Raw genomic sequence first — 102,893 nt, forward strand, 5'->3', positions numbered from 1 at the left:
GCCCTTGTTGTAGCTGGCCAGCAGGCCGCCCTCGTAGCTGGCGCCGGCCACCGCCGAGCCGGCCGGGGCGTCCTTGCTGGACTTCAGCACGTAGCCGCCGGGCAGGGTCGGCGGGGCGGCCAGCTTGTACTTGCCGGCCGAGCTCTTGCCGGAGCTGCCGGAGCTGCCCGAGCTGCCGCCCGAGGACCCGCCCGTGGAGGAGGAGGTCGTGGTGTCGTCCTGGGTGGCCTTCCAGGCCGCGTAGCCGCCACCGCCGAGCACCAGCGCGCCGACCAGCACGCCGATCACGATGGCGGGGGCGTTGTTCTTCGGCGGGGCCGGCACCGGCTGGCCGAACTGCGGCTGCCCGTAGCCGGGCTGGCCGTAGGGCTGGGGCTGCTGCGGTGCCTGCGGGTAGCCGTACCCCTGGGGCTGCGGCTGGGGCTGGCCGTACGGGGGCTGCGGTGCGCCGAACTGCGGTGCGGGAGGCTGCTGTTGGGGCGCCTGCGGGTAGCCGTAGCCGGGCGGCGGAGGCGGTGCGGGCTGGCCGTACGGGGGCTGCGGCTGTGCCTGCGGCTGGCCGTAGGGGGGCTGCGGTGCGCCGAACTGCGGAGGCTGGCCGTACGGTTGCTGCGGCTGGTCCTGCGGTGGTCCGTACATCAGTACTCCCCCTATCGCCGCCCCCGGCGGCGTTCCAACGGTGAGTAGGGCACGGTACCGCATGGGTGTTCGGCGCCCCCCGTCCGGGTGCCGGGCGGAAAGGCGGTCGTGAGCGGTCTCCCGGTTTACGTAAACTGTGCGTCGTGACCGACACCACGAACCAGCGCCCCGGCACCTTCGACGGGGACAACGCAGCCACCCTCCCGACGACCTACGCCCCGGCGGAGGTAGAGGGCGAGCTGTACGAGCGCTGGGTGGAGCGCGGTTACTTCACCGCCGACGCGAAGAGCGACAAGCCCGCCTACACCATCGTCATCCCGCCGCCGAACGTCACCGGTGCGCTGCACCTGGGCCACGCCTTCCAGCACACCCTGATGGACGCCCTGACCCGCCGCAAGCGCATGCAGGGCTACGAGTCGCTCTGGCTGCCGGGCATGGACCACGCCGGCATCGCCACCCAGAACAAGGTCGAGCAGCAGCTCGCCGAGTCCGGCCTCTCCCGCCACGACCTGGGCCGTGAGGCCTTCGTCGAGAAGGTCTGGGAGTGGAAGGAGAACTACGGCGGCAAGATCCTCGGCCAGATGCGCCGCCTCGGCGACGGCGTGGACTGGTCCCGCGAGCGCTTCACCATGGACGAGGGCCTCTCCAAGGCCGTCCAGACCATCTTCAAGAAGCTCTTCGACGACGGCCTGATCTACCGCGCCGAGCGCATCATCAACTGGTGCCCGCGCTGCCTCACCGCGCTCTCCGACATCGAGGTGGAGCACGAGGACGTCCCGGGCGAGCTGGTCTCGATCCGCTACGGCGACGGGGACGACTCCATCGTGGTCGCCACCACCCGGGCCGAGACGATGCTCGGCGACACGGCGGTGGCCGTTCACCCGGAGGACGAGCGCTATGCCCACCTGGTCGGCCGTACCATCAAGCTGCCGCTGACGGACCGTGAGATCCCGGTCGTCGCGGACGAGCACGTCGACCCGGAGTTCGGCACCGGCGCCGTCAAGGTGACCCCGGCGCACGACCCGAACGACTTCGCCATCGGCCAGCGCCACGGCCTGCCGAACCTGACCGTGATGGACGAGCACGGTGCGATCACCGTGCACGGTCCGTTCCTCGGCCTGGACCGGCTGGAGGCCCGCTCGGCCGTGGTCGGCGCGCTGCGCGAGCAGGGCCGGATCGTCGCCGAGAAGCGGCCGTACGACCACTCGGTCGGCCACTGCTCCCGCTGCCACACCATCGTCGAGCCGCGCCTGTCCCTCCAGTGGTGGGTCAAGGTGGAGCCGCTGGCGCAGGCCGCCGGCGAGGCCGTCCGCGACGGCCGGGTGGAGATCCACCCGAAGGAGCTGGAGCGCCGGTACTTCGACTGGGTCGACAACATGTACGACTGGTGCATCTCGCGCCAGCTCTGGTGGGGTCACCGCATCCCGGTCTGGTACGGCCCGGACGGCGAGGTCATCTGCGTCGGCCCGGACGAGCAGCCGCCGACCGCCGAGGGCTGGCACCAGGACCCGGACGTCCTGGACACCTGGTTCTCCTCCGGCCTGTGGCCGTTCTCCACGCTGGGCTGGCCGGAGCAGACCCCGGACCTGGAGAAGTTCTATCCGACCGACGTCCTTCTGACCGGACACGACATCATCTTCTTCTGGGTCGCCCGGATGATGATGTTCGGCCTGTACGCGATGGACGGTCAGGCACCGTTCAAGACCATCGCGCTGACCGGTCTGGTCCGCGACGAGTTCGGCAAGAAGATGTCGAAGTCCTCGGGCACCGCCGTCGACCCGCTGGACTGGATGGACGCCTACGGTGCCGACGCGGTCCGCTTCACCCTGGCCCGCGGCGCCAACCCGGGCGCGGACGTGCCGATCGGCGAGGACTGGGTCAAGGGCTCCCGGAACTTCTGCAACAAGGTCTGGAACGCCACCCGCTTCGCGCTGATGAACGGCGCCACCGTCGAAGGCCCGCTGCCCGCGCCGGAGGAGCTGACCGCCGCGGACCGCTGGATCCTGTCCCGGCTGAACGCCACCGTGACCGAGGTGGACGCGCTCTACGACGACTACGAGTTCGCCAAGGTCTCGGACGCCCTGTTCCACTTCGCCTGGGACGAGGTCTTCGACTGGTACGTCGAGCTCACCAAGAGCACGCTGGCCAAGGGCGGAGCGCCGGCCGAAGCCACCCGCCGGGTGCTCGGCGAGGTGCTGGACGTGACGCTGCGTCTGCTGCACCCGGTCGTCCCGTTCGTCACCGAGGCCCTGTGGACCACGCTGACCGGTGCCGAGTCGGTGGTGGTCGCCGAGTGGCCGAAGGACTCCGGCTACCGTGACGCCGACGCCGAGTCGGAGATCGCACTGCTCCAGCAGGTGGTCACCGAGGTCCGCCGGTTCCGCAACGACCAGGGCCTGAAGGACACCCAGAAGGTCCCGGCGCAGCTGGACCTGGTCGGCACCCGGCTGGCCGTGCACGAGACGGCCATCCGCTCGCTGGCCCGCCTGACCGCTCCGGAGGAGGGCTTCTCGGCCACCGCCTCGCTGCCGGTGGCCGGAGCCACCGTGGCGCTCGACCTCTCCGGCACCATCGACGTGGCGGCCGAGCGCAAGCGCCTCGCCAAGGACCTGGCCGCCGCCGAGAAGGAGAAGGCGCAGTGCGCCGCCAAGCTCGGCAACGAGGGCTTCCTCGCCAAGGCGCCGGACGACGTGGTGGCCAAGATCAAGGGTCGTCAGGAGGCCGCCGAGGCCGACATCGTCCGGATCACCGCTCAGCTGGCCTCGCTGCCCGCGAGCTGACGCCGTACCACCCGAGGGCCGCACCCCCGCTTCCGGCGGAGGTGCGGCCCTCGGGCGTTTCCGGGCTCCGCCTTTTCCCGCAGGGGAACTGATTGCCCGTCGGATTGCGTCCCCCCGGGCAACCCGTTCGGCCGAATTCCCTCACGTACGCTGGTCGGCGGCGGACGTGCACGAAGAGTTCGGAATGCGGGAAGGCGGCGGCCAATGACGGGTACCCGGCAGGGGCGTGGGCAGGACATCGGGATCGACCTCGGAACGGCCAACACCCTGGTCTACCTCCGCGGCAAGGGAATCGTGCTGAACGAGCCCTCGGTGATCGCGGTGGACCGGAAGACCGGGGAGGTGCTCAGCGTCGGAGCCGAGGCCAAGCGGACCCTCGGCCGCACCCCGGAGGACGTGGTCGCCTCCCGGCCCCTCCAGGACGGCGTGATAGCCGACTTCGAGGGCACCCGGCACCTGCTGCGCCACCTGATGGCCAAGGCCACCGGGTCCGGCGGCCGCTGGTTCCGGGCCAGGCCCCGGGTGGTGGTCTGCGTCCCCAGCGGCATCACCGGGGTGGAGCGGCGCGCCGTGATCGAGGCGGTCGGCAGTGCCGGGGCCCGCTCGGTGCACCTGATCCAGGAGCCGATGGCGGCCGCGATCGGGGCCGGGCTGCCGGTGCAGGAGCCCACCGGCTCGATGGTGGTGGACATCGGCGGCGGCACCACCGAGGTGGCCGTGGTCTCGATGGGCGGCATGGTGGCGGCCGGCTCCATCCGTGTGGCCGGGGACCGGATGGACGAGGTGATCGTCAAGCAGGTGAAGAAGGACCACGGCCTGCTGATCGGCGAGCGCACCGCCGAGGAGGTCAAGCTGGCGATCGGCTCGGCCGAGGAGGACGAGGTCTTCGAGGGCCCGTCCGAGCTGGAGGTGCGCGGCCGGGACACGGTGCTCGGGCTGCCCCGCACCGCCCTGGTGACGGCGGCTCAGGTCCGCGGGGCGGTGGAGGAGCCGGTGGCCGAGATCGTCGCCGAGGTGAAGCGCACCCTGGACCGCTGCCCGCCGGAGCTGGCCGGGGACGTGATGGGCCAGGGCATCGTGCTCACCGGCGGCGGCGCGCTGCTGCGCGGGCTGGACCGGCGGATCGCCCGGGAGACCGGCCTGCCGGTGCGGGTCGCGGAGAATCCGCTGGACTGCGTCGTGGTCGGTTCCGGCAAGTGCGTCGAGGAGATCGAGGAGCTGCGCCGCACCTTCGCGGTGAGTGCTTGAGTGAATTCCTTAAATGGCGTAGGCCGATCGGGTCTGCTTGTTTTGCGCGCGGGTTAAGCGGTGTTTGCAGTTCGACTGTGTACGGTAAGTGGGTGTTCCGAGGCGAGGTAGTCGACTGACGGGAGGGCACGGCGTGGTGGTGACCAGGGAGTTGGCCGACGAACTGCCGACGGAGCAGGTGACCGAGGCGAAAGCCAGGGCGGCCACCCTCCTGCTCGCGTTCCGGCACGGCAACCAACTCGCCTTCGACCACGAGCTGGAGCTGCTGCTCGCGGAGAACGCCGAGGGCGAGGTGACCACCCTGCTGGCGTGGATCGCCGCCGAGGCGGTCCGCAAGGCGTACGCCCCGCAGGTGGCCGACCGGGTGCTCCGCGCGCTCGCCCGTCGGGCCCCCGAGGACACCTCCGAGGTCGACACCGAGGAGGAACTCGTCGGTGTGGCCGAGCTGTTGGAGGCGGTGGACGCCGGGGACGTGGTCACCGTCCGGGCCCTGGTGGCCGCCACTCCCGACACCACCTTCCTGCTCGGCGGGCTGCTCCAGGCGGTCGCGATGATGCTCCCCTTCCTGCCGGAGGGGGAGCTCACCGAGATCGTCACCGAGCTGCGGCACCGGCACGGGGCCCGGACGGGCATCCCGCGCCAGGGCTGACGCCGCCCCGGTTACGGCATCGCGTGCAGGTGGCCGCCGACGGTGGTGGCGATGCCGCCGCCCGCCTTGGCGTCCCAGTTGGTCGACCAGGTCATCGCGCCGCCGATGCCGGGCCACTTGGTGTCGGGCTTGAAGGTGCCGCAGTTGGTGCCGGCGGCCAGGCAGTCCAGCGCTGCGTTGACCACGCTCGGGCTCACGTAGCCGCCGCCCGCCGCGCTGGTCGAGGCCGGCACGCCGAGGCCCACCTGACGCGGCGCCAGGCCGCCCTTGAGCTGGATGCAGGCCAGCGCGGTGAGGAAGTTGACGGTGCCCTGCGAGTACACCTGGCCGTCGCAGCCGAGCATCGCGCCGGAGTTGTAGTACTGCATGTTGACGATGGTGAGGATGTCCTTCACGTTCAGCGCCAGCTTGAAGTACTCCGCGCCGGTGGACTGCATGTCGATGGTCTGCGGGGCCATGGTCAGCACGAAGCCGCTGCCGACCTTGCCGGCCAGCGAGTGCAGCGCCTGGCCCATGTAGGTGGCGCTCACCCCGTTCTCCAGGTCGATGTCGATCCCGTCGAAGCCGTACTCCTGGATCACCGCGGCGGCGGTGTTGGCGAAGGTGGTCGCGGAGGACGAACTGTTCACCGCCACCGTGCCGTTCTGGCCGCCGACCGAGACGATCACCTTCTTGCCGGCCGCCCGCTTGGCGGCGACGTCGGCCTTGAACTGCGCGGCGGTGTACCCGCCGAGCTTGCTCGACAGCGCCGGGTCGAGGGTGAAGGAGATGCCGCCCGGCGTGCCGGTGGCGTCGGCGAAGGAGACCGCGATGATGTCGTACGCGGCCGGCACGTCGCTGATCCGCTGGACGGTGGCGCCGTTGTCGAAGTTCTGCCAGTAGCCGGTCAGCAGGTGCTTGTTGGGCGGCTGCGAACCGCTGGGCGAGGGGCTGGGGCTGGGGCTGGCCGAGGTGCTGGGGCTCGCCGAGGTGCTCGGACTCGGGCTGGGGCTCTGGCTGACCGAGGTGGACGGGCTGGGCGAGGGGGTGCCCGGACCGACCAGTGAGATGTCGTCGGCGAGGTAGGCGCCCTGGCCGTACCAGCCGTGCAGGTAGACGGTGACCGAGGTGGTCGAGGCACCGGTGGTGAAGGTGGTGCTGAGCTTGGTCCAACTGGTCGAGTTGGTCCAGGTGCTGGGGTCGGTGGAGCCGGTGCCGGTGGCGCCGAGGTAGACGTACGGCCCGTTCACCCACGCGGTCAGCACGTAGGTGGAGGAGGGCTTGACCGTCACCCGTTGGGTGCACTGGGCGTTGTCGCCCGCCGAGGGGGTGGCCTTCAGGGCGTAACTGCCGCTGTGCGTCTGGCCGGTCGCACCCTGCCCCGCGGAGCAGCTCCACGGGGCGAGGTGGTCGCCGCTCTCCAGCCCGCCGTTGACGATCAGGTCCACGTCCGCCGCCCGGGCGCCCGGGGAGCTCAGCAGCAGGCCGATCACCGCGAGCGCCGTGGCGACCAGGGCGGTGAGGAGGATGTTCACCGTGCTTCTTGCGCGCATGCCATCTCCGTGTGGGGGAGTGAGGATGGTGCGGAGCAGTGCAGGGAGTGGTCACCGGTCTGGACCAGTGACGTGGGACACACGGTGGAGTAGACCACTCAGGCTGTCAAGGGCCCGGCGAGCGCCAGGGTGAGCCGGGCGATCCGCTCGCTGGCCAGGCCGTCGCCGTACGGGCTCGGGGTTGAGGCCAGCCGGGCCAGCCGGTCGGGGGTGTCGGCCAGCCAGGCGGCGGCCAGGGTGCCGAGCTCCGGGCCGGGCGGCACCAGGGCGGCGAAGCCCGCGTCCACCGCCTCCGGGCGCTCGGTGGAGCGGCGGACCACCAGCAGCGGCCGCTTGAGCACGGTGCACTCCTCCTGCACCCCGCCCGAGTCGGAGACCAGCAGCGCGGCGTGCCGGGCCAGGCCGAGGAAGTCCCCGTACCCGACCGGCTCGGTGACGGTCAGTCGGGCCAGCAGTGCCGCGAGGCCGAAGCGCTCCACGGCGGACCGGGTGCGCGGGTGCATCGGGAGGAGCACGGCGGTGCCGGCGGCGGCGATCCGGTCCAGCTCAGAGAGGACGGCGCCGAGCGCCTCTGCGGTGTCGGTGTTCTCCGGCCGGTGCACGGTGGCCAGCACGTAGGCGTCCTCGGTCAGGCCGTACCGGGCCAGCAGTGCGGCCCGCGCCGCGGCGTCCGGGAGCTGACGCTCCACCACCTCGACCACGGTGTTGCCGGTCAGCTCGATCGCCTCGCCGGTGACCGACTCGGCGCGCAGGTTGGCGGCGTTCTCCTCGGTGGCCGCGCAGAGCAGGTCGGCGATGTGGTCGACCATCACCCGGTTGTGCTCCTCCGGCATCGCGCGGTCGCGGCTGCGCAGCCCGGCCTCCACGTGCACCAGCGGGATGCCCAGCGCGTTGGCGGCCAGCGCCCCGGCCAGGGTGGCGTTGGTGTCGCCCTGCACCACCACGGCGCCCGGGCGCTCGGCGGTGAACGCGGTCTCCAGCTGGGCCAGCGCGGCGGCCACCTGGCCGGCCCGCGGGCGGCCGCCCACGCCGGAGAGCAACTCGGGCTCGGGCAGGTCGAGTTCGCGCAGGAACTGGCCGGACATGGCCTCGTCCCAGTGCTGCCCGGTGTGCACCAGGCGGGCCGTCGGTCCGAGCTCGTGGATCAGCGGGGCGAGCTTGACCAGCTCGGGGCGGGTGCCGAGGACGACGGCGATCCGGGCGGGGGAGGGAGAGCAGGTGGTCACGGTGGGGGTCCGTTCGGGATGGAGCCGGTCAGGCTTCGAGTGCGGTGGGGGCGCCGGCGGCGGTGCGTTCGGCGTTGCGCCGGGTCTTGGCCCAGCCGTTGCGGCCGAGCAGCAGCCGGACGGCGGCCCGGGTGGCCACCAGGAAGACGTGGTACGTGTACAGCCAGAGGCCGATGCCCCAGAGCAGCCCGGTCAGCCGGCTGCGGTCGGGGTACGCGGTGCGGCGGTAGGACAGGCCCCAGAGCACCAGCGGCAGGGCGGCGACCAGGAAGGCCAGCGCCATCCACGGGCCGAACCGCTCCTCGAAGGCCAGCGCGTCCGCCGGGTAGAAGACCCGGGTGGCCAGCGAGATGCCCAGCGAGACCGGGAAGAGCAGCACCAGCAGCACGGCGACCACCGGCTGCAGGAAGGTGTAGAGCACCTCGGCCTTGCCGGCGGGCCCGTAGTGCCGCGACCTGAGGACCCGCCAGGTGTAGCGCAGGCACTGCATGTTGCCCTGCGCCCAGCGGGTCCGCTGGGTGAGGAAGCGCCGGCCGGAGACCAGGCCCTCCTGGGAGACCCGGGTCTCGTGGACGTGCGTCAGCCGGTAGCCGGCCAGCCGCAGTTCGAGGCCGGACTCGTAGTCCTCCAGCAGTGCCCGCTCGGGCCACGGCGCCCGCTCGTCCCCGGCCAGCGCGTCCAGCGCGGAGAGCCGGACGAACTGGCCGTTCCCGCCGAGGCCGACGCTGCCGGTGCGGCGGCGCAGCAGCTGCATCCCGGCGTTGCTGGCCTGGAACTCGACGTCCTGCATCCGCACCAGGTAGCGGGCGAAGCCGTTGGCGATCCGGCCGCGGCCGGGCAGCGGGCGCTCGTCGTCGGCGTTGCGCATCCGGACACCGATCTGCACCGCGCCGGTGTCCTGACGGCCCATCGCCTTGTCGGTGGCGACCATCGCCAGCGCCCCGTGCTCCAGCTCGCCGTCCGCGTCCACCACGCCGAGCACCACCCGCTCGTGGTCGGTGCCCTCCGGCAGCCAGGCGGTGATCTGCCGGTAGGCCGCGTTCAGCGCGGCGCCCTTGCCGATCCGGGCGTCCGGCCGGCGGCGCTGCACCAGGTGGATCCGCGGGTCCTGCCCGGCGGCCTCCAGCACCAGCTCCCGGGTGCGGTCCTCGCTGTCGTCGTCGACCACCCACAGGTGCGCCTCGGGCGCGCTGCGGCGCAGCCCGTCCAGGGTCTGCCGGACCACGGCCTCCTCGTCCCGGCAGGGGATCACCAGGTGCCACGCGAACGCCCCCGGGTCGCCCGGCTCGTCCGGGCGGTTGCGCCGGAAGGCGTGCGCGGAGCCGGCCCAGTAGAGCAGGAACCGGCCGAAGACCAGGACCATGTAGGCCAGCAGCACCAGGGAGAGGAGGTGGGCGGTCCACAGCACCTGGGCCTCGTGGGCGAGGAAGAAGGAGCGCAGGACGTCCAAAGGTGGGCTCCAAACGGATGATCGACTATGAATCCATGGTGATCATCATTGGCCGCCATAGTTTTCCACTGTAACCATCAACTTTGCTAAATGTTTGCAAGGTGACCGGCCTCACCCGCTCCGAGCTCCGTGTGGGCTCCGTACACTGTCCGCGTGAGCGACAAGGCCCCGCAGAACCCGTACACGATCCGCCCCGGCAACCCGGACGCCGCCGACCACCACGGCGAGCTGCGCGAGATCGAGACCGCCCTCTCCAAGCGCTGGCCGGAGAACAAGATCGAGCCCTCGCTCGACCGGATGCGGGCGCTGATGGACATCCTCGGGCAGCCCCAGCGGGCCTATCCGGCGATCCACATCACCGGGACCAACGGCAAGACCTCCACCGCCCGGATGATCGAGCAGCTGCTCAACACCTTCGAGCTGCGCACCGGCCGCTACACCAGCCCGCACGTCGAGTCGGTGACCGAGCGGATCAGCCTGGACGGCGCGCCGATCAGCGTCGACAAGTTCATCGAGACCTACCGGGACATCGAGCCCTACGTCGAGATGGTCGACCAGCAGCAGCCCATCGCGATGTCCTTCTTCGAGGTGCTCACCGGCATGGCCTACGCGGCCTTCGCGGACGCCCCGATCGACGTCGCGGTGGTCGAGGTCGGCATGGGCGGCACCTGGGACGCCACCAACGTCATCGACGCCGCCGTCTCCGTCATCACCCCCATCGGCCTGGACCACACCGACCGCCTCGGCAACACCACCGGCGAGATCGGCACCCAGAAGGCCGGCATCATCAAGACCGGCGGCCTGGCCGTGGTCTCCCAGCAGCCGCTGGACGCCGCCGAGGCGATCCTGCGCCGCGCCGTCGAGGTGGACGCCACCGTGGCCCGCGAGGGCATGGAGTTCGGCGTGATCCGCCGTGAGGTGGCCGTCGGCGGGCAGATGGTGACGATCCGTGGGATCGGCGGCGCCGAGTACGAGGACATCTTCATTCCGCTGCACGGCGCCTACCAGGCCCACAACGCGGCGCTCGCGCTCTGCGCGGTCGAGGCCTTCTTCGGCGTCGGCGGCAAGTCCGGCGGCGACCGGCTCGACATCGACAAGGTCCGCCAGGGCTTCTCCGGCGTCTCCTCGCCCGGCCGCCTGGAGGTCATCCGGCGCAGCCCCACCGTCATCCTGGACGCCGCGCACAACCCGCACGGCGCGCAGGCCAGCGTCGAGGCGATCCGCGAGTCCTTCGGCTTCTCCAAGCTGGTCGGCGTCATCGCCACCAGCGGTGACAAGGACGCCTCCGGCTTCCTGGAGGCCTTCGAGCCGATCCTGGCCGAGGTGGTCATCACCGAGAACTCCACCCACCGCGCCACCCCCCGTCGACCAGCTCGCCGCGATCGCGGTGGAGATCTTCGGCGAGGACCGGGTCCGGGTCGAGCCCCGGCTCGACGACGCGATCGAGGCGGCGATCACGGCGGCCGAGGAGGAGGACCTCGGCGGCGCCGGCGTCATCGTCACCGGCTCGGTGATCACCATCGGCGAGGCCCGCATCCTGCTCGGGAGGAAGTGACGTGCGGACCCTCTGCTCCTCCACCCTGATCGGCGAGGCACTGCTGATCATGTTCGCGGCGCTGGTCGCGATGCAGCTCTCCGACGTCGGGACGGGCACCGTCTGGGCGGTGAGCGGGGTCGCGATGCTGCTCTGCGTGCTGCTCTGCGGAGCGATCACCCGCCCCGGCGCGGTGGCGGTCGGCTGGGCCCTGCAGATCGGACTGATCCTCAGCGGCTTCATCCTCCCCACCATGTTCGGCCTCGGCGTCGTCTTCGCCGGCCTCTGGTGGTGCTCGGTCCACTACGGCCGCAAGATCGACGAGATCAAGGCGGCCCGCGCCGCTGCCGCGTAGCTTGCCGGTGGGCGGGGAACGCACGTGGTGATGCCGGGGGCGCGAGGAACTGCGCGGGTCGGAAGGCGGCACACCTGCAACTGACTCACCGTCAGCCAGTTGCAGGTGCTGCTGTTCCCCTGCGCGCAGTTCCCCGCGCCCCCGGCGCGCCGTTCACGCAAGGTAGTGTTCCCGGTGACCGACGCCTAGTCCCCAGGAGCCGTACCGTGTCCCAGCGCACTCTCGTCCTGCTCAAGCCCGACGCCGTCAAGCGCGGCCTGGCCGGCGAGATCATCAGCCGGATCGAGCGCAAGGCCGGCTGGCGGCTCGCCGCCGTCGAGCTGCGGACCTTCGACCGCGCGACGCTGGAGGAGCACTACGCCGAGCACGTCGGCCGCCCCTTCTACGAGCCGCTGCTGGAGTTCATGACCTCGGGCCCGTCCATCGCCCTGATCGTCCAGGGCGAGAACGTGATCCCGGGCGTCCGGGCCCTCGCCGGCGCGACCGACCCGCTGCAGGCCGGCCCCGGCACCATCCGCGGTGACTTCGCCACCATCACCCGCGAGAACCTGATCCACGCCTCCGACTCCGAGGCCTCGGCCGAGCGCGAGATCAAGATCTTCTTCCCGTCCCACGCCTGACGGACGGTCATCACCCGACCGGTCCCGGCCCCCTCGGGACCGGTCGGGTGAATATCGGCGTTTGATCCTCATATACGGAACTCGGAGCCCCGACACGGCGTCCCAATCCTCGGAGATGCCGTCGGGCCGCCGGAGAATGGGCGGCATCCCGTACCTCGCAGTCCGAGCAGTCCGTGACGACCGGCGTGGCTACGATGGAGCACAATTCGCGGGCCCGGTACGGCCGTCGGCCGTCACCCACCCCCATCTCCCCGCCATCTGCATCCGAGCTCGGGAAGGCACCACACACCCCATGGGCAACAACCTGTCGTTCATCGGCCGTGACATGGCGATCGACCTCGGCACGGCCAACACGCTGGTTTACGTCCGGGGCAAGGGAATCGTGCTCAACGAGCCCTCGGTGGTCGCGGTGAACACCAACACCGGCGGCATCCTCGCGGTGGGCTCCGAGGCGAAGAAGATGATCGGCCGCACGCCGGGCAACATCGTCGCCATCCGCCCGCTGAAGGACGGCGTGATCGCCGACTTCGAGATCACCGAGCGGATGCTGCGGTACTTCATCCTGAAGATCCACCGCCGCCGCTACCTGGCCCGCCCGCGCGTCGTGGTCTGCGTGCCCTCGGGCATCACCGGAGTGGAGCGCCGCGCCGTGATCGAGGCCAGCGCCCAGGCCGGCGCGCGCCAGGTGCACATCATCGAGGAGCCGATGGCGGCCGCGATCGGCGCCGGGCTCCCGGTGCACGAGGCCACCGGCAACATGGTGGTGGACATCGGCGGCGGCACCACCGAGGTCGCGGTGATCTCGCTGGGCGGGATCGTCACCGCGCAGTCCATCCGGGTGGCCGGGGACGAGCTGGACAACGCGATCGTCCAGCACATCAAGAAGGAGTACAGCCTCCTGCTGGGCGAGCGCTCCGCCGAGCAGATCAAGATGAGCATCGGGTCCGCCTTCGCCCTCGAAGGGGAGAAGGACGAGCACGCCGAGATCCGCGGCCGCGACCTGGTCAGCGGGCTGCCGAAGACCGTGGTGATCTCCGCGGCCGAGGTGCGCGAGGCGATCGACGAGCCGGTCAACTCCATCATCGACGCGGTGAAGACCACCCTGGACCAGTGCCCGCCGGAGCTGGCGGGCGACGTGATGGACCGCGGCATCGTGCTCACCGGCGGCGGTGCCCTGCTGCGCGGCATGGACGAGCGGCTGCGCCGGGAGACCGGCATGCCGATCCACATCGCCGAGAACCCGCTGGACTCGGTCGCGCTCGGCTCCGGCAAGTGCGTCGAGGAGTTCGAGGCGCTCCAGCAGGTACTCGACGCCCAGCCCCGTCGTTAAGCATCCGAACAGACAAGTCAACTGAGGGGCCCTCAGCCGTCCACAGCGGCCGGGGGCCCGGCACCGAAGGGCAGCTCCCGCACCGTGAGGGACACACGAGAGAGCCGACTACTGCTCGTCCTGCTGGTGGCGGTCGCGTTCGCGCTGATCACCGTGGACATCAAGGGCGGCGAGGGCTCTCCGCTCAGCGGTGCCCGGCGGTTCGCGGCGAGCGCGCTCGGCCCGGTCGAGCGGGCGGCCGCCGGTGCCGTCGACCCGGTCGCGGGCACCGTCCGCGCCGTCCGGGACGCCGGTACCCACCAGGCCCGGCTGGACCAGATCACCCGGGAGAACACCGAGCTGCGCCAGCGGGTCGCCTCCTCGGACACCGCCTCGGGCCGTACCAAGCAGCTGGACGAGCTGCTGCGCACCGCGGGCAACGGCGGATACACCGTCAAGGCCGCCCAGGTGATCGCGATCGGCGCGGCCCAGGCCTTCTCCTGGACCATCACCATCGACGCCGGCAGCGACGACGGCCTCACCCGGGACATGACCGTGATCAACGGCCAGGGCCTGGTCGGCCGGATCACCACCATCGCGCCGACCACCGCCACCGTGCTGCTCGCCTCGGACCCCGGCTTCAGCGCCGGCACCCGGCTGGAGGGCAGCGGCGAGATCGGCTTCGCCAACGGCCAGGGCACCGGCCCGATGAAGGTCTCGCTGCTCAACGGCAAGGCCCAGGTCAAGCCGGGGGACCGGCTGGTCACCTTCGGCTCGCAGAGCGGCCGCCCGTTCGTGCCCGGCGTCCCGGTCGGCAAGGTGGTCGAGGTCGAGGCCACCCCCGGCCAGCTCACCAAGACCGTGCTGGTCGAGCCGTACGTGCAGTTCACCCGCCTCGACCTGGTCGGCGTGGTGGTCGTCCCGCCGCGCACCGACCCGCGCGACGCCGTGCTGCCGCCGGCCCAGCCCGCCAACCCGACCGCAGGGGGGAACTGACCATGCGGATCAACCGGATCGTGCTTCCCGCCGTCCTGCTGATGCTGGCCCTGGTGGTCCAGGTCAGCGTGCTCGGACGGCTCCAACTGCCCGGTGCCACACCGGACCTGATGCTCCTGGTGGTGGTCGGCCTCGCCCTGGTCTACGGCCCGACCAGCGGCAGCGTGATCGGCTTCGCGGCCGGTCTGCTGGCCGACCTGGCCCCGCCGTCCGACCACGCCGTCGGCCGCTACGCCCTGGTGCTCTGCCTGCTCGGCTACGCGGCCGGGCTGCTCCGCCCCGAGGGCAGCCGCCAGCGCTCGGCGCTCAGCGCGCTGCTGGTGGTCGCGGTCGCCGCGGTCGCCTCCACCCTGCTGTACGCGATGGTCGGCGCCCTTGTCGGCGACACCGCCGCCCGGCACGTCGGCCTGACCGGCCTGGTGTTCAGCGCGCTGCTCTACGACGTGCTGCTGGCCCCCTTCGTGGTGCCCGCCGTGATGGCCTTGGCCCGCCGCTTCGACGGCGCCCCGGTGATCACCGAGTCCGAGGACGGCAACAGCTCGGGCCTGGGCACCCTCTCCCGCTACAAGACCACCCGGGAGGTCTCCGCACTGCCGGGCTACGGCAAGAAGCGGCGGATCCCCGGCCTCGCCAAGCGCCCGTGAGGAGCGACCACCCGTGACCAACATCCCGGAGACCGGCCGCACCCCGCGGGTGACGATCCGTCTGATCGTGCTCCAGGTCCTGGTGCTGTCCCTGCTCGCCACCCTCGGCGGGCGGCTCTGGTACCTCCAGATCCGCACCGGCAAGGAGTACACCGAGAAGGCGGCCGGCAACCACATCCGCGAGGTGGTCGAGCCGACCGTCCGCGGCGAGATCCTGGACGCCTCCGGCCGCATCCTGGCCGGCAACGAGGCCAAGCTGGTGGTCTCGGTCAGCCGTACCGAGCTGCTCCAGCAGAAGGACCGCGGCAAGGCCGTGCTGGCCCGGCTCGCGGACGTGCTCGGCATGCCCGCCAAGGACGTCCAGGACAAGGTCCGGCTCTGCGACGCCAAGACGCCGCAGCCGTGCTGGAACGGCTCGCCGTACCAGCCGATCCCGGTCACCAAGGCGGCCACCACCCAGCAGGCGATGCAGATAATGGAACGCCGCGAGGACTTCCCCGGCGTCACCGCCCAGCCCACCTCGCTGCGCCGCTACACCGGCGCCGAGGGCGCCAACCTGGCCCAGGTGCTCGGCTACCTCTCGCCCGTCACCGACGACGAGGTGCAGAAGACCAAGGACAAGCCCGGCCGGGAGCGCCGCCTGCCCGTCGACCAGATCGGCCGGGCCGGCCTGGAGTCCGTCTACGACAACGACCTGCGCGGCACCACCGGCATCGACCGGCTGGAGGTGGACAACCTCGGCCGGGTGATCGGCAGCGCCGGCAAGACCCCGGCCCAGCCCGGCAACAACCTGGTGACCTCGATCGACGCCCGGGTGCAGAAGGCCGTCGAGGACAACCTCGCCCAGGCCATGGTCGACGCCCGCAAGGTGGTCGACAAGGACACCCACCGCAACTACGAGGCCGACTCGGGTGCGGCCGTGGTGATGGACGTGCACACGGGCCGGATCGTCGCCATGGCCAGTGCCCCGACCTACGACCCCAACCTCTGGGTCGGCGGCATCGCCGGCAAGGACTACCAGGCCCTCACCAGCAAGGAGTCCAACTACCCGCTGCTGAACCGGGCCATACAGGGTCAGTCCGCCCCCGGCTCCACCTTCAAGGTGGTCTCCACCGCGGCAGCCGCCCAGGCCGGCTACTCGCTCAGCGGCAACTACGCCTGCCCCAGCTCGCTGACCTTCGGCGGCCGCGAGTTCAAGAACTTCGAGAGCAAGGGCTACGGCTCGATCAGCCTGGCCCGCGCCCTGGAGGTCTCCTGCGACACGGTCTTCTACGGCCTGGCCTACGACCAGTGGATGGCCGACGGCGGGATCAAGCCGAAGAAGGACGCCAAGGACTGGTTCTACAAGACCGCCAAGCAGTTCGGCCTCGGCGCCAAGACCGGCATCGACCTGCCCAGCGAGGCGGCCGGCCGGATCCCGGACCGCCAGTGGAAGCAGGAGTACTACGACGCCAACAAGGACGCCTGGTGCAAGCAGGCGCAGTCCGGCGGCAACGACTACGGCACCCTGGTGGCCAAGGAGAACTGCGCCGACGGCTACCAGATGCGCGCCGGTGACGCGGTCAACTACTCCATCGGCCAGGGCGACACCCTGGTGACGCCGCTCCAGATGGCCCGGATCTACGCCGCGCTGTCCAACGGCGGCACGCTCTACCGGCCGACCGTGGCCAAGGCCGTGGTCGCCCCGGACGGCACCCTGGTCCGGGAGATCGCCCCGCACGAGGACGGGAAGATCCCCACCGACGCCCGCACCCTGCAGTACATCGACGAGGCCACCAAGGGCGTCGTCGAGCAGGGCTCCGCCGCCTGGAAGTTCACCGGCGCGGGCTGGCCGCAGGGCAAGATCGAGCTGCACGCCAAGACCGGCACCGCCGAGGTCTTCGGCAAGCAGACCACCTCCTACCTGACCACCTACAGCCGCGACTACGCGGTGGTCATGACGATGAGTCAGGCCGGCACCGGCTCCGGCGCCTCCGGTGACGCCGTCCGCCGCATCTACCAGGCCATCTACGGCGTGGACGACAAGGGCAACATCGACACCGGCAAGGCCCTGCTCACCAAGCCGCAGGGCGAGCTGCCCAAGTTCAACCCGGACGGCACCGCCATGAAGCCGGTCTCCTTCGAGCCCGGTGCGACCTTCCTCGACCCGGCGCCGAAGACCCCGCCGACGGTGCCCCTGATGCTCGCCCTCCCCGCACTGGAGCCGACCGTCCGGAGGACCCGCTGATGACCTCCTACAGCTCCTACGGGTTCCCGCCGCGGCGCGGCGCGGTCGGCAAGGCGCTGGCCAAGGACTCCCCGCTGCGGCGGCTGGACTGGCTGATGATCCTGGCCGCGCTGGTGCTCTCGCTGGGTTCCTCGCTGCTGATCTGGTCGGCGACCCGGGGCCGCGACTCGCTGACCCACGGGGACCCGCAGTACTTCCTCTACCGCCACCTCACCAACCTGGCGATCGGTCTCGGCCTGTTCGTGGTGGTGGTGTTGATAGGGAGTCGGCGCCTGCGCACCGCCGTGCCCTTCGTCTACGTGATCACCCTGCTGATGCTGATGGCCGTGCTCACCCCGCTCGGCTCCACCATCAACGGCGCCAAGGCCTGGATCCAGTTCGGCGGCGGCTTCTCCATCCAGCCCGCCGAGTTCGCCAAGCTGGCGATCGTGCTGGTGATGGCCCTGGTGCTGTCCGCCCAGGTCGACGCGGGGGAGCGGGCCTTCCCCTCGGACCGCTCGGTGCTGATGGCGCTCGGCCTGGCGGCCGTCCCGATGGCGGTCGTCATGCTGATGCCGGACCTCGGCTCGGTGATGGTGATGGGCGTCGCGATCATGGGCATCCTGCTGGCCTCCGGCGCCGCCAACAAGTGGGTCTTCGGACTGATCACCGCCGGCGTCGGCGGGGCGGTGGCGATCTGGCAGCTCGGCGTGCTGAGCAAGTACCAGATCGACCGCTTCGCCGCCTTCGCCAACCCCGCGCTCGACCCGGCCGGGGTGGGCTACAACACCGCCCAGGCCCGGATCGCGATCGGCTCCGGCGGTCTGACCGGGATGGGCCTGTTCAAGGGCACCCAGACCACCGGCCAGTTCGTCCCCGAGCAGCAGACCGACTTCGTCTTCACGGTGGCCGGCGAGGAGCTCGGCTTCGTCGGCGCGCTCGGGCTGATCCTGCTGCTCGGCGTGGTGCTCTGGCGGGCCTGCAAGATCGCCCGGCAGGCCACCGACCTGTTCGGCACGATCGTGTCGGCCGGCGTGATCACCTGGCTGGCCTTCCAGGCCTTCGAGAACATCGGGATGAACCTCGGCATCATGCCGGTGGCGGGCATCCCGCTGCCGTTCGTCTCCTACGGCGGCTCCTCGATGTTCGCGGTCTGGATCGGCGTCGGCCTGCTCCAGTGCGTCCGCACCCAGCGGCCGATAGGGATCTGACCGACTCCGTGCGCGGAACTTGACGCATCCGGGTTCGGCTACCCTGAAGGGTCACCCCGTTCCGCGTCGCAAAGGGCTCACCGCATGTCAGTCGAATCGGTCTTCCCACGCCTGGAGGCCCTCCTCCCGCACGTCCAGAAGCCGATCCAGTACGTCGGCGGCGAGCTCAACTCGACCGTCAAGGACTGGGATTCGGCGGACGTCCGCTGGGCCCTGATGTACCCGGACGCCTACGAGGTCGGCCTGCCCAACCAGGGCGTCATGATCCTGTACGAGGTGCTCAACGAGCGCGAGGGCGTGCTCGCCGAGCGCACCTACAGCGTCTGGCCGGACCTCGAGAAGCTGATGCGCGAGCACGGCGTCCCGCAGTTCACGGTCGACGCCCACCGCCCGGTGCGCGCCTTCGACGTGTTCGGCCTGTCGTTCTCCACCGAGCTCGGCTACACCAACATGCTGACCGCGCTCGACCTGGCCGGGATCCCGATGCTCGCGGCCGACCGCGGCCTGGACGACCCGATCGTCCTGGCCGGCGGCCACGCGGCGTTCAACCCGGAGCCGATCGCGGACTTCATCGACGTCGCGGTGGTCGGCGACGGCGAGCAGGCCGTGCTCGACATGAACGAGATCATCCGGGCCTGGAAGGCCGAGGGCCGCCCCGGCGGCCGCGACGAGGTGCTGCTCCGGCTGGCCCGCACCGGCGCCTTCTACGTGCCGCGGTTCTACGACGTGGAGTACCTGGAGGACGGCCGGATCGCCCGCGTGGTGGCCAACCGCGAGGGCGTGCCGTGGCGCGTCTCCAAGCACACCGTCATGGACCTGGACGAGTGGCCGTACCCGAAGCAGCCGCTGGTCCCGCTCGCCGAGACGGTGCACGAGCGGATGTCCGTCGAGATCTTCCGCGGCTGCACCCGCGGCTGCCGCTTCTGCCAGGCCGGCATGATCACGCGCCCCGTGCGGGAGCGAAGCATCACCGGCATCGGCGAGATGGTGGAGCGCGGCCTCAAGGCCACCGGCTTCGAGGAGGTCGGCCTGCTGTCGCTCTCCTCCGCCGACCACACCGAGATCGGCGAGATCGCCAAGGGCCTGGCCGACCGCTACACCGAGGACAAGATCGGCCTCTCGCTGCCCTCCACCCGGGTCGACGCCTTCAACATCGACCTGGCCAACGAGCTGACCCGCAACGGCCGCCGCTCCGGCCTCACCTTCGCCCCCGAGGGCGGCTCCGAGCGCATCCGCAAGGTCATCAACAAGATGGTCTCGGAGGAGGACCTGATCCGTACGGTCTCCACCGCGTACGGCAACGGCTGGCGCCAGGTGAAGCTGTACTTCATGTGCGGCCTGCCCACCGAGACCGACGAGGACGTCCTCCAGATCGGCGTGATGGCCAAGAACGTGATCCAGAAGGGCCGCGAGGTCACCGGCCAGAACGACATCCGCTGCACCGTCTCCATCGGCGGCTTCGTGCCCAAGCCGCACACCCCGTTCCAGTGGGCCCCGCAGCTCTCCGCCGAGGCCACCGACGCCCGCCTGGCCAAGCTGCGCGACTCGATCCGCGGCGACCGCAAGTACGGCAAGAACATCGGCTTCCGCTACCACGACGGCAAGCCCGGCATCATCGAGGGCCTGCTCTCCCGCGGCGACCGCCGCATCGGCGCCGTGATCCGCGCCGTCTACGAGGACGGCGGCCGCTTCGACGGCTGGCGCGAGCACTTCTCCTTCGACCGCTGGATGGCGGCCGCCGAGAAGGGCCTGGCCGGCACCGGCGTCGACGTCGACTGGTACACCACCCGCGAGCGCACCTACGAGGAGGTGCTGCCCTGGGACCACCTGGACAGCGGCCTCGACAAGGACTGGCTCTGGGAGGACTGGCAGGACGCGCTGGAGGAGGTCGAGGTCGACGACTGCCGCTGGACCCCGTGCTTCGACTGCGGCGTCTGCCCCCAGATGGACACCCACATCCAGATCGGCCCCACCGGCAAGAAGCTGCTGCCGCTCACGGTCGTCAACTCGTAACACAGGTACGGAACCCGGCGGTCCCTCCCGTGCGTGCTGCACGGGAGGGACCGTCAGGTCGTTTCGCGGGGGGAGCCCGTTCATGGACGAGCACGACAGACCGGCCGGGGGCTGCCTGGTCGCGGCGGTGCGGATACCCGCCAGGATCCTCGCGTTCGCGGTGGTGGTGCCGGTCCGCTTCGTCTGGGAGCTGCTGGTGCTGGCCTGGCGCGCCACCGCGCGCGCACTGGCCCTGGCCGGCCGGGCGGTCCACAGCTACCTGATCGCTCCGGTCGGGCGCGCCCTCGGCTGGACCGGCAAGGCGCTGTACGCGTACCTGCTGACACCGGTCGGGCGTGCCGTGATGGCCGTGCTGCGGGTGCTGTGGCGCGGGCTGGTGGCCGTGGGACGCGCCGTGGCGTGGACCGTCCGGCAGCTGGACGCGTACGTGCTGCGCCCGTTCGCGCGGGGCGTGGCGTGGTGCCTGACGGCGGCGGGCCGGGCGATCGGCTGGCTGGTCGGGACGCTGCTGCTGCGCCCGCTGCTGTGGTTCGGCACCCGGGTGCTGGCCCCGGTCGGGCGGGCGCTGCTGGCCGCTCTGGTGGCGACCGGCCACGGGCTGGTCCGGGGTGGGCGGGCCCTGGCGGCCGCGGCGCGGTGGCTCGGGGCGACCCTGCTGGTCCGGCCGGGCGGCTGGGTCGGCCGCCGGGTGCTCCGTCCGTCCGGGCGCGGCCTGGTGGTCGCGCTGTTCGCGCTCGGCGCGGCGCTGGTCGCCGGTGGCCGGGGGCTGCTCTGGCTCGGCCGGAACGGTGTGCTGCTGCCGCTGGCCTGGCTGCTGTACTGGGGGCTCCTGGTCCCGCTGGAGTGGTTCGGGAAGTCGGTGCTGGCCCCGCTCGGCCGGGCCCTGTGGGCCGGGCTGGTGCTGTCCGCCCGGGGCATCCGGGCCGGGTTGGTCCTGCTCGGCCGCGCGGTGGCCTGGACCGGGCGGACCTTGGTGGCGGCCCCGCTCCGCTGGCTCCTGCGCTCGGTGCTCACCCCGATCTGGCACGGGCTGGTGGAGGTGCTGGCCGCCTGCCTGCGCGGACTGGTCCGGCTGCTGCGCGGTCTGCTCACGGTCCTGAACGTCCTCGCCCGGGCCCTCGGCGTGCTGCTGCGGTACCTGCTGGTGATTCCGCTGGGCCGGCTCTGGCGGGTGCTGCTGTCCCCGGTGCTCCGGACGGTCGGTCAACTGCTGGGCCAGGCCTGGAGGTTGGCGGGGCGGCTGTGGCGGTTCGCGGTGCTGCGGCCCTGCCGCTGGGTGCGCCAGGAGGTCTGGTGGCCCGTCAAGGACGAGCTGCGCCGGGCCTGGTCCTCCGTCCGGGAGGCGGCCCGGGAGGCCAGGCGGGCGCTGGTGGGCGGCACAGGCCGTACCCTTGACGCTGACAGAAGTCCGGCCGGAGCCCATCACGCGAGCGGCCGGCCCGACCCACTGACTAAGGACTGAGCGCCCTGGCACGCCGCACGCCCGACGGTCCGCCGCCCGCGCCGACGGTGCAGCGCATCCGTCTCCGCTACACCAAGCGCGGCCGTCTGCGCTTCACCAGCCACCGTGACTTCCAGCGGGCGTTCGAGCGCGCGCTCCGCCGTTCGGCGGTCCCGATGGCCTATTCGGCGGGTTTTACCCCGCACCCCAAGGTCTCGTACGCCAACGCCGCCCCGACCGGGGTGGCCAGCGAGGCGGAGTACCTGGAGATCGGCCTCGCCGAGGCCCGCGACCCGGAGGCGCTGCGCGCGCAGCTCGACGAGTCGCTGCCGCCCGGCCTGGACGTGATCGACGCCGTCGAGGTGCGCACGCCGCACTTCGTGGAGCGCCTGGAGGCCTCCGAGTGGAAGGTCCGGCTGGACCGGGTCACCGACGAGGAGGCGGCCCGCGCGATCGCCCTGTTCCTGGCCGAGGAGCGGGTCGAGGTCGAACGCCAGACGAAGAACGGCATCCGGGTCTTCGACGCGCGCGGCGCGGTGGCCGCGCTGGAGCTCCTTGCGCCGCAGGTGGGCGACGGTAACAACACCGGTACGGACGGTACGCGCGATGTTCGTAGCGCCGGACCCTGTGCGATACTGCGGCTGGTAGTACGACACGCCACACCCGCCGTACGACCCGACGACGTTCTGTCCGGTCTCCGTGCGACGGCCGACCTGGCGCCGCCGGTCCCCGCTGAGGTGACCAGGCTGGCGCAGGGGCCGCTCGACGCAGAGAACGGCACGGTGACCGACCCGCTGGCGCTCGACCGCGCCGCGGCCCCGGCCGGCTAGAGGCCGCCGGGCCGCGCGCACCTGCGTCCGCCTGGCGGGAGGAGGGCAGGCCCGGCTTCCGGGCCTTGCCGCTCCGGGCCGCCACGGCTCCCCAGGGGAGCGGGCGTCGACGCAGGCCAGCCCCTTGTGGCCCGCCACCCCGGATGGGTGGTGGGCCCGAGGACCCCTCCGGCAGCCATCCGGGACGGGGCAACGGCGCAGGCCGGACAACCACAGAAGACTGGTCGGTACCAGAAGACTTTCGACACCCCGCACCGTGCGGGGCGCCGAGCGAGACTACGAGCCCCTGTGCGGCCTCGCGTCCGCACGGCGACGCCCAGGCGGTCGGGCCCGCGAACCCGCGGCCCGGCCGGCCCGGCGGCGTCGCGACGTGCCCGGATGCGGAGCCCGGGGGCCTGACGGGAGATCCACCCGCATGCTCGATAACGAGAACAGCGAACAGCAGAACGCGCCCGAGGCCGACGCCGCCCCGCCGCGTCGTCGCCGCCGCGCCGTGTCCCGCCCGGCGGGCACCCCGCAGGGCGCCGCCGCCGAGGCCGCCGAGACGGTGCTGCCGGCCGAGACGCACGAGGCCCCCGCGGTCGAGCAGGCCGAGCCTGTCGCCGAGGCGAAGCCGGTCCGGGCCCGCCGCACCCGCAAGCGCGCCGAGTCCCCGGCCGGTGCGCCGGAGGCCACCCCGGTGGTCACCACCGAGCCCGCCGCGGTCGAGGCCCCGGCCGAGGCCCCCGCCGCCGAGCCGGTGGCCGAGGAGAAGCCCAAGGCCCGCCGCACCCGCAAGCGCGCCGAGGCCAAGCCGGCCGCCGAGCCGCTGACCGCCGAGGCCGTCGTGGCCGCCGTGCCCGCCGCCGTCGAGGCTCCGGCCGAGGCCGCCGCCGAGGCGGTGGCCGAGGAGCCCGCCGCCCCGGCCCGCCGCACCCGCCGCCGCCGCGTGGTCGAGGCCGCCCCGGTGGTCGAGGAGACCGTCGTGGAGCCGGCCGCCGAGGTGGCCCCGGAGGAGGAGCCGGAGGCGGTCGAGGAGACCGTCGCCGAGGCCCCGGTCGTCGAGCCCGAGCCGCAGCCGGTGGTCGAGGACGCCGCCCCGCCGCGCGCCCGCCGCCGTGCGGTCCGCCCGTCCACCGCGATCTTCCAGGCCCCGGTCTTCCAGGAGCCCGCTCCCTACGTCGCCCCGGAGAAGCCCGCGGCCGCCGCCGTGGTGGCCCCGGCCGCGCAGGCTGCGCAGGCCGAGCCGGTCGCCGCCCCCGCGTCCGAGGAGGACGAGTACGAGTACAGCGGCGTCGGCCGCCGCCGTCGCGACCGCCGCGCGGTCCGGGTGCAGACCCAGCCGCGCCGCGAGCAGGCCCGCCCCGAGCCGGTCCGTCAGGAGCCGGTGCGGCAGGAGACGGCCCGTCAGGAGCCGGTCCGGGCCGAGGCCCCGGCCGAGGAGGAGCCCGCCGAGCTGACGGCGCCCCAGGAGCAGCAGGACGAGTGGGAGGACGACCGTCCGTCCCGCCGTCGCCGTCGCGGTGGCCGTCGCCGCCGCCGCGGTGAGGCCGAGGAGCCGGAGGCCACCGAGCTGACCGCCGAGGAGCCGGCCGCCGAGGAGGAGGCCGACGCCGACGCCGAGGGCGACGAGGACGACGACCTGGCCGGTGGCCTGGCCTCCTCGCGCCGCCGTCGCCGCCGTCGCCGCCGCAGCGGTGAGGCGGGCGCCGAGCCGGCCGCCGAGACCACCGAGGACGGCGTCCGCACCGTGGTCAAGGTGCGCGAGCCGCGCCGCCGCTCCGCCGAGCCGTCGTTCGACCCGGACGAGGTGCAGTCCATCAAGGGCTCCACGCGCCTGGAGGCCAAGAAGCAGCGCCGCCGCGAGGGCCGCGAGCTTGGCCGCCGCCGGGTGCCGATCATCACCGAGGCCGAGTTCCTGGCCCGCCGCGAGTCGGTCGAGCGGGTCATGGTGGTCCGTCAGAACGGCCAGCGCACCCAGATCGGCGTGCTCGAGGACAACGTGCTGGTCGAGCACTACGTCAACAAGGAGCAGGCCACCTCGTACGTCGGCAACGTCTACCTGGGCAAGGTCCAGAACGTGCTGCCGTCGATGGAGGCCGCCTTCGTCGACATCGGCAAGGGCCGCAACGCGGTGCTCTACGCCGGTGAGGTCAACTTCGGCGCCATGGGCCACGGCGGCCCGCGCCGGATCGAGTCGGTGCTCAAGTCCGGCCAGTCCGTCCTGGTGCAGGTCTCCAAGGACCCGATCGGCCACAAGGGCGCCCGCCTGACCAGCCAGATCTCGCTGCCCGGCCGCTACCTGGTCTACGTGCCCGAGGGCTCGATGACCGGCATCTCCCGCAAGCTGCCGGAGAACGAGCGGGCCCGTCTCAAGCAGATCCTCAAGAAGATCGTCCCGGACGACGCGGGCGTGATCGTGCGCACCGCCGCCGAGGGCGCCAGCGAGGACGAGCTGACCCGTGACGTGCAGCGCCTGCAGGCGCAGTGGGAGGAGATCCAGAAGAAGGCCGCCTCCGGCAACGCCCCGGCGCTGCTCTACGGCGAGCCGGACATGACCGTCCGGGTCGTCCGCGACATCTTCAACGAGGACTTCTCCAAGGTCATCGTCTCCGGCGCCGAGGCCTGGAGCACCATCCACGAGTACGTCTCCAACGTGGCGCCCGACCTGACGGAGCGTCTGCAGCGGTGGACCTCCGACGTGGACGTGTTCGCCACCTACCGGATCGACGAGCAGCTGATGAAGGCGCTGGACCGCAAGGTCTGGCTGCCCAGCGGCGGTTCGCTGGTGATCGACCGGACCGAGGCGATGGTCGTGGTCGACGTCAACACCGGCAAGTTCGTCGGCCAGGGCGGCAACCTCGAGGAGACCGTCACCCGGAACAACATCGAGGCGGCCGAGGAGATCGTCCGTCAGCTCCGGCTGCGCGACCTCGGCGGCATCATCGTGATCGACTTCATCGACATGGTGCTGGAGTCCAACCGCGACCTGGTGCTGCGCCGCCTGCTGGAGTGCCTCGGCCGGGACCGGACCAAGCACCAGGTGGCCGAGGTCACCTCGCTGGGCCTGGTGCAGATGACCCGCAAGCGGGTCGGCCAGGGCCTGCTGGAGTCCTTCTCCGAGCCCTGCGTGCACTGCAACGGGCGCGGCGTCATCGTGCACATGGAGCAGCCCACCTCCCAGGGCGGCGGCGGTGGCCCGGTCGGCACGGCCGGTGAGGCCGCCGCGGGCGGCTCCAAGCGCCGTCGCCGGGGCAAGGGCGGCGCCGCGGCCGAGGAGCCGCAGGCGGTCGAGACCCACGAGCACGAGCACGACGACCTCGAAATCGTCTCGGGCGGCGAGCAGTTGGAGATCGCGGTCGAGGAGGAGCCGGTGATCGTGACGCTCCGCGAGGAGCCGCTGGTCACCCTCCGCGAGGAGCCCCTGGTGACCCTCCGCGAGGAGGAGCCGGTGGCCGTGGCCGCTCCGGCGGTCGACCTGGTGGAGATCCCGGCCGCTCCGGCCGCTCCGGCCGGGCGCACCCGCCGCCGGGCCGTCCGGAAGGCGACCGCTCCGGCGGGCACCCCCGGCGGTGCGGAGATCGTGGTGCTGCAGGCCCGCGCCGAGGCCGCCATGGAGGCCGCGCTGTCGGCCGCCGGGGCGCCCGCCGCCGAGGCCCCGGCAGTCGAGGTGGCCGAGCCGGTCGCCGAGACCGTCGAGGTCGTCGCCGAGCCGGTGGCCACCGAGCCGGTCGCCGAGGCGCCGGTCGAGGAGGCCCCCGTCGCGGAGGCCGCCGAGCCCGAGGCCCCGGCCGAGGAGGAGGCGCCGGCGCCCAAGAAGCGCGCGGCCCGCAAGACCGCCGCGAAGAAGACCACGGCAGCGAAGAAGACCACCGCCGCCGCGGCCAAGAAGACCACCGCCCGCAAGACCGCCACCAAGCGGACCAGCGCGGCGGCCAAGAAGGCCGCGGCCGCCGAGGGTGATTCGGCGGCCGAGTAAGCCCTGGTGCCGGGGCGGTCGTTCACGACCGCCCCGGCCCGGTAGGGGCCGGTTTGCCCAAGTGGTGGACCGTCCGTATTCTTGACCTTCGGCGTGTCTACGCCACGCTCCCGAGCACATCACCTCCCGGGCTCCGGTCCGGGGGAGGCGCCTGTGTCCGTACCCAGGCGCTGGCATCGAGAGTTTCCGACCGAGTTAGAAATGGGGTACCGCATGTACGCGATCGTTCGCGCAGGCGGCCGCCAGCACAAGGTCGCCGTCGGCGACGTGCTGGAGATTGACCGTGTTGACGCCAAGCCGGGTGACTCGGTGGAGCTCTCGACCATCCTGGTCGTCGACGGTGACGCCGTCACCTCCGACCCGTGGGTGCTCGCCGGCGTGAAGGCTCACGCCGAGGTGGTCGACCAGACCAAGGGCGAGAAGATCGTCATCCTGCGCTACAAGAACAAGACCGGTTACCGTCGCCGCCAGGGCCACCGCCAGCAGCACACCGCTGTGCGGATCACCAGCATCGACTCCGTCAGCAAGTAAGGGGATAGCGAGATGGCACACAAGAAGGGCGCAAGCTCTACCCGCAACGGCCGTGACTCGAACGCCCAGCGCCTCGGCGTCAAGCGCTTCGGCGGCCAGGTCGTCAGCGCCGGCGAGATCCTCGTCCGCCAGCGCGGCACCCACTTCCACCCGGGTGCGGGCGTCGGTCGCGGTGGCGACGACACCCTGTTCGCGCTGACCGCCGGTGCGGTCCAGTTCGGCAACCGTCGCGGCCGCAAGGTCGTCAACATCGTGGCCGTCGAGGCCTGAATCTGACATCTCGTCGGATTCCGTGGAGGGTGGACCGGAATTATCCGGTCCACCCTCCATGCTTTGAAGCAGACAACTGTTTTTCCCCATAGCTGGAGGCACACCTCATGACCACCTTCGTGGACCGCGTCGAACTGCACGTCGCCGCGGGTAACGGAGGCCACGGCTGCGCCTCCGTGCACCGGGAGAAGTTCAAGCCCCTCGGCGGACCCGACGGCGGGAACGGCGGTGAGGGCGGCAGCGTCATCCTGACCGTCGACGCCCAGGTCACCACCCTGCTCGAGTACCACCACTCGCCCAAGCGCAAGGCCGCCAACGGCAAGCCCGGCGCGGGCGGCCACCGCAGCGGCGCCACCGGCGGCGACCTCGAGCTGCTGGTGCCGGACGGCACCGTGGTGATGGACAAGAAGGGCAACGTGCTCGCCGACCTGGTCGGCCACGGCACCAGCTTCGTCGCCGCGGCCGGCGGCCGCGGCGGCTTGGGGAACGCGGCGCTCGCCTCGTCCCGCCGCAAGGCGCCCGGCTTCGCGCTGCTCGGCGAGCCCGGTGACGCCCGCGACATCGTGATGGAGCTCAAGTCCGTCGCCGACGTCGCCCTGGTCGGCTACCCGAGCGCCGGCAAGTCCTCGCTGATCGCGGTGCTCTCGGCGGCCCGCCCGAAGATCGCGGACTACCCCTTCACCACCCTGGTCCCCAACCTCGGCGTGGTCACCGCCGGCGAGACGGTCTACACCGTCGCCGACGTCCCCGGCCTGATCCCCGGCGCCAGCCAGGGCCGCGGCCTGGGCCTGGAGTTCCTCCGCCACGTGGAGCGCTGCTCGGTCCTGGTGCACGTGCTGGACTGCGCCACCCTGGAGCCCGGCCGGGACCCGCTCACCGACCTGGAGACCATCGAGGAGGAGCTGGCCCAGTACGGCGGCCTGGAGGACCGGCCGCGGCTGGTCGCCCTCAACAAGACCGACGTGCCGGACGGCCAGGACATCGCCGACCTCACCCGGGCCTCCCTGGAGGAGCGCGGCTACCGCGTCTTCGAGGTCTCCGCGGCCTCCCGCAAGGGCCTGCGCGAGCTGAGCTTCGCGATGGCCCAGATCGTCGCCGAGGCCCGTGCGGCCAAGCCGGTCGAGGAGCCCACCCGGATCGTCATCCGCCCGACCGCGGTGGACGACGCCGGCTTCACCGTCGAGGAGGAGGACGGCGCCTACCGCGTGCGCGGCTCCAAGCCCGAGCGCTGGGTCCGCCAGACCGACTTCACCAACGACGAGGCCGTCGGCTACCTGGCCGACCGCCTGGCCCGCCTCGGCGTCGAGGACCGGCTCTGGAAGGTCGGCGCCCAGGAGGGCGACACCGTCATCATCGGGCCCGACGAGAACGCCGTGGTCTTCGACTGGGAGCCCACCATGGCCGCCGGCGCCGAGATGCTCGGCCGCCGCGGCGAGGACCACCGGATGGAGACCCAGCGTCCGGCCGTGGACCGCCGCCGGGCCAAGCTGAAGGGCCGGGACGCGGCGGAGGAGGAGTACCTCGCCTTCGAGGCGCTCTCCAGCAAGCGCCCGGAGCTGGACTCCGACGAGGACTGACGTCCCGTCAGGGCCCCCGCACGCGCGTCCCACAGGGTGACATCGCGTGCGGGGGCCCCGTCGTGATCGCGTAGATTACGCTCCGTCGAACCACGTGCGGAGGGCAGCCAGATGACGGACCGGACACTGCGTCAGGAAGTGCTCACCGCACGCAGGATCGTCGTCAAGGTCGGCTCCTCCTCGCTCACCACGGCGGCCGGCGGCCTGGACGCCGACCGGGTGGACGCCCTGGTGGACGCCCTCGCCAAGGTCCGCACCCGCCCCGACGCCCCCGAGATCGTGCTGGTCTCCTCCGGCGCCATCGCGGCCGGCCTGGCACCGCTCGGCCTGGAGAAGCGCCCCAAGGACCTGGCCCGCCAGCAGGCCGCCGCCAGCGTCGGCCAGGGCCTCCTGGTGGCCCGCTACACCGCCTCCTTCGCCCGCTACGGCCTGCGGGTCGGCCAGGTGCTGCTGACCGCCGAGGACGCCAGCCGCCGGGCCCACTACCGCAACGCCTACCGCACCCTCGACCAGCTGCTGGCGATGGGCGCGATGCCGATCGTCAACGAGAACGACACCGTCGCCACCGCCGAGATCAAGTTCGGCGACAACGACCGCCTCGCCGCCCTGGTCGCCCACCTGGTCCGGGCCGACCTGCTGGTCCTGCTCTCCGACGTGGACGGCCTCTACGACGGCGACCCCAGCAAGCCCGGCACCAGCCGGATCGAGCAGGTGGCCGGCCCCGGGGACCTGGCCGGCATCGAGATCGGCAGCGCCGGCAAGGCCGGCGTCGGCACCGGCGGCATGGTCACCAAGGTCGAGGCCGCCCGGATCGCCACCGGCGCCGGGATCCCGGTCGTCCTCACCGCCGCCCGGCACGCCGCCGACGCCCTGGCGGGCCGTCAGACCGGCACCCTCTTCCTGCGCACCGGCAGCCGCTCCGCCGACCGCCTGCTCTGGCTGGAGCACGCCTCCACCCCGCGCGGCGCCCTCCAGCTCGACCCCGGTGCCGTCGAGGCCGTGGTCTCGGGCGGCAAGTCCCTGTTGCCCGCCGGGGTCACCCGGGTGGACGGGGAGTTCTCCGCGGGTGATCCGGTGGACCTTCTTGGCGAAAACGGCCACATCGTCGCCCGTGGACTGGTCAACTTTGATGCGAGGGAGTTGCCCCGTCTGCTCGGCCGGTCCACCAAGGAGCTGGCCCAGGAGCTCGGTGCCGCGTACGAACGCGAGGTCGTCCACCGGGACGACCTGGTCATCCTGCGTGGCTGACGGGCCGGGCCCGGGGGCCGCAGCGGCGGCCGTGACACGACGTCGCCGAACAGGAGGCCGCCGGTGGGACGGAGACTGACCAGCATCGACGGCGGGGCAGGGGAGAGCGGCAGCGACGAGGCCGCCGCACGGGTGGCCGAGCAGCGTTCGCCCGTACGACGCCTGCGGCCCGGTGCGGCCGAGCGCACCGAGGAGCCGGAGCCGCCCGAGGCCCGCCTCTGGCACATCGTGCTCAGCGTCGCCGGGCGGGTCACCCCGCTCGCCGAGCTCCGCGCCGGGCTGGAGAAGCTGGCGCACGACCACTCCTTCTTCCTGACGGCCCGTTACGCGGCGGACCACGCGGAGATCCGCTACTGGGAGCAGGCCCGCGACCTGCACGACGCGGCGGCCATCGCCCTGCGCCTGTGGGGCGAGCACAAGAGCACCGCCAACCTCCCGCCCTGGGAGATCGTCGGCCTCGAGGTCATCGACCGCCCCACCTACCACAAACGCATCGCCGAGGGCTTCGGCGGACCCCCGCCGAATTTGGGCGGAGTACACCCTTGGTAGTGGCTACCCCGGGGGCGCGGGGAACTGCGCGAGTACGGAAGGCGGACCACCGCTAGATCGGGGCACGTCAGCCAGTTGCACGTGCTGCCGTTCCCCCGCGCGCAGTTCCTCGCGCCCCTGCGGGGCGCAACCCGCGCGCCCGGTCGCGTCCGTCTCACCGCTCGAAAGGCGGGCGGGCCCGGCGGCGGCAGTCGCTACCCTTGCGCCATGACCAGCGACCAGACCACCAGCCCCGTCCTCGCCGTCGCGCGCCGTGCACGCGAGGCGGCCGCCGTCCTCGCCCCACTGCCGCGCCGTGCGAAGGACGCCGCGCTGCTGGCGATCGCCGACGCCCTGACCGCGCGCAGCGCGGAGATCACCGCGGCCAACGCCGAGGACGTCGCCCGCGCCCGTGAGGCCGGCACCGCCGAGTCGGTGATCGACCGCCTGACCCTCACCGACGAGCGGATCGCCGCCATCGCCGCCGACGTGCGCAGCGTGGTGGGCCTGCCCGACCCGGTCGGCGAGGTGGTCCGCGGGTACACGCTCCCGAACGGTCTGGACGTCCGTCAGGTCCGCGTCCCGCTCGGCGTGGTGGGCATCATCTACGAGGCCCGCCCGAACGTCACGGTGGACGCCGCCGCCCTCTGCCTGAAGTCCGGCAACGCCGTCCTGCTCCGCGGCTCGGCCTCCGCGTACCGTTCCAACACCGCCCTCACCGAGGTCCTGCGCGACGCGGTCGAGAGCACCGGCCTGCCCGCCGACGTGATCCAGCTCGTCCCGGGCGAGAGCCGCGACTCCGTCCAGGAGCTGATGCGGGCCCGCGGTCTGGTGGACGTGCTGATCCCGCGCGGCGGCGCCTCGCTGATCCGCACCGTGGTGGAGGGATCCACCGTCCCGGTGATCGAGACCGGCACCGGCAACTGCCACGTGTACGTGGACGCCGAGACCGACCTGGCGATGGCGGTCGGCATCCTGCTCAACTCCAAGGCCCAGCGCGTCAGCGTCTGCAACTCCGCCGAGACCCTGCTGGTCCACCGCGACGTGGCGGACGCCTTCCTCCCGCTCGCCCTCGCCGCCCTGGCCGAGGCGGGCGTCACCGTGCACGGCGACGACGCGGTGCTGAAGGCGGCCGAGGGCACCGCGGTGACGGCGGTGCCGGCCACCGAGGAGGACTGGGAGGCGGAGTACCTCTCCTACGACATCGCGGCCGCCGTGGTGGACTCGCTGGACGCGGCGGTGGCGCACATCCGGCGCTGGTCCTCCGGCCACACCGAGGCGATCGTGACCACCTCGCAGGCGGCGGCGCGCCGGTTCACCCAGCTGGTGGACTCCACCACGGTGGCGGTCAACGCGTCGACGCGGTTCACCGACGGGGGTGAGTTCGGTTTCGGCGCCGAGATCGGCATCTCGACCCAGAAGCTGCACGCGCGCGGCCCGATGGGGCTGCCGGAGCTGACCTCGACCAAGTACGTCGTCACCGGTGACGGGCACGTGCGGGGCGAGGCTACTCCGACCGTGGGCGGTGCCAACGGCTGACGTCTCGTCACGGACGGCCGCAGCCGTGGCCGTCCGTGACGCCCGAACTGCGAATAGCCACAGACAAATCCCCCGGCCGGTAATACATTGAAGCCATGGCCGAGAACCAGGGGGGCTCGCCGTTCCCGGACGGCGCCGACCACGGCGGAGCGGACGAGGAGTTCGCCACCGTGGTCCTTGACGAGGCATTCATCCGGTCCGCCGCCGTGCACGAGCCGAGTGCCGAGGAGCGGCGACTGGCCGCCGCCGAGGCCAGGTTCGAGCCCGAGACGCTGACCCTGGGGCGCGGCCCTGAGCTGCCGGAGGCCGGCGGGCTCCCGCTGGAGCTCCGTCCGCATCCGGCCGGCCTGGACGACGACCGGCGCTACTGGGACCCGTGGGCTCCCCCCGCGCGCCCCGCCCGCCGTTCCCGCTGGCGGTCCGACGGCTTCGACCCGGGCCGGGCCGGGGCCGCCCGTTCGGTGGCCCAGCAGCGCTGGCACCGGCCGATCGCCTGGGTGCTCGCGGTGGTGATGGGCGTCAGCGTGGTGGCCGTCGCGGTGGCCGCGATCTACCGGGGCACCGGTGGCGTGGAGGCCCCGGCGGGGCGCCCGGAGACGGGCACCAGCAGCCCCTCGGACATCCCCGTACCGGCTCCGCCGAGGGCGGTCTCGCTGACCGGCTGATCCCGTCCGGCCCCGTCCTCGCCGTCCGGCGCGAAGAAGTTGCGCACGGACCCTCGTGGCGCGCGAACGCCCGCTCTACCCTTGAATCATGGGTGACCCGCTCGAACCTCCGGAGGGTGTGCCCGACGGTGGTTCAGGTAACGAGGACGAGTACCGGTCCGTCGTCTTCGACGAATCGTTCGTCCGGGCTGCCCGGATCCAGGAGCTCTCGGCCCGGGAGCGGATGGGCGGCGGGTACGGGCGGTCGGCGGTCCGCCGGCGCGGGCTGGTGGGGAGCCTGCCCCGCCAGGCGCTGGCCCTGATGCTGGTGATCGTGGTGGCCTTCGCGGCCGCGGTGTACTTCGGGCTCTCCACCCCGCAGCCCCGGGCGACCCAGCCGACCGGGAACCAACTGACCGTCAGTCTGGTGGCCCTGGTGCCGAGTTCGGCCGTCACCCCGGTGGCGGACCGGCAGGCCCCGTTCGCCGGGCTGTCCGCCGACTACCGGGACGGCGCGGCCGGGCTGGCCGCGCCCGGGGGTTCGGCCACCGCCCACTTCACCAAGGCCGAGGTATCCCGGGCGCTGGCCGTGGTCGAGAAGTACCTGACCGTCTCGGCCCTCGACCCGGCGGTGCTGACGGGCCGGGGCGGCACCGAGGCGGTCCGCCGGCTGCTCACCGCGGGGGAGCAGGACCAGTTCGACCAGAGCCTGGCCACCCCCAGCGACGACCAGCACCACGCCGCGACCGGCTGGCTGGTCCGCTTCGACCCGGCCGAGGTGGCGCTGGCCACCGAGACGGTCAAGGCCGTCGGCGCGATGCGGGTGGACGAGGCGGACGCCGGGACGCTGGAGATCGGCACCGACCACACCTTCGTCTACGCGCTGCGCGCGGCGGACGAGCCCTCCGGCCCGGTCACCCTGCACACCGTCCGCCGGGCGCTCCGCTTCGAGCTGGACCGGGCGGACCTGGCCGCCTCCCGGGTCCGGGTGGTGGACTCGGTGCTCCAGGCCGGGCCGACCGCCTGCGGCACCCGGCTGGCGGCCCACCTCCAGCCGCTGCTCGGCGGCTCCGCCCCGCCCCCGGCGACCGATCCGGGCGACCACGCCCAGCCGGCCTGGACGCTCTGCGCCCCGCTCAAGCGGTGACGGGCCCGGGGGCGGACGGCCCCCGGGCCCGGGCGTTCACTCGCCGTCGGAGCGCTCCGCGCCGCTGGCGGCGGTGGGCTTGCCGGTGAAGGTGTCCCGGAGCTTGCCGCCCACCGTGCCGACCCCGCCGGCCACGTCCCGCAGCAGGCCCATCAGCGGGTCCTTGCTCTCCTTGACCGACTTGGAGTACGACTCCGCGGCGGCCTTCCACTGCTCGCCGACCGAGGTGTCCGGGTCGTCGGCCCGGCGCGGGTAGGCCCCGGCCAGGATCGAGCGGTACTCCTCGCTCTCCGACCACTTCTTCAGCTGGGCCGCCCGCACCACCGCGAAGGGGTGGGTCTGCGGCAGCACCTGGAGCAGCTTGATGACGCCGTCCCGCAGGTCGCCCGCCTTCTCGTACTCCTCGGCCTGCTCCAGGAAGGCGTCCACGTTCATCTCGGCCAGGTGGTGGCCGCCGGCCAGCTTCATCAGCCCGCGCATCGAGGCCTGCAGGTCCTGACCGGCCAGCAGACCGGCCCGGTCGCAGGAGAGTTCGGCCTTGCGGAACCACTCCTTGAGCGCGGTGATCACGGCGGTGATGGCCAGGTTCCCGAGCGGGATCCAGGCGATCCGGGTGGCCACGTTGGTGAGGATCAGCAGCATGGTCCGGTAGACCGCGTGGCCGGACATCGCGTGCCCGACCTCGTGGCCGATCACGGCCCGCAGCTCCTCGGCGTCCAGCAGCTCGACCAGCCCGGTGGTGAGCACGATGATCGGGGTGTCCATCCCGATGCACATCGCGTTCACGGTCGGGTCCTGGGTGACGTACAGGTCCGGGACCTTGTCCAGGTCCAGCACGTAGGCCGCGTCCCGCACCATCGCGTGCAGCTCGGGGAACTGGCGCTCCGAGGTCTTCACCGCGGTGGCCAGGAACATCAGCCGGACGCTGCGCTCGGAGACCAGTCCGGCCAGCTTCTTCAGCACGTCGTCGAAGCCGGTGAGCTTGCGGAGCGCGACCAGGGCGGACCGGTCGGCCGGGTGCTCCCAGGCCCGGGTGGAGATCCCGGGGAAGCGCTGGCGGCGGCGGTCCGGCGTGCTGTCCTTGGTCATGTCGGTCATCTGCTGAGTACCTCCTGGGTCGTCGCCGGCACCGGCTCTCGCCCGGCCCCCGCTTGCTGTCGGTCCAACGTCCGTCTGCGTGTACTCGTCCCCGTCGGCCACCCTACGCCGGGGCCGCCGTCCGTCCGGCGCCGTAAGCGGGTCTACCCTGAGGGTCGAGCCGCCCGGACCGAGGAGAGACCCCCCGATGAACCCCGCCACCCTTGCCCAGCTGGCCGCGCCGATCTCCAACGAGTCGGGCCCGGGCCTGTTCCTGCGCATCATCCTGGTGGTCAGCGTGGTCGGCGTCGGCCTGATCGGCTGGGCGATCGCCCGGGCCAACCGGAACAACTGACCTCCCGTCCGCCCGGCCGGAGACCTCCTGCCGAGGCGTCAGACGCGGTGGGGCGGCGCGCGGTTGCGCGTAGGGGCCCCGTACGATGAGCCGGTGGGCCGCCCCCGGCCCGCGCACTGGCCCCCTCACCGACTCGAGAAGGTCCTGCCGACCATGAGCCACATCGCACTGCCCCTCCTGACCCAGCTGGCCGAAGGCGGCAGCGAGGGCGGCAACCACGAGAGCCTGAGCCCGTACCTGACCGGCGGCGCGGGCCTGTTCATCCTGCTCCTCCTCCTCTACATCACCACCCGCTTCAACCGCGACCGCTGAGCTGCGGCAGCGCGCTCCGCGCGGCCGGGCGGGCTTGCCCGGCCGCGACGGGCTTCGCGTAAGGTGTGGCGGCATGGGACAGCAGGCCAAGGCCGCCGGTGAGCGGGCACGCAAGCGCCTCGGCGTGATGGGCGGCACCTTCGACCCGATCCACCACGGGCACCTGGTCGCCGCGAGCGAGGTGGCGAGCGCGTTCCACCTGGACGAGGTGGTCTTCGTGCCGACCGGGCAGCCGTGGCAGAAGAGCGACCGGCACGTCACCCCGGCCGAGGACCGCTACCTGATGACGGTCATCGCCACCGCCGAGAACCCGCAGTTCTCGGTCAGCCGGATCGACATCGACCGCGAGGGCCCCACCTACACCGTGGACACCCTGCGCGACCTGCGGGCCCAGCACCCCGACGCGGACCTGTTCTTCATCACCGGAGCCGACGCGCTGGCCCAGATCATCTCCTGGCGCTCCTCCGACGAGCTGTTCGAGCTCGCCCACTTCATCGGCTGCACCCGGCCCGGCCACATACTCTCCGACGCCGGCCTGCCGGCCGGCGGCGTCTCCCTGGTCGAGGTGCCCGCACTGGCCATCTCCTCCACCGACTGCCGGGTCCGGGTCGCCAAGGGCGCACCGGTCTGGTACCTCGTCCCGGACGGTGTCGTCCGGTACATCCACAAGCGGGAGCTGTACGCGCGAGGGGGTACGGCGTGACGGGTGAGCAGCAGGGCGGCGGGCAGCAGGAGTGGTACCCGCAGGACCCGTACCAGCAGCAGCCGCAGGTCTACTACGACGCCTACGGCCAGCCGCAGTACGTCCAGCCGGAGCAGCAGCAGGCGTACGTCCAGGACCCGTACCAGCAGCAGCAGCAGCAGTACTACCAGCAGCCCCAGCAGCCGCAGCAGCCCCAGTACTACGACGGGTACGGGCAGCAGCAGGCGTACGTCCAGGACCCGTACCAGCAGCAGCAGTACTACCAGCAGCCCCAGCAGCCGCCGGCCCCCGTCCAGCCGGTGGCCCCGCCGCCGCCCGTGGTGCCGCAGCAGCCCGAGCCCGTGCCCGCGCCGCCGCCCGTCGCGCCCCGGCCCGTCGCGCCCCGGCCCGCCGCCGCCCGGCCCGCCGCGCCGCAGCCCGCGACGTCCAAGCCCGGCGCGCCCAAGGCCGACCGGGACTACCCGACGGGTGAGTTCACCTTCGTGGACGAGGAGGTGGACCAGGCCGAGGACGTCATCGACTGGCTGAAGTTCGCCGAGTCCCGCACCGAGCGCCGGGACGAGCGCCGCCGCAAGCTGCGCACCCGGGCGATCGGCGCCCTGCTGGTGCTGGCCCTGGCCGGCGGCGGCACGGCGGGCTACCTGTGGTGGAAGGGCGACCTGGGCGGCTCCAGCGCCGCGGCCAAGGCGGCCGGCGGCCGGACCGTCAACGTGCTCCACCTGAAGGACCGTCAGGGCAAGGTCTCCACCGCGCTGCTGGTCAACGACCAGTCCGGCCAGAAGGCCAGCGTGCTGCTGCTGCCGGACGTCCTCAAGCTGCCCAGCACCGGTGACTCCGCCACCGAGCCGCTCGGCAAGTCGATGGACGTGCTCGGCGCGGCCGCCACCCGGGAGGGCCTGGCCACCGTGCTCGGCGCCCCGGTCGCCGGGACGTGGCGCCTCGACACCCCGTACCTGGACCGGATGGTGGCCCAGCTCGGCTCCATCAAGGTGGACACCAACGCCGTGGTGAAGGACGCCAACGGCAAGGAGCTGGCCCCGGCCGGGAAGAACGTCACGCTGAGCGGCCCGGCCGCCGTCGCGTACGCCACCTACCAGGCGCCCGGCGAGGCCACCGAGGCCCAGCTGGCCCGCTTCGGCCAGGTCATGGACGCGGTGCTGAAGGTGATGCCGACCGAGCTGAAGGACGCTCAGGACACCGTCCGCCGGGTCGGTTCGGTGCTCGATCCCTCGCTGCCCGAGGCCGCCCTGGGCGGGGTGCTGGCCCAGCTGGCCAAGCTCGACCAGAGCGGCAAGCTGACCGTCTCCACCCTCAAGGTGCAGCCCGACGGCACCCTGGACGAGGCCATCGCCGGCGCCCAGGTGAAGGAGGTGCTGGGCGGCACGGTGAGCAAGGCCAAGGCGGCCGACGCCACCACCCGGGTCAGCATCCTCAACGCCAGCGGCAGCGACGACGCCGCCGCCACCGCCGCGATCCAGGTCACCAACGGCGGCCTGGAGGTGCTGCCGACCGGGGCCAAGGCACCGGTCCAGCCGGCCAGTGAGGTCCGCTACACCGACGACGCCAAGCAGGCCGCCGCCAAGTCGCTCGCCACCGCGCTGGGCTTCAAGGAGGACGCGGTGAAGAAGGTCACCGGCACCCAGAACGCCGACGTGGTGGTCGTGCTGGGCAAGGACTTCACGGCCCCCAAGCAGTAGCGGTCCGCCGCCGCCCCCGGTTATCCCACGGGGGCGGCGGCGGTTCGTGAGATCCTGGAAGGCGAATCCCAGACAGCCGACCGGAAGTACAACGTGACTGCCACCGAGCACAGCCAGAACCTGATCAACGTCGCCGCCCAGGCGGCCGCCGACAAGCTGGCCCACGACATCATCGCCTTCGACGTCAGCGAGGTGCTGTCGATCACCGACGCCTTCCTGATCGCCTCGGCCGCCAACGACCGCCAGGTGAAGTCCATCGCCGAGGAGATCGAGGACCAGCTGCGCGAGCAGCTGGACATCAAGCCGGTCCGCCGCGAGGGCGAGCGCGAGGGCCGCTGGATCCTGCTGGACTACCTGGACATCGTGGTGCACGTCCAGCACTCCGAGGAGCGCTCCTTCTACTCGCTGGACCGCCTCTGGAAGGACTGCCCCGAGCTGCCCATCCCGGAGGACGCGCTGGCCACCCGCAACCGGCCCGAGAGCGTGCTGACCGACCTGGCCGGCAACGCCACCGGTGACGCCGAGGCCGCCGAGGTCACCGAGGACCAGAGCTGAGCGGCAAGGCGCGGGGCCCGCGCATCGTCTTCTGGCGGCACGGCCAGACCTCCTGGAACCTCGAGAACCGCTTCCAGGGCAGTACCGACATCGAGCTGACCGACCAGGGCGTCTTCCAGGCGCAGCGGGCGGCCAAGCTGCTGGCCGGGCTCAAGCCCGACCTGCTGATCTCCTCCGACCTGAAGCGGGCCCGGCGCACCGCCGCCGAGCTCTCCAAGGTCACCGGCCTGACGGTGGACCACCACGAGGGCCTGCGGGAGACCTACGCGGGCCAGTGGCAGGGCCTGACGAACAGTGAGATCCAGGCGCGCTTCCCCGAGGAGTACCAGGCCTGGGCGATGGGCGAGCCGGTCCGCCGCGGCGGCGGCGAGCTGAGCACCGAGGTGGCCGACCGGTCCGTCCCGGTGGTGCTGGCGGCGGTGGAGAAGCTGCCCGAGGACGGCACCCTGGTGGTGGTCAGCCACGGCGGCACCATCCGCACCATGCTCGGGCGGCTGCTCGAGCTGGAGCCGGCCCAGTGGGAGCGGTTCGGCGGGCTCTCCAACTGCTGTTGGTCGGTGCTCGGCCCGGGCGTGCGCGGTTGGCGCCTGCTGGAGCACAACGCGGGCACGCTGCCGCAGCCGGTCATCGGCGACGAGACCTGAGGCAGGGGCCCCGGACCGGGCCGGATTTCGCAGTTCCGGCCCTGACCAGCTAGAGTCTTCCTCGTTCGCAGGAAAGAACGCCGACCGGAAGGAAGGCGGGAAGTCCTCCGGGTGCGGGGCTGTAGCTCAGTTGGTAGAGCGCTTGCATGGCATGCAAGAGGTCCGGGGTTCAATTCCCCGTAGCTCCACTCCGCATCGAACGGGCCGTCAGGTCCGTGCGGCACGCGGGGCTGTAGCTCAGTTGGTAGAGCGCTTGCATGGCATGCAAGAGGTCCGGAGTTCAATTCTCCGTAGCTCCACAACGACACGAAGGCCGTCTCCCTCCGGGAGGCGGCCTTCTGCGTACTCCGGTGGCCCCGGCAAAGCGTTTTGGGGCTGGGCCGAAGAGCGTGTAAAGTTACGGGTGTCGCCGGGGGAAACGCCGGAAAGACGCGGGGCTGTAGCTCAGTTGGTAGAGCGCTTGCATGGCATGCAAGAGGTCCGGAGTTCAATTCTCCGTAGCTCCACAGAAGGAAGAGGGCCCCTCCCGGGATCGGGAGGGGCCCTCTTCCGTTTACCCGATCGCGGCGCGACCTCCACACCGGCCCGGTACCGTCTGGGCCATGGCCGACCTGGAGCGCAGACGCAACGAGGAGCTGGCGCGCATCCTGCACCAGCTCGGCTGGAACCCGGAGCGGCTGGCCCGCGAGGTCAGCGCGGTGCTCCCGGCCGGCCTGGCGATCAGCTCCACCGCGCCCTACAAGTGGCGGGACCGCGGCATGGTGCCGCGCAGCCCGCACGACCAGACGGTCTGCGAGGTGCTCGGCGGGGCGCTCGGCATCGCGGTCACCTACGAACAGCTCTGGGGCCGGATGGGCAGCGGCCGGGGAGCCAAGACGCTCTCGCCCCGCCTGCTCACCGACCCGTGGACGGCCGACACCGCGCAGACCGCGCTCCGCGAGGCCGGGGCCGAATCCGGCCCGGTCCGGCTGACCGACCTGTTCCGCGGCGACGAGCTCCTCCAGGCCGCCAAGGACTGGGCCTCGCCGCCGCCCGAACTGACCGGCGGGGAGGGCGCGCTGAGGATAGCCGCCGAGCAGCTGGCCGACCTGCGGCTGGGCTACGAGAGCCAGCAGCGCCTGGAGCGGGCGTACGGCGGCGGCCTGATCCTCACCCTGGCCAGGGCCGAACTGGACGTGATCGGCAAGCTGCTGGAGCTGGGCGCGTACGACGAGGCGCTCGGCCGGGAGCTGTACGGGGCGGCCAGCCGCACCGCCCGGCTGGTCGGCTGGGCCAGCTACGACCTGGGCAACGACGCGGCCGCCCAGCGGGCCTTCGTCGCCGCGCTGCGCGCCGCGCACGTCAGCGGGGACCCGCGGCTCGGGGTCAGCGTGGTCGGCTGCCTGGCGGTGCAGGCCACCTACGCGTCCGGCGGGCGGGGCCTGGACCCGGTCGCCATGCTCTCCACCGCGCTGCGCGCCGCCGACGAGGTGCTGACGCCCCGTGAGCGGGCGCTCCAGCTCGGCCGGATCGCCCGCGCGCACGGCCGCAAGGGCGAGCAGATCAGCGCCGAGGCGGTGGCCGAGCGGGCCTTCCGGGCGCTGGAGGAGGAGCCGGGGCAGGTCCAGGAGCGGGCCGACCTGGAGGGGATGGTCGGCGAGGCGCACCTCTTCCTCGGCGACCACGAGCAGGCGCAGCGGCTGCTGGCCGGGGCGGTGGCGGTGCTGGCGCCCGAACGGGCCCGGGCGAAGGCGCTGCTGATGGTCCGTCTGGCCGGGTCCTACCGCCGGACCGGGGACCACGAGGAGGCGGCCCGCACCGCCGACGGTGCCCGGCGGCTGGCGGCCGGCATGCAGTCGGACCGGGTGGCGCGGGCGCTGCGGGAGTTCGACCAGCGGTCCTGAGGCGTCTCCCGGCGATCCTGAGGGGTCTCCTGGTGGGCCTGAGGGGTCTCCCGGCGGGCCTGAGGGTTCCGGCCGTGGGTCCGGGAGGTTCTCACCGCGGGGCCGGGGGTCCTCAGGGGCGCCCCCGAATACCTTGACAGCCGTCCTTGGGCGGTGCGGTACCCTGTTGGCCATGCGAACCGTGCGCCTGCTTCTTAGCCGGCCGCGCTGACCAGAGCCGGCCCGAGGGCCGGAGTCGGCGTGGCGTCCCCTCCTGCGAGGGGCTTTTTTGTTTTCCGAAGCCGCTGTTCGCGCACTGAGACCCAGATGGAGCCTGAAGGACCATGAGCGAGACGACCCCCGCCGCGGCCGAGGCCGCCGCCACCGAGCCTTACCGCTACGGCGCCGCGCTGGCCGCCGAGATCGAGTCCCGCTGGCAGGACGTCTGGGAGAAGGAGGGGACGTTCGACGCCCCCAACCCGGCCGGCACCCTGGCCGACCCGTCGGCCGGTGACGTGGTCGCCAAGCCGCACAGCTTCATCATGGACATGTTCCCGTACCCCTCGGGCGCGGGCCTGCACGTGGGCCACCCGCTGGGCTACATCGCCACCGACGTGTTCGCCCGCTACCAGCGGATGACCGGCCACAACGTGCTGCACACCCTGGGCTACGACGCCTTCGGCCTGCCCGCCGAGCAGCACGCCGTCGCCACCGGCCAGCACCCCCGGATCACCACCGAGGCGGCCATGGACAACATGCGCCGCCAGCTGCGCCGCCTGGGTCTGGGCCACGACTCCCGCCGCTCGATCGCGACGATCGACCCGGAGTACTACCGCTGGACCCAGTGGATCTTCCTGCAGATCTTCGACTCGTGGTACGACGAGGCGGCCGCGAAGGCCCGTCCGATCGCCGAGCTGGTCGCGCAGTTCGAGTCCGGCGAGCGCGAGGTCCCGGGTGGCCGTGCCTGGGCGTCGCTGTCCGGCACGGAGCGGGACGAGCTGCTGGGCGAGTACCGGCTGGCGTACTCCAAGGAGGTGCCGGTCAACTGGTGCCCCGGCCTGGGCACCGTGCTGGCCAACGAGGAGGTCACCGCCGACGGCAAGTCCGAGCGCGGCAACTTCCCGGTCTTCAAGTCCAACCTGCGCCAGTGGATGATGCGGATCACCGCGTACTCCGACCGCCTGATCGCCGACCTGGACCTGCTGGACTGGCCCGAGGCGATCAAGCTGCAGCAGCGCAACTGGATCGGCCGCTCGGAGGGCGCCCGGGTCGAGTTCGGCATCGACGGCGACAAGATCACCGTCTTCACCACCCGCCCCGACACGCTGTTCGGCGCCACCTACATGGTGCTGGCGCCCGAGCACGAGCTGGTCGACGGCATCGTCCCGGACGCCTGGCCGGCCGGCACCCACGAGGACTGGAAGGGCGGCGCTGCCACCCCCGCCGAGGCCGTCGCCAAGTACCGGGCCGAGGCCGCCGCCAAGTCCGACGTCGAGCGCCAGGTCGACGCCAAGGTGAAGACCGGCGTCTTCACCGGTGCCTACGCGACCAACCCGGTCAGCGGCGCGCTGGTCCCGGTGTTCATCGCCGACTACGTGCTGATGGGCTACGGCACCGGCGCGATCATGGCCGTCCCGGCGCACGACTCCCGCGACTTCGCCTTCGCCCGCGCCTTCGACCTGCCGATGCGCTGCGTGGTGCGCCCCACCGACGGCCGTTCCGAGGACCCGGCCGAGTGGGACGAGTCCTTCGACAGCTACGACTCGGTGATCGTCAACTCCGCCCACGGCGACCTGTCGCTGGACGGCCTGTCGGTGGTCGAGGCCAAGGCCGCCGTCACCGCCTGGCTGACCGAGCGCGGCATCGGCGAGGGCACCGTCAACTACCGCCTGCGCGACTGGCTGTTCAGCCGCCAGCGGTACTGGGGCGAGCCCTTCCCGATCGTCTACGACGAGGACGGCGTGATGCACGCGCTGCCCGAGTCGATGCTGCCGGTCGAGGTCCCCGAGGTGGAGGACTACTCGCCGCACACCTACGACCCGTACGACTCGACCTCCTCGCCGAAGACCCCGCTGTCGCGGAACGAGGAGTGGGTCAACGTCGAGCTGGACCTGGGCGACGGCCCGAAGAAGTACCGCCGCGAGACCAACACCATGCCTAACTGGGCCGGTTCCTGCTGGTACGAGCTGCGCTACATCGACCCGTCCAACGGCGAGAAGGTCGTCGACCCGGCCAACGAGCAGTACTGGCTGGGCCCGACCGAGCAGAAGCCGGGCGGCGGCGCCGACCTGTACGTCGGCGGTGCCGAGCACGCGGTGCTGCACCTGCTGTACGCGCGCTTCTGGCACAAGGTGCTGCACGACCTGGGCCACGTCTCCTCGGTCGAGCCGTTCCACAAGCTGTTCAACCAGGGCATGATCACCGCCGACGTCTACCGCGACGCCCGGGACTTCCCGGTGCCGGCGGCCGAGGTCGAGGAGATCGACGGCGAGTTCTTCTGGGAGGGCGAGAAGGTCCGCCGCGAGGCGGGCAAGATGGGCAAGTCCCTGAAGAACGCCATCGCGCCGGACGACTTCGCCGACGAGTACGGCGCGGACACCCTGCGCCTGTACGAGATGTCGATGGGCCCGCTGGACGTCTCCCGCCCGTGGGACACCCGCGCGGTGATCGGCTCGTACCGCTTCCTGCAGCGCCTGTGGCGCAACATCGTCTCGGAGACCACCGGCGAGCTGGTGGTCACCGAGGAGGAGGCCGACGAGGCCACCCTGCGGGTGCTGCACAAGACCATCGACGGCATCCGCGGCGACATGGCGGGCCTGCGGTTCAACACCGCGGTGGCCAAGGCCATCGAGCTGAACAACCACCTGGTCAAGCGCGGCTCGACGCCGCGTCAGGTGGCCGAGCAGCAGGTGCTGATGATCGCCCCGCTGGCCCCGCACATCGCCGAGGAGCTGTGGCGCCGCCTGGGCCACGAGGGCTCGCTGGCGTACGTCGACTACCCGGTGGCCGACCCGGCCTACGTGGTGGACGAGACCGTCACCTGCGTGGTCCAGATCAAGGGCAAGGTCCGGGCCCGGCTGGAGGTGGCCCCGGCCATCACCGACGCCGAGCTGGAGGCGCTGGCGCTGGCCGACCCGGCCGTGGTCGCGGCGATCGGGGACGCCCCGGTGCGCAAGGTGATCGCGCGGGCGCCGAAGCTGGTCAACATCGTCACCGGCTGACGCTGACGATCCGTCGGGGCCGGTCCTCGGGGTTTCCCTGAGCTGTCCCTGATCTCTCCTCACGGACCCCTACGACGAGGGCTCCACGGCAACCCGTGCGGTTACTGTGGAGCCCTCGGTCGGTCTCCCGGAAGGTGGCTCGTGATGGACGCGCTCGGCGTGGTGGTCGGCCTCGGTGTGCTCTTCGTGGTCGCGCTGCTGATCATGATCACGGTCGGTGCGGTGAAGGCCGGCAAGGCCGCCGCCCGGAAGCTCTCCCAGCAGGAGGCCAACGCCCGGCGGGCCATCGAGAACGCGACCTTGAAGGCCAAGACCTTCGCCAAGCCCGGGGCGCCTGGCCAGATCTCGGCCGTCCGGCTCGCGCTGCGCACCGCCCTCGACTCCACCCGCAAGGTGCTCGCGGCCGGCCTCGCCGAGGACTCCCAACTCGCCGATTCCCTGCAGCTGTTGACCAGGTTGGACGCCCACGCGGCCGAGCTCGACGGCGAGTTGAAGGCGCTGGAGCTGGAGCCCGACGCCGGGCGGGTGGCCGACAAGCTGCCCGCGCTGCGGGAGCGGGCCGAGCGGATCACGCACGCCGCCGAGTCGATGCGGTGGGCGGCCCAGGACCGGATGCAGCGCTTCGCCGACGACGAGCTGGCGCGGCTCGCGGACGAGTGCGAGACCGAGGCGGGTGCGCTGCGGCACTGGGACGCGGCCGGGCCGTCCTCGGGTGCCTCGGGGGCCTCGGGATCCTCCACCTCGTCGGCTTCTTCGGCCAAGGCGGCCAAGGCGGCCGGGACGGAGCGGAAGGCGATCAGCAACGACCGGCCGGCCACCGCCGAGCAGTTGCTCGGGCTGGCGGTCGACCTGACACAGCGTCTGCGGAAGTCCTGACCTCCGCGGCGGCCCTCTCCAGGGGTTCGGACGTCCCCCGGGTGTCCGTGGCGGGGAGGGGGGAGTAACCTCCGCCTCATGTCCCGCCGCATCGCCCTCCTGACCGACTCCACGGCCTACCTCCCCGAGGAGGCGGTCGACCGGCACCGGATCGCGGTGGTCCCGCTGAGCGTGGTGGTCGGGGACGAGGTGCTCGCGGACGGCGTGGAGATCTCCCCGAAGGACGTCGCCGAGGCCCTGCGGGCCAAGCAGCGCGTCACCACCTCCCGGCCCAGCCCCGAGACCTTCGCCGAGGCCTACCGGGCGGCGGCCGAGGCGGGCTTCGAGGCCGTCGTCTCCGTGCACATCTCCGCCGAGCTCTCCGGCACCGTCGAGGCGGCCCGGCTGGCGGCCGCCGAGGCTCCGCTGCCGGTGGAGGTGGTGGACAGCCGACTGGTCGGGATGGCACTCGGGCACGTGGTGCTGGCGGCGGCGGAGGCGATCGCGGCGCTCGGGACCGGGGCGTCCGGGGCGGCGGGCGAGGCCGGGGTGGCCGGCGTGGCCGGGGCGTCCGGGAATGTGGCCGCCGACCTCGCGGCGGTGGTCGCGGCGGCCTCCGGGCGGGCCGCGCGGACCAGCGGATTCTTCTACGTGGACACCCTGGAGTACCTGCGTCGGGGCGGCCGGATCGGTGCGGCGCAGGCCCTGCTCGGCTCCGCGCTCTCCGTCAAGCCGCTGCTGCACCTGTCGGGCGGCCGGATCGAGCCCTTGGAGAAGGTCCGCACGGCCTCGCGGGCGATCGCGCGGCTGGAGGAGATCGCTGTGGAGCGCGCGGGTGCGGACGAGGTGGACATCACCGTGCACCACCTCGCCGCAGCCGACCGGGCCGAGCCCCTGGCGGAGCGGCTCCGGGCCCGGGTGCCCGGGCTGCGCGAGCTGACGGTGCTGGAGGTGGGGGCGGTGATCGGTGCCCACGTCGGGCCCGGGCTGCTCGCAGTGGTGGTCGCGCCGCGCTGAAACTCCCTCGATCGAGGGAACTCGGCTGTCCACAACCCCGGGTTTTCCACAGGCTGGTGACGCTCTCTCAACGGGGGCGGCGGCCGCGCCTACGGTCCTGGCCATGAGAACGATGACGCCGGGCGCGGCCCGCCGACGCGAGACCACCGAGACCGTCCGTGGCCGGGTGGCCCACCTCTTCCTGCCCCCGGGGCCGCATCCCGAGGGGGAGCGGGCGGACTCTCCGACGGCGGTGTGGTCCGAAGCCTGGGACACGCCCCTGCCGTCCAGGCCGGCGGCGTCCGTGCGCGGTGGGCCGCCAGGGGAGGGCGAGGCAGCCGGGGGCGGCAGGGTGGTGGGGGAGGGCGGTCTCGTCGGGGAAGGCGGGGCGACGGGGCGTCAGGGGCGGCCGCGTGCCGGGCCGGAGGGTGCCGTGCCCGGGGCCGCCGGTGTGGTCGGGGCCGCCGGTGTGGTCGGGCGTCGGCTCCCGGGGGTCCTGTTGTTCGACCGGCGGGCGGTGGCCGGGCTGACCGTGCTGCTCCTGCTGGCCGTCGGCTACGCCGTGCAGCACTTCTGGCTCGGCCGTCCCGGCCGGGTCGCCGTCCCTGCGGTGGCAGCGGTCGTCGCCGCCTCCGCACCGTCCTCGGTCCGGCCGGGCGCGGGGTCGGGTGCGGGGTCGGGCGCGGGGGCGCCTACTCCGCCGACGGGCCCGACCGTCGTGGTCGACGTCGCCGGCAAGGTCCGCCAGCCCGGCCTCCGTACGCTGCCCAGCGGGGCCCGGGTGGCGGACGCCCTCACCTCGGCCGGCGGCCCGCTGCCGGACACCGTGACCGACGGGCTCAACCTGGCACGGGTGCTCACCGACGGCGAGCAGATCCTGGTCGGCGGCGCCCCGGCCGGCGCCGGTCTTCCGGCCGGGGGAGCCACCCCCGCCGTCGGCCCGCTCAGCATCAACCAGGCCACCCGTGAGCAGCTGGACGCCCTGCCCGGGGTCGGCCCGACCCTGGCCCAGCGGATCCTGCAGCACCGCCAGGAGCACGGCCCGTTCCGCTCCCTCGACCAGCTGCGCGAGGTCAGCGGGATCGGCGAGCGGAAGTTCGCCGACCTCCGCGCCCTGCTCACGCTCTGAGCCCGCCCGCGTGCGGCCGGCCGGCCACCCCCACAACCCGCCGAGCCCAGCTGACCGACCGTCACCGGCCGAGGAGGTGAACCGATGCCCACCACCACAACCGCCGCCCTCACCCGCAGCACCGCCACGGAGTCCGCCGCACCGCCGCCCGATCTGCGCCTGCTGCTCCCCACCGCGGTGGTCTGGGCGGTCACCGCCACCGTGCTGGGCCTCGGTCCGGACCACCGGCCGTACCTGCTCGGGGGAGCACTCCTCCTGGCCGGAGCCGCGGTCCTCGCGCTGCGCAGCCCGCGCCGGGCCGGTGCCCTGCTCGCCGCCGTCCTGCTGGCCGCCGGGGCCGCGGCCGCCGTCACCACCCTGCACACGGCCGACCTCCAGCGCGGCCCGATCCCCGCCCTGGCCGCCAGGGCGGCCGGGCCCGCCGCGACGGACGCCCCGTCAGCTCCCGCCGACCCGGGCCACGTCCCTTCCGCCGCCGTCCCGCCCGTCCTGACCGCGGTCGAGCTCACGGTGACGGGCGACCCCGAGCCCCGCTCCTCACACGCCCGGGGCACCACGCCCGGCCAGGCCCTGGTGGTCGTCGAGGCCACCGTCGACCGGGCCGACGGCACCCGCACCCGAACTCCCGTCACCCTGATCGTCCGCGCCCAGGACGCCGGGGGCTGGCAGCAGGTGGTCCCGTCCACCCGGCTGCGCACCCAGGCCAGGGTGCTGCCCGCCGCCGAGGGGTACCGCAGCACGGCGGCCGCCCTGGTGGTGCAGGGCCGGCCGCAGCTGCTGGAGGGGCCCGGCACCGCCCAGCGGGTGGCGGCCCGGTTGCGGGCCGGACTCCGGGACGCCAGCGACCATCTGCCCACCGACGCCCGGGGACTGCTCCCGGGCCTGGTGGTCGGCGACACCACCCGGCTGCCGCCGGAGCTCGCGGAGGCGTTCCGGGCCACCGACCTCGGCCATCTGACCGCCGTTTCGGGAGCGAACCTGGCCATCGTGCTGGCCGTCCTGACCGGGGCCTCGGCCGCCGCGAGCACCTCCGGCCGGGGCGGGCTGGCCGGGCTCGTCGGCCTCCCGCTGCGCACCACCGCCCTGCTCGGAGCCGTCCTGACGCTGGCCTTCGTGACGGTCTGCCGACCCGAGCCGAGCGTCCTGCGGGCCGCCGCCACCGGTCTGGTCGGCCTGCTCGCCCTGGCCACCGGCCGCCCCCGGCAGGCGCTGCCCGCGCTCGCCTCCGCCGTTCTGGTCCTGCTGCTGGTCGACCCGTACCTGGCGCGCTCCTTCGGCTTCCTGTTCTCCGTGCTCGCCACCCTCGGCCTGCTCACCCTCGGCCCGCGCTGGACGGCCGCGCTCCGGGCCCGGGGCTGGCCCGAGTGGCTGGCCGGGGCCGTCGGCGCCACCGCCGCGGCGCAGGCGCTCTGCGCCCCCGCCACCATCCTGCTGGCGCCCCGGATCAGCCTGGTCGCGATCCCGTGCAACCTGCTGGCCGAGGCGGCGGTGGCCCCGGCCACCCTGCTCGGCTTCGCGACCCTCGTCCTCGCACCGCTGGCCCCGGCGCCGGCCCGGTTCCTGGCCGACCTCGCCGCGGTGCCGACCGGCTGGCTGGCCGCCGTGGCCCGGCGGGGCGCCGCCCTCCCGGGAGCCCAACTCGACTGGCCCGGTGGCCTGTTCGGGTCCCTGTTGCTGGCGGTGGCGACACTGGCCCTGGTCTGGGCGGCCCGCCCGTTCGGCCACCGCAGCCGCCCCCGCACCCTGCTCGCGGCGGTGCTCCTGCCCGCTCTGCTGCTCGCCCTGCTCCGGCCGCCGTCCCTCGTGCGGATGGCCACCGGCTGGCCCCCGGAGGGCTGGCGCTTCGTCATGTGCGACGTGGGACAAGGCGACATGACCGTCTTGCCGGTGCCGGGACAGCCCGGCAGCGCGGTGGTGGTGGACGCCGGGCCCGATCCCACGGCCGCCGACCGGTGCCTCCGCCAACTCGGCGTCACGGCCGTCCCGTTGCTGATCCTCAGTCACTACCACGCGGATCACGCCGAGGGGCTCCCGGGCGTGCTGCGCGGTCGCTCGGTCGGTGCCCTCCAGGTCACCACCCTGGACTCGCCGCCGGGCGAGCGGGCCCGGGTGCTGGCCTGGGCCGCCGCCGCGCAGGTGCCCGTGCTGACCGCACGGCAGGACGAGCGGCGCACCGCCGCTCCCGGCCTCTCCTGGCAGCTGCTCTGGCCCGTCGAGCCGTTGACCCCGGCCACGCCGGGGGCGAACAACGCCAGCATCGCCCTGCTCGCCACCGTCGGCGAACCGCCCGAGGCCCTGCGGATCGCCCTGCTCGGCGATCTCGAACCGCCCGCCCAGGCCGCCCTGCGAGCCCGGGCCGAGCTGCCCCGGGTGGACGTCCTCAAGGTGGCGCACCACGGATCAGCCCATCAGGACTGGGAGTTGGCCGCCGCCCTGCACCCCCGCCTGGCCCTGATCTCCTGCGGCGAAGGCAACCCGTACGGCCACCCGTCGGCCCGGACCGTGGCCCAGCTCGCCGCACTGGGGGCCACCGTCCTACGCACCGACCGGGCCGGAGCCGTCGCGGTCCTCGGCACCCGCGACACCCTGCACGCCGTCACCCGGGGATCCGGCGCCCCCGCCCGTGGTGCCCCTGTGCACGGCACTCCCGACAGTGGCACCCCCGCTCACGGTGCCCGTGCTGACGGCACCCCCGCCCCCGCTCACGGGGCCGACGGTGACGGTAGCGGCGTGCAGGGTGCCGCAGGGTCACCCGGCGGGGCTGAACCGCTCCGTCCCCACCACCCGCAGCAGCTCCAGGTGGTTGATGTCCGCGGTTCCGGGCGGCGGCGTGAAGATCAGCAGTCGCTGGTCCTCGCCGGGTGTGAGCAGTGTCTGGCAGTCGAGGTTGATCGGCCCGATGGCCGGGTGGTCGACCCGCATCCGGCTGGTGCGCCGGACGGCCACCTCGTGCAGCTCCCAGAGCTCGCGGAACTCCTCGCTGGCCTCGGAGAGCCGCTGCACCAGCGCGGTCGAGGCCGCGTCCCCGGCCCGGCGGGCCACCGCCGCCCGCAGGTCGGCGACGTGCACCCGGCCGAGCCGGTCGTGCTCGTCGGCCGGGTAGGCGGCCCGGACGGTGGGGTCGGTGAACCAGCGCCAGACCACGTTCCGCTGGTCCTCCCGGATCGAGCAGACGGTGCCGAAGAGGGCGCTGGCCATGTCGTTCTGGGCCAGCACGTCACCCAGGTCGCTGAGCAGTTGGGCCGGGGTCTCCTTGAGCTGGTCGAGCAGGTAGAGCAGCCCGGGCTGGATGAAGGTGCCGTACTGGCGCCCGGCCGGCGGCCGCTGGCCGGCCAGCAGGTAGAGGTGGTCGCGCTCGTCCTCGCTCAGCCGCAGCGCCCGGGCCAGCGAGGCGAGGATCTGCGGCGAGGGCTGCGGGCTGCGGGCCTGTTCCAGCCGGATGTAGTAGTCGGCGGACATCCCGGCGAGCTGGACGACCTCCTCGCGCCGCAGCCCGGGGGTGCGGCGCCGGGAGCCGGCCGGCAGGCCGACGTCCTGCGGGTTGATCCGCTCACGGCAGCGGCGGAGGAAGTCGGCGAGTTCGCGGCGGTCCATGTCCATGCGGTCCATGATCGCGGCTCGGCTGACGGGGTGCCAGGGATTCCCGGTCCCACCCTGGTTGGGCCGGCGACGGCCGGGTCGGAGCCCTGGTCGGCGCTCCGGCGGGCGCTTCGGCGCGTGGCCTCCCCGGCGGCCCCCGCCGAGGGGCGGGGGCCCGACCGGGTGGGGCCGGAGCGACGGGTGCCGGTGCGACGGGGGCCGGTGCGGTGGGGAGTGCCGAGGCTCAGGCCTCCTCCCGCCAGCCCTCCTGGTCGGTGGCCAGCTCGTCCAGGGCGCGCAGCTGAGCCGGGGTCCAGCCGTCCTCGGGGGCCTCCACGGCCACGACCCACTGGGCGTCCTCGGCGTCGTCCTCGCCGGCCAGGGCGTCCCGGGCCACCTCGATCTCGCCCAGGTCGGGCCAGCGGGCGGAGAGTTCCTCGGCGACCTCGTCGGCGGCGTCGCGGTCGGGGAACACAAGCAACTGTCGGGTGTCGTTCATGGTCACGGGGACCATTGTGCACAGCCGTCGGGATGCTGTCGGCAGCGCATGCGATCCTGGTAGGCGATGGCCAGGAAGAGTGCACCCGATGACCTGCTCGCCCCGCTGACCCTCGCGGTCGGCCAGGAGGAGCTGCTGCTCGACCGCGCGGTCGCGGCGGTGGTGGCCGCGGCCAAGGAGGCCGATCCGGACACGGACGTGCGGGACCTCCCTCCGGGTGGTCTCCAGCCCGGTGGCCTGGCCGAGTTGACCACCCCCTCGCTCTTCGCGGAGCGGAAGGTGATCGTGGTCCGCGCCGCCCAGGACCTCTCCGCCGACTCGGTCAAGGAGGTCAAGGCGTACCTGGAGGCCCCCGCCGAGGAGGTCATCATGGTGCTGGTGCACGCTGGCGGGGCCAAGGGCAAGGGTCTGCTGGACGCGGGGCGGAAGGCCGGCGGCCGCGAGGTGGCCTGCGCCAAGCTCACCAAGGCGGGCGAGAAGCTGGCCTTCGTCAAGAACGAGTTCCGCACCCTGGGCCGGTCGGCCACCCCGGAGGCCTGCCAGGCGCTGCTCGACTCACTCGGCAGCGACCTGCGTGAACTGGCCGCCGCCTGCAGCCAGTTGACCTCCGACGTCGAGGGGGCGATCGACGAGACGGTGGTCGCCAAGTACTACAGCGGCCGGGCCGAGGCCACCGGCTTCGAGGTGGCCGACCTGGCCGTCACCGGCCGGGCCGCCGAGGCCCTGGAGCGGCTGCGCTGGGCCCTGGCGGTAGGCCAGCCGCCCACCGGCATCACCTACGCACTGGCCTCCGGCGTCCGCTCCATCGGCCGCCTCGCCACCGCCGGGCGGAACATGCGCCCGGCCGACCTGGCCCGCGAGCTCGGCATGCCGCCCTGGAAGGTGGACCGGGTCCGCCAGCAGATGCGCGGCTGGACGGGCGACGGCGTGGCCGCCGCCCTGACCGCCGTCGCCCAGGCGGACGCGGCCGTCAAGGGCGGCTCCGACGACCCGGCCTACGCCCTGGAGCGCGCCGTGGTCGCCGTGGCCCGCGCCGCCCGCGCGGGCGCCCGCCCGTACTGACGGGCCCACCACCGACCGCCGCTGACGGTCCGTCGGCGCGGCGCGCCGCGCCGCCAGCCGCCCCCACATCCCGGCTCCCGGCCCCTCCCAACCCCCCGCTCCGGCCTCCCGTTCACCGTCACGGCACCTCCTCGAAAAGCAGGTGCGGCCCGCCCGGCCGTCCCGCACACTGACGCGGAATCCCCAACCCTCCCGAGGAGTCCCCGCGTTGCAGGCCGCCGTCACCGTGTCGCCGTCCCAGGTCCCCGAGCTGCTGCTCGGGCTGGCCACCGTCCGGCCGGTCTTCCTCTGGGGCGCGCCTGGCATCGGGAAGTCCTCGCTGGTGCGGGAGTTCGCCGAGTCGCTCGGGCTGGAGTGCGTCAGCCTGATCGGCACCCAACTGGCGCCCGAGGACCTGATCGGGGTCCCGCAGATCACCGAGGACGGGCGCTCCCGGTTCTGCCCGCCGGAGTCGATCGCCCGCACCGAGCCCTACTGCCTCTTCCTGGACGAGCTCAACGCGGCCACCCCGGACGTGCAGAAGGCCTTCTACTCGCTCATCCTGGACCGCCGGATCGGCTCCTACGAGCTCCCGCCCGGCTCGATCGTGATCGGCGCGGGGAACCGCGCCACCGACGGCGCCCTGGCCCGGCCGATGGCCTCCGCCCTGGTGAACCGCCTGGTCCACGTCCACCTCCGGGCGAGCTCCACTGACTGGCTGGCCTGGGCCGCCGCCAACGGCGTCCACCCCTGGGTGCTGGACTACCTGACGGACCGTCCGGACCACCTCTGGTCCGCCCCGCCCAAGACCGAGGAGCCCTTCTCCACCCCGCGCGCCTGGCACATGCTCTCGGACGCCCTGCACTCCTTCGGCCCGACCCTGGAGGAGCCGACCCTCAAGGTCCTGGCGCACGGTCTGCTCACCCCGCAGCACGCGGTGGCCTTCGGGGGCTACGTCAAGATCGTCCGCAACTCCTACGGCCTGGACGCGATCCTCAAGGGCGATGCCCGGTGGCCGCACCGCCTGGAGGACCGCGACCTGCTCTACTACCTGGCCGACGCCTTCCGCGGCCGGCTGGTCAAGGAGCTCCCGGCCCGCAAGGAGCAGGTCTCCGACTCCCTGCGGCAGACCGCCTACCGGGCCAAGTCGCTGCTGGTCCAGCTGGCCGAGATCTCCGTCGAGGTGGCCCAGACGGTGATCGCCGACGGCCAGGACGGCAATCCGGTGCTGCCCTCCTGGTTCCTCATCGAGGCGGCCCGCGACATGCCCCGTCTGGTCGAGGCCCGCCGTTGAGCCGGGCCAAGGCCACCACCGAGAAGGGCACCCAGCCGCGCGACCCGGCGTGGGAGGCCTTCCAGGAGGGCTGGCGGACCGTCCGGGGTAACCACGCCCTGGCCGCCATCCCGGTGGACCTCTGCGAGGCCGAGGACTGCCCGGACGAGCCGGAGGACGGCTGGCTGGTGGTCGACTCCGACGGGACCCTGCACCCCAACCTCAGCCACCCCCGGATGCGCCGGGCCGATCTGGCCGAGTGGGCCTGGGTGCTGGCGCACTGCCTGCTCCACCTCGGCTTCGGCCACCTGCCCGCCGAGCGCGGCCGGCGCACCCAGCCCGACGCCCACCGACTGGCCGCCAACTGCGCGGTGGTGCACCGCTTCCAGGCCACCTTCCCGGTCGGCCGCGCCCCGTTCGAGCTGCCGTCCCGGATCCCGCCCGGCGACGAGGAGCAGCTGGCCGTCCGCTGGCGCGAGGAGGGCCTGCCCCGGATCCCCGGTGCCGCGGGCACCCGGCCCGACCAGCTGCTGGTCCCCTGGCCCGGCCACCAGCCCCCGGAGGACTGGCCGTCCGTCTTCGCCGCCGCGCTGACCCGCACCATGTCCGCCGCGATGGACGTGGCCGGCGGCCGCCGCGACGAGCTGACCGGCGCGCGCCTCCCCGAGCGGCCGTGGACCAGGGCGCTCAACTGGTTCGTCTCCAGCTACCCGCTGCTCGGCGGCCTGGCCGCCGGGATCACCCTGGTCGCCGACGCCGAACTGGCCCGCGCCCAGGGCATCTCCATCGCGGCCGTGAACGCCGAGGCGGGCGAGATCTACCTCAACCCGCTGCGCCACCACACCGAAGAGGAGTGGCGCTTCGTCCTGGCCCACGAGATGCTGCACGCCGCCCTCAAGCACGGCGACCGCTGCGGAGCGCGGGACCCGTTCCTGTTCAACGTCGCCGCCGACTACGTGATCAACGGCTGGCTGCTGGAGATGGGCGTCGGCCAGATGCCCGAAGGGCTGCTCCACGACCCGCAGTTGCAGGGCCTGTCGGCCGAGGAGGTCTACGACCGGATTGTCCGGGACCAGCGCCGGATCCGCCGCTTGGCCACCCTGGCGGGGAAGGGCCGGGGCGACGTCCTGGGCGAGCCGCTGGGCCGCCCGCGCGACTACGTCGACCTCGACGACTTCTACCGGCGCGGCCTCCAACAGGGCTTCGAGCTGCACCGGCGCGGCCGCGGGTACCTGCCGGCCGGTCTGGTCGAGGAGATCCGTGCGCTCTCCCAGCCACCGCTGCCCTGGGACGCGCAACTGGCACGCTGGTTCGACGAGTTCGTGCCCTCCCCGCAGCCGGTGCGCAGCTACGCCCGCCCGTCCCGGCGCCAGGCCTCCACCCCCGACATCCCGCGTGCGGGGAGCCACCACCCGCCCGAGGAGCTGGCCCGCTGCACCTTCGGCGTGGTGCTGGACACCTCCGGGTCGATGAGCCGTCAGCTGCTCGGCAAGGCGCTGGGCGCCATCGCCTCCTACGCGGCGGCCCGGGAGGTGCCCGCCGCCCGGGTGGTGTTCTGCGACGCGGCCGCGCACGACGCCGGCTTCCTGCCCACCGACGAGATCGCCGGCCGGGTCCGGGTGCGCGGCCGGGGCGGCACCGTGCTGCAGCCGGGCATCGACCTGCTGGAGCGCGCCGAGGACTTCCCGCCCGCCGCCCCGGTGCTGGTGATCACCGACGGGGAGTGCGACGTGCTGCGGGTGCGCCGCGAGCACGCCTACTTGGTCCCGCAGGGCGCCGGCCTGCCCTTCACCCCGCGCGGCCCGGTCTTCCGCCTCCGCTGAGGGGCAGTCAGAGGGCCGAGGAGCCGACGGATCAGGCGCTCGCCTGCCCCAGGGCGCGCAGCAGGTCCCGGCTGTCCATCAGCAGCGCCTGCCGGATGGTCTCCCGGTCCGGTTCGACGCCCTTGCCCTCCTGGTAGGAGCCGGACCAGCTGAGGTAGTAGGTCAGCGCCCCGTCGCGGACGTAGAGCACCTGGGTGAGGTAGTGCCAGCTCCGGTCCGAGCTGCTGCGGTCGTCCAGGAAGCCGACGTAGGCCTGCTCGCCCAGCTCCGGCACCTCGGTGATCTGGTAGTGGCGCTGCCGCAGCCCGGACTGCTGGGCCTCGAACTCGGCCCGCGGGTCGACCCGCCGGTGCAGCTGGGCCTGCATGTAGAGGGAGGAGTACTCCGTCTCGCCGGCGCTCTTCTTCAGGTACTTGCTGCAGTACATGTCGTCCAGCGCCGCGTGCCGGGTCGAGTAGTGGTACGGCGTGCCGGACTGCGCGGGGTACAGCTGGGAGAAGCGGTTGAGCTTCGCGGTGGTGCACAGGTCGTCGACCACCCGGTAGGCCTTGAGGTCCGGCGCGAGCCCGTCCGGCAGGGCGACCAGGCCTGGCACGGTGAGCACGGCGGCGGCCCAGATCGCCGAGGCCAGTGCGGCGCCGGCGGCGCCCCAGACCAGGTGCCGGCGACTGCGGCGCGGCGGGCGCCGGTAGGGCGGCGGTGGTCCGTACGACCGGTCGCCGTCCGTCCGGGTCGGTACCTGATGCGTCATCTGATGAGCCCCCAAACCGGGATCCGCACGGAGCGCGTCGCACGAACCATATCGGTGACCAGGGCATGGCAGAACGTGAGGGAGCATCAGGTCCGCCCCCGGAAGGGCCCCGGGAACGCCGACAGGCGCCGCGGCCGGAGCCGCGACGCCTGTCGCTGTACCGCACCCGCGTGGCGAACGCAGGCCGCGTGCGGTACGGAGTCACTACGCCTCACGTGTTCCGGGTAGAGGGCCGGAAGTTGACGCGAGGGGAGTTGGGCGGCGGAGGCGGGTAGAGGGCCGCCGGTCACGCCACCCGGGGGTGCCGTCAGATCAGGCCGCGACGAGCTTGGTGATCGCGGACTTCTTGTTGGCGGCCTGGTTCTTGTGGATGATGCCCTTGCTGGCGGCCTTGTCGAGCGCCTTGGAGGCGACCTTGGCCAGCTCGGCGGCCTTCTCGGTCTCGCCGGCGACAGCGGCCTCACGGGCCTTGCGCAGGGCGGTCTTGAGGGAGGACTTGACGGCCTTGTTGCGCAGGCGCGCCTTCTCGTTGGTCTTGTTGCGCTTGATCTGGGACTTGATGTTCGCCACGAAAGTGCCTCAGCTTTTGTCTGGAAGTTGAACGGGTCGCACCCGGCGGGCAGCTGAGAGGGCATACCTGTGCCGAGTGCAGCGGCCAACGCTACCAAAGCCCCCGCGCGCCCCCCAAACCGGCCGGGCCGTGACCGCGTCCGCGGCTACGCCGTGAGCAGCGCCTCGCCGTAGTGCTCGACCTCGGGGAACGGCTCGTAGAAGTGGTGCAGCAGCCGGCGCCACTCCTGGTACTCGGCCGAGCCGCGGAAGCCCTCGGTGTGGTCCTCCAGGGTCTCCCACTCCACCTGGAGCAGGAAGCGGGAGCCGCGCCCCTGGTCCAGGCAGCGCCGCAGTTCCAGCGAGCGGAAGCCGTGCTGCACGGCGATCAGCGGGCGGGCCTCGGCGAAGGCGGCCAGGAAGGCCTCCTCCTGGCCGGGGCGGACGTCGAGCAGGGCACTCTCCAAGATCATGGCCCCTGATCCTGCCCCAGCGGGAGGAGTTGCGGAAGAGCTGAACGGCGGGCCGCACCGCGGCCGTGGGAGGATGGACGGAATCACATCGACCGCCCCGAGGACCAAGGTGCCCGCGATCCCGAGCAACGTGCCAGAGCCCAGCCGTACCGACCCGGCGCTGATCCGCAACTTCTGCATCATCGCCCACATCGACCACGGCAAGTCGACGCTCGCCGACCGGATGCTGCAGATCACCGGCGTGGTCGACCCCCGGCAGATGCGCGCCCAGTACCTCGACCGGATGGACATCGAGCGCGAGCGCGGCATCACCATCAAGTCCCAGGCGGTCCGTCTGCCGTGGGCGCCGAAGACCGGTGACCAGACCGGTCAGACGCACATCCTGAACATGATCGACACCCCGGGCCACGTGGACTTCACCTACGAGGTGTCCCGCTCGCTCGCCGCGTGCGAGGGCACCATCCTCGTGGTGGACGCCGCCCAGGGCATCGAGGCGCAGACCCTCGCCAACCTGTACCTGGCGCTGGAGAACGACCTCACGATCATCCCGGTGCTGAACAAGATCGACCTCCCGGCCGCCCAGCCGGAGAAGTACGCCGCCGAGATCGCGCACATCATCGGCTGCGAGCCGGAGGACGTGCTCAAGGTCTCGGCCAAGACCGGCCTCGGCGTCGAGGAGCTGCTCGACCACATCGTCGAGAAGATCCCGGCCCCGGTCGGCGTCAAGGACGCCCCGGCCCGCGCGATGATCTTCGACTCGGTCTACGACTCCTACCGCGGCGTGGTCACCTACGTCCGAGTGGTCGACGGTCAGCTCACCAAGCGCGAGCGGATCGCCATGATGTCGACCGGTGCCACCCACGAGCTGCTGGAGATCGGTGTCATCTCGCCCGAGCCGAAGGTCGCCGACGGCCTCGGCGTCGGTGAGGTGGGCTACATCATCACCGGTGTGAAGGACGTCCGGCAGTCCAAGGTCGGTGACACGATCACCTCGATGCACAAGGGCGCCACCGAGCCGCTGGGCGGCTACAAGGACCCGCGTCCGATGGTGTTCTCCGGCCTCTACCCGCTGGACGGCTCGGACTATCCGCTGCTGCGCGACGCGCTGGACAAGCTGCGCCTCAACGACGCCGCCCTGGTCTACGAGCCGGAGACCTCGGTCGCGCTCGGCTTCGGCTACCGCTGCGGCTTCCTCGGCCTGCTCCACCTGGAGATCATCCGGGAGCGCCTGGAGCGCGAGTTCAACCTCGACCTGATCTCCACCGCGCCGAACGTGATCTACCGCGTGGTGATGGAGGACGGCACCGAGCACACCGTCACCAACCCGAGCGAGTTCCCCACCGGCAAGCTGGCCGAGGTGTACGAGCCGGTGGTGCGCGGCACCATCCTGGCGCCGAACGACTTCGTCGGCGCGATCATGGAGCTCTGCCAGGCCCGTCGCGGCAACCTCCAGGGCATGGACTACCTCTCCGAGGACCGGGTCGAGCTGCGCTACACCCTGCCGCTGGCCGAGATCGTCTTCGACTTCTTCGACCAGCTGAAGTCCAAGACCCGCGGCTACGGCTCCTTCGACTACGAGCCGATCGGCGAGCAGAGCGCCAACCTGGTGAAGGTCGACATCCTGCTGCACGGCGACGCGGTGGACGCGTTCTCCGCCATCGTGCACAAGGACAAGGCCTACAACTACGGCGTCATGATGGCCGGCAAGCTCCAGAAGCTGATCCCGCGTCAGCAGTTCGAGGTGCCGATCCAGGCCGCCATCGGCTCCCGGGTGATCGCCCGCGAGACGGTCCGCGCCATCCGCAAGGACGTCCTCGCCAAGTGCTACGGCGGTGACATCTCCCGCAAGCGCAAGCTGCTCGAGAAGCAGAAGGAGGGCAAGAAGCGCATGAAGATGGTCGGCCGGGTGGAGGTCCCGCAGGAAGCCTTCATCGCCGCGCTCTCCACGGACGCGGACGCCCCCAAGGGCGAGAAGAAGTAGTCCCGCGGTCAGCGCGAAGGGCCCCCTCCCGGCGGGAGGGGGCCCTTCGGCGTCTCAGCGCAGGCCCTTGATGATCACCTTGAGGATCAGGCTCTTGGTCCAGCGGCCGAGCGCGCCGGTCAGCACGGTGTCGCGCATCGAGTCGTCCGGGTGGACCAGCTGCACCAGCCCGTCCCGGCGGCCCAGGCTGATGCACTGGAGCTGGTACTTGAAGGCGAAGGGCTTGGCGGTCCGCCCGGCCAGCAGGTCACCCAGGTAGCCGCCCTGCGGCAGGGCCGAGACGCAGCCCATCCGCAGTTCGCCGACGCCCTCCACCCTGACCTGGGCGGCGTCGCCGACCACGTGCACGTCCGGGTGCGAGACCGAGCGCAGGTACTCGTCCACCACCGCCCGGCCGTCGGGGGTGACCGCCAGCCCGGCCTCGGCGGCCAGCTCGCGGGGCTCGAAGGCGGCGGCCCAGGCGACCAGGTCGGCGTCGATCGCGCCCTCGTCGGTGCGCACCCCGGCGGCGGTCACGGCGGTCACCGCGCGGCCCTCGTGCGCCTCGACGCCGAGCCGCTCGAAGACCCGCCGCACGTGGGCCCGGCCCTTGGCCGAGAGGTGGTGGCCGACCGGGGTGGCCGAGACGACGCGGACCTTCCAGGCGGGGTGGGCCTCGGCCAGCTCGGTGGCCAGCTCGATGCCGGTGAGGCCGCCGCCGACCACCGCGACGGTGCCGGGCTTCGCGGCCGCCCTCATCCGGGCGGCCAGCTCGGCGGCCCGCTCGGCCGGGTAGGCGTGCTCGGCGGCGCCGGGGACGCCGTGCCAGGCGGTGCGGCTGCCGAGCGCGTAGACCAGGGTGTCGTACGAGAGCACCTCGCCCGAGTCCAGGAAGACCTTGCGGCCGTTCAGGTCCAGCTCGGTGGCGAGGGCCTGCTTGTGGGTCACCTGACGGTCCGCCAGCACCTCGGCCAGCGCGGGGCGGTGCTCCGGGTGGCCGGCGAAGGTCTCGTGCTGCCGGACCCGGTTGAGGAAGCGGGCCTCGGGGGCGACCAGGGTGACCCGGTGCTTCTTGCCGGCCCGGGTCGCCGCCGACAGGCCCGCGTAGCCGGCGCCGATCACGACGACGTGCTGCTGCTGGGTGGGCTGCTGCTGGGTGGTCATCCCGTCCTCCTGCGGAGCGCTTCTGGTTGCGTACGGCAGGAGGACGGGACAGCCGCTCAAGGTGTGACGGTGATCCGGGTCACATGGGTGAGCTTCTCCGGGTTGACCACGACGTGGGCCTCGGTGATCCGGCCGTCGGCCAGCTCGAAGACGACCACGCCGAAGACGGTGCCCGCCGCGTCGTGCCAGGCCATGCCGGGGACCCCGTTGACTAGGACGGTGGTCCAGCCGACCCCGGGCTCCGGGACCACGTACTTGGCGAACAGGCCCGTGACCAGCCGGGAGACCTTGTCCGCGCCGGTGATCGGGCGCACGCCCGCCGAGACGATGCCGCCGCCGTCGGAGTGCCAGACCACGTCCGGGTCGAGCAGCGCGACCAACCCCTGGATGTCGCCCTGGGTGGCCGCCGAGGCGAAGGCGGAGACCACCTCGCGGTGCGCGGCGCGGTCCACCGTGCCGCGCCGGCCGCCGTTCTTCATCCGGCGCCGGGCCCGGGAGGCGAGCTGGCGGGTGGCGTCGGGGGTGCGGTCCAGCGAGCCGGCGATCTCGTCGAAGCCGATCGAGAACACGTCGTGCAGCACGAAGGCGGTGCGCTCGGCGGGGGTGAGCTGCTCCAGCACGGTGAGCAGGGCCATCGAGACCTCCTCGCCCAGCTCGGCCAGGTGCGCGGGGGAGGCGTCCTCGGAGACCACCGGCTCGGGCAGCCACTCGCCGTAGTACGACTCGCGGCGGGACCGGGCCGAGCCCAGCTGGTCGTAGCAGAGCCGGGTGACCACCGTGGTCAGGAAGGCACGCGGCTCCTGGACCTTGCTCCGGTCGGTGGCCCGCCACCGCAGCCAGGCCTCCTGGAGGATGTCCTCGGCGTCGCTCACCGATCCCAGCAGCCGGTACGCCACCGAGCCCAGGTAGCGCCGCAGCGCCTCGAACTCGTCCACCCCTGACGTGTCATCAATCACCCGGCCACCGTACCCAATCAGCCGCCGGCCGAGACCAGCAGGCGGCGCAGCAGGTCGTTGAGGGTGGCGGTCTCCTCGGGGGTGAGCACCGCGATGGTGCGCTGGTAGACCTCGACGCCGGGGCCGACGGCGCGCTCGACCATGCCCAGGCCCTCCTCGGTGAGGGTGATCCGCAGGCCGCGGCGGTCGTTCGGGTCGGGGGAGCGGGTGATCAGGGCGGCCCGCTCCAGCTTGTCCAGCCGGCCCGTCATGCCGCCGGTGGTGACCATCAGGGTGGCGGTCAGCTCGCGGGGCGAGAGGGTGTACGGCGCGCCGGAGCGGCGCAGGGTGGCGAGCACGTCGAACTCGCCCCGGCCGATGCCGTGGTTGGCGTGCACCTGGGTGACCGAGTCGGTGACGGCGCGGGAGATCCGGCCCATCCGGCCGAAGACTTCCATGCCCTCGGTGGAGAGGTCGGGGCGGACCGCGTTCCACTGGGCGGCGATGGCGTCCACGGCGTCGGGCGCGGGGGGAGGGGGCTGCTCGTTCATGCGGAAATTCTGCCACAGGAAAGTGACTTGACGGCAAGTAGCTTGATGGTAAGTTACTTTCATGCTTCCGAACTCGCGCACCCTGGCCCTCACCGCACTGGCCCCGCTCGCCTGGGGCTCCACCTACCTGGTCACCACCGAGTACCTGCCGCCGGACCGTCCGCTGCTCACCGCCACCCTGCGCGCCCTGCCCGCCGGACTGCTGCTGCTGGCCTTCGCCCGGCGGCTGCCCAAGGGCGCCTGGTGGTGGAAGGCGGCCCTGCTGGGCGCGCTGAACATCACCGTCTTCATGGCCCTGCTGTTCGTCGCCGCCTACCGCCTGCCCGGGGGAGTGGCCGGCGTCCTGGGCGCGATCCAGCCGCTGGTGGCGGCCGGGCTGGCCGTCCCGCTGCTCGGCGAGCGTCCCGGCGGCCGGGCCGTGCTGGCCGGGGTGGCCGGGGTCTTCGGGGTGGCGCTGGTGGTGCTCCGGGCCACCGCACAGCTGGACACCGTCGGGGTGCTGGCCGGGCTCGCGGGGGCCGGGGTGATGGCGCTGGGCACCGTGCTGACCAAGCGTTGGGGCCGTCCCGAGGGCGTCGGACCGCTGGCCGTGACCGGCTGGCAGCTCACCGCCGGCGGCCTGCTGCTGGTGCCGATCGCGCTGCTGGCGGAGGGCGCTCCGCCCGCGCTGACCGGCACCAACCTGCTCGGCTACCTCTACCTCGCGGTGCCCAACACCGCGGTCGCCTACTGGGTGTTCTTCCGCGGCGTCGGCAAGCTGCCCGCCTCCTCGGTGGCCTTCCTCGGCCTGCTCAGCCCGGTCTCGGCCACCGTGCTCGGCTGGGTCTTCCTGCACCAGTCGCTGACCACCGTTCAGATGCTGGGCATGGCGCTGGCGCTGGGCAGCACCGTGGCGGGCGCGCTGTTCGCCGCCAAGCGCGGCGCGGCCGGCCGGGTGGTGGCGCAGGCGAAGCCCGCTCCGGTGGCCGCAAAGGTCCGGGCCCGCCTCGGAAGCTGAGACGGGCCCGGTACGCAGGGGGCGGTGAGGAGGCCGGGGTCAGTCGACCTCGGCCACCGCCTGGCTGAACTGGGCCTGGTAGAGGCGGGCGTAGGCCCCCTCGGCCGCGATCAGTCCGTCGTGGGTGCCCTGCTCCACGATCGAGCCGTCCTCCATCACCAGGATCACGTCGGCGTCCCGGATGGTGGAGAGCCGGTGCGCGATCACGAAGCTGGTCCGGCCGCTGCGCAGCCGGGCCATCGCGCGCTGGATGAGCACCTCGGTGCGGGTGTCGACGGAGGAGGTGGCCTCGTCGAGCACCAGGATGGACGGCTGGGCCAGGAAGGCCCGGGCGATGGTGATCAGCTGCTTCTCGCCCGCGCTGACGCCGGTGCCCTCGTCGTCGATGACGGTGTCGTAGCCGTCCGGGAGCGTCCGGACGAAGCGGTCCACGTGGGCCGCCTTCGCGGCCTCCACCACGGCCTCCCGTGATGCTCCGTCAGCCCCGTACGCGATGTTCTCCGCGATGGTGCCGCCGAACAGCCAGGTGTCCTGGAGCACCATGCCGATCCCGGACCGGAGCTCCTCCCGGGACATCGCGGTGATGTCCACGCCGTCCAGGGTGATCCGGCCGGAGGTCGGGTCGTAGAACCGCATCAGCAGGTTGACCAGGGTGGTCTTGCCCGCCCCGGTCGGGCCGACGATGGCCACCGTGTGGCCGGGCTCCACCTTGAGCGAGAGCCCGTCGATCAGCGGCTTGGCCGGGTCGTAGCGGAACGAGACGTCCTCGAAGGCGACCAGCCCGCGCAGCTCCTCGGGGCGCTCGGGGCGGACCGGCTCGGCGGACTGCTCGGGGGCGTCGAGGAGTTCGAAGACCCGCTCGGCCGAGGCCACGCCGGACTGCACCAGGTTGGCCATCGAGGCCACCTGGGTGAGCGGCTGGCTGAACTGCCGGGAGTACTGGATGAAGGCCTGCACGTCACCGATGGAGAGCGCGCCGGAGGCCACCCGCAGACCGCCGACCACGGCGACGAGCACGTAGTTGAGGTTGCCGATCAGCATCATCGCGGGCTGGATGATCCCGGAGATGAACTGGGCCTTGAAGCTGGCCTGGTAGAGCGCCTCGTTCTCCTGGCGGAAGGTCTCGGCCGCCTCCTTCTGCCGCCCGAAGACCTTGACCAGGGCGTGCCCGGTGTACATCTCCTCGATGTGGGCGTTGAGCGTGCCGGTGCTCTTCCACTGGGCGATGAACTGCGGCTGCGCGCGCTTGCCGACCTTGGTGGCGACCACCACCGAGACCGGGACCGAGATCAGCGCGATCAGCGCCAGCAGTGGAGAGATCCAGAACATCATCGCCAGCACGCCGACGATGGTGAGCAGCGAGTTCACCACCTGGCCCATGGTCTGCTGCATGGACTGGCCGATGTTGTCGATGTCGTTGGTGGCCCGGCTGAGCACCTCGCCGCGCGGCTGCTTGTCGAAGTAGCTGAGCGGCAGCCGGGCGAGCTTGCCCTCGACCTCCTCGCGCAGCCGGTACACCGCCCGGTTGATGGCGGTGGCGGCCAGCCGGCCCTGCACGATGCCGAACACCGCCGACAGCAGGTAGATCAGCAGCGTCCAGCCGAGCACGGTGCCGATCGCGCCGAAGTCCATGCCCTGGCCGGGGACGAAGTCCACCGCGCCGAGCAGGTCGGCCACCCCGCCCTGGCCGCTCGCCCGCAGGCCGTCCAGCACCTGGGCCTTGTCCACCCCGGGCGGGGTCTGCCGGCCGACCACCCCGGCGAAGATCAGGTCGGTGGCGTGGCCGAGCACCTTGGGGCCGGTCACGGCCAGCCCGATGCTCAGCACACCGAGCGTCAGCACCCCGGTCAGCAGGGCCCGTTCGGGCCGGAGCATGCCCAACAGGCGCTTGGAGGAGCCCTTGAAGTCCATCGACTTCTCGGTGCCCTGGCCGCCCATGAAGCGGCCCGGCCCGGCTGGCCCGCGGCGGGCGGCGGCGGTCTGCGATTCGGAGCCGCCCGCCCCGTCCTTGCTCAGGTCCGGCTTCCCGCCCGGCTTCTGAGGACCCGTCGGCCCCTTCCCGGTAGTCACGCCGCCTCCTGCTCGGTGAGCTGGGAGAGCACGATCTCCCGGTACGTCGGGTTGTCGGCCATCAGCTCGTGGTGGGTGCCGGTGCCGACCACGGCACCCTCGTCCAGCACCACGATCCGGTCGGCGTCGCGGATGGTGGAGACCCGCTGCGCCACGATCAGCACCGCCGCCTCGGCGGTCTCCCGGGCCAGCGCGGCCCGCAGCCGGGCGTCGGTGGTGTAGTCGAGGGCGGAGAAGGAGTCGTCGAAGAGGTACACCTTCGGACGGCTGACCAGCGCGCGGGCGATGGCCAGGCGCTGGCGCTGACCGCCGGAGACGTTCGAGCCGCCCTGGGCGATCGGGGCGTCCAGCCCCTCGGGGAGGCGCTCGACGAAGTCCTTGGCCTGGGCCGTCTCCAGCGCCCGCCAGAGCTCCTCGTCGGTGGCGTCGGGCTTGCCGTAGCGGAGGTTGGAGGCCACCGTGCCGGAGAACAGGTACGGCTTCTGCGGCACCAGGCCGACCGTCCCGGCGATCACCGCCGGGTCGAGCTCGCGGACGTCCACGCCGCCGAGCAGCACCTGGCCGCCGGTGGCGTCGAACAGCCGCGGCACCAGGCCGAGCAGGGTGGACTTGCCGCTGCCGGTGGAGCCGATCACCGCGGTGGTCTGCCCGGGACGGGCCACCAGGTCGACGCCGCGCAGCACCGGGGCCTCGGCGCCCGGGTAGCGGAACTCCACGTCGCGCAGCTCCAGCTGACCGCTGGTCGGCAGTTCGGTGACCGGGGCGGCGGGCGGGGCCACGCTGCTCTCGGTGCCGAGGACCTCCTCGATGCGCTCGGCGCAGACCTCGGCGCGCGGCACCATCATGAACATGAAGGTGGCCATCATGACGCTCATCAGGATCTGCATCAGGTAGGAGATGAAGGCGGTCAGCGCGCCGATCTCCATGCCGCCGGAGTCGATCCGGTGGGCACCGAACCAGATCACCGCGACGCTGGAGACGTTCACCACCAGCATCACGCTGGGGAACATGAAGGCCATCAGCCGGCCGACCCGGACCGAGACGTCCGTCAGGTCGGCGTTGGCACCGCCGAAACGATCCTGTTCGTGACGGTCCTTCACGAAGGCCCGGATGACCCGGATGCCGGTGATCTGCTCGCGCAGGATGCGGTTGACCGAGTCGATCCGGGTCTGCATCGAGCGGAACAGCGGCCGGACCCGCCTGATCAGCAGCAGCACCACGGCACCCAGCACCGGCACCACGACCAGCAGCAGCGCGGAGAGCGGCACGTCCTGGTTGAGCGCCATCAGGATGCCGCCGAAGCACATGATGGGTGCGGCCACCATCAGGGTGAAGCCCAGCAGCACCACCATCTGGACCTGCTGCACGTCGTTGGTGGTCCGGGTGATCAGCGAGGGGGCGCCGAAGGAGTTCAGCTCCCGGGCGGAGAAGCTCTGCACCCGGTCGAAGACCTCGGCCCGCAGGTCCCGCCCGACCGCCATCGCGGTGCGGGCGCCGTAGTAGACGCCGCCGACGGAGCAGAGCGCCTGGACGAGCGTGACGGCGATCATCACGCCGCCGAGCGAGAGGATCCGTCCGGTGTCCCCCTTCACCACCCCGGAGTCGATGATGTCGGCGTTCAGGGTGGGTAGGTAGAGGGCGGCCAGGGTGGCGACCAGCTGGAGCAGCACCAGCCAGCCGATCGGTCGGCGGTAGGTGCCCAACCGGGTCCGTAGGAGTTTGATCAGCACTGTGACACTTTCGTTGTCGGCCGAGGGAGTCGCAGCCCATTTTCGGCCTTCCGGCGGGGCGTCGGGGGGTTTACCGTGTGCCGACCAAGGGGTTTTGTACTGTCTTTGCACGGCGCGGAGAGCCGGGTGCCAGGTCCGTGTACCCCCTTACGGATCGGCGTCCGAGCCCCTAGGCTGCTGGAACCCAGCTTGTTACTCGCTGGTTAACCAGTCGGCCCGGTCGGCAGGCCCCCACGCCACCGAGCCCCACCCTCGGCCACCCGCCACCCCGGAGGTCCTCGTTGAGTTCCGCGCAGTCCACGATCGACCGGCGGCCGCCGTCGGTGGCCCACATCTTCCTGAACCGCGTCGAGGCCACTCCGAACGGTGAGGCGTACCGCTTCCCCGTCCCGGTGGACGAGCACGCGGCGGACGGTGCCCCCGGTGCCGAGCAGTGGCGCTCGCTGACCTGGAAGCAGACCGCCGAGCGGGTGTACGCGGTCACGGCCGGCCTGATGACCCTGGGCATCGGCCCGGAGGACCGGGTCGCGCTCTCCTCCTCCACCCGGATCGAGTGGATCGTCGCGGACCTCGGCAACATGTGCGCGGGTGCCGCGACCACCACCGTCTACCCGAGCACCAACGCGGAGGAGACGGCCTTCATCCTGGCCAACTCCGGCAGCAAGGCGATGTTCGCCGAGAACGCCGCCCAGCTGGCCAAGGCGGTCGAGCGCAAGGCCGAGCTGCCCGAGCTGCGCACCGTGATCCTGTTCGACGCCCCCGGCGGCGAGCTGGAGACCGGCGGCCTGGAGGTGCTCACCCTCGACGAGCTGGAGCAGCGCGGCAAGGCCCACCTGGCCGAGCACCCGGACGCGGTGACCAAGGCCGTCGACGGGTTGGACCGCGAGCAGCTGGCCACCTTGATATACACCTCGGGCACCACCGGGCGCCCCAAGGGCGTCCGCCTGGTGCACGACTGCTGGGCCTACGAGGGCGTGGCCCAGGAGGAGAGCGGCCTGCTCCGCTCCGACGACGTGCAGTTCATGTGGCTGCCGTTGTCGCACGTCTTCGGCAAGACCCTGATCTCGGGTCAGATCCGCACCGGCCACGTGATGGCGGTGGACGGCCGGGTGGACCGGATCATCCACAACCTCCCGGCGATCCGGCCGACCCTGATGGCCAGCGCGCCGCGGATCTTCGAGAAGGTCTACAACGGCATCGCCGGCAAGGCCCGGGCCGAGGGCGGCGCCAAGTACAAGATCTTCCTGTGGGCCGCCAAGGTCGCCCGCGACCACGCCCGGACCAGCCAGGCCAACCGGATCGCCACCGGCCGCGACAGCGTGCCGTTCGCGCTGGGCCTGCAGCACACGATCGCCGACAAGCTGGTCTACGCCAAGATCCGGGCGGCCTTCGGCGGCCGGCTGCGCGGCGCTGTCTCCGGCAGCGCGGCGCTGGCCCCCGAGATCGGCTACTTCTTCAAGGGCGCCGGCGTCCCGGTCCTGGAGGGCTACGGCCTCACCGAGACCAGCGCGGGCTCCACGGTCAACCGGGCCGAGGACTTCCGGGTCGGCACCGTCGGCGTCCCGCTGCCGGGCACCGAGGTCCGGATCGCCGAGGACGGCGAGATCCTGCTCAAGGGCCCGGGCATCATGCGCGGCTACCACGACCTCCCGGAGCAGACCGCCGAGGTGCTGGAGGCCGACGGCTGGTTCCACACCGGCGACATCGGCGAGATCGAGAACGGCTACCTGCGGATCACCGACCGCAAGAAGGACATGTTCAAGACCTCGGGCGGCAAGTACGTCGCGCCCAGCGAGGTGGAGGGCAAGTTCAAGGCGGTCTGCCCGTTCGTCAGCAACATCCTGGTGATCGGCAACGGCCGCAACTTCTGCACCGCGCTGATCGGCCTGGACGAGACGGTGATCATGCCGTGGGCGGCCGAGCACGGCCTGGCCGGCAAGTCCTACGCCGAGGTGGTGGCCAGCCCCGAGGTGCACGCGCTGATCGACGGCTTCGTGCAGCGGCTCAACGGCGAGCTCCAGCGCTGGCAGACCGTCAAGAAGTTCACCCTGCTCCCGCGCGACCTGGACATCGAGCACGGCGAGCTGACCCCCAGCCTCAAGATCAAGCGCCCGGTGGTCGAGAAGACCTACGCCGACGCGGTCACCGCGATGTACGCGGGGGCCAACGAGGCCTGATCCCCCCGGGCCGGTCCCGGCGGTCCGGCGTTCGTCCGCCGTACCGGACAATGGGGTCATGCCCTCCGCACTTCCCGACGGCGAACCGCTGCCGTCCGACGGCTCGCTGCCCGACTCCGCGCTCGCGGAGCTCGGGCGGCGGCCGTTCGGCTTCTACCTGCACGTGCCGTACTGCGCCAGCCGCTGCGGCTACTGCGACTTCAACACCTACACCGCCACCGAGCTGCGCTCCTCCGGCGCCGTGGCCTCCCAGGACACCTACGCGGACAACCTGGTGAGCGAGATCCGGCTGGCCCGCAAGGTGCTCGGCGCGGCTGAGCTCCCGGTCGAGACGGTCTTCGTGGGCGGCGGCACGCCGACCCTGCTGCCCGCCGCCGACCTGGTGAAGGCGCTGGCCGCGATCCGCGAGGAGTTCGGCCTGGCCCCCGGCGCCGAGGTCACCACCGAGGCCAACCCCGAGTCGGTCGACCCGGCCTACCTGGCCGAGCTCCGCGAGGGCGGCTACACCCGGATCTCCTTCGGCATGCAGAGCGCCCGGCCGCACGTGCTCCAGCTGCTGGACCGTCACCACACGCCGGGGCGTCCCGAGGCCTGCGTGGCCGAGGCCAGGGCGGCGGGGTTCGAGCACGTCAACCTGGACCTGATCTACGGCACCCCCGGTGAGTCCGACGACGACTGGCGGGCCTCGCTGGACGCCGCCGTCGGCGCCGGTCCCGACCACGTCTCCGCCTACTCGCTGATCGTCGAGGACGGCACCAAGCTGGCCGCCCGGGTCAAGCGCGGCGAGCTGCCGATGATCGACGACGACGTGCACGCCGACCGCTACCTGATCGCCGAGGAGGCGCTCTCCGCCGCCGGGTACTCCTGGTACGAGGTCTCCAACTGGGCCACCACCGAGGCCGGACGCTGCCGCCACAACGAGCTCTACTGGACCGGCGCCGACTGGTGGGGGGCGGGCCCCGGCGCCCACAGCCACGTCGGCGGGGTCCGCTGGTGGAACGTCAAGCACCCGGCCGCGTACGCGCAGGCACTCGCGGAGGGCCGCACCCCCGGGCAGGGGCGCGAACTGCTCGCCGCCGAGGACCGCCGGGTCGAGCGCATCCTGCTGGAGCTCCGGCTCCGGGACGGCTGCCCGCTCGCGCTGCTGACGGCCGACGGGCTGGCCGCCGCCGCCCGGGCACTCGCCGAAGGACTGCTGGACGCGGCCGCGTACGCCGACGGCCGGGCCGCCCTGACGCTGCGCGGGCGGCTGCTGGCGGACGGGGTGGTCCGGGACCTGGTGGACTGAGCCTCCGACCGTCGACCTCCGCCTGCCGGTCCTCCCCTTCCGGCCCCCTTCCCGCCCCCTGCCCAGCGGTCCCCGCCGCCACGGGTGAAACGCTTTCAGGGGCCGGAGCCAAGTACGGGGTGAGGAGGCCGTCGGGGCCTCCACGAGGGGAGGACGGCGTGGTCGACGCTCCGCCCGATCTCACGACCCCGGAGGGCTTCGGTGCCTTCTACCGGGAGCACGTTCATACCGTCCTGGGATTCGTCACCCGCCGCGTGACGGATCCGCACCTGGCGGCGGACCTGACGGCCGACATCTTCGTGGCCGCCCTGGAGGCCGCCTCCGGCTACCGCGCGGACCGGGGCACTCCCGTCGCCTGGCTCTACGGCATCGCGCGGAACGTGGTCGCGTCCCACGCCCGCGGCAGTGGCCGCGAGCGCGGCGCCCTGGCCAGACTCCAGGGCCGCCGCCTGCTCGACGACCAGGACGTGGCGGCCCTGGAGGAGCGGATCGACGCCCAGCGGGCCGTCCGCGCGCTGGCGGACCGTCATGCCGGCCTCTCCGAGCCGCTCCGCGCCGTCCTCGACCTGATGGTCCTGGACGGCCTCACCCCGGCTGAGACGGCCCAGGTCCTCGGCTTGAGCCAGGCCACCGTCCGGGTCCGCCTGCACCGAGCCCGCCGCATCCTGCGGGCCACCCCCGCCGCCCAACTGATCGAGGTAGCCCTGTGAACAGCACCGGGGCCGGCACCGGCCACCACACCGACCACTTCGAACAGCGCCTCTTCGAGGAGTTGACCGCCCTCGCGTCCGAGCCCCGACCAGCCAGCCCCGCCCCGCGCCGGGTGCTGCCCCGGGTCCGCCCGGTGCCCGCCATCGCGGTGGGGCTGGCCGCCACGGTCGCGGCCGTCGCGCTGCCCGCCGTCCTGGCCGGGGAGTCCGGCGGGGCCGGAGCGGCCTACGCCGTGAGCCGGGGGGACGACGGCTCCATCGCCGTGGAGGTCCACGACCTCTCCGCGATCGACGCCGTCGCTGCGGAGCTCCGCCGCCTGGGCGTGCCCGCAGCCGCGGTGCGGGCCTCGGCCGACTGCCCCCTGCCGTTCCCCGAGGGGCCGGCCGCACGGTCGGTCCGGGCGTTCCCTCAGGACACCTCGGCCACGGTGCGGATCGACCCGAGTCAGGTCCCGTCCGGCAGCACCCTGCTGGTGATCGGTCAGCGGGAGGAGCCCGGGGCCGGAGCAGAGGTGGTCTCGGTCACGACCCGGGTGACGGGTTCGGTGCCCGGCTGCGTCCCCGTGCACGGTGGTGTGCGGCCGGTGGAGCCGGTCCGTTGACGGCGGGTCAGCGTCGGTCCGAGCGGCTCCACGGAGCCAGTGCTTCGTCCAGGAAGGATTCCAACTGGACCCGTTAGCCTTGGCCGGATGAGCGTGTTCTCCCCGCGGCCGGTCGGCCGCGTTCCGGTGCGCCCGACGGCCGGCCGGTGGTCGTCCTGGTGCCTGCCGCTGCTCCTGGTGAGCGCGGTCGCGGCGCTGGCGGTCGGGCTCTCCTCGCCGCCCGGGACGGCCCAGCGGTGGTGGGGCGTGATCGCCGGGCCCGGCTACGGGGTGGCCGCGCTGGTGGCGCTCGGTACCCGGGCGCGCTGGGGGCGGGCCGCGGCGGTGGTCGCGGTCCTCGGCTCACTGGTGGTGCCGCTGGTCTGGCTCACCGTGCTCGGGCGGGCCCAGATGGAGGTGGGGGTGATCGAGCGGGGTGCCCGCCTGCTGCTCGACACCGGTACTCCGTACCTGCACGCGCCGCAGGCGGTGAAGGAGTTCAACCCGTACCTGCCGGGGATGTCGCTCTTCGGGCTCCCGGCCGCGCTGTTCGGCGGCGGGGCGCTGACCGGAGCCAGGCTCTGGTTGGTGCTGGGCACCCTGGCGGCGCTGGTGTGGTCGGTACGGCTGGTCGCCACCGGGCCGTCAGCTGACGGCGCATCAGTGGGGCCGGACCGTCTCACCCGGCTGCTCTGGGTCGTGGCCTGCCCGGTGGTCGCGCTGCCGCTGGCGATCGGCGGGGTGGACCCGCCGGTGATCGCGCTGCTCTGCCTGGCCCTGGCCTTCGCGCAGCGCGGCGAGGCCGGCCGGGCCGGGGTGGTCGCCGGTCTGGCGGCGGCGTTGAAGTGGACGGCCTGGCCGGCCGTGCCGGTGCTGCTGGTGCTCCTCGCGGTCCGGTCCGGGCGCCGCGCGGCGCTGCGGTTCACCGCGGCCGCCGGGGCGGTAGCGCTGGTCGCGGTGGTACCGGTGCTGCTGGTCGATCCGGAGGCCTTCCGGCAGAGCGTGCTGCTCTACCCGTTCGGCCTGAGCGGCACCACCTCCACCGCCGCCAGCCCACTGCTCGGGCAGCTACTGGTCACGCTGCTGCCCGAGCACGGCAAGGCGGTCGCGGTGGTGCTGATCGGGTTGAGCGCAGTGGCCGTCGGGGTCTCCCTGGTGGTCCGGCCGCCGCGCGACGTGACGGCGGCGGCCGGTCGGCTGGCGCTCGGGCTGCTGCTGGCGATCCTGCTCTCGCCGGCGACCAGGATCGGCTACGCGGTCTACCCGGTGGTGCTGTACCTCTGGCCCCGGCTGTTCGTCACCGACCGCACCGTTGCTGCCGACCGCGCCGACCGCGCCTTCCGCGCCGACCGCACCGACCGCGGCCTCGTGGGGACTCGTGCCGACAGCCGGGCGGCTCAGCCCTCCTGACCCGCCGTCACGAAGTCGATCAGCTCCTCGACCCGGCCCAGCAGCGCCGGGTCGAGGTCGCGGAACGAGTTCACCGAGGCCAGGATCCGCTTCCAGGCCGCCGGGGTGTCCTCCGGCCAGCCCAGCCGACGGCAGACCCCGAGCTTCCACTCCTCCCCGCGCGGCACCTCCGGCCAGCCGGGGATGCCCACGCTGGACGGCTTCACCGCCGCCCAGACGTCGATGTACGGGTGGCCGACCACCAGGACGTCGGCCCCGGTCACCTGCTGAGCGATCCGGTGCTCCTTGGTCCCCGGCAGCAGGTGGTCGACCAGCACCCCGAGCCGCCGCCCGGGCCCCGGGCCGAACTCCGCGACGATGGCCGGGAGGTCGTCGACGCCCTCCAGGTACTCCACCACCACGCCCTCGATCCGCAGGTCGTCGCCCCAGACCCGCTCGACCAGTTCGGCGTCGTGCCGCCCCTCCACGTAGATCCGCGACTCCCGGGCCACCCGGGCCCGAGCCCCCGGCACCGCCACCGAGCCCGAGGCGGTCCGTCCCGGCCCCTGCGGCGGCCCGGTCCTGGCCGCCACCGGCCGGACCAGGGTGACCACCCGGCCCTCCAGCAGGAAGCCGCGCGGCACCATCGGGAAGACCCGCTGCTTCCCGAACCGGTCCTCCAGCGTGACGGTGAACCCCTCCGCGGTCTTCTCGCACCGCACCACCGCCCCGCAGTACCCGGTGGCCGCCTCCTCCACCACCAGGTCGCGCTCCGCCGCCACCTCGGGCGCCGGCTGCTGCCGCTTCCACGGCGGGGTCAGATCGGGTCCGTACTCCTTGCTCCGCATTCCCCGGAGTCTACGAGCCGCCCCCGCCCGTCACCCCGCATACGGTGCCGCGATCCTCAACACGCCGGCCACCGCCTCCCGCACCGCCGCCCGGTGACGGAGCATCAGCGGCTCCCCCTGGCGCCCGCGCGGCCGCACCCCGCGGTCCGCCAGCAGGTAGACCACCCGGAGGGTGCGGAGGGTGTTCGACGCGAACGGCGGCATCGGCCCGGGCTCTCCCCGGCCGAACTCCTCGGCCACCAGGTCCAGCCACCCCACCGACTCACGCTCCGTCAGCTCCGCCCGGGTCAGCACCACCCCGAGCGCACAGCCGATCCGGTCGTCCTCCATGGAGTCGAAGACCTGCCCCGTCGGAGCCAGCAGCCGCCGCGCCCCCAGCTCCAGCAGCGGCGCGGGCTCCACCGCCGGGTGCCGACCGAAGGCGGCCAGCAGGTCCGCCCCGTGCGCGGCGGCGTGCAGCCAGCCGAGCCCGGCGTCGTACCCGCGCAGGTCGGGCTCCGCGGGGTACCAGCGCGCGAACTCCTCCACCCACTCCGCCCGGTGGGCACCGGCCTCCACCAGCCGGGCCAGCACCAGCGCGGCGAAGCTCCGCACGTGCACCTCGGGATCGCCGAACCACCCGGCCAGCTCGTCCCCGAGCCGGGACCGCTCGGCCTCCTCCAGGCCGGGTACCAGCTCCGCCAGCCGGACGTAGGCGTGGTCGTCCCGGACGGCCGGATCGGGGGAGCGGAGGGCGCGCAGCAGGCCGGGAAGGTCGGATCTCATGGGCCGTCAGGGTACGGCGCGGTGTTCGGACGGGTGCGGTAGGGTCCGGGCCGTCGTGCACCGGATCGGGGGGCCGGCGATGACCGGGAGTTGGGCGCTGCGTCGTTGGGGCCGAAGTCGCGGCGGCGGTCACCGACCTGGCGCACCGTCACTTCGGCCTCGCCACCGTCCGGGCCGGGACCGCCGTCACCAACCGGGCCGGCCTCCGGACGCTGGAGGCCGCCGGGTTCGTCCCGGCCGAGGGCCCGGCCCGGCACGTCCTTCCGAACGGCCGGGAGGTCGCCGCCGCCTGGTACCGGCACGGGGCGGACCACGTCCGCAGGTGCCGGGCGCTGGGCTGACCGGACCCCTCCCGCTCGGTGCCATTGCACTGTTACTGTCCGGGCATGTCTTCGACCGACGCAGCCTCGACCGACGCAGCCTCGAACGGCGCGGCCCCCGGCGACGGGGCCAAGCGCGAGATCGACGCCCTGACCGCCGAGTTCTTCGGCGCCTTCGACAACCGGGACGGCAAGCCCGCCGACGTCGGGCGGATCCGCCGGTTGATGGTGCCGGGCGGGGTGATCGTGGTGACCGGGCCGAGGTACACCGTCTACTCCGTCGAGGAGTTCGTCGCTCCCCGCGAGGAGTTGCTCGCGAACGGCCGCCTGACCGAGTTCCACGAGTGGGAGACCAGCGAGCGCACCGACATCGCCGGCGACATCGCCTGTCGCTTCGGCGAGTACGCCAAGTCGGGCTTCCTCGACGGCGCCGTGTACGAGGGCACGGGCACCAAGACGATGCAGTTCGTCCGCACGCCCCGGGACGGTTGGAGGATCACCGCCTTCTCCTGGTACGACCGTCCCTGAGCCGACGCCCCGTCACAGCCCGGGCGCTCCCCAGACGGGGAACCAGCGGTTGAGCTCCGGCTCCACCTTGAGGTCGTCGGCGAGCAGCGCCTTCACCTGGAGCTCCAGTGCGTTGTCGCGCCGTTCGACGCCGCCCGCCAGCGGGGCGAAGGGGTAGAAGGTGCCGCGCTTGTAGAGGTAGACCAGCCCGAGCGGCCGCTCGGCGCCGTCGCGGAACGAGACGATGGAGCACAGCAGTTGGGGCCCGAAGCCGTTGGCCTCCAGCTCGCCGTTGACCGCGTGCAGGTCGTTGACCAGTTCGGGGAGCTCCTCGGGGGCGTGCCGGGCCAGCAGCCAGGAGTAGCCGTAGGAGTCCCGGGAGGCCTCGACCGGGGTGCCGCCGCGGCCGGTGTCGGCGTCGAGCAGGGCGGTGACCTGGCGGGTCACCTCACCGAAGGCGCCGCCTTCGACGGCGGCGAAGCAGACCGAGCCGAGGCCGGTCGGGCGGAAGCCGGCGCCCGCCTCCAGGGTGAGGGCGGCGGAGGGGACGGCGAACAGCTGGTCCAGGTCCGGGCGGACGGGCTTGCTGCGGCCGAAGAGCGAGTCGAGGAATCCCATGGCGCGTGCGGCTCCCCTCAGCGGCCGAGTTCGGCGGAGATCCGCCCGAGCTGGTCGAGCCGCTGCTCCAGCGACGGGTGGGTGGACATCAGCTGACTCGCCGTCTCCCGGGCGCTCAGCGCAGGCGCGAAGTAGAAGGCGTTGTACGGCTGCGCCCGGCGCAGGTCCTCGGTGGGGATGGCGGAGATCTGGCCGGTGACCTTGGTGAGGGCGGAGGCCAGTGCGCTGGGGCGGCCGGTGAGCTGGGCGGCGGCGCGGTCGGCGGCCAGCTCGCGGTAGCGGGAGAGCAGGCGGGTGAGCAGGAAGCTGGCCGCGTAGACCAGCATGCTGACCAGCGGGACCAGGATCATCGCGACGGCCGCGTTGCTGTCCCGGCTGCCGCGTCCGTTCAGGAAGCCGCCGTAGAGGGCGATCCGGGTGATCACCCCGGCCAGCACGCCGAGGAAGCCGGCGATGGTCATCACCGCGACGTCCCGGTGGGCGACGTGCGAGAGCTCGTGGGCGAGCACGCCCTCCAGCTCCTCGGGCTCCAGCCGCCGCAGCAGGCCGGTGGTGACGCAGACCACCGCGTTCTGCGGGTTGCGGCCGGTGGCGAAGGCGTTGGGCATGTCGGTGTCGGTGACCGCCACCCGGGGCTTGGGCATGTCGGCCAGGGCGCAGAGCCGGTCCACCGTGCCGTGAAGCTGCGGGTACTCCTCGGGGGTGACCTCGCGGGCGCCCATGGCGCGCTGGGTGATCCGGTCGCTGAACCAGAACTGCGCCACGAAGAGCCCGCCGGAGATCAGCACCACCAGCGGCCAGGCCCCGCGGAGCAGCACGATCAGCACCCCGGTGAAGCCCACGTACAGCAGCCCGATGACGAACATGGTGGTGACCATCCGGCCCGTCAGACCTCGGTCCGGGGCGAAGCGGGTGCGCCGTCCTGATGACATGTCTGCTCCTTGTATCCCGGTATGTCCGCTTTCGATGCTGCCACTACCGGACCGCCCCCGGGGCGAGGCCCAACTGACGGAGCAACGAGGATCACCTGAGCGCCCCGTTCCTGCCGTCACCCATGGGCCTTACACTGGCTGGTACTGCCCTGGCACTCTGCCCGTCTGAGTGCCAGCGGGCCTGGCCGAGAGGGAGGTGGGTGCCATGTACGGCGAGCGGCCGTTGGACGACCGCAAGCTCGCGGTGCTGCGCGCCATCGTCCAGGACTACGTCGGGACGGAGGAGCCGGTCGGCTCCAAGGCCCTGGTCGAGCGGCACAACCTCGGCGTCTCCCCGGCCACCGTGCGCAACGACATGGCGGCCCTGGAGGAGGACGGCTACATCCACCAGCCGCACACCAGTGCGGGCCGGATCCCCACTGACAAGGGGTACCGGCTGTTCGTGGACCGGCTGGCCGAGGTCAAGCCGATGAGCTCCCCGGAGCGCCGGGCCATCCGGCACTTCCTGGACGGCGCGGTGGACCTGGACGACACGGTGGCCCGCACGGTCCGGCTGCTGGCGCAGCTGACCAGGCAGGTCGCGGTGGTCCAGTACCCCTCGCTGAGCCGTTCGACGGTCCGTCACGTCGAGCTGGTGGCACTGGCCCCGGCCAAGGTGATGCTGGTCCTGATCACCAACACCGGCCGGGTCGAGCAGCGGATGGTGGACTGCCCGGGCGCGGTCGGCGAGACGGTCCTGGCGGACCTGCGCTCCCGGCTCAACGCCCAGGCGGTGGGCCGGCCGCTGCCGGAGGTCCCGGGCCTGCTGGAGGACCTCCCGTCCACCTTCGAGCCCGCCGACCGGCCGACGGTCTCCACCGTGCTGGCCACCCTGTTCGAGACCCTGGCGGAGCAGAACGAGGAGCGGATCATGCTGGCCGGCACGGCCAACCTGACCCGCTTCGGCCACGACTTCCCGCTCACCATCCAGCCGGTGCTGGAGGCCCTGGAGGAGCAGGTCGTCCTGCTCCGTCTCCTGGGTGAGACGGCGGACGCGGGGATGACGGTCCGGATCGGCCACGAGAACGCCTACGAGGGCCTCAATTCCACCTCGGTGGTCTCGGTCGGTTACGGTTCGGGCGATCAGAGTGTCGCGAAGCTGGGCGTGATCGGACCGACCCGGATGGACTACCCGGGCACAATGGGGGCGGTGCGAGCGGTGGCGCGGTACGTGGGCCAGATCCTGGCCGAGTCGTAGGCGAGTCGTAGGAACAGCTCGAAGATCAGCACTGTTCAGGACCAGTCGCAGCACTTCTAGAGGCGGAACAAGCGGAGCATTTGGTGGCCACGGACTACTACGCGGTACTCGGCGTCCGACGGGATGCGGGGCAGGACGAGATCAAGAAGGCGTTCCGGCGCCTCGCCCGCGAACTGCACCCGGACGTCAACCCGGACCCCAAGACGCAGGAGCGGTTCAAGGAGATCAACGCCGCCTACGAGGTGCTCTCCGACCCGGCCAAGCGCCAGGTCTACGACCTCGGCGGCGACCCGCTCTCGCCCAACGGCGGTGGCGGGGCCGGCGGCTTCGGCGCGGGCGCGGCGGGCTTCGGCTTCTCCGACATCATGGACGCGTTCTTCGGTGCGGCCTCGGGCCAGCGCGGCCCGCGCTCGCGCACCCGGCGCGGCCAGGACGCGATGATCCGCCTGGAGATCACCCTGGAGGAGGCCGCCTTCGGCACCACCAAGGAGCTCCAGGTCGACACCGCCGTCACCTGCACCACCTGCAACGGCGAGGGCGCGGCCCCCGGCACCTCGGCGCAGACCTGTGACATGTGCCGCGGCAAGGGCGAGGTCTCCCAGGTCACCCGGTCCTTCCTGGGCCAGGTCATGACCTCCCGCCCCTGCCCGCAGTGCCAGGGCTTCGGCACCGTCGTGCCGACCCCGTGCCCCGAGTGCGCCGGCGACGGCCGGGTCCGCGCCCGCCGCACCCTGACGGTCAAGATCCCGGCCGGTGTGGACAACGGCACCCGGATCCAGCTGGCCGGCGAGGGCGAGGTCGGCCCCGGCGGCGGCCCCGCCGGTGACCTCTACGTCGAGATCGCCGAGACCAGCCACGCGGTCTTCCAGCGGCGCGGGGACGACCTGCACTGCACCGTCACCATCCCGATGACGGCGGCCGCGCTCGGCACCCAGGTGCCGCTGCAGACCCTGGACGGGCTGGAGGAGGTCGACATCCGGCCCGGCACCCAGTCCGGCCAGTCGATCCCGCTGCACGGACGGGGCATCACCCACCTGCGCGGCGGCGGGCGGGGCGACTTGATAGTGCACGTCGAGGTGCAGACCCCGACCAAGCTCGACCCGGAGCAGGAGGAACTGCTCCGGCGGATCGCCGTGCTCCGCGGCGAGGAGCGGCCCTCGGGTCAGTTCGCACCGGGCCAGCAGGGCCTGTTCTCCCGCCTGAAGGACGCGTTCAACGGTCGCTGAGACGGCGATCCGACCGAGGAGTAGCACCGCATGACCGCCCCCGTGTTCGTCGTGGAGTCCGCACTGCTCGCCGGGGCCGCCCCCGGCTCGGTGGTGCGGCTGGACGGGCCCGAGGGGCGGCACGCGGCGGCCGTCAAGCGGCTGGAGCCCGGCGAGGCCGTCACCCTGGCGGACGGGCTCGGGCTCGGCGTCGAGGGTGCGGTGCGCGCCGTGCACGGCAAGGACGCGCTGGACGTCGAGGTGCTGGCGGTCCGTCAGGAGGCGGAGCCGGCGCCCCGGATCGTGGTGGTCCAGGCCCTGCCCAAGGGCGACCGGGGCGAGCTCGCGGTCGAGACCATGACCGAGGTCGGGGTGGACGTGGTGATCCCCTGGGCCGCCTCCCGCTGCATCACCCAGTGGAAGGGCGACCGGGGCGCCAAGGCGCTGGCCAAGTGGCGCTCCACCGCCCGGGAGGCCGGCAAGCAGTCCCGCCGCCTGCGCTTCCCCGAGGTCCGCGACCTCATGACCACCCGTCAGCTGGCCCCGCTGCTCGCCGCCGCCTCCTTCGCCGCCGTCCTGCACGAGGAGGGCTCCGAGCCGCTGGCCACCGCCGCCCTCCCGGCCGCCGGGGACCTGGTGCTGGTGGTCGGCCCCGAGGGCGGGGTCTCGCCGGACGAGCTGGCCGCCTTCGCCGAGGCGGGCGCGAAGCCGCACCGCCTGGGCCCCTCGGTGCTGCGCACCTCGACCGCGGGCGTGGCCGCCGGCGCCCTGCTGCTCGGCCGCACCGGCCGCTGGGCCTGAGCCGCCCGCCCCGGGCCGCCCGCCCTGGCCGCCCATCCCGAGCCGCCGGACCCCGACCGTCGGCGGCGCCTCCGGCGCCCCAAGGTTCGCTGACAAAGAAACGCATGGCCCCCGGCCGACCCCCTGCATAGGGTGGCCGCCGTGACGACCTCTGCCGGCGCCTATCTGCGCCACCCTCACCTGCACGGCGACCTGCTGACCTTCGTCGCCGAGGACGACATCTGGCTGGCCCCGATCGACGGCGGCCGGGCCTGGCGCCTGACGGCGGACCAGGTCCCGGTGAGCCACCCCCGGTTCTCGCCGGACGGACGGCACGTCGCGTGGACCTCCACCCGGGACGGTGCGTCCGAGATCCACGTGGCGCCCGCCGACGGCGGCCCGTCCCGGCGCCTGACCCACTGGGGCGCGCCCCGCACCCGGCTGCGCGGCTGGACCGCCGACGGCCGCCCGGTCGCGGTCAGCCCGGCCGGGCAGGAGACGATGCGCCGCAGCTGGGCGTTCGCGATCCCGCTGGACGGCGGCGAGCCGGAGCGGCTGCCGTTCGGGCCGATCGGCGGGCTGGCCGAGGAGCCGGGCGGCCCGCGGACGCTGCTGCTGGCCCCGCTGACCACCGAGCCCGCCTACTGGAAGCGCTACCGGGGCGGCACCGCCGGGAAGCTCTGGATCGGCGAGCGCGGTGGCGAGTTCACCCGCCTGCACTCCGAGCTGGACGGCAAGGCCAACATCGACTCCCCGCTCTGGGTCGGCGGCCGGATCGCCTTCCTCGCCGACCACGAGGGCACCGGTCAGCTGTACTCCAGCCTCCCGGACGGCTCCGACCTGCGCCGCCACACCGCCGACCAGGGCGGCTTCTACGCCCGCAACGCCACCACCGACGGCACCCGGGTGATCTGGCACAGCGCCGGCGAGCTGTGGCTCCTGGACGACCTGGACGGTGCCGGGCCGCGCCGCCTGGAGGTCACCCCGGCCGGCCCGCGCTCCGGCCGCCGACCCCACCCGGTCGCCGCGGCAGGGCAGTTGGAGACCGTCGCGCCCGACCGCACCGGCCGCGCCAGCGCCGTGGTGGTCCGCGGTTCGGTGCACTGGCTGACCCACCAGGAGGGTCCGGCCCGGGTGCTGGACGAGACCCCGGGGGTGCGCAACCGGCTGGCCCGGGTGGTGCCCGGGGCCGAGGGCGAGGACGGCGCGAAGGGCCCGCAGGGCGCGGTGTGGATCACCGACGCCCAGGGCGACGACGCCCTGGTGCACGCCCCCGAGGTGCTGGGCGCCGAGCGCCGGGTGCTGGCCGCCGGGCAGCTCGGCCGGGTGCACTCGATGGTGGTCTCCCCGGACGGCGCCAGCCTGGCGCTGGCCGTGCACGACGGCCGGGTGCTCCAGCTCCTGCTGGCCGACGGCACCGTGCACGAGCTGGCCCGCAGCGGCCAGGGCGAGGTCACCGGCCTGGCCTTCTCACCGGACTCGCGCCACCTGGCCTGGTCCCAGCCGACCCTCGGCGCCGAGTCGCTGCGGCAGATCGTGCTGGCCGACCTGACGGACCGTTCGGTGGCCGAGGTCACCCCGCAGCGCTTCGTCGACTACGCCCCGGCCTTCACCGCCGACGGCAAGCACCTGGCGTTCCTCTCGGTCCGCAACTTCGACCCGGTCTACGACGCGCACGTCTTCGACCTCTCCTTCCCGACCGGTGCCCGCCCGTACCTGGTCACCCTGGCCGCCGACACCCCCTCACCCTTCGGCCCGCAGCGGGCCGGGCGCTCGCTCACCGGCGAGGACGAGGAGCCGGCCGCCAAGAAGGAGGAGGAGAAGAAGGACGGCGAGGAGGCGAAGGAGAAGGACAAGGAGAAGGCCCCGGAGACCAGGGTCGACCTGGAGGGGATCGCCGACCGGATCATCGCCTTCCCGGTCGAGGGCGGCCAGTTCGGCGGCCTGCGCGCGGTCAAGGACGGTGTGCTCTGGACCAGGTACCCGCTGCTCGGCATGCTCGGCGACAACGCCGCCTCGCTGGACGACGACGAGGCCCGCCCGGTGCTGGAGCGCTTCGACTTCAAGAAGCGCCGGGCCGAGGAGCTGGTCTCCGAGCTGGACGGCTTCGCGCTCAGCGGCGACGCCGGCCGGGTGGTGGTGCTCGACCAGGGCACCGTCCGGGTGGTCCCGGCGGACCACAAGGCCGGCGAGGACGACGACCTGACGGTGGACCTGGACCGGCTGCGGATCACCGTGGACCCGGCGGCCGAGTGGCGGCAGATGTTCGACGAGAACGGCCGCCTGATGCGGGACAACTTCTGGCGCGCCGACCTGGGCGGGGTGGACTGGGCCGGGGTGCTGGACCGTTACCGTCCGCTGGTGGACCGCCTCGGCAGCCACGACGACCTGGTGGACCTGCTCTGGGAGACCGTCGGCGAGCTGGGCACCTCGCACGCCTACGTGATGCCGCCCGGCCGGGGCACCGAGCCGGCGCGCCGTCAGGGCCTGCTCGGCGCCGACCTGGTGAAGGACGGCGAGGTCTGGCGGGTGGCCCGGGTGCTGCCCGGCGAGTCCTCCGACCCGCGCGCCCGCTCCCCGCTGGCCGCCCCCGGCGCGGCGGTCCGGCCCGGGGACGCGCTGCTCGCGGTGAACGGCCGCCCGGTCGACCCGGTCACCGGCCCGGCCCCGCTGCTGGCGGGCACCGCCGGCCAGCCGGTCGAGCTCACGGTCGCGGGCCCGGACGGCACCGAGCGGCACCCGGTGGTGGTGCCGCTGGCCGACGAGGAGGCGCTGCGCTACCACGACTGGGTGGCCGGCCGGCGGGCCGCCGTCCGCGCGCTCTCCGACGGGCGGCTCGGCTACCTGCACGTCCCGGACATGCAGGTGGGCGGTTGGGCCCAGATCCACCGCGACCTGCGGGTCGAGATGTCCAAGGAGGGCGTGATCGTCGACCTGCGGGAGAACCGCGGCGGCCACACCTCCCAGCTGATCATCGAGAAGCTCACCCGCAAGGTGGTCGGCTGGGACTACGCCCGCGACCTGGCCACCCCCGCCCCGTACCCGCAGGACGCCCCGCGCGGCCCGGTGGTGGCGCTGGCCGACCAGTTCTCGGGCTCGGACGGCGACATCGTCAACGCGGCGATCCAGGCGCTCGGCATCGGCCCGGTGGTCGGCACCCGTACCTGGGGCGGCGTGATCGGCATCGACGGCCGCTACAGCCTGGTCGACGGCACCGGCGTCACCCAGCCCAAGTACTCGTTCTGGCTGGAGGGTTACGGCTGGGGCGTGGAGAACCACGGCGTGGACCCGGACGTCGAGGTGCCGATCGCCCCGCACCAGTGGGCCAACGGCGAGGACCCGCAGCTGGCCGAGGGCGTCCGCATCGCGCTGGCCGCACTCGCCGAGCGCCCGGCCGTCACCGCCCCGGAGCTGCCCGAACTGCCCTAGGGCCTGGCTCTAGCGGCGGCGGGCCCGGCGGACCAGGAACAGCACCAGGCCGCCGATCAGCAGCAGCGGGAGCAGGAGCAGCAGGAGCAGCAGCCCGCCGAGGCCGCCGAGGAAGGAGGACTTCTTCTTCTTGGCCGGAGCGGGCTGCTTGCTGACCACCAGCGGAGTCGGGGACGCGGAGGAGGAGGCGGGGGCGGGTTGCCGGGTCGCACCGAGACCGGTGGTGGTGCCGCTCACGCCGCTGCTCGGGGTGCTGTCCGAACTGCTGCTCCCCGACGTGGGCTTGGACACCCCGCCGGTGGTGCCGCCGGTGCCGCTCACGCCGCTGCTCGAGGTGCTGTCCGAACCGCCGGTCCCCGAGGTGGGCTTGGACACCCCGCCGCTGGTGACCCCGCCGCTGGTGCCGCCGGTGGACGACGAACCGCCCGTGGACGAACCGCCCGAGCTCGTCGTCCGGCTCTTCGACCCCCCGCTGCTGCTGCTCTTGCTGCCGCTGCTGCCCCCGGTCTTCGCCTCGGCGGGCACCGCGGCCCCGGCCAGCAGTGTCCCGACCAGGGCGGCGGTGCTCAACAGGGCGGGCAGGCGGCGCATGTGACGCTCCGTGGGGGAGGGGCGGTGGACGGCCGGGAAACGTACCACGGCGCCCCACCCCGGAGGCAGGCCCTGGGCTAGGCTGCGACCGTATCCGGAACGATCAGCGAGGAGACCGTGATGGCCGGCGAGCCGCAGTCCGACTGCCTGTTCTGCAAGATCGTGGCGGGGGAGATCCCGGCCACCGTGGTCCGCAAGACCGAGCGCACGCTCGCCTTCCGGGACATCAGCCCGCAGGCCCCCACGCACGTCCTGGTGATTCCGCACGCGCACTACCCGAACGCGGCCGAACTCGCCGCCGCCGAGCCGGAGATCGCCGGCGAGCTGCTGGCGGAGGCCGGCGAGGTGGCCAGGGACGAGGGCCTGGACTCCTACCGCCTGATCTTCAACACCGGTGCGGGCGCGGGCCAGACGGTCTTCCACGCCCACGTGCACGTGCTCGGCGGCCGCAAGCTCCACGAGGGCCTGGTCTGATCCCGTGTCCCAGCGCGAACTCGTCGTCCTCGGCACCGCCAGCCAGGTGCCCACCCGGCACCGCAACCACAACGGCTACCTGCTCCGCTGGGACGGCGAGGGCCTGCTGTTCGACCCCGGCGAGGGGACGCAGCGTCAGATGCTGCACGCCGGGGTCTCCGCCACCCAGCTCACCAGGCTCTGCGTCACGCACTTCCACGGCGACCACTCGCTGGGCCTGGCCGGGGTGATCCAGCGGATCAACCTCGACAAGGTCCCGCACCCGGTGGACGCCTACTACCCGGCCAGCGGCCAGGTCTTCTTCGACCGGCTCCGGCACGCCACCGCCTTCCACGAGACCGCCGAGCTGCGCCCCCGGCCGATCGAGGAGCCCGGGCCGCTGACCGCCCCGGGCGCCGCCTTCGAGCTGAGCGCCGTCCGGCTCTCGCACCCGGTCGACTCCTTCGGCTACCGGCTCGCCGAGCCGGACTCGACCCGGCTGATCCCGGCCCGGCTGGCGGAACTCGGCATCGCCGGCCCGGCGGTCGGCCGCCTCCAGCGCGCCGGCTCGGTCGAGCTGGACGGGCGGACCGTCACCCTGGCCGAGGTCAGCGAACCCCGCCCGGGGCAGCGGTTCGCCTTCGTGATGGACACCCGGCTCTGCGACGGGGTGGGCGAACTCGCCCAGGACGCGGACCTGTTGGTGATCGAGGCGACCTTCCTGGAGTCCGAGGCCCACCTCGCCGAGGAGCACGGCCACCTCACCGCCGCCCAGGCCGCCCGGGTGGCCGCCGAGGCCGGGGTGCGCACCCTGGTGCTGACCCACTTCTCCCAGCGCTACCCGGACCTGAGCGGTCATCTGGCCGAGGCCCGCAAGCACTTCGACGGCGAGCTGGTGGTTGCCCAGGACCTGGCCCGGGTAGCCGTACCGCCGCGACGGTGAGCCGGCGGAGGCATCCGCGGGCACCCGGAGGCGCACGGAAAACCACTCGCATCCGCACGCGTCCTCCCGGACCATCGGAAGCCGCGTCACCGCAGTGACCCGGTGCGCGGCGTACCCTGGTGACCCCGGAGAACCGAGCGGCACCCCTAGACGACGGATGGGATGAGGCAGGCCCGAGCGGCCGACCCATGACTGAGACACCGCAGACCCGTACCAATGGACAGTCGCGTCCCCACGGGGACGCCGCCGCCACCGCCCGGATCACCATCCCCGAGAAGCACCCCATGGTCACCCTGCTCGGGGCGACCGACTCGCTGCTCCGGGTGATCGAGCAGGGCTTCCCGGACGCCGACATCCACGTCCGCGGCAACGAGGTGACCGCGACCGGCGCCCGCGCCGAGGTCGCCCTCGTCCAGCAGCTGTTCAACGAGATGATGCTGGTGCTGCGCACCGGCCAACCGCTGACGGAGGACGCCGTGGAGCGCTCCATCGCCATGCTCAGGAGCGCCGCCGACGACCCGGCCCACCCGGCCCCGTCCGAGGTCTTCACCGCGAACATCCTGTCCAACCGGGGCCGCACCATCCGCCCCAAGACGCTCAACCAGCAGCGCTACGTCGACGCGATCGACAAGCACACCATCGTCTTCGGCCTCGGCCCGGCCGGTACCGGCAAGACCTACCTCGCGATGGCCAAGGCCGTCCAGGCCCTCCAGGCCAAGGAGGTCAACCGGATCATCCTGACCCGGCCGGCCGTCGAGGCGGGGGAGCGGCTGGGCTTCCTGCCCGGCACCCTCTACGAGAAGATCGACCCGTACCTGCGCCCGCTCTACGACGCGCTGCACGACATGATGGACCCGGACTCCATCCCCCGGCTGATGGCCGCGGGCACCATCGAGGTCGCCCCGCTCGCCTACATGCGCGGCCGGACCCTGAACGACGCCTTCATCATCCTGGACGAGGCCCAGAACACCTCGCCCGAGCAGATGAAGATGTTCCTCACCCGCCTGGGCTTCAACTCCCGGGTCGTGGTGACGGGTGACACCAGCCAGATCGACCTCCCCGGCGGCACCCGCTCCGGTCTCAAGGTGGTCCAGGAGATCCTCGTCGACGTGCCGGACATCCACTTCTCGGTGCTCACCAGCACCGACGTGGTCCGGCACAAGCTGGTCGGCCGGATCGTGGACGCCTACGAGCGCTGGGACGCCCAGCAGGAGGCCGCCGAGGCCCCGGCACCCCGAAAGCCCGTCCAGCGGAAGGGCGCCCGTGCCCCCCGCCAGTCCCATCGCACCGAAAGCTGAGTAACCAGCCCGTCATGTCGATCGACATCGCCAACGAGTCCGACTGGGAGGTCGACGAGGAGTCCATCCTCGACGTCGCCCGCTACGCCCTCGACCAGATGCGGATCCACCCGCAGGCGGAGCTCTCCGTCATCCTGGTCGACAGCGCCCAGATGGAGGAGCTGCACATCCAGTGGATGGACCTCCCCGGTCCCACCGACGTGATGTCGTTCCCGATGGACGAGCTGCGCCCCGGCAAGGAGGGCGAGGACCTTCCGCAGGGCCTGCTCGGTGACATCGTGCTCTGCCCCGAGGTCGCCAAGCAGCAGGGCCTGGACGCCCCGACCAAGCACTCGATGGACGACGAGCTGCAGCTGCTCACCGTCCACGGGGTGCTCCACGTGCTCGGCTACGACCACGAGGAGCCGGAGGAGAAGGAGGTCATGTTCGGCCTCCAGAAGCGGATCCTGGACGACTGGCGGGCCGGCCGCGGCCTCTCCGCCATCTCGCCCGCCCCGACCACCCACTGAGGCGCGGCCTCCTGTGAGTGGCAACAGTACGAGCCTCCTCGTCGGGGCTCTCCTCCTCGTCGTGCTCGGCTGGTTGGCGGCCTGCGCCGAGGCCGGCATCTCCCGGGTCTCCCGGTTCCGCGCCGAGGAGGCCGTCCGGGCCGGGCGGCGCGGGGCCGACCGGCTGCTGACGCTGGCCTCCGACCCGATCCGCTACCTCAACCTGGCCACCCTGATCCGGGTGTCCAGCGAGATGGCGGCCGCCGTCCTGGTCACCGTGGTCTGCGTGCGCAGCATCGAGGTGACCTGGCAGGCGGTGCTGCTGGCCTTCGCCGTGATGGTGCTGGTCTCCTTCGTGGCGGTCGGCGTCTCGCCCCGCACCATCGGCCGCCAGCACCCGCTGACCACCTCGACCGCGGCCTCCTTCGTGCTGCTCCCGCTGGCCGGGGTGCTCGGGCCGATCCCCAAGCTGCTGATCCTGCTGGGGAACGCGCTCACCCCGGGCAAGGGGTACAAGGAGGGGCCGTTCGCCTCCGAGGCCGAGCTGCGGGCCCTGGTCGACCTGGCGGAGAAGGACGACCTGATCGAGGACGAGGAGCGCCGGATGGTGCACTCGGTCTTCGAGCTGGGCGACACCATCGTCCGCGAGGTGATGGTGCCGCGCACCGACCTGGTGATGATCGAGCGTCACAAGACGGTCCGTCAGGCCCTCACCCTGGCGCTGCGCTCCGGCTTCTCCCGGATCCCGGTGGTGGGCGAGAACGAGGACGACGTGGTCGGCATCGTCTACCTCAAGGACCTGGTCCGGCGCACCCACATCAACCGGGAGTCGGAGTCCGAGCCGGTCTCCTCGGTGATGCGCCCGGCGGTCTTCATCCCGGACTCCAAGCCGGCCGCGGACCTGCTGCGCGAGATGCAGCAGATGCGCTCGCACGTGGCGATCGTGATCGACGAGTACGGCGGCACCGCCGGGCTGGTGACGATCGAGGACATCCTGGAGGAGATCGTCGGCGAGATCACCGACGAGTACGACCGGGAGGTCCCGCCGGTCGAGGACCTCGGGGACGGCTCGTACCGGATCACCGCTCGCCTGCTGGTGGAGGACTTCGGCGAGCTGTTCGGCCTCCAGCTGGAGGACGAGGACGTGGAGACGGTCGGCGGCCTGCTGGCCAAGCACCTCGGCCGGGTGCCGATCCCGGGCTCCTCGGTCGACCTCCCGGTGCCGGAGGACTCCGGCTCGGACCTGACCGCGATCCGGCTCACCGCGGAGAGCGCGGCGGGCCGGCGCAACCGGATCGGCACCGTGCTGGTCGCCCCGCTGCGGGAGCAGGACGAGCCGGGGGAGGGCACCGACGCCGAGGAGTAGCGTGGACAGCGGGGTCCCCGCCGCACTCCCTCGGGAGGTACGCCGTGTTGAAGCTCAAGGACGACCTGCCGGTCGACCACCGGCTGGCGCAGGTCTACCGCTTCGGGGCCGGGTTGGGCGGGGTCTTCCTGCTGTTCTTCGGCATCCTCGGACTGCTGGACCGCCCGGGCTTCCTGGACACCCAGGGGGACCGGGTGGCCGGCATGAGCAGCAACGGCCTGCTCGGGCTGCTGTCGGTGGTGGTCGGCCTGGTGCTGATCGCCGGCGCCGCGATCGGGGGCAACGTGGCCTCCTGGATCAACATGGTGGTCGGCACGGTCTTCGTCGGGGCCGGCTTCGTCGGGCTGATGATCCTGGACTCGGACGCCAACTTCCTGGCCTTCGGCATGTCCAACGTGATCTTCAGCTTCCTGTTCGGCCTGACGGTCGCCACCTTCGGCATGTACGGCCGGGTCAGCCGGCACCTGCCGCACGACAACCCCTACTGGCGCGAGCGGCACGCCCGCTACGCCGAGGCCCTGCGCGGCCCGACCGGCCCGCCCGCGGTGCCCGGCCACTGAGACGGGCCCGCCGGTTCCGAGAATTCACCTGACGGGTCGTCAGTTCGAGCGGTAGGAAGGGATCTTCACGTACGTCTTCCACGCACGAGGAGATCCGATGACCGCCCGCACCCTGGGTACGCTCAGCACCGCCCCGATCGGCTTCGGGGCGATGGTGCTCTCGCCCGGCATGTACGGGGAGACCGACGACGACCGCGGCGAGCGGGCGGTGCTCGCCGCGCTGGACGCCGGGGTCACCATGTTCGACACCGCGGACGGCTACGGCGCCGACGGCCACAACGAGCGGCTGCTCGGCCGGGCGCTGGCCGGGCGGCGGGACGAGGTGGTGCTGGCCACCAAGTTCGGCTTCCGGATCCCGGAGGGCGCCGAGGCGCACCGCTTCCCGGTCAGCTACGCCTTCGGCGAGCTGGCGGTCAACGCCGAGCCGAAGTACGTCCGGGGCTACGCCGAGCAGTCGCTGCGCAACCTGGCCACCGACGTGATCGACCTCTACTACCCGCACTTCCCGGACCCGCAGGTGCCGCTGGCCGACACCGTCGGCGCGGTGGCCGAGCTGGTGGAGGCCGGGCTGGTGCGCCACCTGGGGCTGTCCAACGTGACCGCCGCCCAGCTGCGCGAGGCGCACGCGGTGCACCCGGTGGCCGCGGTGCAGGTGCAGTGGTCGATGTGGCAGCCGGCCGATCCGGAGCTGCTGGCCGCCGCCCGGGAGCTCGGCGTCGGGCTGGTGGCCTGGAGCCCGCTCGGCGGCGGCTTCCTGACCGGCACCGTGCAGCAGCTGAAGGAGGGCGACTTCCGGAAGAACCTGGAGCGCTTCGACGAGGCCAACCTCAAGGCCAACAACGACCACTACGCGCCGGTGCGGGCGATCGCCGCCGAGCTCGGCCTGAGCGCCGGTCAGCTGGCGCTGGCCTGGCTGCTGCACCAGGACGACCACGTGGTCCCGATCCCGGGCAGCCGCACCCCGGCGCACATCGCCGACAACACCGCGGCGGCCGAGGTCCGGCTCTCGGCGGCCGACCTGGCCCGGGTGGACGCGGCGCTGGCCGCCTTCGCGCCGGCCGGGAAGGGCGACCTGCTGGACGCCTGAGCGGCGGCCGGGAAGGGCGACCTGCTGGACGCCTGAGCGGCGGCCGGTGCGGGTCTCCTATGCTCAGCGGCATGACCGATCAGACTGAGCAGACCCAGCTGGACCCCGAGGACAAGAAGATCATCACGCTGGCCCGCTCGGCCCGCGCCCGCAACGGCGTGGCCGAGGGGGCCGCCGTCCGCGACGAGACCGGGCGGACGTACGTGGCGGGCACCGTGGAGCTGCCCTCGCTGCGGCTGACGGCGCTGCAGACCGCCGTGGCGATGGCGGTGGCCAGCGGGGCCAAGGGCCTGGAGGCCGCCGCCGTGGTCACCGCCGCCGACGCCCCCGCCGAGGGCGACCTGGCCGCTGTCCGCGATCTGGGCGGCCCGTCCGCCCCGGTGCTGCTGGCCGGCCCGGACGGGACCTTCCGGCAGGCCTTCTGAGCGTGTCGGCAGATCGATAATCTGACCGGCATGGGTGGATGTGCTTTCCTCGCGGGTGTGTTGCTGACCCTGATGGGGTTGGGGCGGTGGCACGAGACCGGATCGCCGTACTGGCTGATCGGGTCTCTGCTGCTGTTCGTCCTGCTGCTGGTGGGCGCGGCGACGGGCAAGAAGGCCCGCTGACCGAGTCCGGTCGGACGATCAGGGAGAATGGTGCGCATGAGTAGCCCTTCTTCCCCGTACCGCTCCGGGTTCGCGTGCTTCGTCGGCCGCCCCAACGCGGGCAAGTCGACCCTGACCAACGCCCTGGTCGGGACGAAGGTCGCGATCACCTCCGACCGTCCGCAGACCACCCGGCACACCGTGCGCGGCATCGTGCACCGTCCGGACGCCCAGCTGGTGCTGGTCGACACCCCCGGCCTGCACAAGCCCCGCACCCTGCTCGGCGAGCGGCTGAACGACCTGGTCCGCTCGACCTGGGCCGAGGTGGACGTGATCGGCTTCTGCCTGCCCGCCGACCAGAAGCTCGGCCCCGGCGACAAGTTCATCGCCAAGGAACTGGCCGAGATCAAGAAGACCCCCAAGGTCGCGATCGTCACCAAGACCGACCTGGTCGACTCCAAGCGGCTGGCCGAGCAGCTGATCGCCGTCCACCAGCTCGGCGCCGAACTGGGCATCGAGTGGGCCGAGATCATCCCGGTCTCCGCCGTCGGCGACCAGCAGGTCGAGCTGGTCGGCGAGCTGATCACCAAGCTGCTCCCCGAGGGCCAGCCGCTCTACCCGGACGGTGACCTCACCGACGAGCCCGAGCAGATCATGGTCGCCGAGCTGATCCGCGAGGCCGCCCTGGAGGGCGTCCGGGACGAGCTCCCGCACTCGCTGGCCGTGGTGGTCGAGGAGATGATCCCCCGCGAGGACCGTCCGGCGGACCGGCCGCTGCTCGACATCCACGCCAACGTCTACATCGAGCGGCAGTCCCAGAAGGCCATCGTGATCGGCGCGAAGGGCTCCCGCCTCAAGCACGTCGGCACCACCGCCCGCAAGCAGATCGAGGCCCTGCTCGGCACCCCGGTCTACCTCGACCTGCACGTCAAGGTCGCCAAGGACTGGCAGCGAGACCCGAAGCAGCTGCGCAAGCTCGGCTTCTGACGCCCCGTGGCACCACGACGGCCCGTACCCCCGGTGGGGTGCGGGCCGTCGTGGTGCCACGGGCTCCGCGCCGACCCCTCCGGCCTCCGGCCGGGACCCTGGGCTGCGCTTGCGAGATCGCGGCTTCGCCGTGTCCTCCGGCCGGGCCCCGGGGCTGCGCTTGCGGGATCCGGGCCTCGCCGTGTCCGTCGGCTCGCCGTGGGCCGTCCGCTGGTGGGGTGGGGCGCGGCCCGCGCAGCAGTGCACGCGGATCCCGTCCGGCCGGGGTGCGCCGCGCGACCGCGGGATTCCGGCCTCGCCGTGGTCCGCCGCGTGGCGGAAGCCCGGCTTCGCCGGGGCTCCCACCGGCCTGCGGTCGGGCCGGTCGGGCCGGTCAGGCCGATTCGCGGGGGATCAGACGGGCCGTCAGGAGGTTGTCGACGGCGGGGGTGCTGTGGGGGTTCTCGATCAGCAGGTCGATCAGGTCCGCCAGGGTGCGGCCCTCGGGGAGGGTGAGGCGGACGGTGGTGAGGCGGGGGCGCAGCAGGCGGCCGAGGAGGAGGTCGTCGGCACCGATCAGGGCGGTCCGTTCGGGGACGGGGACGCCCAGGTCCTGGAGGGAGCGCAGCAGCAGCATGGCGTACTCGTCGTTGTAGGCGAAGACGCCGTCCAGGCCGAGCTCGCGGCAGCGCAGGGCGGCGGCGGCCCCGGACTCCTCGGTGTAGTCGAGGGGGAGCGGGGTGACCGCGTCCGGCAGTCCGGCGGAGGCGGCGGCGGCCCGGACCCCGGCCAGGCGGGGGCCGCTGAACTGGTCGAGGCCGGCGTCGGTGGGGACGACCACGCCGAGCCGGCGGCGGCCGGAGGCCAGCAGGTGGGCGCCGGCCGCGGCACCCACCTCGCGCTGGTCCATGATCAGCGCGTGCGCCCCGGGGACGGGCGCGGTGCCCAGGGTGAGCACCGCCCTGGTCCCCGAGCGGTGCAGCAGCTCGACCCCGGCGGGGGTTAGCACCGGCTCCAGGCAGAGCACCGCGGCGGGCCTCAACTCGGCCCAGGCGCGGGCGGGTTCGTCCCCTTCGCCGGTCGGCCCGTAGAGCACGCTGGTGTGGCCGCGCTCGCGCAGGGCGCCCTGGAGCTCGCGGTAGAAGCCGCTGAACAGCGGGCCGATCGGGGCGGAGGAGCCGCCGATCAGGACGATGCCGGTGCGGCCGGCCCGCAGGGAGCGGGCGGCGGCGTGCGGCACGTAGCCGAGTTCGGCGGCGGCGGCCCGGACCTTCTGCCGGGTGGCCTCGCCGACCCGGCCGCCGGCGGTGTCGTTGAGCACGAAGGAGACGGTGGCGCGGGAGACGCCCGCGAGGCGGGCGACGTCGGCGCTGGTCGGGGGCGGGGGGCTGCTCATAACGGTTCGAATCTTTTCACGTCCGGGGGCTGGCCGAGGGCGGGGACGCCAGGTTACATGGCTGCTTACACGTGTAAGCGTTACACGTGTAACCTCGTCAACGACTTCCCCCACGAGAGTCATGGAGGGCAACGTGGCCCTTACCCCCACCCCCACTGACGTCCCCGCTCCCACCACCCGCACCACCCGCGGCCTGCTGCCGCTGCTGTTCACCGGCAACACCGCGATGTACGCGCTCTACCTCGGTGTCGGCTCCGTGCTGCTGCCGATCCAGGTCGAACGGATCGACCCGGCCGAGAAGGTGGCCAACCTGGGCCTGGTGGCCGGGGTGGCGGCCGTCTTCGCGACCTTCTTCAACCCCTTCGCCGGTGCGCTCTCCGACCGCTCCGGCCGCCGCAACCCGTGGATCCTCGGCGGCGGCCTGGCCACCGTGGCCGCGATGGCGCTGCTCGGCAGCGTGGACACCGTGCTGCTGGTGGCCATCGCCTGGTGCCTCGGCCAGGCGGTGATGAACTTCTACCAGGCCGCGCTCACCTCGGTGGTGCCCGACCGGGTCCCGGCCGCGAGACGCGGCGCCGCCTCGGCGGCGGTCGGCCTCGGGCTGCCGGTCGGCTCCACCGTCGGCGTGGTGACGGCCTCGGCCTTCGCCGACCACTACCGCACCGGCTACCTGGTGCTCGGCCTGCTCGTGGCCGTGGCGGCGCTGGTCTTCACCCTCGGGGCGAAGGAGCAGCGGATGGAGCCCAAGGCGCCCGCTCCGCTGCGGGAGCAGGTGGCGGCCTTCCTCGGGGTGCTGCGCGAGCACGACTTCCGCTGGGCCTTCATCGGCCGCTGGCTGCTGGTGCTCGGTTACTTCGCCGTGGTGGGCTACCAGTTGTACGTCCTGCAGGACCACATCGCGCTGCCGACCGGGCTGGAGCCGGCCGAGGCGGTGGCGATCCTGACGCCGGTCTCGGCCGTCACCATGGCGCTCTCCACGGTGGCCGGCGGCGTGCTCTCCGACCGGATGGACCGGCGCAAGCTGTTCGTCGGCCTGTCGGCCGCGCTCTCCGGGGTCTCGCTGCTGATCCCGGTGGTCAGCCCGACCTGGGGCGGGATGCTGGTCTTCTCCGCCGTCAACGGCCTGGCCTTCGGCTGCTTCATGGCGGTGGACACCGCACTGGTCACCATGGTGCTGCCGCGGGCCGAGGACGCCGCCCGGGACATGGGCGTGCTGAACATCGCCAACGCCGGACCGCAGATCCTCGCCCCCTTCGTCGCCTCCGCCGTGGTCGGCATCGGCGGCTACACCCCCCTCTTCGTGTTCGGCGCCGTGCTCGCCCTGGCCGGGGCGCTCGCCGTCCGGCCCATCAAGGGCGTCCGCTGAGAGCCGACATGTCGACACATCAGAAAGGCAATGGAGCAATGAAGCTGCACACCCATGAATGGGGCACCGGCGACCGGGTCGCCCTGCTGGTGCACGGGATCATGTCGGACCACCGCACCTGGCGGCGGTTCGGCCCGGCGCTGGCCGAGCGCGGCTACCGGGTGATCGCGGTGGACCTGCGCGGCCACGGCCTGAGCCCGCGCGGCGAGGGGGAGACGCCGGCCGAGAGGTACGGGCCGCGCCAGTACGCCGACGACCTGGTGGAGACCCTGCCGGTGGGCGCGGAGCTGGCGGTCGGGCACTCGCTCGGCGGGCTCTCGCTGCGCTGGGCGGTGGAGCGGCTGGCACCGCGGCGTGCGGTCTTCTCGGACCCGGCCTGGCTGTTCGACCAGCCGGGGATCGACCCGGAGCTGTTCGTCGGCTTCGCCGAGACCGCCACCGCCGAGCAGGTGGCGGCGATGAACCCGCGCTGGGAGGCCGAGGACGTCGAGACCGAGCTGGCCACCCTGGCGCTCTGGGACCGGGACACCGCCCGCTCGCTCACCGCGCACGGCGGGTACGCCGGTCTGCCGGAGGCCCCGGTGGTGCCCTCGCTGGTCCAACTGGCCGATCCCAGCTTCCTGGTGAACGAGCAGCAGGCCGAGGAGCTGCGCGGCCGGGGCTTCGAGGTGCGCACCGTGGCCGGGGCCGGCCACACCATCCACCGGGACGACTTCGCGGGCTTCCTGGGCTCGCTGGAGGGGTGGATCTGAGATGACCGACGACAGCACGACCGACGGCAGCACGACCGACGAGGGCAAGGAGCAGCGCGAGATGACCGACACCGCCCGGGAGGCCGCCGTCGAGGCCGCCCTCGCCAAGCTGGACCTGCCCGCCAAGGTGGCGCTGCTGGCCGGGGCCGACATGTGGTCGCTGCCGGCCGACGAGGAGATCGGCCTCGGACGGCTGGTGATGTCGGACGGCCCGGCCGGTGTCCGCGGCGAGCACTGGACCGCCGACGACCCCTCGGTGGCGATCCCCTCGCCGACCGCGCTGGCCGCCAGCTGGGATCCCGAACTGGTGCGCAGGGCAGGGCGGTTGCTGGCCCAGGAGGCCCGCCGCAAGGGCGTCCACGTGGTGCTCGCGCCCACCGTCAACCTGCACCGCAGCCCGCGCGGCGGCCGGCACTTCGAGTGCTGGTCCGAGGACCCGCTGCTGACCGGTGAGCTGGGCGCCGCGCTGGTGGCCGGGGTGCAGGACGGCGGGGTGGCCACCACCCCCAAGCACTGGGTCGGCAACGACTCGGAGACCGACCGCTACACGGTGGACGTCCGGGCCGACGAGCGCACCCTGCGCGAGCTCTACCTGGCCCCCTTCGAGATCATCGTCGCCAAGGCTCACCCCTGGGGCCTGATGGCCGCGTACAACGCCGTCAACGGCACCACCATGACGGAGCACCAGGAGCTCAACCTCCGCGTGCTGCGCGAGGAGTGGGGCTTCGACGGGGTGCTGGTCTCGGACTGGACCGGCGCGCGCGACACCGTCGGCTGCGCGCTCGGCGGGATGGACGTCGCCATGCCGGGCCCGGCCACCGTCTACGGCGAGCACCTGGTGCGGGCGGTCCGCGAGGGCCTGGTGCCGGAGGACACCGTGGACGAACTGGCCCGCCGCGTCCTGCGGTTGGCGGCCCGGGTGGGGCTGCTGGAGGGCGCCCCGCCGGTGGTGGCGGCCGAGGAGCTGCCGGAGGAGCTGGACGGGGACGCGGTGGCCCGCGAGCTGGCCGCCCGCTCCTTCGTCCTGCTGCGCAACGAGGGCGGTGTGCTGCCGCTGGCCCCGCGGACCGGGATCGCGCTGATCGGGGCGGCCGCGGCCGAGGCCCGGATCGGCGGCGGGGGCAGTGCCCAGGTCTTCCCGACCTCGGTGGTCACCCCGCTGGAGGGGCTGCGGGCCGCGCTCGGCGAGCAGGCGGTGGTGTACGAGGTGGGGGCGGACCCGCGGACATTCGTGCCGCCGGTGGCCTTCCCCGGCACGGCCGAACTGCGCGGTGCGGAGGGCGAGGTGCTCGGCACGGCGGCCACCGCCGACGGCACCGTGCGCTGGCTCGGCGCGCTGCCCGGCGGGGTGGGCTTCGACGCGCTGCGCGAGGTGGTGCTGCGCACCACCGTGGTGCCGGAGCGCGCGGGCGAGCACCTGGTGGCGGTGCGCGGGGTCGGCCGGTACCGGCTGGAGTGCGCGGGGCGGGTGCTCTTCGACGACGTGCTGCTGCCGTCCGGCGAGGACCCGGCGGCGGCCTTCCTGAACCCGCCGGAGCGGCGCTTCCCGGTCGAGCTGGCCGGCCCGGCCGAGCTGACCCTGGTGCACACCCTGCCGGAGGCCGGCGGCTTCGCCGGGTTCGGGCTGGTCTCCTTCGCCCTCGGGCACTCCGAACCGGCGGGCACCGCCGACGAGTTGATCGAGCGGGCGGTGGCGGCCGCCCGGGCCGCCGAGGTGGCCGTGGTGGTGGTCGGCACCACCGAGGAGGTGGAGAGCGAGGGCGTGGACCGCGACGGCCTGCGGCTGCCGGGCCGTCAGGACGAGCTGGTGGCCCGGGTGGCGGCGGCCAACCCGCGCACCGTGGTGGTGGTCAACGCCGGCTCGCCGGTGCTGCTGCCCTGGCGCGAGCAGGTCGGCGGGCTGCTGCTGGCCTGGTTCCCCGGCCAGCAGGCCGGGGCCGCGCTGGCCGGGGTGCTGCTCGGCGAGGCCGAGCCGGGCGGGCGGCTGCCGACCACCTGGCCGGCCGAGGAGGCCGACGTGCCGGTCTGGACGGTGGAGCCGGTGGACGGCCGACTGCCGTACGAGGAGGGCCTGTTCATCGGCTACCGGGCCTGGCAGCGCCGGGCCGCGGCCGAGCCGGCGTACTGGTTCGGCGCCGGCCAGGGGTACACCAGCTGGGAGTACCAGGGCGTGGCGGCCCGCCTCAGTGCCGAGCCGGGCGTGCTGGCCGAGGTCACCGTCCGGGTGCGCAACACCGGGGCCCGGGCCGGGCGCGAGGTGGTGCAGGTCTACCTGGCCACCGACGGCGTGGACCGCAGCCGGCCCTCCCGCCAGCTGGCCGGGTTCGCGGTGGTGGAGGCCGCAGCGGGGGAGTCGGCCACCGCCAGGGTGACGCTGGCCGAACGGGCCGTGCAGACCTGGGGCCCGCAGGGGTGGGAGCTGCGCCCCGGGACGTACACGGTGGAGGTCGGCCGGAGCGCGGCGGATCGCGTCCTGACCATGGCCCTGGAGGTCAACGGAACCCCTCCGACCAGCTGACACTTCGTCAGAACGGAATCTTCGGTGTGTGATCCGTGTGGGTTTCGCGCACGGTTCGTTCAGCAGCCCCGTGTCCGGCGTTCATCTGGCCGCATCTGAGCGGTACTTCTGAGCCGAGACGGTCTCTTCCGGCCAAGGCAGCGCGGAAGGGCGGGCACCGGCAATGGGGCATCCCAGATTCCTGATCGTCAACAGACCGTCCCGCCCCGACCTCGGTTCGGGCGGGACGGTGTGGCGGCTGCTCGGCGCCAACAACCGGCACCTGGGCCAGAGTCAGGACACCTTCCGGGACGCGGTGGCCTGCAGGGCCGCGATCGAGGACTTCCAGTCCAGGGTGGACCAGGGGCGGGCCACCATCAGCTCGCTGGACCGGGGCCAACTCTGGCTCTGGCGGCTTGAGTTGGACGGCCGCACGGTGGCCTGCTCGGCCCGCGGCTACCGCCGTCAGCGGGAGTGCCAGTACAACCTGGCGCGCTTCATGGCGGGGGCGCGCAGCGCGGCCGAGGTGGACCGCGGCGGCGCGGGCACGACCGTGGACGGTGCGGCGTGACCACCGTGGCCGCTCCGGTCGAGGACGCCCGCGAGGAGGACGTCCCCCCGCCCGATCACCGCCAACCCCGGTCTGCCGGACCGGATCTTCCTGGCCTGGGCCAAGGGCAGCGGCGCCTTCGTGCTGGTCGTGATGCTCGGGGTCGGCGGCTACCTGGCGGTGCGCGCCTCCGAGGCGCTCTCCACCGCCGGCCTCTCCTTCCTCACCACCGAGAGCTGGAACCCGGACGGCGGCAAGGGCCAGTTCGGCATCGCGGCCGTACTGGTCGGCACCCTGCTTGTCGGCGGGATCGCGGTGCTGCTGGCGGTGCCGCTGGCGCTCGGCAGCGCGCTCTACATCAGCGAGTACGCGCCCCGGAAGCTGCGCCGGACCCTGATCGGCATGGTCGACCTGATGGCCGCCGTGCCCAGCGTGGTCTACGGCGTCTGGGGCTACAAGCTGCTCCAGTACCAGCTGGCCGGGGTGGCCCGCTGGCTCTCCACCTGGCTGGACTGGATCCCGCTCTTCAAGGTGAACGGCGTGGACCCGAACGACCCGCTCACCCCGCCGCTGGTCTACACGGCGTCGAGTCTGATGGCCGGCACGGTCGTCGCCTTCATGATCACGCCGATCATGTGCTCCATCATGCGCGAGGTCTTCGACCAGGCCCCGGCCGGCGAGCGCGAGGGCGCGTACGCGCTGGGCTCCACCCGCTGGGGGATGATCCGCTCGGTGGTGCTCCCGTTCGGCCGCGGCGGGATCATCGGCGGCACCATGCTGGGTCTGGGCCGCGCGCTCGGCGAGACCATCACGGTCTACCTGATCCTCTCGATGGCCTTCGAGATCCAGCCGCACGTCCTGCAGACCGGCGGCAGCGCGGTGGCCCCGATGATCGCCCTGCGCTACGGCGACTCCACCCCGTTCTCCATCTCCGCGCTGATGGCGGCCGGCCTCGCGCTCTTCCTGCTGACCCTGGTGGTCAACTTCGCCGCGGCCGCCGTGGTCGCCCGCAGCCGTTCGGGGGCCAGTTCGTGACCACCACCGTTCCGCACGCCGAGTCCGAGGTGCCGCTGCCCGAGGTGCCCGCGTCCGAGCTGCCGCTCGACAAGGGGCCGCGCACCACCGTGGTGGGGCGTCCCGACGCGTCGGCCCCGCCGCAGCGCCCGCGCCGGATCGCGCCGCGCCGGGCCTCGGACCACTACGCGTTCTGGGGCAGCCTGGCGGCCTCGGTGGCGATGACCGCCCTGCTGTTCCAGCGCTTCGCGCCGTTCAGCGGCGGATTCGGCTTCGTGATCTGCGTCTGGCTCGGCTTCCTCGGCCTGTACGCCCTGCTGGTCTCCCGGGACGAGAACGGGCTCGCGGTCCGGGACCGGCTGGCCTCGGTGGTGGTGCACTCCATCGCCGCCCTGCTGCTCGGCGTGCTGGTCTGGGTGGTCGGCTACGTCTTCCTCAAGGGCTGGGACGCGCTCAGCCACACCAACTTCTACACCCAGGACCTGTCCCAGGCCGGGCCCACCGACCCGCTCGACAAGGGCGGCGCGCTGCACGCCATCGTCGGCACGCTGATCCAGATCACCATCTCGCTGGCCATCACCATCCCGGTCGGGATCAGCTGCGCGGTCTTCATGAGCGAGGTGCCCGGCCGGTTCAGCCGGCTGGTGCGCACCCTGGTCGAGGCGATGACCGCGCTGCCCTCGATCCTGGCGGGCCTGTTCATCTACGCCGTGCTGGTGCTCGCGCTGGGCTTCCCGCGCTCGGGCCTGGCGGCCGGGGTGGCCCTCTCGGTGATGATGCTGCCGATCCTGATCCGGGCCACCGACGTGGTGCTGCGCCTGGTGCCGGCCTCCCTCAAGGAGGCCTCCTACGCGCTCGGCGCCGGCCGTTGGCGCACCGTCTGGACGGTGACCCTGCCGAGCGCCCGCTCCGGCCTGGCCACCGCCGTCATCCTCGGCGCGGCCCGCGGCATCGGCGAGACCTCCCCGGTGCTGCTCTGCTCCGGCTACACCAAGAACCTCAACCCGGACCCGACCAGCGACCCGCAGGCCTCGCTGCCGCTGATGGCGTTCACCCTGATCAAGTTCCCGTCCCAGCTCCACATCACCAGGGCCTTCGGCGCCGCCGCGGTGCTGCTCGGCCTGGTGCTGCTGCTCTTCGTGGTGGCCCGCACGCTCGGCGGCCGCGGCCCCGGCGACCTGACCTCCCGTCAGCGCGAGCGCCGGGCCCGGCAGTCCGCCGCCGACCTGGCCCGGATGACCGGCCCCGCCACGTTCCCCGCCGTCCGGAAGGCACCCGTGCTCACCCGTACCCTCACCCTCCTCACCGCGCTCGCGGTCGTGGCCGGTTCGCTGCTGCTCGGCGCGGCGCCCCGGGCCGAGGCCGCCGACTACCGCCGGATCAGCGGCGCCGGCTCCACCTGGAGCAGCAACGCGGTGGACGCCTGGGTCACCAACGTCCGCCAGTACGGCATGACCATCGACTTCGACGCGCAGGGCTCCAGCTACGGCCGCAACCAGTTCAAGAACCAGGCCACCGACTTCGCGGTCACCGAGATCCCGTACGGCCTCACCGACGGCGGGCAGTTCGACGCGCCGCCGCCGTTCCCGATGGCCTACCTGCCGATCGTGGCCGGTGGCACCTCGTTCATGTACAACCTGAAGATCAACGGCAAGCGGGTCGACAACCTGCGGCTCTCCGGGGACACCCTCACCAAGCTCTTCACCGGCGTGATCACCAAGTGGAACGACCCGCTGGTGGCGGCCGACAACCCCGGCCTGGCGCTCCCCAACGTGGCCGTCCGCCCGGTGGTCCGCTCCGACGGCTCCGGCACCACGGCGCAGCTCACCACCTGGATGAGCAAGCGTCACCAGGGCACCTGGGACGCGTACTGCGCCAAGACCAGCCGGCACGCGCCCTGCGGGGTCACCTCGTTCTACCCGCTGCTGCCCGGCTCCACCTGCAGTCGCTCGGCACCTCGATCGCGGTGGCCAACGCGGTGGCCACCGACTCCAACAACGGCGCGATCACCTACGTCGAGTACTCCTACGCGCTCAACGCCCGCTTCCCCGGTGGTGAAGGTGCTCAACGACGCGGGCTACTACGTGGAGCCGACCGCCCGCAACGTCTCGGTCGCGCTCGGGCACGCCGGGATCAACCAGGACCTCACCCAGCGGCTCGACGACGTGTACAGCTCGCCGGAGAAGAACGCCTACCCGCTCTCCAGCTACAGCTACATGGCCGTGCACACCAGCGCCACCCAGAGCTTCCCGGACGAGAAGGGCAAGACGCTCAGCGCCTTCGGCTACTACTTCCTCTGCGAGGGCCAGCGGCAGGCCGACAAGCTCGGCTACTCGCCGCTCACCCAGCAGCTGGTGAAGTCCGGGTTCGAGCAGCTGGCCAAGGTGCCGGGCTCCGAGGGCAGGGCCTTCGACGCCAACGCCTGCACCAACCCGACCTTCGGGCCCAACGGGACCAACCCGTTCGCGGCCGGGGCGCCGATGCCCCAGGAGTGCGACAAGAAGGGCGCCCAGATGTGCGGCACCGCCACCGGCGGCGCGGTTGCCTCGGGGCGGCTCCAACTCCTCTGGCGGAAGCGGTGGTTCGGGCAGCACGGCGGGCGGTGGCACGGCCGGCTCCGGCGGTGCCCGGGGGACGGCCGCCGGTGCTGCGGGCAGCACCGGGGAGCGGGCGGCACCGGTGGCGCGGCGGCGGGCGGGAGCAGCGTGCGGCGCGGCCGGTGGAGCCGCGGGGGGTGCCTCCGGTGGCGCCAACGGCGGTGGCGGCGGGCGGCGGTTCGGGTGATCCCGCGCTCGGCGGCGGGGACCCGGCGCTCGGGGGCGGGGGTGGTGGCGGCGCGGGCCGGTGGCGGCGACGGCGGCCAGCAGGTGTCCGCGACCCAGGTCGAGATCGCCGCTTCCGCCAGCAGCGGCCTGCGGCACTCGCTGATGCTGGTGGCCGGTCTGCTGCTCGGTGCGGTCATCGTGCTGCCGCCGCTGGTGGCCGGCCGGGCCGCCCGTTCGCCCGGGGGGAGGGCCGATGAGGCTCCGTCGGACGCACGGGCGCCCGCCGCAGGACGACCTCGCCGTGGCGGGGCGGCCGGGCCGGGACGAGGCCGGGAGCGGGGCCGGTGGCACGGCCCGGGGCGCGCGTCCGCTCCGGCGGGTGGTCCGCACGGCCGGGGCGTTCGCCCTGGTGCTGGCCGTCGCCGGTGGTGTCGCGCTGTCGGCCGGGCCCGGCTCGGCGCCGGTGCGGGTGGCGGCCGCGGGTTCGCCACCCCCGAATCCC

General features: G+C 73.0%; 86 protein-coding genes, 3 tRNA genes and 3 pseudogenes. 70 read left to right on the forward strand and 22 right to left on the reverse strand.

Annotated features, from left to right (window positions below):
* Positions 1–639 (reverse strand): annotated as a pseudogene (locus ABD946_RS10695) (hypothetical protein); the annotation flags it as partial.
* 143 nt (positions 640–782) lie between these two features.
* Here ABD946_RS10695 and ABD946_RS10700 point away from each other — a divergent pair.
* The 3 genes from ABD946_RS10700 (at position 783) to ABD946_RS10710 (ending at position 5,316) form a co-directional block, all read left to right on the forward strand.
* Positions 783–3,419 carry a valine--tRNA ligase gene (locus tag ABD946_RS10700; RefSeq protein WP_345282353.1) on the forward strand — a complete coding sequence of 879 codons (2,637 nt, stop codon included), beginning with the start codon at positions 783–785 and terminating at the stop codon, positions 3,417–3,419.
* Positions 3,420–3,623: 204 nt separating this feature from the next.
* Positions 3,624–4,667 (forward strand): rod shape-determining protein, encoded by a 1,044-nt coding sequence (gene mreB, locus ABD946_RS10705; protein ID WP_345282355.1) that lies wholly within the window; start codon positions 3,624–3,626, stop codon positions 4,665–4,667.
* Between the two features lie 133 nt (positions 4,668–4,800).
* Positions 4,801–5,316: a hypothetical protein gene (locus ABD946_RS10710; protein WP_345282356.1), complete on the forward strand. Its 516-nt coding sequence runs from the start codon at positions 4,801–4,803 to the stop codon at positions 5,314–5,316.
* Positions 5,317–5,327: 11 nt separating this feature from the next.
* On the opposite strand, the gene ABD946_RS10715 is transcribed toward ABD946_RS10710, so the two are convergent.
* The 3 genes from ABD946_RS10715 to ABD946_RS10725 all read right to left on the reverse strand — a co-directional run bounded on the left by ABD946_RS10715 (position 5,328) and on the right by ABD946_RS10725 (position 9,515).
* A complete protein-coding gene (locus ABD946_RS10715) occupies positions 5,328–6,848 on the reverse strand; it encodes a chitinase (RefSeq protein ID WP_345282358.1) in 1,521 nt (506 codons plus the stop codon).
* Between the two features lie 98 nt (positions 6,849–6,946).
* A complete protein-coding gene (gene wecB, locus ABD946_RS10720) occupies positions 6,947–8,074 on the reverse strand; it encodes a non-hydrolyzing UDP-N-acetylglucosamine 2-epimerase (RefSeq protein ID WP_345282360.1) in 1,128 nt (375 codons plus the stop codon).
* Positions 8,075–8,102: 28 nt separating this feature from the next.
* Entirely contained in the window at positions 8,103–9,515 is a 1,413-nt protein-coding gene (locus tag ABD946_RS10725; RefSeq protein ID WP_486334029.1) for an XrtP-associated glycosyltransferase, read from the reverse strand.
* 237 nt (positions 9,516–9,752) lie between these two features.
* On the opposite strand from ABD946_RS10725, the pseudogene folC reads away from it, so the two are divergent.
* The 20 genes and pseudogenes from folC (at position 9,753) to ABD946_RS10825 (ending at position 34,125) form a co-directional block, all read left to right on the forward strand.
* Positions 9,753–11,079: pseudogene (folC, locus tag ABD946_RS10730) on the forward strand (bifunctional tetrahydrofolate synthase/dihydrofolate synthase).
* Position 11,080: 1 nt separating this feature from the next.
* Positions 11,081–11,413 carry a DUF4233 domain-containing protein gene (locus ABD946_RS10735; protein ID WP_345282363.1) on the forward strand — a complete coding sequence of 111 codons (333 nt, stop codon included), beginning with the start codon at positions 11,081–11,083 and terminating at the stop codon, positions 11,411–11,413.
* Positions 11,414–11,619: 206 nt separating this feature from the next.
* The gene (gene ndk, locus ABD946_RS10740; RefSeq protein WP_345282364.1) at positions 11,620–12,033 is read left to right on the forward strand and encodes a nucleoside-diphosphate kinase; all 414 of its coding nucleotides are present in this window, start codon (positions 11,620–11,622) and stop codon (positions 12,031–12,033) included.
* Between the two features lie 304 nt (positions 12,034–12,337).
* Positions 12,338–13,363 (forward strand): rod shape-determining protein, encoded by a 1,026-nt coding sequence (locus ABD946_RS10745; protein WP_345282492.1) that lies wholly within the window; start codon positions 12,338–12,340, stop codon positions 13,361–13,363.
* An 84-nt stretch (positions 13,364–13,447) separates the two neighbouring features.
* Entirely contained in the window at positions 13,448–14,338 is an 891-nt protein-coding gene (gene mreC / locus ABD946_RS10750; RefSeq protein WP_345282366.1) for a rod shape-determining protein MreC, read from the forward strand.
* Between the two features lie 2 nt (positions 14,339–14,340).
* Positions 14,341–14,982, forward strand: coding sequence for a rod shape-determining protein MreD (gene mreD / locus ABD946_RS10755; protein ID WP_345282368.1), 642 nt, complete (start codon positions 14,341–14,343; stop codon positions 14,980–14,982).
* Positions 14,983–14,995: 13 nt separating this feature from the next.
* Complete coding sequence (mrdA, locus tag ABD946_RS10760) at positions 14,996–17,209, forward strand: penicillin-binding protein 2 (RefSeq protein ID WP_345282370.1); 2,214 nt, start codon at positions 14,996–14,998, stop codon at positions 17,207–17,209.
* Positions 17,209–18,399, forward strand: a complete 1,191-nt coding sequence (gene rodA / locus ABD946_RS10765) for a rod shape-determining protein RodA (protein ID WP_345282372.1) — start codon at positions 17,209–17,211, stop codon at positions 18,397–18,399. The genes mrdA and rodA overlap by 1 nt, the downstream gene beginning before the upstream one ends.
* An 84-nt stretch (positions 18,400–18,483) precedes the next feature.
* Positions 18,484–20,412: a TIGR03960 family B12-binding radical SAM protein gene (locus ABD946_RS10770; RefSeq protein ID WP_345282374.1), complete on the forward strand. Its 1,929-nt coding sequence runs from the start codon at positions 18,484–18,486 to the stop codon at positions 20,410–20,412.
* 82 nt (positions 20,413–20,494) lie between these two features.
* Positions 20,495–21,874 carry a hypothetical protein gene (locus ABD946_RS10775; protein ID WP_345282376.1) on the forward strand — a complete coding sequence of 460 codons (1,380 nt, stop codon included), beginning with the start codon at positions 20,495–20,497 and terminating at the stop codon, positions 21,872–21,874.
* Positions 21,875–21,921: 47 nt separating this feature from the next.
* On the forward strand, positions 21,922–22,683 hold the full coding sequence (locus ABD946_RS10780; protein WP_345282378.1) for a TIGR03936 family radical SAM-associated protein: 762 nt from the start codon (positions 21,922–21,924) through the stop codon (positions 22,681–22,683).
* A gap of 415 nt (positions 22,684–23,098) precedes the next feature.
* Positions 23,099–26,641 (forward strand): Rne/Rng family ribonuclease, encoded by a 3,543-nt coding sequence (locus ABD946_RS10785; protein WP_345282380.1) that lies wholly within the window; start codon positions 23,099–23,101, stop codon positions 26,639–26,641.
* A gap of 213 nt (positions 26,642–26,854) precedes the next feature.
* Positions 26,855–27,172, forward strand: coding sequence for a 50S ribosomal protein L21 (gene rplU / locus ABD946_RS10790; RefSeq protein ID WP_345282382.1), 318 nt, complete (start codon positions 26,855–26,857; stop codon positions 27,170–27,172).
* 12 nt (positions 27,173–27,184) lie between these two features.
* Positions 27,185–27,442, forward strand: a complete 258-nt coding sequence (gene rpmA, locus ABD946_RS10795) for a 50S ribosomal protein L27 (RefSeq protein WP_030058248.1) — start codon at positions 27,185–27,187, stop codon at positions 27,440–27,442.
* 107 nt (positions 27,443–27,549) lie between these two features.
* Positions 27,550–29,019 carry a GTPase ObgE gene (gene obgE, locus ABD946_RS10800; protein ID WP_345282384.1) on the forward strand — a complete coding sequence of 490 codons (1,470 nt, stop codon included), beginning with the start codon at positions 27,550–27,552 and terminating at the stop codon, positions 29,017–29,019.
* 111 nt (positions 29,020–29,130) lie between these two features.
* Positions 29,131–30,267: a glutamate 5-kinase gene (gene proB / locus ABD946_RS10805; RefSeq protein WP_345282386.1), complete on the forward strand. Its 1,137-nt coding sequence runs from the start codon at positions 29,131–29,133 to the stop codon at positions 30,265–30,267.
* A 63-nt stretch (positions 30,268–30,330) separates the two neighbouring features.
* On the forward strand, positions 30,331–30,816 hold the full coding sequence (locus tag ABD946_RS10810; RefSeq protein WP_345282388.1) for a hypothetical protein: 486 nt from the start codon (positions 30,331–30,333) through the stop codon (positions 30,814–30,816).
* 207 nt (positions 30,817–31,023) lie between these two features.
* Positions 31,024–32,334, forward strand: coding sequence for a glutamate-5-semialdehyde dehydrogenase (locus ABD946_RS10815; RefSeq protein ID WP_345282390.1), 1,311 nt, complete (start codon positions 31,024–31,026; stop codon positions 32,332–32,334).
* Between the two features lie 95 nt (positions 32,335–32,429).
* Positions 32,430–32,999, forward strand: a complete 570-nt coding sequence (locus ABD946_RS10820; RefSeq protein WP_345282392.1) for an SCO2584 family spore wall biosynthesis protein — start codon at positions 32,430–32,432, stop codon at positions 32,997–32,999.
* Between the two features lie 88 nt (positions 33,000–33,087).
* Positions 33,088–34,125, forward strand: coding sequence for an SCO2583 family membrane protein (locus ABD946_RS10825; RefSeq protein WP_345282394.1), 1,038 nt, complete (start codon positions 33,088–33,090; stop codon positions 34,123–34,125).
* A gap of 36 nt (positions 34,126–34,161) precedes the next feature.
* Here the strand turns inward: ABD946_RS10825 and ABD946_RS10830 are convergent, their stop codons facing one another.
* A complete protein-coding gene (locus ABD946_RS10830; protein ID WP_345282395.1) occupies positions 34,162–35,223 on the reverse strand; it encodes a M48 family metallopeptidase in 1,062 nt (353 codons plus the stop codon).
* Positions 35,224–35,410: 187 nt separating this feature from the next.
* Here ABD946_RS10830 and ABD946_RS10835 point away from each other — a divergent pair, with 187 nt between their 5' ends.
* The 15 genes and pseudogenes from ABD946_RS10835 to ABD946_RS10905 form a co-directional block, all read left to right on the forward strand.
* Complete coding sequence (locus ABD946_RS10835; RefSeq protein WP_345282397.1) at positions 35,411–35,557, forward strand: hypothetical protein; 147 nt, start codon at positions 35,411–35,413, stop codon at positions 35,555–35,557.
* A gap of 153 nt (positions 35,558–35,710) precedes the next feature.
* On the forward strand, positions 35,711–35,869 hold the full coding sequence (locus tag ABD946_RS10840) for a hypothetical protein (protein ID WP_345282399.1): 159 nt from the start codon (positions 35,711–35,713) through the stop codon (positions 35,867–35,869).
* 73 nt (positions 35,870–35,942) lie between these two features.
* Positions 35,943–36,572 carry a nicotinate-nucleotide adenylyltransferase gene (gene nadD, locus ABD946_RS10845; protein ID WP_345282401.1) on the forward strand — a complete coding sequence of 210 codons (630 nt, stop codon included), beginning with the start codon at positions 35,943–35,945 and terminating at the stop codon, positions 36,570–36,572.
* Complete coding sequence (locus tag ABD946_RS10850) at positions 36,569–38,269, forward strand: LytR C-terminal domain-containing protein (protein WP_345282403.1); 1,701 nt, start codon at positions 36,569–36,571, stop codon at positions 38,267–38,269. The genes nadD and ABD946_RS10850 overlap by 4 nt, the downstream gene beginning before the upstream one ends.
* A gap of 93 nt (positions 38,270–38,362) precedes the next feature.
* Positions 38,363–38,824 (forward strand): ribosome silencing factor, encoded by a 462-nt coding sequence (gene rsfS / locus ABD946_RS10855; RefSeq protein ID WP_345282405.1) that lies wholly within the window; start codon positions 38,363–38,365, stop codon positions 38,822–38,824.
* On the forward strand, positions 38,821–39,468 hold the full coding sequence (locus ABD946_RS10860; protein WP_345282494.1) for a histidine phosphatase family protein: 648 nt from the start codon (positions 38,821–38,823) through the stop codon (positions 39,466–39,468). Before rsfS ends, ABD946_RS10860 begins: the two co-directional genes overlap by 4 nt.
* Before the next feature lie 115 nt (positions 39,469–39,583).
* Positions 39,584–39,656, forward strand: a tRNA-Ala gene (locus tag ABD946_RS10865).
* A gap of 38 nt (positions 39,657–39,694) precedes the next feature.
* Positions 39,695–39,767 (forward strand) — tRNA-Ala (locus tag ABD946_RS10870).
* Between the two features lie 134 nt (positions 39,768–39,901).
* A tRNA-Ala gene (locus ABD946_RS10875) sits at positions 39,902–39,974 on the forward strand.
* Positions 39,975–40,070: 96 nt separating this feature from the next.
* Positions 40,071–41,351, forward strand: a complete 1,281-nt coding sequence (locus tag ABD946_RS10880; protein WP_345282407.1) for an NsdA family TPR-like regulatory protein — start codon at positions 40,071–40,073, stop codon at positions 41,349–41,351.
* A gap of 323 nt (positions 41,352–41,674) precedes the next feature.
* On the forward strand, positions 41,675–44,551 hold the full coding sequence (gene leuS, locus ABD946_RS10885; RefSeq protein ID WP_345282409.1) for a leucine--tRNA ligase: 2,877 nt from the start codon (positions 41,675–41,677) through the stop codon (positions 44,549–44,551).
* Between the two features lie 144 nt (positions 44,552–44,695).
* The gene (locus tag ABD946_RS10890; RefSeq protein ID WP_345282411.1) at positions 44,696–45,427 is read left to right on the forward strand and encodes a hypothetical protein; all 732 of its coding nucleotides are present in this window, start codon (positions 44,696–44,698) and stop codon (positions 45,425–45,427) included.
* 78 nt (positions 45,428–45,505) lie between these two features.
* Positions 45,506–46,423, forward strand: coding sequence for a DegV family protein (locus tag ABD946_RS10895; protein WP_345282413.1), 918 nt, complete (start codon positions 45,506–45,508; stop codon positions 46,421–46,423).
* 412 nt (positions 46,424–46,835) lie between these two features.
* Entirely contained in the window at positions 46,836–47,531 is a 696-nt protein-coding gene (locus ABD946_RS10900; RefSeq protein WP_345282414.1) for a ComEA family DNA-binding protein, read from the forward strand.
* An 84-nt stretch (positions 47,532–47,615) separates the two neighbouring features.
* Positions 47,616–49,592: pseudogene (locus ABD946_RS10905) on the forward strand (ComEC/Rec2 family competence protein); the annotation flags it as partial.
* Here ABD946_RS10905 and ABD946_RS10910 read toward each other — a convergent pair.
* From ABD946_RS10910 to ABD946_RS10920, 3 genes are all read right to left on the reverse strand, one after another.
* Complete coding sequence (locus tag ABD946_RS10910) at positions 49,547–49,915, reverse strand: hypothetical protein (protein WP_345282416.1); 369 nt, start codon at positions 49,913–49,915, stop codon at positions 49,547–49,549. The pseudogene ABD946_RS10905 and the gene ABD946_RS10910 overlap by 46 nt on opposite strands.
* Positions 49,916–50,279: 364 nt before the next feature.
* Entirely contained in the window at positions 50,280–51,140 is an 861-nt protein-coding gene (locus ABD946_RS10915) for a helix-turn-helix transcriptional regulator (protein ID WP_486334028.1), read from the reverse strand.
* A gap of 214 nt (positions 51,141–51,354) precedes the next feature.
* Positions 51,355–51,609, reverse strand: coding sequence for a hypothetical protein (locus ABD946_RS10920; RefSeq protein WP_345282420.1), 255 nt, complete (start codon positions 51,607–51,609; stop codon positions 51,355–51,357).
* A gap of 66 nt (positions 51,610–51,675) precedes the next feature.
* Here ABD946_RS10920 and holA point away from each other — a divergent pair, with 66 nt between their 5' ends.
* From holA to ABD946_RS10935, 3 genes are all read left to right on the forward strand, one after another.
* Complete coding sequence (gene holA / locus ABD946_RS10925) at positions 51,676–52,671, forward strand: DNA polymerase III subunit delta (RefSeq protein ID WP_345282422.1); 996 nt, start codon at positions 51,676–51,678, stop codon at positions 52,669–52,671.
* A gap of 208 nt (positions 52,672–52,879) precedes the next feature.
* Positions 52,880–53,944 (forward strand): AAA family ATPase, encoded by a 1,065-nt coding sequence (locus tag ABD946_RS10930; RefSeq protein ID WP_345282424.1) that lies wholly within the window; start codon positions 52,880–52,882, stop codon positions 53,942–53,944.
* Positions 53,941–55,746: a vWA domain-containing protein gene (locus ABD946_RS10935; protein WP_345282426.1), complete on the forward strand. Its 1,806-nt coding sequence runs from the start codon at positions 53,941–53,943 to the stop codon at positions 55,744–55,746. The genes ABD946_RS10930 and ABD946_RS10935 overlap by 4 nt, the downstream gene beginning before the upstream one ends.
* Positions 55,747–55,777: 31 nt before the next feature.
* Here ABD946_RS10935 and ABD946_RS10940 read toward each other — a convergent pair whose 3' ends face one another.
* The 3 genes from ABD946_RS10940 to ABD946_RS10950 form a co-directional block, all read right to left on the reverse strand.
* Positions 55,778–56,497 carry a hypothetical protein gene (locus tag ABD946_RS10940; protein WP_345282428.1) on the reverse strand — a complete coding sequence of 240 codons (720 nt, stop codon included), beginning with the start codon at positions 56,495–56,497 and terminating at the stop codon, positions 55,778–55,780.
* Positions 56,498–56,809: 312 nt separating this feature from the next.
* Positions 56,810–57,067 carry a 30S ribosomal protein S20 gene (gene rpsT, locus ABD946_RS10945; RefSeq protein WP_345282430.1) on the reverse strand — a complete coding sequence of 86 codons (258 nt, stop codon included), beginning with the start codon at positions 57,065–57,067 and terminating at the stop codon, positions 56,810–56,812.
* 146 nt (positions 57,068–57,213) lie between these two features.
* On the reverse strand, positions 57,214–57,519 hold the full coding sequence (locus ABD946_RS10950) for an antibiotic biosynthesis monooxygenase family protein (RefSeq protein ID WP_345282432.1): 306 nt from the start codon (positions 57,517–57,519) through the stop codon (positions 57,214–57,216).
* Between the two features lie 109 nt (positions 57,520–57,628).
* Between ABD946_RS10950 and lepA the strand changes: the two genes are divergently transcribed.
* A complete protein-coding gene (gene lepA, locus ABD946_RS10955; RefSeq protein ID WP_345282496.1) occupies positions 57,629–59,500 on the forward strand; it encodes a translation elongation factor 4 in 1,872 nt (623 codons plus the stop codon).
* Positions 59,501–59,554: 54 nt separating this feature from the next.
* On the opposite strand, the gene ABD946_RS10960 is transcribed toward lepA, so the two are convergent.
* From ABD946_RS10960 to ABD946_RS10970, 3 genes are read right to left on the reverse strand one after another with little or no spacing between them, the layout of a single operon-like run.
* Positions 59,555–60,643, reverse strand: a complete 1,089-nt coding sequence (locus ABD946_RS10960) for an NAD(P)/FAD-dependent oxidoreductase (protein ID WP_345282434.1) — start codon at positions 60,641–60,643, stop codon at positions 59,555–59,557.
* A 56-nt stretch (positions 60,644–60,699) separates the two neighbouring features.
* Positions 60,700–61,599 carry a sigma-70 family RNA polymerase sigma factor gene (locus tag ABD946_RS10965; protein WP_345282436.1) on the reverse strand — a complete coding sequence of 300 codons (900 nt, stop codon included), beginning with the start codon at positions 61,597–61,599 and terminating at the stop codon, positions 60,700–60,702.
* 17 nt (positions 61,600–61,616) lie between these two features.
* Positions 61,617–62,129, reverse strand: coding sequence for a MarR family winged helix-turn-helix transcriptional regulator (locus tag ABD946_RS10970; RefSeq protein ID WP_345282437.1), 513 nt, complete (start codon positions 62,127–62,129; stop codon positions 61,617–61,619).
* A 61-nt stretch (positions 62,130–62,190) separates the two neighbouring features.
* On the opposite strand from ABD946_RS10970, the gene ABD946_RS10975 reads away from it, so the two are divergent.
* Positions 62,191–63,126, forward strand: a complete 936-nt coding sequence (locus tag ABD946_RS10975) for an EamA family transporter (protein ID WP_345282438.1) — start codon at positions 62,191–62,193, stop codon at positions 63,124–63,126.
* 39 nt (positions 63,127–63,165) lie between these two features.
* Here the strand turns inward: ABD946_RS10975 and ABD946_RS10980 are convergent, their stop codons facing one another.
* Together ABD946_RS10980 and ABD946_RS10985 are read right to left on the reverse strand one after the other, a co-directional pair.
* Entirely contained in the window at positions 63,166–65,064 is a 1,899-nt protein-coding gene (locus ABD946_RS10980) for an ABC transporter ATP-binding protein (RefSeq protein WP_345282498.1), read from the reverse strand.
* Positions 65,065–65,192: 128 nt separating this feature from the next.
* A complete protein-coding gene (locus ABD946_RS10985) occupies positions 65,193–66,926 on the reverse strand; it encodes an ABC transporter ATP-binding protein (protein WP_345282439.1) in 1,734 nt (577 codons plus the stop codon).
* Positions 66,927–67,207: 281 nt separating this feature from the next.
* Here ABD946_RS10985 and ABD946_RS10990 point away from each other — a divergent pair, with 281 nt between their 5' ends.
* The 5 genes from ABD946_RS10990 to ABD946_RS11010 all read left to right on the forward strand — a co-directional run bounded on the left by ABD946_RS10990 (position 67,208) and on the right by ABD946_RS11010 (position 73,092).
* A complete protein-coding gene (locus ABD946_RS10990) occupies positions 67,208–69,103 on the forward strand; it encodes an AMP-dependent synthetase/ligase (RefSeq protein ID WP_345282441.1) in 1,896 nt (631 codons plus the stop codon).
* A 58-nt stretch (positions 69,104–69,161) separates the two neighbouring features.
* Entirely contained in the window at positions 69,162–70,391 is a 1,230-nt protein-coding gene (hemW, locus tag ABD946_RS10995; RefSeq protein ID WP_345282444.1) for a radical SAM family heme chaperone HemW, read from the forward strand.
* Positions 70,392–70,549: 158 nt separating this feature from the next.
* Positions 70,550–71,101, forward strand: coding sequence for an RNA polymerase sigma factor (locus ABD946_RS11000; RefSeq protein ID WP_345282445.1), 552 nt, complete (start codon positions 70,550–70,552; stop codon positions 71,099–71,101).
* On the forward strand, positions 71,098–71,703 hold the full coding sequence (locus ABD946_RS11005; RefSeq protein WP_345282446.1) for a hypothetical protein: 606 nt from the start codon (positions 71,098–71,100) through the stop codon (positions 71,701–71,703). Before ABD946_RS11000 ends, ABD946_RS11005 begins: the two co-directional genes overlap by 4 nt.
* Positions 71,704–71,790: 87 nt before the next feature.
* Positions 71,791–73,092 carry a glycosyltransferase 87 family protein gene (locus ABD946_RS11010; RefSeq protein WP_345282448.1) on the forward strand — a complete coding sequence of 434 codons (1,302 nt, stop codon included), beginning with the start codon at positions 71,791–71,793 and terminating at the stop codon, positions 73,090–73,092.
* Here ABD946_RS11010 and ABD946_RS11015 read toward each other — a convergent pair.
* Together ABD946_RS11015 and ABD946_RS11020 are read right to left on the reverse strand one after the other, a co-directional pair.
* Complete coding sequence (locus ABD946_RS11015; protein WP_345282450.1) at positions 73,080–73,919, reverse strand: DUF3097 domain-containing protein; 840 nt, start codon at positions 73,917–73,919, stop codon at positions 73,080–73,082. The two genes, ABD946_RS11010 and ABD946_RS11015, sit on opposite strands and share 13 nt — an antisense overlap.
* A gap of 30 nt (positions 73,920–73,949) precedes the next feature.
* Positions 73,950–74,684 carry a DUF2785 domain-containing protein gene (locus tag ABD946_RS11020; RefSeq protein WP_345282452.1) on the reverse strand — a complete coding sequence of 245 codons (735 nt, stop codon included), beginning with the start codon at positions 74,682–74,684 and terminating at the stop codon, positions 73,950–73,952.
* A 386-nt stretch (positions 74,685–75,070) separates the two neighbouring features.
* Between ABD946_RS11020 and ABD946_RS11025 the strand changes: the two genes are divergently transcribed.
* Positions 75,071–75,532, forward strand: coding sequence for a Cif family virulence factor (locus ABD946_RS11025; RefSeq protein WP_345282454.1), 462 nt, complete (start codon positions 75,071–75,073; stop codon positions 75,530–75,532).
* 12 nt (positions 75,533–75,544) lie between these two features.
* On the opposite strand, the gene pspAB is transcribed toward ABD946_RS11025, so the two are convergent.
* Together pspAB and htpX are read right to left on the reverse strand one after the other, a co-directional pair.
* On the reverse strand, positions 75,545–76,129 hold the full coding sequence (pspAB, locus tag ABD946_RS11030; RefSeq protein ID WP_345282456.1) for a PspA-associated protein PspAB: 585 nt from the start codon (positions 76,127–76,129) through the stop codon (positions 75,545–75,547).
* A gap of 17 nt (positions 76,130–76,146) precedes the next feature.
* Positions 76,147–77,061, reverse strand: coding sequence for a zinc metalloprotease HtpX (gene htpX / locus ABD946_RS11035; RefSeq protein WP_345282458.1), 915 nt, complete (start codon positions 77,059–77,061; stop codon positions 76,147–76,149).
* Between the two features lie 205 nt (positions 77,062–77,266).
* Here htpX and hrcA point away from each other — a divergent pair, with 205 nt between their 5' ends.
* From hrcA to ABD946_RS11055, 4 genes are all read left to right on the forward strand, one after another.
* Positions 77,267–78,298, forward strand: coding sequence for a heat-inducible transcriptional repressor HrcA (hrcA, locus tag ABD946_RS11040; protein ID WP_345282460.1), 1,032 nt, complete (start codon positions 77,267–77,269; stop codon positions 78,296–78,298).
* Positions 78,299–78,381: 83 nt separating this feature from the next.
* Positions 78,382–79,524: a molecular chaperone DnaJ gene (gene dnaJ, locus ABD946_RS11045; protein ID WP_345282462.1), complete on the forward strand. Its 1,143-nt coding sequence runs from the start codon at positions 78,382–78,384 to the stop codon at positions 79,522–79,524.
* Positions 79,525–79,554: 30 nt separating this feature from the next.
* Positions 79,555–80,304, forward strand: a complete 750-nt coding sequence (locus ABD946_RS11050) for a 16S rRNA (uracil(1498)-N(3))-methyltransferase (protein WP_345282463.1) — start codon at positions 79,555–79,557, stop codon at positions 80,302–80,304.
* A gap of 132 nt (positions 80,305–80,436) precedes the next feature.
* Positions 80,437–83,712, forward strand: coding sequence for a S41 family peptidase (locus ABD946_RS11055; protein WP_380149977.1), 3,276 nt, complete (start codon positions 80,437–80,439; stop codon positions 83,710–83,712).
* Positions 83,713–83,721: 9 nt separating this feature from the next.
* Here the strand turns inward: ABD946_RS11055 and ABD946_RS11060 are convergent, their stop codons facing one another.
* Entirely contained in the window at positions 83,722–83,949 is a 228-nt protein-coding gene (locus ABD946_RS11060; RefSeq protein ID WP_345282466.1) for a hypothetical protein, read from the reverse strand.
* Here ABD946_RS11060 and ABD946_RS11065 point away from each other — a divergent pair.
* The 11 genes from ABD946_RS11065 (at position 83,939) to era (ending at position 92,072) form a co-directional block, all read left to right on the forward strand.
* A complete protein-coding gene (locus ABD946_RS11065) occupies positions 83,939–84,307 on the forward strand; it encodes a hypothetical protein (RefSeq protein WP_345282468.1) in 369 nt (122 codons plus the stop codon). The genes ABD946_RS11060 and ABD946_RS11065 overlap by 11 nt on opposite strands.
* 116 nt (positions 84,308–84,423) lie before the next feature.
* Positions 84,424–84,777 carry a histidine triad nucleotide-binding protein gene (locus ABD946_RS11070; protein ID WP_345282470.1) on the forward strand — a complete coding sequence of 118 codons (354 nt, stop codon included), beginning with the start codon at positions 84,424–84,426 and terminating at the stop codon, positions 84,775–84,777.
* A gap of 4 nt (positions 84,778–84,781) precedes the next feature.
* Positions 84,782–85,699, forward strand: a complete 918-nt coding sequence (locus tag ABD946_RS11075) for a ribonuclease Z (protein WP_345282471.1) — start codon at positions 84,782–84,784, stop codon at positions 85,697–85,699.
* Between the two features lie 188 nt (positions 85,700–85,887).
* Positions 85,888–86,997: a PhoH family protein gene (locus ABD946_RS11080; protein ID WP_345282473.1), complete on the forward strand. Its 1,110-nt coding sequence runs from the start codon at positions 85,888–85,890 to the stop codon at positions 86,995–86,997.
* 14 nt (positions 86,998–87,011) lie between these two features.
* Positions 87,012–87,506, forward strand: coding sequence for an rRNA maturation RNase YbeY (gene ybeY, locus ABD946_RS11085; RefSeq protein ID WP_345282475.1), 495 nt, complete (start codon positions 87,012–87,014; stop codon positions 87,504–87,506).
* Between the two features lie 13 nt (positions 87,507–87,519).
* Positions 87,520–88,851, forward strand: a complete 1,332-nt coding sequence (locus ABD946_RS11090) for a hemolysin family protein (RefSeq protein ID WP_345282477.1) — start codon at positions 87,520–87,522, stop codon at positions 88,849–88,851.
* 47 nt (positions 88,852–88,898) lie between these two features.
* On the forward strand, positions 88,899–89,411 hold the full coding sequence (locus tag ABD946_RS11095) for a DUF4383 domain-containing protein (RefSeq protein WP_345282500.1): 513 nt from the start codon (positions 88,899–88,901) through the stop codon (positions 89,409–89,411).
* A gap of 97 nt (positions 89,412–89,508) precedes the next feature.
* Positions 89,509–90,498: an aldo/keto reductase gene (locus tag ABD946_RS11100; protein WP_345282479.1), complete on the forward strand. Its 990-nt coding sequence runs from the start codon at positions 89,509–89,511 to the stop codon at positions 90,496–90,498.
* A 71-nt stretch (positions 90,499–90,569) separates the two neighbouring features.
* A complete protein-coding gene (locus ABD946_RS11105) occupies positions 90,570–90,923 on the forward strand; it encodes a cytidine deaminase (protein WP_345282481.1) in 354 nt (117 codons plus the stop codon).
* Positions 90,924–90,980: 57 nt separating this feature from the next.
* On the forward strand, positions 90,981–91,106 hold the full coding sequence (locus tag ABD946_RS11110) for a hypothetical protein (RefSeq protein ID WP_345282482.1): 126 nt from the start codon (positions 90,981–90,983) through the stop codon (positions 91,104–91,106).
* A gap of 36 nt (positions 91,107–91,142) precedes the next feature.
* Positions 91,143–92,072 carry a GTPase Era gene (gene era / locus ABD946_RS11115; RefSeq protein ID WP_345282483.1) on the forward strand — a complete coding sequence of 310 codons (930 nt, stop codon included), beginning with the start codon at positions 91,143–91,145 and terminating at the stop codon, positions 92,070–92,072.
* A gap of 373 nt (positions 92,073–92,445) precedes the next feature.
* Here era and ABD946_RS11120 read toward each other — a convergent pair whose 3' ends face one another.
* A complete protein-coding gene (locus ABD946_RS11120; RefSeq protein ID WP_345282484.1) occupies positions 92,446–93,447 on the reverse strand; it encodes a LacI family DNA-binding transcriptional regulator in 1,002 nt (333 codons plus the stop codon).
* Positions 93,448–93,580: 133 nt separating this feature from the next.
* On the opposite strand from ABD946_RS11120, the gene ABD946_RS11125 reads away from it, so the two are divergent.
* From ABD946_RS11125 to pstA, 6 genes are all read left to right on the forward strand, one after another.
* The gene (locus ABD946_RS11125) at positions 93,581–94,813 is read left to right on the forward strand and encodes an MFS transporter (RefSeq protein ID WP_345282485.1); all 1,233 of its coding nucleotides are present in this window, start codon (positions 93,581–93,583) and stop codon (positions 94,811–94,813) included.
* A 38-nt stretch (positions 94,814–94,851) separates the two neighbouring features.
* Positions 94,852–95,565, forward strand: a complete 714-nt coding sequence (locus ABD946_RS11130) for an alpha/beta fold hydrolase (RefSeq protein ID WP_345282486.1) — start codon at positions 94,852–94,854, stop codon at positions 95,563–95,565.
* A gap of 1 nt (position 95,566) precedes the next feature.
* Positions 95,567–98,083, forward strand: a complete 2,517-nt coding sequence (locus ABD946_RS11135; RefSeq protein WP_380149980.1) for a beta-glucosidase family protein — start codon at positions 95,567–95,569, stop codon at positions 98,081–98,083.
* 163 nt (positions 98,084–98,246) lie between these two features.
* Positions 98,247–98,633: a hypothetical protein gene (locus ABD946_RS11140; RefSeq protein WP_345282488.1), complete on the forward strand. Its 387-nt coding sequence runs from the start codon at positions 98,247–98,249 to the stop codon at positions 98,631–98,633.
* 54 nt (positions 98,634–98,687) lie between these two features.
* Positions 98,688–99,647, forward strand: a complete 960-nt coding sequence (pstC, locus tag ABD946_RS11145; RefSeq protein WP_345282504.1) for a phosphate ABC transporter permease subunit PstC — start codon at positions 98,688–98,690, stop codon at positions 99,645–99,647.
* Positions 99,644–102,893: phosphate ABC transporter permease PstA (gene pstA, locus ABD946_RS11150; protein ID WP_345282490.1), on the forward strand; the 3,250-nt coding region annotated here is incomplete at its 3' end. The genes pstC and pstA, both read left to right, overlap by 4 nt.

It is taken from the genome of Kitasatospora albolonga (genome assembly GCF_039535905.1).
Classification (GTDB): domain Bacteria; phylum Actinomycetota; class Actinomycetes; order Streptomycetales; family Streptomycetaceae; genus Kitasatospora; species Kitasatospora albolonga.

What these genes read in the sequence shown, in the direction of transcription:
- mreB (WP_345282355.1), top strand. Translation starts at nt 3,624, where the DNA reads ATGACGGGTACCCGGCAGGGGCGTGGGCAGGACATCGGGATCGACCTC.
- ABD946_RS10715 (WP_345282358.1), bottom strand. Translation starts at nt 6,848, where the DNA reads ATGCGCGCAAGAAGCACGGTGAACATCCTCCTCACCGCCCTGGTCGCC.
- mreD (WP_345282368.1), top strand. Translation starts at nt 14,341, where the DNA reads ATGCGGATCAACCGGATCGTGCTTCCCGCCGTCCTGCTGATGCTGGCC.
- rodA (WP_345282372.1), top strand. Translation starts at nt 17,209, where the DNA reads ATGACCTCCTACAGCTCCTACGGGTTCCCGCCGCGGCGCGGCGCGGTC.
- ABD946_RS10770 (WP_345282374.1), top strand. Translation starts at nt 18,484, where the DNA reads ATGTCAGTCGAATCGGTCTTCCCACGCCTGGAGGCCCTCCTCCCGCAC.
- ABD946_RS10775 (WP_345282376.1), top strand. Translation starts at nt 20,495, where the DNA reads ATGGACGAGCACGACAGACCGGCCGGGGGCTGCCTGGTCGCGGCGGTG.
- ABD946_RS10785 (WP_345282380.1), top strand. Translation starts at nt 23,099, where the DNA reads ATGCTCGATAACGAGAACAGCGAACAGCAGAACGCGCCCGAGGCCGAC.
- rplU (WP_345282382.1), top strand. Translation starts at nt 26,855, where the DNA reads ATGTACGCGATCGTTCGCGCAGGCGGCCGCCAGCACAAGGTCGCCGTC.
- rpmA (WP_030058248.1), top strand. Translation starts at nt 27,185, where the DNA reads ATGGCACACAAGAAGGGCGCAAGCTCTACCCGCAACGGCCGTGACTCG.
- obgE (WP_345282384.1), top strand. Translation starts at nt 27,550, where the DNA reads ATGACCACCTTCGTGGACCGCGTCGAACTGCACGTCGCCGCGGGTAAC.
- proB (WP_345282386.1), top strand. Translation starts at nt 29,131, where the DNA reads ATGACGGACCGGACACTGCGTCAGGAAGTGCTCACCGCACGCAGGATC.
- ABD946_RS10815 (WP_345282390.1), top strand. Translation starts at nt 31,024, where the DNA reads ATGACCAGCGACCAGACCACCAGCCCCGTCCTCGCCGTCGCGCGCCGT.
- ABD946_RS10820 (WP_345282392.1), top strand. Translation starts at nt 32,430, where the DNA reads ATGGCCGAGAACCAGGGGGGCTCGCCGTTCCCGGACGGCGCCGACCAC.
- ABD946_RS10825 (WP_345282394.1), top strand. Translation starts at nt 33,088, where the DNA reads ATGGGTGACCCGCTCGAACCTCCGGAGGGTGTGCCCGACGGTGGTTCA.
- ABD946_RS10830 (WP_345282395.1), bottom strand. Translation starts at nt 35,223, where the DNA reads ATGACCGACATGACCAAGGACAGCACGCCGGACCGCCGCCGCCAGCGC.
- ABD946_RS10835 (WP_345282397.1), top strand. Translation starts at nt 35,411, where the DNA reads ATGAACCCCGCCACCCTTGCCCAGCTGGCCGCGCCGATCTCCAACGAG.
- ABD946_RS10840 (WP_345282399.1), top strand. Translation starts at nt 35,711, where the DNA reads ATGAGCCACATCGCACTGCCCCTCCTGACCCAGCTGGCCGAAGGCGGC.
- nadD (WP_345282401.1), top strand. Translation starts at nt 35,943, where the DNA reads ATGGGACAGCAGGCCAAGGCCGCCGGTGAGCGGGCACGCAAGCGCCTC.
- ABD946_RS10880 (WP_345282407.1), top strand. Translation starts at nt 40,071, where the DNA reads ATGGCCGACCTGGAGCGCAGACGCAACGAGGAGCTGGCGCGCATCCTG.
- leuS (WP_345282409.1), top strand. Translation starts at nt 41,675, where the DNA reads ATGAGCGAGACGACCCCCGCCGCGGCCGAGGCCGCCGCCACCGAGCCT.
- ABD946_RS10890 (WP_345282411.1), top strand. Translation starts at nt 44,696, where the DNA reads ATGGACGCGCTCGGCGTGGTGGTCGGCCTCGGTGTGCTCTTCGTGGTC.
- ABD946_RS10895 (WP_345282413.1), top strand. Translation starts at nt 45,506, where the DNA reads ATGTCCCGCCGCATCGCCCTCCTGACCGACTCCACGGCCTACCTCCCC.
- ABD946_RS10915 (WP_486334028.1), bottom strand. Translation starts at nt 51,140, where the DNA reads ATGGACCGCATGGACATGGACCGCCGCGAACTCGCCGACTTCCTCCGC.
- ABD946_RS10920 (WP_345282420.1), bottom strand. Translation starts at nt 51,609, where the DNA reads ATGAACGACACCCGACAGTTGCTTGTGTTCCCCGACCGCGACGCCGCC.
- holA (WP_345282422.1), top strand. Translation starts at nt 51,676, where the DNA reads ATGGCCAGGAAGAGTGCACCCGATGACCTGCTCGCCCCGCTGACCCTC.
- ABD946_RS10940 (WP_345282428.1), bottom strand. Translation starts at nt 56,497, where the DNA reads ATGACGCATCAGGTACCGACCCGGACGGACGGCGACCGGTCGTACGGA.
- ABD946_RS10950 (WP_345282432.1), bottom strand. Translation starts at nt 57,519, where the DNA reads ATGATCTTGGAGAGTGCCCTGCTCGACGTCCGCCCCGGCCAGGAGGAG.
- ABD946_RS10960 (WP_345282434.1), bottom strand. Translation starts at nt 60,643, where the DNA reads ATGACCACCCAGCAGCAGCCCACCCAGCAGCAGCACGTCGTCGTGATC.
- ABD946_RS10970 (WP_345282437.1), bottom strand. Translation starts at nt 62,129, where the DNA reads ATGAACGAGCAGCCCCCTCCCCCCGCGCCCGACGCCGTGGACGCCATC.
- ABD946_RS10975 (WP_345282438.1), top strand. Translation starts at nt 62,191, where the DNA reads ATGCTTCCGAACTCGCGCACCCTGGCCCTCACCGCACTGGCCCCGCTC.
- ABD946_RS10980 (WP_345282498.1), bottom strand. Translation starts at nt 65,064, where the DNA reads ATGGGCGGCCAGGGCACCGAGAAGTCGATGGACTTCAAGGGCTCCTCC.
- hemW (WP_345282444.1), top strand. Translation starts at nt 69,162, where the DNA reads ATGCCCTCCGCACTTCCCGACGGCGAACCGCTGCCGTCCGACGGCTCG.
- ABD946_RS11010 (WP_345282448.1), top strand. Translation starts at nt 71,791, where the DNA reads ATGAGCGTGTTCTCCCCGCGGCCGGTCGGCCGCGTTCCGGTGCGCCCG.
- ABD946_RS11015 (WP_345282450.1), bottom strand. Translation starts at nt 73,919, where the DNA reads ATGCGGAGCAAGGAGTACGGACCCGATCTGACCCCGCCGTGGAAGCGG.
- ABD946_RS11020 (WP_345282452.1), bottom strand. Translation starts at nt 74,684, where the DNA reads ATGAGATCCGACCTTCCCGGCCTGCTGCGCGCCCTCCGCTCCCCCGAT.
- ABD946_RS11025 (WP_345282454.1), top strand. Translation starts at nt 75,071, where the DNA reads ATGTCTTCGACCGACGCAGCCTCGACCGACGCAGCCTCGAACGGCGCG.
- pspAB (WP_345282456.1), bottom strand. Translation starts at nt 76,129, where the DNA reads ATGGGATTCCTCGACTCGCTCTTCGGCCGCAGCAAGCCCGTCCGCCCG.
- htpX (WP_345282458.1), bottom strand. Translation starts at nt 77,061, where the DNA reads ATGTCATCAGGACGGCGCACCCGCTTCGCCCCGGACCGAGGTCTGACG.
- hrcA (WP_345282460.1), top strand. Translation starts at nt 77,267, where the DNA reads ATGTACGGCGAGCGGCCGTTGGACGACCGCAAGCTCGCGGTGCTGCGC.
- ABD946_RS11050 (WP_345282463.1), top strand. Translation starts at nt 79,555, where the DNA reads ATGACCGCCCCCGTGTTCGTCGTGGAGTCCGCACTGCTCGCCGGGGCC.
- ABD946_RS11070 (WP_345282470.1), top strand. Translation starts at nt 84,424, where the DNA reads ATGGCCGGCGAGCCGCAGTCCGACTGCCTGTTCTGCAAGATCGTGGCG.
- ABD946_RS11080 (WP_345282473.1), top strand. Translation starts at nt 85,888, where the DNA reads ATGACTGAGACACCGCAGACCCGTACCAATGGACAGTCGCGTCCCCAC.
- ybeY (WP_345282475.1), top strand. Translation starts at nt 87,012, where the DNA reads ATGTCGATCGACATCGCCAACGAGTCCGACTGGGAGGTCGACGAGGAG.
- ABD946_RS11100 (WP_345282479.1), top strand. Translation starts at nt 89,509, where the DNA reads ATGACCGCCCGCACCCTGGGTACGCTCAGCACCGCCCCGATCGGCTTC.
- ABD946_RS11105 (WP_345282481.1), top strand. Translation starts at nt 90,570, where the DNA reads ATGACCGATCAGACTGAGCAGACCCAGCTGGACCCCGAGGACAAGAAG.
- era (WP_345282483.1), top strand. Translation starts at nt 91,143, where the DNA reads ATGAGTAGCCCTTCTTCCCCGTACCGCTCCGGGTTCGCGTGCTTCGTC.
- ABD946_RS11120 (WP_345282484.1), bottom strand. Translation starts at nt 93,447, where the DNA reads ATGAGCAGCCCCCCGCCCCCGACCAGCGCCGACGTCGCCCGCCTCGCG.
- ABD946_RS11130 (WP_345282486.1), top strand. Translation starts at nt 94,852, where the DNA reads ATGAAGCTGCACACCCATGAATGGGGCACCGGCGACCGGGTCGCCCTG.
- ABD946_RS11135 (WP_380149980.1), top strand. Translation starts at nt 95,567, where the DNA reads ATGACCGACGACAGCACGACCGACGGCAGCACGACCGACGAGGGCAAG.
- ABD946_RS11140 (WP_345282488.1), top strand. Translation starts at nt 98,247, where the DNA reads ATGGGGCATCCCAGATTCCTGATCGTCAACAGACCGTCCCGCCCCGAC.